The sequence below is a fragment of the Paenibacillus sp. J22P51 genome, assembly GCF_059692215.1.
Genome location: NZ_JCAUAZ010000014.1, coordinates 1 through 115,343, shown reverse-complemented (window position 1 = coordinate 115,343; position 115,343 = coordinate 1). Strand labels below are relative to the sequence as shown.

The 115,343-nt window shown below is 48.0% G+C and carries 103 protein-coding genes, 1 rRNA gene, 1 other RNA gene and 2 riboswitches (1 of these 107 running past the window's edge); of the genes, 72 read left to right on the top strand and 33 right to left on the bottom strand.

Annotated elements, in window-relative coordinates:
• A protein-coding gene (locus tag AC58QC_RS24255) for a YcdB/YcdC domain-containing protein (protein ID WP_497417613.1) crosses the window boundary here: on the top strand, positions 1-522 show its 3' portion. 1,845 nt of this gene lie to the left of the window's left edge; 522 of the gene's 2,367 nt are visible here — the last part of the coding sequence; its start codon lies off the left edge, out of view; it ends in the stop codon at positions 520-522.
• A gap of 75 nt (positions 523-597) precedes the next feature.
• Here AC58QC_RS24255 and AC58QC_RS24250 read toward each other — a convergent pair whose 3' ends face one another.
• Positions 598-1,209 (bottom strand): TetR/AcrR family transcriptional regulator, encoded by a 612-nt coding sequence (locus AC58QC_RS24250; RefSeq protein ID WP_497417612.1) that lies wholly within the window; start codon positions 1,207-1,209, stop codon positions 598-600.
• A gap of 207 nt (positions 1,210-1,416) precedes the next feature.
• On the opposite strand from AC58QC_RS24250, the gene AC58QC_RS24245 reads away from it, so the two are divergent.
• The 6 genes from AC58QC_RS24245 to AC58QC_RS24220 all read left to right on the top strand — a co-directional run bounded on the left by AC58QC_RS24245 (position 1,417) and on the right by AC58QC_RS24220 (position 9,541).
• Complete coding sequence (locus tag AC58QC_RS24245) at positions 1,417-2,919, top strand: MDR family MFS transporter (RefSeq protein ID WP_497417611.1); 1,503 nt, start codon at positions 1,417-1,419, stop codon at positions 2,917-2,919.
• Positions 2,920-3,203: 284 nt separating this feature from the next.
• The gene (gene ilvA / locus AC58QC_RS24240; protein ID WP_497417610.1) at positions 3,204-4,460 is read left to right on the top strand and encodes a threonine ammonia-lyase IlvA; all 1,257 of its coding nucleotides are present in this window, start codon (positions 3,204-3,206) and stop codon (positions 4,458-4,460) included.
• A 300-nt stretch (positions 4,461-4,760) separates the two neighbouring features.
• Positions 4,761-5,810 (top strand): BMP family lipoprotein, encoded by a 1,050-nt coding sequence (locus AC58QC_RS24235; protein ID WP_497417609.1) that lies wholly within the window; start codon positions 4,761-4,763, stop codon positions 5,808-5,810.
• Positions 5,811-5,942: 132 nt separating this feature from the next.
• Positions 5,943-7,484 (top strand): ABC transporter ATP-binding protein, encoded by a 1,542-nt coding sequence (locus AC58QC_RS24230; RefSeq protein WP_497417608.1) that lies wholly within the window; start codon positions 5,943-5,945, stop codon positions 7,482-7,484.
• Positions 7,477-8,556 (top strand): ABC transporter permease, encoded by a 1,080-nt coding sequence (locus AC58QC_RS24225; protein ID WP_497417607.1) that lies wholly within the window; start codon positions 7,477-7,479, stop codon positions 8,554-8,556. The genes AC58QC_RS24230 and AC58QC_RS24225 overlap by 8 nt, the downstream gene beginning before the upstream one ends.
• A 1-nt stretch (position 8,557) precedes the next feature.
• The gene (locus AC58QC_RS24220) at positions 8,558-9,541 is read left to right on the top strand and encodes an ABC transporter permease (RefSeq protein WP_497417606.1); all 984 of its coding nucleotides are present in this window, start codon (positions 8,558-8,560) and stop codon (positions 9,539-9,541) included.
• 117 nt (positions 9,542-9,658) lie between these two features.
• On the opposite strand, the gene AC58QC_RS24215 is transcribed toward AC58QC_RS24220, so the two are convergent.
• Positions 9,659-10,516, bottom strand: coding sequence for an AraC family transcriptional regulator (locus tag AC58QC_RS24215; protein ID WP_497417605.1), 858 nt, complete (start codon positions 10,514-10,516; stop codon positions 9,659-9,661).
• 218 nt (positions 10,517-10,734) lie between these two features.
• On the opposite strand from AC58QC_RS24215, the gene AC58QC_RS24210 reads away from it, so the two are divergent.
• The 3 genes from AC58QC_RS24210 to AC58QC_RS24200 all read left to right on the top strand — a co-directional run bounded on the left by AC58QC_RS24210 (position 10,735) and on the right by AC58QC_RS24200 (position 14,752).
• Positions 10,735-11,916, top strand: a complete 1,182-nt coding sequence (locus AC58QC_RS24210) for a galactokinase (RefSeq protein ID WP_497417604.1) — start codon at positions 10,735-10,737, stop codon at positions 11,914-11,916.
• A complete protein-coding gene (gene galE, locus AC58QC_RS24205; protein WP_497417603.1) occupies positions 11,917-12,915 on the top strand; it encodes a UDP-glucose 4-epimerase GalE in 999 nt (332 codons plus the stop codon).
• Between the two features lie 256 nt (positions 12,916-13,171).
• Positions 13,172-14,752 carry a UDP-glucose--hexose-1-phosphate uridylyltransferase gene (locus tag AC58QC_RS24200; protein WP_497417602.1) on the top strand — a complete coding sequence of 527 codons (1,581 nt, stop codon included), beginning with the start codon at positions 13,172-13,174 and terminating at the stop codon, positions 14,750-14,752.
• An 86-nt stretch (positions 14,753-14,838) separates the two neighbouring features.
• Here the strand turns inward: AC58QC_RS24200 and AC58QC_RS24195 are convergent, their stop codons facing one another.
• On the bottom strand, positions 14,839-16,428 hold the full coding sequence (locus AC58QC_RS24195; protein ID WP_497417601.1) for a histidine kinase N-terminal 7TM domain-containing diguanylate cyclase: 1,590 nt from the start codon (positions 16,426-16,428) through the stop codon (positions 14,839-14,841).
• Positions 16,429-16,588: 160 nt separating this feature from the next.
• Between AC58QC_RS24195 and AC58QC_RS24190 the strand changes: the two genes are divergently transcribed.
• From AC58QC_RS24190 to AC58QC_RS24175, 4 genes are read left to right on the top strand one after another with little or no spacing between them, the layout of a single operon-like run.
• A complete protein-coding gene (locus AC58QC_RS24190) occupies positions 16,589-17,578 on the top strand; it encodes an acrylyl-CoA reductase family protein (protein WP_497417600.1) in 990 nt (329 codons plus the stop codon).
• A 57-nt stretch (positions 17,579-17,635) separates the two neighbouring features.
• Positions 17,636-18,493 (top strand): carbon-nitrogen hydrolase family protein, encoded by an 858-nt coding sequence (locus AC58QC_RS24185; RefSeq protein WP_497417599.1) that lies wholly within the window; start codon positions 17,636-17,638, stop codon positions 18,491-18,493.
• A 4-nt stretch (positions 18,494-18,497) separates the two neighbouring features.
• Positions 18,498-19,166, top strand: a complete 669-nt coding sequence (locus AC58QC_RS24180; RefSeq protein WP_497417598.1) for a GNAT family N-acetyltransferase — start codon at positions 18,498-18,500, stop codon at positions 19,164-19,166.
• A 21-nt stretch (positions 19,167-19,187) separates the two neighbouring features.
• Positions 19,188-19,859: a GNAT family N-acetyltransferase gene (locus AC58QC_RS24175; protein ID WP_497417597.1), complete on the top strand. Its 672-nt coding sequence runs from the start codon at positions 19,188-19,190 to the stop codon at positions 19,857-19,859.
• A gap of 61 nt (positions 19,860-19,920) precedes the next feature.
• Here AC58QC_RS24175 and AC58QC_RS24170 read toward each other — a convergent pair whose 3' ends face one another.
• Positions 19,921-20,370, bottom strand: coding sequence for an SRPBCC domain-containing protein (locus AC58QC_RS24170; RefSeq protein ID WP_497417596.1), 450 nt, complete (start codon positions 20,368-20,370; stop codon positions 19,921-19,923).
• Positions 20,371-20,463: 93 nt separating this feature from the next.
• Between AC58QC_RS24170 and AC58QC_RS24165 the strand changes: the two genes are divergently transcribed.
• The 8 genes from AC58QC_RS24165 (at position 20,464) to AC58QC_RS24130 (ending at position 33,070) form a co-directional block, all read left to right on the top strand.
• Positions 20,464-20,781, top strand: coding sequence for a DUF6597 domain-containing transcriptional factor (locus AC58QC_RS24165; protein ID WP_497417595.1), 318 nt, complete (start codon positions 20,464-20,466; stop codon positions 20,779-20,781).
• Positions 20,771-21,298: a helix-turn-helix domain-containing protein gene (locus AC58QC_RS24160; RefSeq protein WP_497417594.1), complete on the top strand. Its 528-nt coding sequence runs from the start codon at positions 20,771-20,773 to the stop codon at positions 21,296-21,298. Before AC58QC_RS24165 ends, AC58QC_RS24160 begins: the two co-directional genes overlap by 11 nt.
• Positions 21,299-21,648: 350 nt before the next feature.
• On the top strand, positions 21,649-22,503 hold the full coding sequence (locus AC58QC_RS24155) for an ABC transporter permease (protein ID WP_497417654.1): 855 nt from the start codon (positions 21,649-21,651) through the stop codon (positions 22,501-22,503).
• A gap of 13 nt (positions 22,504-22,516) precedes the next feature.
• Positions 22,517-23,386 carry a carbohydrate ABC transporter permease gene (locus AC58QC_RS24150; protein ID WP_497417593.1) on the top strand — a complete coding sequence of 290 codons (870 nt, stop codon included), beginning with the start codon at positions 22,517-22,519 and terminating at the stop codon, positions 23,384-23,386.
• 39 nt (positions 23,387-23,425) lie between these two features.
• Complete coding sequence (locus tag AC58QC_RS24145) at positions 23,426-25,024, top strand: extracellular solute-binding protein (protein ID WP_497417592.1); 1,599 nt, start codon at positions 23,426-23,428, stop codon at positions 25,022-25,024.
• A gap of 56 nt (positions 25,025-25,080) precedes the next feature.
• Complete coding sequence (locus tag AC58QC_RS24140; RefSeq protein WP_497417591.1) at positions 25,081-27,561, top strand: glycoside hydrolase family 38 N-terminal domain-containing protein; 2,481 nt, start codon at positions 25,081-25,083, stop codon at positions 27,559-27,561.
• 12 nt (positions 27,562-27,573) lie between these two features.
• The gene (locus tag AC58QC_RS24135) at positions 27,574-28,809 is read left to right on the top strand and encodes a DegT/DnrJ/EryC1/StrS family aminotransferase (protein ID WP_497417590.1); all 1,236 of its coding nucleotides are present in this window, start codon (positions 27,574-27,576) and stop codon (positions 28,807-28,809) included.
• Positions 28,810-30,457: 1,648 nt separating this feature from the next.
• Positions 30,458-33,070, top strand: coding sequence for a hypothetical protein (locus AC58QC_RS24130; RefSeq protein ID WP_497417589.1), 2,613 nt, complete (start codon positions 30,458-30,460; stop codon positions 33,068-33,070).
• A gap of 61 nt (positions 33,071-33,131) precedes the next feature.
• On the opposite strand, the gene AC58QC_RS24125 is transcribed toward AC58QC_RS24130, so the two are convergent.
• Together AC58QC_RS24125 and AC58QC_RS24120 are read right to left on the bottom strand one after the other, a co-directional pair.
• Positions 33,132-34,178 (bottom strand): response regulator transcription factor, encoded by a 1,047-nt coding sequence (locus AC58QC_RS24125; protein WP_497417588.1) that lies wholly within the window; start codon positions 34,176-34,178, stop codon positions 33,132-33,134.
• Positions 34,156-35,964 (bottom strand): sensor histidine kinase, encoded by a 1,809-nt coding sequence (locus AC58QC_RS24120; RefSeq protein WP_497417587.1) that lies wholly within the window; start codon positions 35,962-35,964, stop codon positions 34,156-34,158. Before AC58QC_RS24120 ends, AC58QC_RS24125 begins: the two co-directional genes overlap by 23 nt.
• 113 nt (positions 35,965-36,077) lie before the next feature.
• On the opposite strand from AC58QC_RS24120, the gene AC58QC_RS24115 reads away from it, so the two are divergent.
• The gene (locus AC58QC_RS24115; protein WP_497417586.1) at positions 36,078-37,088 is read left to right on the top strand and encodes a Gfo/Idh/MocA family protein; all 1,011 of its coding nucleotides are present in this window, start codon (positions 36,078-36,080) and stop codon (positions 37,086-37,088) included.
• Between the two features lie 36 nt (positions 37,089-37,124).
• Entirely contained in the window at positions 37,125-38,255 is a 1,131-nt protein-coding gene (locus AC58QC_RS24110; RefSeq protein ID WP_497417585.1) for a trans-sulfuration enzyme family protein, read from the top strand.
• Positions 38,256-38,429: 174 nt separating this feature from the next.
• Here AC58QC_RS24110 and AC58QC_RS24105 read toward each other — a convergent pair whose 3' ends face one another.
• The 4 genes from AC58QC_RS24105 to sigY all read right to left on the bottom strand — a co-directional run bounded on the left by AC58QC_RS24105 (position 38,430) and on the right by sigY (position 39,882).
• Positions 38,430-38,630, bottom strand: a complete 201-nt coding sequence (locus AC58QC_RS24105; RefSeq protein ID WP_497417584.1) for a hypothetical protein — start codon at positions 38,628-38,630, stop codon at positions 38,430-38,432.
• 117 nt (positions 38,631-38,747) lie between these two features.
• On the bottom strand, positions 38,748-38,960 hold the full coding sequence (locus AC58QC_RS24100; protein WP_497417583.1) for a sigmaY antisigma factor component: 213 nt from the start codon (positions 38,958-38,960) through the stop codon (positions 38,748-38,750).
• Positions 38,947-39,357 carry a YxlC family protein gene (locus AC58QC_RS24095; RefSeq protein ID WP_497417582.1) on the bottom strand — a complete coding sequence of 137 codons (411 nt, stop codon included), beginning with the start codon at positions 39,355-39,357 and terminating at the stop codon, positions 38,947-38,949. The genes AC58QC_RS24100 and AC58QC_RS24095 overlap by 14 nt, the downstream gene beginning before the upstream one ends.
• The gene (gene sigY, locus AC58QC_RS24090; RefSeq protein ID WP_497417581.1) at positions 39,358-39,882 is read right to left on the bottom strand and encodes an RNA polymerase sigma factor SigY; all 525 of its coding nucleotides are present in this window, start codon (positions 39,880-39,882) and stop codon (positions 39,358-39,360) included.
• A 178-nt stretch (positions 39,883-40,060) separates the two neighbouring features.
• Here sigY and AC58QC_RS24085 point away from each other — a divergent pair, with 178 nt between their 5' ends.
• The gene (locus AC58QC_RS24085; protein WP_497417580.1) at positions 40,061-40,942 is read left to right on the top strand and encodes a GNAT family N-acetyltransferase; all 882 of its coding nucleotides are present in this window, start codon (positions 40,061-40,063) and stop codon (positions 40,940-40,942) included.
• A 318-nt stretch (positions 40,943-41,260) separates the two neighbouring features.
• On the opposite strand, the gene pyrH is transcribed toward AC58QC_RS24085, so the two are convergent.
• From pyrH to AC58QC_RS24070, 3 genes are all read right to left on the bottom strand, one after another.
• On the bottom strand, positions 41,261-42,001 hold the full coding sequence (gene pyrH / locus AC58QC_RS24080; protein WP_497417579.1) for a UMP kinase: 741 nt from the start codon (positions 41,999-42,001) through the stop codon (positions 41,261-41,263).
• Between the two features lie 162 nt (positions 42,002-42,163).
• Entirely contained in the window at positions 42,164-43,522 is a 1,359-nt protein-coding gene (locus tag AC58QC_RS24075) for an MFS transporter (RefSeq protein ID WP_497417653.1), read from the bottom strand.
• 119 nt (positions 43,523-43,641) lie between these two features.
• Entirely contained in the window at positions 43,642-46,524 is a 2,883-nt protein-coding gene (locus tag AC58QC_RS24070) for an ATP-binding protein (RefSeq protein ID WP_497417578.1), read from the bottom strand.
• Between the two features lie 211 nt (positions 46,525-46,735).
• Between AC58QC_RS24070 and AC58QC_RS24065 the strand changes: the two genes are divergently transcribed.
• A complete protein-coding gene (locus AC58QC_RS24065; RefSeq protein WP_497417577.1) occupies positions 46,736-47,917 on the top strand; it encodes an EAL domain-containing protein in 1,182 nt (393 codons plus the stop codon).
• 273 nt (positions 47,918-48,190) lie between these two features.
• Here AC58QC_RS24065 and AC58QC_RS24060 read toward each other — a convergent pair whose 3' ends face one another.
• A complete protein-coding gene (locus tag AC58QC_RS24060; protein WP_497417576.1) occupies positions 48,191-51,067 on the bottom strand; it encodes a DEAD/DEAH box helicase in 2,877 nt (958 codons plus the stop codon).
• Positions 51,055-52,653 (bottom strand): SWIM zinc finger family protein, encoded by a 1,599-nt coding sequence (locus tag AC58QC_RS24055; RefSeq protein ID WP_497417575.1) that lies wholly within the window; start codon positions 52,651-52,653, stop codon positions 51,055-51,057. The genes AC58QC_RS24060 and AC58QC_RS24055 overlap by 13 nt, the downstream gene beginning before the upstream one ends.
• 193 nt (positions 52,654-52,846) lie before the next feature.
• Between AC58QC_RS24055 and AC58QC_RS24050 the strand changes: the two genes are divergently transcribed.
• Genes AC58QC_RS24050 through AC58QC_RS24040 form a run of 3 tightly spaced genes read left to right on the top strand, consistent with a single transcriptional unit; the run spans position 52,847 to position 55,313 of the window.
• Positions 52,847-53,140, top strand: coding sequence for a hypothetical protein (locus AC58QC_RS24050; protein ID WP_497246133.1), 294 nt, complete (start codon positions 52,847-52,849; stop codon positions 53,138-53,140).
• Positions 53,141-53,179: 39 nt separating this feature from the next.
• Entirely contained in the window at positions 53,180-54,991 is a 1,812-nt protein-coding gene (gene recQ, locus AC58QC_RS24045; protein ID WP_497417574.1) for a DNA helicase RecQ, read from the top strand.
• Positions 54,992-55,007: 16 nt separating this feature from the next.
• Complete coding sequence (locus tag AC58QC_RS24040; protein WP_497417573.1) at positions 55,008-55,313, top strand: 4a-hydroxytetrahydrobiopterin dehydratase; 306 nt, start codon at positions 55,008-55,010, stop codon at positions 55,311-55,313.
• On the opposite strand, the gene AC58QC_RS24035 is transcribed toward AC58QC_RS24040, so the two are convergent.
• A complete protein-coding gene (locus AC58QC_RS24035; RefSeq protein WP_497417572.1) occupies positions 55,302-55,889 on the bottom strand; it encodes a GNAT family N-acetyltransferase in 588 nt (195 codons plus the stop codon). The two genes, AC58QC_RS24040 and AC58QC_RS24035, sit on opposite strands and share 12 nt — an antisense overlap.
• A gap of 343 nt (positions 55,890-56,232) precedes the next feature.
• On the opposite strand from AC58QC_RS24035, the gene AC58QC_RS24030 reads away from it, so the two are divergent.
• The 7 genes from AC58QC_RS24030 (at position 56,233) to AC58QC_RS24000 (ending at position 62,168) form a co-directional block, all read left to right on the top strand.
• Complete coding sequence (locus AC58QC_RS24030) at positions 56,233-56,706, top strand: GNAT family N-acetyltransferase (protein ID WP_497417571.1); 474 nt, start codon at positions 56,233-56,235, stop codon at positions 56,704-56,706.
• Positions 56,707-56,734: 28 nt separating this feature from the next.
• Positions 56,735-57,571, top strand: coding sequence for a sulfurtransferase (locus AC58QC_RS24025; RefSeq protein ID WP_497417570.1), 837 nt, complete (start codon positions 56,735-56,737; stop codon positions 57,569-57,571).
• 129 nt (positions 57,572-57,700) lie between these two features.
• Positions 57,701-58,573, top strand: coding sequence for a LysR family transcriptional regulator (locus AC58QC_RS24020; protein WP_497417569.1), 873 nt, complete (start codon positions 57,701-57,703; stop codon positions 58,571-58,573).
• A 108-nt stretch (positions 58,574-58,681) separates the two neighbouring features.
• Positions 58,682-59,119: a rhodanese-like domain-containing protein gene (locus tag AC58QC_RS24015; RefSeq protein WP_497417568.1), complete on the top strand. Its 438-nt coding sequence runs from the start codon at positions 58,682-58,684 to the stop codon at positions 59,117-59,119.
• Positions 59,120-59,278: 159 nt separating this feature from the next.
• A complete protein-coding gene (locus tag AC58QC_RS24010) occupies positions 59,279-60,565 on the top strand; it encodes an MFS transporter (RefSeq protein ID WP_497417567.1) in 1,287 nt (428 codons plus the stop codon).
• Between the two features lie 32 nt (positions 60,566-60,597).
• Positions 60,598-61,818 (top strand): MFS transporter, encoded by a 1,221-nt coding sequence (locus tag AC58QC_RS24005; RefSeq protein WP_497417566.1) that lies wholly within the window; start codon positions 60,598-60,600, stop codon positions 61,816-61,818.
• Positions 61,819-61,937: 119 nt separating this feature from the next.
• The gene (locus AC58QC_RS24000; protein ID WP_497417565.1) at positions 61,938-62,168 is read left to right on the top strand and encodes a helix-turn-helix domain-containing protein; all 231 of its coding nucleotides are present in this window, start codon (positions 61,938-61,940) and stop codon (positions 62,166-62,168) included.
• A gap of 41 nt (positions 62,169-62,209) precedes the next feature.
• On the opposite strand, the gene AC58QC_RS23995 is transcribed toward AC58QC_RS24000, so the two are convergent.
• Together AC58QC_RS23995 and AC58QC_RS23990 are read right to left on the bottom strand one after the other, a co-directional pair.
• Complete coding sequence (locus tag AC58QC_RS23995) at positions 62,210-63,742, bottom strand: MSCRAMM family protein (protein ID WP_497417564.1); 1,533 nt, start codon at positions 63,740-63,742, stop codon at positions 62,210-62,212.
• Positions 63,743-63,945: 203 nt separating this feature from the next.
• Positions 63,946-66,138, bottom strand: a complete 2,193-nt coding sequence (locus tag AC58QC_RS23990) for a YhgE/Pip family protein (RefSeq protein ID WP_497417563.1) — start codon at positions 66,136-66,138, stop codon at positions 63,946-63,948.
• A 198-nt stretch (positions 66,139-66,336) separates the two neighbouring features.
• Here AC58QC_RS23990 and AC58QC_RS23985 point away from each other — a divergent pair, with 198 nt between their 5' ends.
• A complete protein-coding gene (locus tag AC58QC_RS23985) occupies positions 66,337-67,227 on the top strand; it encodes a LysR family transcriptional regulator (protein ID WP_497417562.1) in 891 nt (296 codons plus the stop codon).
• On the opposite strand, the gene AC58QC_RS23980 is transcribed toward AC58QC_RS23985, so the two are convergent.
• Genes AC58QC_RS23980 through AC58QC_RS23970 form a run of 3 tightly spaced genes read right to left on the bottom strand, consistent with a single transcriptional unit; the run spans position 67,187 to position 68,902 of the window.
• Positions 67,187-68,200 carry an NAD(P)-dependent alcohol dehydrogenase gene (locus AC58QC_RS23980; RefSeq protein WP_497417561.1) on the bottom strand — a complete coding sequence of 338 codons (1,014 nt, stop codon included), beginning with the start codon at positions 68,198-68,200 and terminating at the stop codon, positions 67,187-67,189. The genes AC58QC_RS23985 and AC58QC_RS23980 overlap by 41 nt on opposite strands.
• A gap of 32 nt (positions 68,201-68,232) precedes the next feature.
• The gene (locus tag AC58QC_RS23975; RefSeq protein ID WP_497417560.1) at positions 68,233-68,454 is read right to left on the bottom strand and encodes a helix-turn-helix transcriptional regulator; all 222 of its coding nucleotides are present in this window, start codon (positions 68,452-68,454) and stop codon (positions 68,233-68,235) included.
• A 1-nt stretch (position 68,455) separates the two neighbouring features.
• On the bottom strand, positions 68,456-68,902 hold the full coding sequence (locus AC58QC_RS23970) for a hypothetical protein (RefSeq protein WP_497417559.1): 447 nt from the start codon (positions 68,900-68,902) through the stop codon (positions 68,456-68,458).
• Between the two features lie 171 nt (positions 68,903-69,073).
• Here AC58QC_RS23970 and AC58QC_RS23965 point away from each other — a divergent pair, with 171 nt between their 5' ends.
• Positions 69,074-70,645, top strand: a complete 1,572-nt coding sequence (locus AC58QC_RS23965; protein ID WP_497417558.1) for an ABC-F family ATP-binding cassette domain-containing protein — start codon at positions 69,074-69,076, stop codon at positions 70,643-70,645.
• A 141-nt stretch (positions 70,646-70,786) separates the two neighbouring features.
• Positions 70,787-71,191: a VOC family protein gene (locus tag AC58QC_RS23960; protein WP_497417557.1), complete on the top strand. Its 405-nt coding sequence runs from the start codon at positions 70,787-70,789 to the stop codon at positions 71,189-71,191.
• Positions 71,192-71,259: 68 nt separating this feature from the next.
• On the opposite strand, the gene AC58QC_RS23955 is transcribed toward AC58QC_RS23960, so the two are convergent.
• The 4 genes from AC58QC_RS23955 to AC58QC_RS23940 form a co-directional block, all read right to left on the bottom strand.
• Positions 71,260-71,916, bottom strand: a complete 657-nt coding sequence (locus tag AC58QC_RS23955; RefSeq protein ID WP_497417556.1) for a DUF2306 domain-containing protein — start codon at positions 71,914-71,916, stop codon at positions 71,260-71,262.
• A gap of 129 nt (positions 71,917-72,045) precedes the next feature.
• Complete coding sequence (locus tag AC58QC_RS23950; RefSeq protein ID WP_497417555.1) at positions 72,046-72,804, bottom strand: exodeoxyribonuclease III; 759 nt, start codon at positions 72,802-72,804, stop codon at positions 72,046-72,048.
• Between the two features lie 243 nt (positions 72,805-73,047).
• Positions 73,048-73,209, bottom strand: coding sequence for a hypothetical protein (locus tag AC58QC_RS23945; protein WP_497417554.1), 162 nt, complete (start codon positions 73,207-73,209; stop codon positions 73,048-73,050).
• A gap of 288 nt (positions 73,210-73,497) precedes the next feature.
• Complete coding sequence (locus tag AC58QC_RS23940) at positions 73,498-74,160, bottom strand: putative endonuclease domain-containing protein (protein WP_497417553.1); 663 nt, start codon at positions 74,158-74,160, stop codon at positions 73,498-73,500.
• Between the two features lie 230 nt (positions 74,161-74,390).
• Between AC58QC_RS23940 and cysK the strand changes: the two genes are divergently transcribed.
• The 6 genes from cysK to AC58QC_RS23910 all read left to right on the top strand — a co-directional run bounded on the left by cysK (position 74,391) and on the right by AC58QC_RS23910 (position 79,333).
• Complete coding sequence (cysK, locus tag AC58QC_RS23935; RefSeq protein ID WP_497417552.1) at positions 74,391-75,329, top strand: cysteine synthase A; 939 nt, start codon at positions 74,391-74,393, stop codon at positions 75,327-75,329.
• Between the two features lie 190 nt (positions 75,330-75,519).
• Positions 75,520-76,524 (top strand): helical backbone metal receptor, encoded by a 1,005-nt coding sequence (locus AC58QC_RS23930; protein WP_497417551.1) that lies wholly within the window; start codon positions 75,520-75,522, stop codon positions 76,522-76,524.
• A gap of 18 nt (positions 76,525-76,542) precedes the next feature.
• Positions 76,543-77,544 carry a FecCD family ABC transporter permease gene (locus AC58QC_RS23925; RefSeq protein ID WP_497417550.1) on the top strand — a complete coding sequence of 334 codons (1,002 nt, stop codon included), beginning with the start codon at positions 76,543-76,545 and terminating at the stop codon, positions 77,542-77,544.
• Positions 77,537-78,325, top strand: a complete 789-nt coding sequence (locus tag AC58QC_RS23920) for an ABC transporter ATP-binding protein (RefSeq protein WP_497417549.1) — start codon at positions 77,537-77,539, stop codon at positions 78,323-78,325. The genes AC58QC_RS23925 and AC58QC_RS23920 overlap by 8 nt, the downstream gene beginning before the upstream one ends.
• Entirely contained in the window at positions 78,325-78,834 is a 510-nt protein-coding gene (locus tag AC58QC_RS23915; RefSeq protein ID WP_497417548.1) for a HugZ family pyridoxamine 5'-phosphate oxidase, read from the top strand. Before AC58QC_RS23920 ends, AC58QC_RS23915 begins: the two co-directional genes overlap by 1 nt.
• A 25-nt stretch (positions 78,835-78,859) precedes the next feature.
• Positions 78,860-79,333 (top strand): DinB family protein, encoded by a 474-nt coding sequence (locus AC58QC_RS23910; protein ID WP_497417547.1) that lies wholly within the window; start codon positions 78,860-78,862, stop codon positions 79,331-79,333.
• 53 nt (positions 79,334-79,386) lie between these two features.
• Here AC58QC_RS23910 and AC58QC_RS23905 read toward each other — a convergent pair whose 3' ends face one another.
• Positions 79,387-80,169 carry a lipase family protein gene (locus AC58QC_RS23905; RefSeq protein ID WP_497417546.1) on the bottom strand — a complete coding sequence of 261 codons (783 nt, stop codon included), beginning with the start codon at positions 80,167-80,169 and terminating at the stop codon, positions 79,387-79,389.
• 176 nt (positions 80,170-80,345) lie between these two features.
• Here AC58QC_RS23905 and AC58QC_RS23900 point away from each other — a divergent pair, with 176 nt between their 5' ends.
• The 5 genes from AC58QC_RS23900 (at position 80,346) to AC58QC_RS23880 (ending at position 86,207) form a co-directional block, all read left to right on the top strand.
• Positions 80,346-82,061, top strand: coding sequence for an ABC transporter ATP-binding protein (locus tag AC58QC_RS23900; protein WP_497417545.1), 1,716 nt, complete (start codon positions 80,346-80,348; stop codon positions 82,059-82,061).
• A gap of 156 nt (positions 82,062-82,217) precedes the next feature.
• On the top strand, positions 82,218-83,294 hold the full coding sequence (locus tag AC58QC_RS23895) for an ABC transporter permease subunit (protein ID WP_497417544.1): 1,077 nt from the start codon (positions 82,218-82,220) through the stop codon (positions 83,292-83,294).
• The gene (locus tag AC58QC_RS23890; protein ID WP_497417543.1) at positions 83,291-84,247 is read left to right on the top strand and encodes an ABC transporter permease subunit; all 957 of its coding nucleotides are present in this window, start codon (positions 83,291-83,293) and stop codon (positions 84,245-84,247) included. Before AC58QC_RS23895 ends, AC58QC_RS23890 begins: the two co-directional genes overlap by 4 nt.
• Before the next feature lie 577 nt (positions 84,248-84,824).
• Positions 84,825-85,718 carry a methyltransferase domain-containing protein gene (locus AC58QC_RS23885; protein ID WP_497417542.1) on the top strand — a complete coding sequence of 298 codons (894 nt, stop codon included), beginning with the start codon at positions 84,825-84,827 and terminating at the stop codon, positions 85,716-85,718.
• Positions 85,719-85,757: 39 nt separating this feature from the next.
• Positions 85,758-86,207 carry a YdeI/OmpD-associated family protein gene (locus AC58QC_RS23880; protein ID WP_497417541.1) on the top strand — a complete coding sequence of 150 codons (450 nt, stop codon included), beginning with the start codon at positions 85,758-85,760 and terminating at the stop codon, positions 86,205-86,207.
• A 13-nt stretch (positions 86,208-86,220) separates the two neighbouring features.
• Here AC58QC_RS23880 and AC58QC_RS23875 read toward each other — a convergent pair whose 3' ends face one another.
• The 5 genes from AC58QC_RS23875 to AC58QC_RS23855 form a co-directional block, all read right to left on the bottom strand.
• Positions 86,221-86,541, bottom strand: a complete 321-nt coding sequence (locus tag AC58QC_RS23875; protein ID WP_497417540.1) for a DMT family transporter — start codon at positions 86,539-86,541, stop codon at positions 86,221-86,223.
• An 85-nt stretch (positions 86,542-86,626) separates the two neighbouring features.
• A riboswitch (guanidine-I (ykkC/yxkD leader) is annotated at positions 86,627-86,729 on the bottom strand.
• Between the two features lie 64 nt (positions 86,730-86,793).
• Positions 86,794-87,405, bottom strand: a complete 612-nt coding sequence (locus tag AC58QC_RS23870) for an MSMEG_1061 family FMN-dependent PPOX-type flavoprotein (RefSeq protein WP_497417539.1) — start codon at positions 87,403-87,405, stop codon at positions 86,794-86,796.
• Positions 87,406-87,565: 160 nt separating this feature from the next.
• Positions 87,566-88,036: a C40 family peptidase gene (locus tag AC58QC_RS23865; protein WP_497417538.1), complete on the bottom strand. Its 471-nt coding sequence runs from the start codon at positions 88,034-88,036 to the stop codon at positions 87,566-87,568.
• A gap of 3 nt (positions 88,037-88,039) precedes the next feature.
• Positions 88,040-88,178, bottom strand: a riboswitch (cyclic di-AMP (ydaO/yuaA leader).
• A 166-nt stretch (positions 88,179-88,344) separates the two neighbouring features.
• The gene (locus AC58QC_RS23860) at positions 88,345-89,163 is read right to left on the bottom strand and encodes a hypothetical protein (RefSeq protein WP_497417537.1); all 819 of its coding nucleotides are present in this window, start codon (positions 89,161-89,163) and stop codon (positions 88,345-88,347) included.
• Between the two features lie 45 nt (positions 89,164-89,208).
• Positions 89,209-91,203: a M1 family metallopeptidase gene (locus AC58QC_RS23855; RefSeq protein WP_497417652.1), complete on the bottom strand. Its 1,995-nt coding sequence runs from the start codon at positions 91,201-91,203 to the stop codon at positions 89,209-89,211.
• A 204-nt stretch (positions 91,204-91,407) separates the two neighbouring features.
• On the opposite strand from AC58QC_RS23855, the gene AC58QC_RS23850 reads away from it, so the two are divergent.
• Entirely contained in the window at positions 91,408-91,899 is a 492-nt protein-coding gene (locus AC58QC_RS23850; RefSeq protein WP_497417536.1) for a YwhD family protein, read from the top strand.
• A 173-nt stretch (positions 91,900-92,072) separates the two neighbouring features.
• Here AC58QC_RS23850 and AC58QC_RS23845 read toward each other — a convergent pair whose 3' ends face one another.
• A complete protein-coding gene (locus AC58QC_RS23845; RefSeq protein ID WP_497417535.1) occupies positions 92,073-94,175 on the bottom strand; it encodes a transglycosylase domain-containing protein in 2,103 nt (700 codons plus the stop codon).
• Between the two features lie 286 nt (positions 94,176-94,461).
• Here AC58QC_RS23845 and speE point away from each other — a divergent pair, with 286 nt between their 5' ends.
• The 4 genes from speE to argS all read left to right on the top strand — a co-directional run bounded on the left by speE (position 94,462) and on the right by argS (position 98,500).
• Positions 94,462-95,289, top strand: coding sequence for a polyamine aminopropyltransferase (speE, locus tag AC58QC_RS23840; RefSeq protein ID WP_497417534.1), 828 nt, complete (start codon positions 94,462-94,464; stop codon positions 95,287-95,289).
• A 411-nt stretch (positions 95,290-95,700) separates the two neighbouring features.
• Positions 95,701-96,204 carry a DinB family protein gene (locus AC58QC_RS23835; RefSeq protein WP_497417533.1) on the top strand — a complete coding sequence of 168 codons (504 nt, stop codon included), beginning with the start codon at positions 95,701-95,703 and terminating at the stop codon, positions 96,202-96,204.
• Positions 96,205-96,409: 205 nt separating this feature from the next.
• Positions 96,410-96,820, top strand: coding sequence for a YwiB family protein (locus AC58QC_RS23830; protein WP_436239119.1), 411 nt, complete (start codon positions 96,410-96,412; stop codon positions 96,818-96,820).
• Positions 96,821-96,826: 6 nt separating this feature from the next.
• Positions 96,827-98,500, top strand: coding sequence for an arginine--tRNA ligase (gene argS / locus AC58QC_RS23825; protein WP_497417532.1), 1,674 nt, complete (start codon positions 96,827-96,829; stop codon positions 98,498-98,500).
• Positions 98,501-98,589: 89 nt separating this feature from the next.
• Here argS and AC58QC_RS23820 read toward each other — a convergent pair whose 3' ends face one another.
• Positions 98,590-99,756, bottom strand: a complete 1,167-nt coding sequence (locus AC58QC_RS23820; RefSeq protein WP_497417531.1) for a S8 family peptidase — start codon at positions 99,754-99,756, stop codon at positions 98,590-98,592.
• A gap of 487 nt (positions 99,757-100,243) precedes the next feature.
• Between AC58QC_RS23820 and rpoE the strand changes: the two genes are divergently transcribed.
• From rpoE to AC58QC_RS23735, 17 genes are all read left to right on the top strand, one after another.
• Positions 100,244-100,825 (top strand): DNA-directed RNA polymerase subunit delta, encoded by a 582-nt coding sequence (gene rpoE, locus AC58QC_RS23815; protein WP_497417530.1) that lies wholly within the window; start codon positions 100,244-100,246, stop codon positions 100,823-100,825.
• A gap of 417 nt (positions 100,826-101,242) precedes the next feature.
• Positions 101,243-102,844, top strand: a complete 1,602-nt coding sequence (gene pyrG / locus AC58QC_RS23810) for a CTP synthase (RefSeq protein ID WP_497417529.1) — start codon at positions 101,243-101,245, stop codon at positions 102,842-102,844.
• 160 nt (positions 102,845-103,004) lie between these two features.
• Positions 103,005-103,397, top strand: a complete 393-nt coding sequence (locus tag AC58QC_RS23805) for a response regulator (RefSeq protein WP_497417528.1) — start codon at positions 103,005-103,007, stop codon at positions 103,395-103,397.
• 131 nt (positions 103,398-103,528) lie between these two features.
• Positions 103,529-104,383: a class II fructose-1,6-bisphosphate aldolase gene (fba, locus tag AC58QC_RS23800; protein WP_497268175.1), complete on the top strand. Its 855-nt coding sequence runs from the start codon at positions 103,529-103,531 to the stop codon at positions 104,381-104,383.
• A gap of 321 nt (positions 104,384-104,704) precedes the next feature.
• A complete protein-coding gene (gene murA / locus AC58QC_RS23795) occupies positions 104,705-105,964 on the top strand; it encodes a UDP-N-acetylglucosamine 1-carboxyvinyltransferase (RefSeq protein ID WP_497417651.1) in 1,260 nt (419 codons plus the stop codon).
• Between the two features lie 62 nt (positions 105,965-106,026).
• On the top strand, positions 106,027-107,325 hold the full coding sequence (gene rho / locus AC58QC_RS23790) for a transcription termination factor Rho (RefSeq protein WP_497417527.1): 1,299 nt from the start codon (positions 106,027-106,029) through the stop codon (positions 107,323-107,325).
• 44 nt (positions 107,326-107,369) lie between these two features.
• Entirely contained in the window at positions 107,370-108,644 is a 1,275-nt protein-coding gene (locus AC58QC_RS23785; RefSeq protein ID WP_497417526.1) for a radical SAM family protein, read from the top strand.
• Between the two features lie 129 nt (positions 108,645-108,773).
• A complete protein-coding gene (gene rpmE, locus AC58QC_RS23780; protein WP_056621960.1) occupies positions 108,774-108,971 on the top strand; it encodes a 50S ribosomal protein L31 in 198 nt (65 codons plus the stop codon).
• A gap of 91 nt (positions 108,972-109,062) precedes the next feature.
• Complete coding sequence (locus AC58QC_RS23775; RefSeq protein WP_497417525.1) at positions 109,063-109,473, top strand: hypothetical protein; 411 nt, start codon at positions 109,063-109,065, stop codon at positions 109,471-109,473.
• 83 nt (positions 109,474-109,556) lie between these two features.
• Positions 109,557-109,820, top strand: an RNA gene (ffs, locus tag AC58QC_RS23770) — signal recognition particle sRNA large type.
• Between the two features lie 174 nt (positions 109,821-109,994).
• Positions 109,995-111,431, top strand: coding sequence for an ATP-binding protein (locus AC58QC_RS23765; RefSeq protein WP_497417524.1), 1,437 nt, complete (start codon positions 109,995-109,997; stop codon positions 111,429-111,431).
• Positions 111,432-111,509: 78 nt separating this feature from the next.
• Positions 111,510-113,255 carry a DNA polymerase III subunit gamma/tau gene (gene dnaX, locus AC58QC_RS23760; protein ID WP_497417523.1) on the top strand — a complete coding sequence of 582 codons (1,746 nt, stop codon included), beginning with the start codon at positions 111,510-111,512 and terminating at the stop codon, positions 113,253-113,255.
• 20 nt (positions 113,256-113,275) lie between these two features.
• Complete coding sequence (locus AC58QC_RS23755) at positions 113,276-113,587, top strand: YbaB/EbfC family nucleoid-associated protein (protein WP_310501899.1); 312 nt, start codon at positions 113,276-113,278, stop codon at positions 113,585-113,587.
• Between the two features lie 44 nt (positions 113,588-113,631).
• Positions 113,632-114,228, top strand: a complete 597-nt coding sequence (recR, locus tag AC58QC_RS23750) for a recombination mediator RecR (RefSeq protein WP_497410821.1) — start codon at positions 113,632-113,634, stop codon at positions 114,226-114,228.
• A 134-nt stretch (positions 114,229-114,362) separates the two neighbouring features.
• Positions 114,363-114,647, top strand: a complete 285-nt coding sequence (locus tag AC58QC_RS23745) for a DUF2508 family protein (RefSeq protein WP_497417522.1) — start codon at positions 114,363-114,365, stop codon at positions 114,645-114,647.
• Between the two features lie 3 nt (positions 114,648-114,650).
• Entirely contained in the window at positions 114,651-114,920 is a 270-nt protein-coding gene (locus AC58QC_RS23740; RefSeq protein ID WP_497417521.1) for a pro-sigmaK processing inhibitor BofA family protein, read from the top strand.
• Positions 114,921-115,234: 314 nt separating this feature from the next.
• Positions 115,235-115,343 (top strand): 16S ribosomal RNA (locus AC58QC_RS23735); the annotation flags it as partial.

Below are 115,343 nucleotides of genomic sequence, written 5' to 3'. Positions count from 1 at the left end.
CTTGATTATCAAGCCTTGGACGTGAAGGACGGTAAAGTGAATCCCGATCAAACGATTAAGCGCGGTGAGTTGGTCAAAATGCTTGTCATCGCCATGAATGGCGGCAACGGCGGCATCTATTACGGAGCTGACCGGGCGGCTTCCTTCGCCGATGTGGGCAATGGTTCCAAATATTTTGCCTATGTTGAAAATGCGGTTGATCGCGGGCTGCTTGATGTAGGGAAAGAGTTCAATCCGGAAGCTACGATGGATCGTGAAGCGATGGCGCAATTGATCGTGAAAGCGCTGGGTTACCACAGTCTAACGAAATTTGACGGCGTGTTTAACAGTCAATTCGCAGATGCTGCTAAGCTGGCGCACGTGGGTGATGCGGCTATTGTCGTAGGTCTGAATATTATGACACTCAGCGATGGCTACTTTGCGCCACAGGAAGAAGTGACGAAAGCGCAGGCAGCGAGTGCGTTCTACCGCTTCTTGCAGACGAGATCCGAATTACAAGAGAAGCCGCGGTATTACTATTAATCTATCGTGAGTCGACATCAGTGAAAACGACAAAAGACCTCTCAATTCAACTTTGAGAGGTCTTTGTTCAGTCGCTTAGGTTTTTTTGAAAAGTAAGCAGCACAACTGACGATAATGCGCCTTCATATGCTCTTTCGTGTAGGCTTTTTCGTTTTTAATATGAAAATAGCCGATGGGTGAGAGCGAGCAAATGATCGTATGGGCTGCAAAATCTGGCTCGGGAAGCTGCTCTTGTGCGGGTCCAATGGATTCGCGAATAAGCTCCGACAATTTATCGCGGATGAAATGGTATACAGGGGATAGGAAGAAGTTGCCGCGGCCATCCTCGCAGTTCAAATCAATCTTGGTTGACATTGCAACGATTAGCTCAGCTTTTTCTTCAATCTCATCGATCCATAGGTCCAAAATACCCGTTAGTCGATCAACGGGAGCAGCTTGATGATGCTTCTCAAGATATAACATGATCTCATTGATGAATTGCCTCCCATAATGCTGAAGAACATCGAAGCAAAGATCTCCTTTATGCGCATATCTGCGATAGAGGGTTGCTTGTCCAATGCCCGCTGTTTTGGCAATTTGATGCATGCTGACCGATTGAACGCCATAATCATGAAAGAGTTGTTTGGCGGTTTGAAGTATTAATTGGCGATTTTCCATGGCGTCCTTGCGTTCATGACGAATGGACATCTGTAACCACCTCATTAGATGTTAATTTATTGTGTTCGTATTGACAAAGAAACAAAATTTCTGTTAGCATCATGAATGTAAACGGACATCTGTCCGTTTACAACAGAGGTTATTGATGTTCGTATAGGTCTGCCACTATTGTACAGGGTATACTATATACGGTCAACGATAGACAAGAGAGAGTAATTAATCGGATGGAGGGATTACATGTCTTCACAAGCAACATCGAAAGAAACAGAAGCACCGTTTTCAATGCGCAGCATATTGGGGCCGCTGGTAGCGATTGTAATTGGTATTTTCATGGTTATTTTGGACGGAACAGCAGTAAACGTTGCTCTTCCTAAGCTGCAAGAAGAATTCAAATTGTTGAACTTATCACTTGTTCAATGGACGGTTATTGGCTACGCATTGGCACAAGCCGCGGTTATTCCGTTGGCAGGCTGGTTATCGGATCGATTCGGTGCCAAGAAAATTTTCTTAATTTCCGTAGGTCTCTTCACAATTGGCTCCGGTCTTTGTGCATTAGCGAACTCGGTTGAAATGTTAATTGCTTACCGCGTTATTCAAGGTTTAGGCGGCGGTGTCGTTGTGCCGATTGCCATGGCCTTCATTTATCGTTTATCTCCACCAGGCAAAGTTGGAGCAGTCATGGGTATGATGGGGATTCCAATCTTACTAGGTCCAGCTCTTGGTCCAGTTGTTGCTGGTTGGTTAGTTGAGTATCACAGCTGGCAGTGGATCTTCCTTATTAATCTGCCTATCGGTGTGATTGGTATTATCTTAGGTATTCGTACATTGCCAAATATGCAGCGTCAGAGCGTTGCTTCCCTAGATTTGCTGGGTATGCTGTTAGGGCCTCTAGCTTTCGCGGCACTTGTTTACGGTGTTTCCAACGGTGGTATTGATCCAATAACAGGGAAATCCACATGGACAGATGCAGATACGCTGATCGGTTCAGGAGTCGGTGTAGTAGCACTTATTCTATTTATTATTGTTGAATTGAGACAGAAGAATCCGCTCTTGGAGCTTCGCGTATTCCGTTCAGGAAACTTCACCAAAGGGATTATCGTACAATGGATTTCGCAGATTGCCATGTTCGGTACGATGTTCCTTGTACCATTATTCTTACAACAAGCACATGGATACAGCCCATTTAAAACGGGGTTGATCATGCTTCCGCAAGCTTTGGCTTCCGGTTTGTTCATGCCAATCGGCGGTAAGCTGTCCGACCGTTTCGGTGCTCGTCCGCTCGTTATTGCGGGTATGGTTCTAACAACGATTTCGGCATTATTGCTTTCCAATATTTCTGGTGACTCCGGTGTAGGGACGGTTATGCTGCCGCTTACGCTTCTGGGAGCGGGTATGGGACTATTCATGATGCCGCTGAATAATCATTTGATTCAATCAGCACCTCAGAACTTGGTTGGTCGTGTAACGTCATTGACGAACGCGGCGCAGCAAGTCATGATGTCTTTCGCGATCGCGATCTTGATGACAATTTTCAGCACGAAATTTAAGGACTTGATGGTGGAGTCAGGTGCACAAAAGCCAGATGTAGGCTTATATGCTTCCGCATTCGGGCATACGTTCCTTATTCTACTTGGTATTGCTATTGTTGGCGGTTTGCTTGGTTTGATGCTGCAGAAGCCTAAGAAAGTGGAAGGCCAGTCCGAGAATGGCGCTGAAATTCCGATGATGGTTGGTCATTAATACGTAAGCTCTACATGTATGTGCATAGGAGCCGCACCTCAAGGTTAATTGACTTGGAGGGGCGGCTTCTATTTATGAAAAGACCCATATGAGCGCCATACTTACAGACATATGCGTGAGGACGGTTCGGACCACAGTTACGCTGTAGTGATGAAATTCAGTGCATTTATCCTTACAGCGTAAGGGATTACTGCTTACGATATTTGCGTACAGAACGCATCACATATGTTACAATACATGTTAAAACTTAATGGAAGCTTTAAAAAAGAAAGGGTGTTGGGAAGATGGTTGTAACTGGTAAAGTGGGTTTGGAAGATATTATTAGAGCCAATCATGTGCTCAGCAGGGTGATTGAACCGTCGCCGTTGCAACGCAATGAGCTGCTCTCCAGCCAGTATGAATGTAACGTTTATCTCAAACGTGAAGATATGCAAATCGTACGGTCGTTCAAAATTCGCGGAGCTTACAATGTGATCCAGAGCTTAACGGAAGAGGAACGCGCAGCGGGTGTTGTTTGTGCAAGTGCCGGTAACCATGCGCAAGGCGTAGCCTATTCCTGTAAACAGCTGGGGATTGAGGGCAAAATCTTCATGCCGACAACGACACCTCGTCAGAAGATTTCGCAAGTGAAGCTGTTCGGAGGCTCTTACGTGGAAGTCATCCTCGTGGGCGATTCCTTCGATGATTCTTCGACCCAAGCCAAGGCATATTGCCTAAAGGAGAAAAAGGTGTTTATCCACCCGTTTGATGATGTGCGCACGATTGCTGGGCAAGGGACGGTCGGGCTGGAGATCATGAATCAGATGCCGGAAACGCCGGATTTCATCTTTGCAACAATTGGCGGAGGTGGACTAGCCGCAGGTGTGGCTACGTATGTGCAAAGTGTTTCCCCTCGTACGCGCATTATTGGCGCGGAGCCGGAGGGTGCGGCTAGCATGACGGAAGCACTGAAGCAGGGAAGTGTTGTTAAGCTGCCGTCGATTGAGAAATTTGTGGATGGTGCAGCCGTAGCGCAGGTAGGCGAGATGACGTTTGATATTTGCAAAGAAAGGCTGGAGGATATCGTCATTATTCCTTCAGGCAAAGAGTGTACAACCATTCTTGAGCTATATAATAGTAATGCGATTGTTATTGAGCCTGCTGGGGCCCTTCCGGTGGCTGCACTGGATGCTTATCGGGAACAAATTCGCGGGAAGAACGTCGTATGTATCATCAGTGGCGGGAATAATGATATCGATCGGATGCAGCAGATCAAAGAGAGATCCCTTGTATATGAAGGGCTGAAGCATTACTTCATCTTGAATTTCCCGCAACGTGCAGGGGCCCTTCGTGAATTTCTGGAGGAAGTACTAGGACCTTCGGACGACATCACGCGTTTTGAGTATACGAAGAAGAATAATCGTGATGATGCGCCAGCTTTGGTGGGGATTGAGCTTAAGAATAAAGATGATTACGATGGGCTCATCGAGCGCCTTTCTCGCAAGGATTATGGCTATATCGAGATCAATAAAGATCCGAAGTTATTTAACCTTCTAATCTAAGGTTTTGTGACGCGACAAGTGTCATAAAATTAACATAGAGCAATCTAGATTTTATTAACCACTGGTTGTATAATTAACAATTGGGGCTTAGAACCTATATTGTCGGCGTAAACAAAAAGGACATGTTAACTTGTGTGACATGACGAATTGCGTGAATCGTTGAGAGATTCGCTTTTCTGTTAGGAATCAAAATGATACACTTAATTTGAAGTCGACTTACATAATTTAACTGGATTTGGTCAACCTACAGTGTGGGCTTCATGGTTTCAATTAAATGATGATACGATGGGGGTAAAATCGATGAAGAAGATTTTTTCAACAGTTCTTATGACTGTAACAGTTTCTGCATTAGTGATTTCCGGTTGTGCCAAAAAAGAAGAGACAGGTTCATCCGCATCACCAGCAGCAAGTGCAGTAGCTAGCGACAACACAGGTAAAGACTTCAAAATCGGCATGGTTACAGATATCGGTGGCGTAAACGACAAGTCCTTTAACCAAAGTGCTTGGGAAGGCTTGACGCAACTGAAAAAACAAACAAGCGCTAACGTGAAAAACCTTGAAAGTAAAAGTGATGCAGACTACACGCCTAACTTGAATCAATTCGTTAAAGATGGCTACAACCTGACTTGGGGTATTGGCTTCTTGATGGGTGACGCGGTTAAAACGGTAGCAACTCAAAACCCGAAAGCGAAACTTGCGATCATCGATAACGTTGTAGAAGCTCCGAACGTAGAATCTGTTACTTTCTCCGAGCAAGAAGGTTCTTACCTTGTTGGTGTGGTTGCAGGTCTTACAACAAAAACGAACAAAATCGGTTTCGTTGGCGGTATCGATATTCCAGTTATCAAACGTTTTGAAGCTGGCTTCGTAGCTGGTGTGAAAGCAGTAAAACCAGATGCTAAAGTTCAAATCAACTACACTGGTGCTTTCGACAAGCCTGATCTTGGTAAAGCAGCAGCAGCAACCATCTACAACGATGGCGCTGATATCATTTTCCACGCAGCTGGATCCACTGGTAACGGTGTATTCAACGAAGCGAAAGATCGCGCGAAAAACGGTAAAAAAGTATGGGTTATCGGTGTAGATAAAGATCAATCCCTTGAGTTCGGTGATGAAGTAACACTTACGTCAATGTTGAAGCGTGTTGACTCCGCTGTACTTCGTGTGTCCAAAGATGTGGTTGCAGGCAAATTCCAAGGTGGTAAAGTCGTTACTTTGGGTCTGAAAGACGATGGCGTAGGCCTTCCTGAAACATCCAAGAAAAACGTTTCGGCTGACATCTTGAAAAAAGTTGACGAGTACAAAGCCAAAATTATTAGCGGCGAAATCAAAGTTCCTGAAAAACCATAAGCGTCGAACCGACGTTATTGGTGAGAACGATAGGTTTGCTTCTGTACAAACAAGGCTAGTTATATTAACTAGCCTTGTTCTTTAGTTTTAATGGGAAACAAATAATAAAAAATTGATCCTTAGGGTGATCTGATGAGTGAAGCTGTCCCAGTTGTTGAACTTCGCAACATTACAAAACGATTTCCAGGCATTGTTGCTAATGATGCCATTAGCCTGAAGCTGAAAAAAGGCGAAATTCATGCCTTACTTGGCGAGAATGGTGCAGGTAAATCAACACTGATGAACATTGTGTTCGGTTTATATCAGCCGGATGAAGGCAGTATTTATGTCCAAGGTAACGAGGTTTTTATCGACAGTCCGAATCGGGCGATTGAGCTCGGCATCGGGATGGTGCATCAACATTTTAAATTGGTACAACCATTTACAGTGACGGAAAACATCATTTTGGGTATGGAACCCAAACGTGGAATGAACGTTGACATTCGAACAGCACAAGATAAAGTGCGCAAGCTATCCGAGCAATATGGTTTACGTGTGGATCCCAAAGCCAAAATAGAAGATATTTCGGTCGGTATGCAGCAGCGTGTCGAAATATTGAAAACGCTGTATCGCGGCGCCGATATTCTAATTTTTGATGAGCCTACAGCTGTACTAACGCCGCAAGAGATTAGTGAATTGATGGTCATTATGCGTAACCTTGTGAAAGAGGGCAAGTCCATTATTCTCATTACACATAAGTTGAAAGAAATTATGGAGATCGCCGATACGGTGACGATTATTCGTCGCGGTAAAGTGATTGATTCCTTGGCATGCGTCGAAGCGAATCCGCAAATTCTGGCCGAGAAAATGGTCGGACGTGACGTCTCATTTAAAGTGAGCAAGGAAGCTGTGAAACTTGGAGAGCCTGTTCTCCAGGTGCAAGATTTGATGGTGCGTAATCAACAAGGTTTGGCTTCGCTCAAAGGGCTTAATTTTGAAGTGAAAGCTGGCGAAATTCTTGGTATCGCGGGTGTAGATGGCAACGGTCAAAGTGAATTGATCGAAGCATTGACGGGCTTGCGTACCGTGGATGGCGGTAAAGTGCTGCTTATGGGCCGTGAGATTACTAACCTGACGCCGAGAGAAATTTCGGAAGCCGGCTTGTCGCATATCCCTGAGGATCGTCATAAACATGGGCTTGTGCTCGATTTTACAATGAGTGAAAACATGGTACTGGAAACGTATTTCCACCCAGCCTATAACAAAGGCGGCTTCCTTAACTATGATGCCATCGATAAGCATGCGGAGGCGTTGATTAAGCAGTTCGATGTGCGAACACCGAGTATTTACAACAAGGCTCGTTCCTTGTCAGGCGGTAATCAGCAAAAGGCGATTATTGCGAGGGAGATACATAAGAATCCAAATCTGTTGATCGCGGCACAGCCGACGCGTGGTCTGGATGTAGGTGCGATCGAATTCGTTCATCGCATGCTGATTGAGCAGCGGAACAAAGGAAAAGCTGTGTTGTTGATTTCTTTTGAGCTGGATGAAATTATGAATGTTTCGGATCGTATTGCTGTTATTTACGAAGGAGAGATCGTGGGCGAAGTGATGCCTCAGGATACGAACGATCAGGAGATCGGTCTGCTGATGGCAGGCAGTAAGCGCACCGAGAAAGGAGCCCGACATGAATAAAGTTGTTCGCATATTCACAAGTGAATCAGCGATAAATCCCCTTGTGGCGATTGTGTTGGGGCTGCTATTCGGAGCGCTTGTCATGCTGGCTGGCGGGTACAATCCGATTGCTGCTTATGGTTCATTATTCTCGCGTATTTTGGGCAGTCCGTATGATATCGGTGAGTCGATTCGGGCGATTACGCCGCTCATTTTAACTGGTTTATCCGTCGCATTTGCTTTCCGTACGGGATTATTCAATATCGGTGCAGAAGGTCAGTTCGTGATGGGAATGACGGGTGCTACCTTTATTGGTGTCAAAATCCATGGTCTACCGTGGATCATTCATGCTCCACTTGCGGTTATCGTCGGCGCTTTAGTTGGCGGACTTTGGGGCGCTATTGCTGGCTATTTGAAGGCGAAGCGCGGCGTTAATGAAGTTATTACGACGATCATGTTGAACTGGATTTCGTTGTTCCTGTCCAATTATATCGTGAACACGTTCCTGCTTGAGCCTAAGCAGCAGCGCTCTTATATGATTCAAGACTCGGCATCGCTGAGTATCGGATGGCTGTCAGAAGCGACGAATCACGCTCGGCTCCACTGGGGAGTCTTGGTTGCGATTCTAGCGGCAGTGGTATTCTACTTGATTCTTTGGAAAACGAAGCAAGGCTACGAGCTGCGTGCTGTAGGGCATAATATCGATGCCGCCAAGTATGCAGGCATGAACGTGAATAAAAACATCATCAAGGCGATGTTTATTTCTGGGGTTTTCGCAGGACTTGCCGGTGTGTTCGAGGTTCTCGGCGTATTCCACTATCAGGTCGTTGCTGCAGGCACGCCGGGGTATGGGTTCGATGGTATCGCGGTATCCTTGCTCGGAGCGAACAATCCGGTAGGGGTCGTGCTGGGCGCAGTCCTTTTCGGTGGATTATCTTATGGCTCTGCGGGGATGAGCTTTGGTGCGGATGTACCACCAGAAATTATCCGTATTGTCATCGGATCGGTGATTTTCTTCGTTGCTACCCAAGGAATTGTCAAATGGGTGCTGATCCCGTTCTACGGCAAACGCAAGAAAGAGAGGGCTTCGTAATATGGACCTGCTCAGTATGCTTAATGCGTTCTTCACAAAATTCAGTGAACTTATTAATACAACGCTGGTGTATTCCACAGCGCTTATTTTCGGGGCTTTGGGTGGTATTTACTCAGAGCGCTCCGGGATTGTAAATATCGGGATCGAAGGTTTGATGGTTTCCGGTGCTTTCGCTGCGGCGGTCGGCACTTACTATGCGGAAGAAGCAAATATGGGTATCTGGTCTCCGTGGCTTGGACTCCTATGCGCTCTGTTATTCGCCCTGATCTTCGCTTTGATTCATGCGGTTGCAACGATTTCGTTCAAAGCGAATCAAGTGATCAGCGGCGTGGTCATCAACTTCTTGGCAGCAGGTGTAACATTGTACTTGGTGAAAGTATTGTTCAACGGCGCAGGTCAAACCGAGACGTTGAACGATGTATTCTCCAAATGGGAAATACCGCTGCTTTCCAAAATTCCGTATATTGGCTATGCGCTTTTCACTGCGTATCCAACGACGTATATCGCGTTAATCTTGGTCTTCGTGACTTGGTACGTGCTGTTCAAAACACCTTTCGGTCTGCGTCTGCGTGCGGTTGGTGAACATCCGAGTGCCGCTGATACGGTCGGGATTAAAGTGAAACGTATCCGTTATTTGGCTGTTTTGATTAGCGGTTTGTTCGGCGGTCTCGGCGGGGCGACAATTACGTTGACGACAACAAGTGCGTTCTCGCATAACACGATCTCCGGTCAAGGCTTTATTGCGATGGCTGCGATGATTTTCGGCAAATGGCATCCATTTGGCGCGCTGGGCGCCGCGGTGTTCTTCGGAATGGCGCAAGCGCTCAACAACTTCATGCGGTTGTTCGACTTCTCGAAGAACATCCCGCAGGAATTCCTCTACATGCTGCCGTACGTACTGACAATCCTCGTATTGGCAGGGGCTGTAGGCCGTGCGAAAGCACCATCTGCATTAGGTGAGCCGTACGATCCGGGTAAGAGATAGTGTAAGTTAAACATGCATTAGCTAAGGGGCGATCCCGTGGTAATGCATGTTTTTTTTATATCGAGTGATGTCGAAATTGAAGGATGTTTGTTAATCCGCCGCCATATCCGCCTCAAATCAAAGTGACTTGATTTGATTCCTATACTCGCTCGGAGAGACGCCATACCAGCGCCTGAACTGCTTGGAGAAGTACAGGGGATCATAGAAGCCGACGGAAGCCGCGATCTGCTCGATGGTGAGCTCCAGTCGTTCCCGCAGCAGCAAGCGTGCTTTATCCACACGCAGCTTGAGCAAGAACGTAACCGGCGTCACCTTGGTGTGCCGCTTGAACATGCGCGACAGATAAGCGCGATTATAACCCAAGCTCTCAGCCATCATTTCAATGGTGATGGGCTCCGCATATTGCGTGGACAAGTAATGGATAGCCTGCTGCACGATGCGATCGCTTTCGGCGTCTGTGACCATTCCTGTTACCACAGGGGCAGACAGGGCTTCGCAGTACTCGCCGAGTAATAAGCTGAGGTATCCGGTGGCTTTCAGCTGCGCGTTTGATTTCTTGGATTTGAGCGCTTGTTGGATCTGACGAAATAGCACAGGTATATGCCGATTGCGCGTGATATGGATGACGGGGTTGGCGGGCGTGAGGCCCGCCTCACCAACGAGCTTTGCTGCCTGTGCGCCAGTAAAGGCGATCCAACAATAATGCCACGGATCCGTCTCATCGGAAACGTAGCTAATGAGCTGCTCAGGTTCTATGACGAAGCTGTCGCCAACGCGAATCGCATACTCTTCTCCATGTGAGGAGAATACACCGCGACCCGAGATGACATAATGGATTAAGTAGTAATCATAGACTTTCGGACCTAGTCGATGCTCAGGCTTGGTCTGGCTTTCCCCTGCAAATAATACCGTGAAATCGCTCTCCCCAGCAGGAAGGGGATTCGATACGACGTAATAACTCTCTGGTTTATTCATGACGTTGCTTCATCTCCGTTCGAAGACCATTCGTTCCTTCCACTGTATCATAAATCTCACATAAAACGGAATTTGTAAATCACATTTTTCCATGTGAAAATTACATGCCTCCATAGCCAATCTATGGCGCATCTCTTATACTTAAGCTATAAACTTACACAAACTTAATTTCATCGAAACAAGATCACATACCAAAACCACTAAAGGCGGTGCCACACATGGCAGATTTGCAAGCTCTTAAAGACACGTTTATTGAAATTTACGGAGAAACGGCAGCGAAGATTTCAGCGTTTCACGCTCCTGGTCGGGTGAATTTGATCGGGGAGCACACGGATTACAACGGCGGTTATGTATTCCCGGCAGCTTTGACGTTCGGAACGACCTTGATCATTCGTCCAAGACAAGATCGTGTGATTGGCTTTGCATCCACCAATTTGGCACTGCGCAAACAAATTTCCATAGACGACTTGTCCTACCAAGAAGAGGACGATTGGATCAATTATCCGAAAGGGATCTTCGTTCATTTGGCCAAAGAAGGTTTCCCAGTTACGCAAGGATATGATCTATTGTTCCACGGCGAAATCCCGAACGGCGCAGGTCTTTCCTCCTCAGCCTCCATCGAGGTTGTTACAGCGTTTAGCTTGCTGACTCTGGAGAAATATCCAATCGATACAGTCAAAATCGCGCTTCTCGCTCAGAAAACAGAGAACCAATTCGTCGGCGTCAATTGCGGCATCATGGACCAATTCGCTGTAGCGAATGGCAAGAAAGACAACGCGATCCTGTTGATGTGCGATACCCTAGAGTATCGTCATGTTCCTTTTCAAAGCGGCAGCTATAAGCTCGTCATCGGTAACACGAATAAACGCAGAGGTCTCGTCGACTCCGCTTACAATGAGAGAAGAAGTCAATGCGAGCAGGCGGTTACCTACTTGCAAAAGCAATTCCCAGACATCACGCTGCTTGGTCAATTGAACCTTGCGCAGTTTAACGAATATAAACACCTGATCCCAGACGAAACAGTTCGTCGCAGAGCGGAGCATGTTGTGGAAGAGATTGATCGCGTTTTGAAATCCATCGAAGTATTGGAAGCAAATGATCTGGAGTCCTTCGGTAAGCTGATGATCGGATCCCACGATTCCCTGCGTGACCTATATGAAGTAACTGGTTTGGAGCTCGATACAATGGTTGCAGCAGCGTTGAAGGTGCCAGGTGTGCTTGGGGCGCGGATGACAGGTGCAGGCTTCGGTGGTTGTACGGTTTCCTTGGTGCATGAAGACAGCGTTCAAACGTTTATTGATCAAGTGGGCACGGAATACACGGGAATTACAGGGCTTACACCAAGCTTCTATGTGTGTGATATTGGCAACGGTGTAGAGCAACTTGAGGAGGCGTTGTAAATGGCAATTCTAGTCACAGGTGGAGCGGGATATATCGGGTCGCATGCGGTAGCAGAGCTGCTGGCCAAGGGCGAGGAAGTCGTGATCGTCGATAATCTGCAACAAGGTCATAAGGACGCGGTACTTGGCGGTAAACTATACGTTGGCGATCTGCGCGACGGGGATTTCATGGATACGGTTTTTGCTGAAAATAACATCGATGCCATTATTCATTTTGCTGCGAATTCACTCGTTGGTGAGAGCATGACCAATCCGGCGAAATACTACCATAATAACGTGTACGGAACCCTTTGTTTACTTGAAAAAATGACACAGTACGGCGTGAAGCGCATTGTATTTTCTTCTACCGCTGCTACGTATGGGGAGCCTGAGAACATCCCGATCCTTGAAAGCGATCGTACCTTGCCTACGAATACGTACGGCGAGACGAAGCTGGCGATGGAGAAAATGATGAAATGGTTCGATACCGCTCATGGTATCAAATATGTATCGCTGCGCTACTTTAATGCAGCTGGCGCGCATGCTGGCGGCCAAATCGGGGAAGACCACAGCCCGGAGACGCATCTGATTCCGATTATTTTGCAGGTAGCGCTGGGTCAAAGAGCGCACATCTCGATTTTCGGCGAGGATTATGCGACAGAAGACGGCACTTGCGTACGTGACTATATCCACGTTAGCGATCTAGCGAGCGCACACGTGCTTGCGGTAGAGAAGCTGCGCGGCGGTGCGGACAGCAATATTTATAACCTTGGCAATGGAACAGGCTTCTCCGTGAAGCAAGTGATCGATATCGCGCGTAAAGTAACTGGCCATGCGATCCCTGCGGTTGTTGAGCCTCGTAGAGCGGGAGACCCGGCAACGCTGATTGCCTCCTCGGAGCGCGCTAGAGCGGAGCTTGGTTGGAAGCCAGCATTGGATTCTTTGGAAGCGATCATTGAGAGCGCTTGGAATTGGCATCAGAAGCACCCGAAGGGGTACGCAGCGGAAGTGAAGGTTTAACGATGGCGATAGGTAAGCAGGGGCCAAACCCTTAATCCTGCAAAAGTGCAGTTTTTTTCAGAGATTGACTTGTCTCAGAAGGAATTGCTGCAAAAGTGCATGCTTTTGGTGAGAAATGACGCGATTCCCGTGGATGGGGCACAAATTGATGTATTTTCGCAGTTATTCCTTCTAAACGTGGCAAGCAGCAAGCAAAAAGGTGCACATTTGCAGGCTTTTGGTGGAGGCTCTCTCACAAGAAAGAAAGGGGAGTGGCATGATGGAACACACACGACTAACGCCGCAATCTGCAGCGTTAACCATAGAAAGACTTCTACAATTCGCCACCCAGAATGGGTTGATCGAACAGCTGGACGTCTATACCTCGCGCAATGCTTTGCTGGATTTGTTCGGACTGGCAGAGCCTTTCCAAGGGCAAGTGCCTGCGGAGAAGTTGAGCAGTCCGGTTGGCTTGCTGGAAGAGCTGCTGGATGCAGCTTGGGAAGCAGGCTTACTGGAAGAGAATACGACGACATACCGCGATTTGCTGGACGCACGCATTATGGGGCATCTCATGCCCCGCCCTTCCGAGGTGGTGCGTCAATTCTGGATGTTGGCCAAGACGAAGAATGTTGAAGCGGCAACGGAGTACTTTTATAAACAATCCATCGACTCGAATTACATTCGCATGGATCGAATTGCAAAGAACGCCTACTGGCTAGCTGAAACGGCCTACGGGGATTTGGAAATTACGATCAATCTCTCCAAGCCGGAGAAGGATCCGAAGGAAATTGCGCTGCTCAAAACGCTGCCACAAAGCAGCTATCCTCTATGTCTACTTTGTGTAGACAATCTGGGTTATGCAGGCCGTGTGAATCACCCGGCTAGACAGAATCTGCGCGTAATCCCGCTCGAGTTGGATAGTGAGAAGTGGTACTTGCAGTATTCCCCTTACGTGTATTACAACGAGCACAGCATCATCTTCCATGAGAAGCATATTCCGATGAAAACAACGGCGAATACGTTCTACCGCTTGCTGGACTTCATCGAACAGTTCCCGCACTATTTCATCGGTTCAAATGCGGACCTGCCGATCGTCGGGGGCTCCATCCTGAATCACGATCATTTCCAAGGGGGACGTCACAAGTTCCCGATGGAAAAAGCGCCAAGTGAGAAAGCATTCTCACATGCCGATTTTGCAGGTGTGAAGGCCGCTATTGTCAAGTGGCCGATGTCGGTGCTGCGCCTGAGCGGGCACAACAAGCAGCAGCTGTACAAGCTGGCGAGCAAGCTGCTCGAGGACTGGCGCGCTTACAGTGATGCGGAAGCGGAGGTCCTCGCGTTCAGCGAGAAGGACGGACAGCGGATCCCGCATAACACGATCACGCCGATCGCCCGCAACAATGCACGGGGCGAGTATGAACTTGACCTGGTGCTGCGCAACAACCGCACCAGCGCTGAGCATCCGGATGGGATCTTCCATCCGCATCAGCACTTACACCATATCAAGAAGGAGAACATCGGCTTGATTGAGGTTATGGGGCTCGCGGTGCTGCCGGGCCGCCTGCAAGAGGAGCTGGCGGACATCGCCAGGCTGCTGACCGGCGAAGCCGAGCTCGGCCGCGAGGTGCGCGACGAGGGGAATCCGCTGTATAAGCATGCGGATTGGATCGCGGCGCTGCTCGCGAAGCATGGCGCGGCGCTGACGGCCGACGCGGCGAATGCGGTGCTGCAGACCGAGGTCGGCAGCAAGTTCATGGACGTCCTGCTGGACGCGGGCGTCTTCAAGCGTGACGAAGCCGGGCAAGCGGCGTTCGGACGGTTTTTGGCTGCGGTGGGCTTCGCGCAGCAGGTGTAGTGCTAATCCCTGGTCGGTGGACCAGGGATTTTTTTGTGCGCGTGCGTAGTGGCGCGCGCGGGGCTGGGGATGTTCTCAGTTCATGTTCATCTCGAGGTTCTGATCGATGCTTCAACATGCGAATCAAATATACGAACCTGATTTCGGCCTGCTCGTTTGGCCCGATACAAGGCCATGTCCGCATGCTTCAGCAGCATTTCCAAGGTATCTCCACGATGGCTTGCCTGAGCTAATCCGAAGCTCGCTGTCACGGCAATCGAGCCATTGCTCCCGCTAAGCGGCTCATCTTCAAGCTGAGCGCGAATCCGTTCCGCTACTAGGGCGGCGTGGTCTAGCGGGCAGTAAGGCAAGGCGATGACAAACTCCTCACCACCATAGCGAGCTATAAGCACGCCAGGCACTTCAGTTTCAACTCGCTTAGCAATCGCAACCACATGCTGAATCGCTAGATCGCCGACATCATGGCCATAGGTATCATTGATGTGCTTGAAATGGTCTATATCGAAAAGCAGGATACTAATAGGATCCTTGCTATCCTGAGCTTCTTCCATTACAACCTTACTCCGACGGATAAACTCTGTGCGATTCAATAGCTTCGTCAAACCATCATAGTAGGCTAGCTGCTTTAATTGATCTTGGAGCAGCTTTTGCTCTGTGACGTCGATCAGCATCAGCAGACTTCCAATCGGCTCTCCACTGCGACCCCGTACAACGGAGGAACGGATTTGATAAGAGAACTCCTTGCCATCTGCGGTGCGCCAAACAAATTCTTCTTGTGCACCATCTTGTGATCGCGCCACTGGAAATGCTGTACCCGACAACCGAATCCACGCGTCATCGAGTGTTAATCCGAGCATGTCCGTCGTTAAGCCCGGAAACATTTTGCTGATCGCACCATTGAAGTCAACAAGCCGATCTGCGAAATCCAGCACAACAGCGCCTTCACGCATACTTTCAAAAATACGATCCTTCGCAATCGGAATAACCGTCAGCATTCTTGTGGACACAATCGCCCAGATGTACATGGCAGAAGTTATACAAAGAATCATCGGAACAGGATCAATGCCATACGGTGTTAAGCCCATCAAATAAAGGAATGCACCCGTCATCGGCATGAACTGCCCCATAATTAAGGTCATCAGCTGCAAACGGTAGGCTTTCTTAGTTTGATGCCATCTGCGCAAGAGTAGCACGACCGCCGCAAGCATACATCCGAAAGTATATGCCCCGTGAACGATATAATATTGTCCGATGACAATATCGGTTGTGGGGAAAGGTGCATTTTCGCGAAAATACATATCTTTATAAAATAAATGATGATAATCATTAGTTACCAACATGACGAATGTTACGGCTGGAATAAGGAAGAGCGCCCCTATCCTTCTACGAGTCAGCTTCAAACCAACATACTGCATGACAATGAGTAAGCCAATGGCAGGCGCAGCTCCGATGCCAATATACTCGAAGATCGTCCAAATCTTCACCTCGACTAATGTATCGCTGGCCATTTCAAAAGCGTGAGCAAAAATATAAATAGCTTGTGCAGCCGTATAGATGACGAAAGTATAGGCATCGGGTATTTCTTTGCGCTTGATAAAGGCATACATGCACAGAAAGGTTGTAAAAACACCCGAGGTTGCGATGATTGAAATGAACATGGTTAGTGTAGGATGCATGAGTCGCACTCCATCGTTTGTAGGATTATTGGATAAATTGTCGATTTAATGGTATCACATCCTCGTGTGCTGTCATAGGGTTGTAATGGCAACAAGTTACAAAATTTAGTAAACTAAAAGAACCAAGTGAAGTGATGTTTGGCTGGTAGGGGGCGTGAATATGGATAGCTTTAGCGCATTAGTTGTGGAGCGAATACAGGATCAGTTTTCTAGCAAAATAAAAGAACTGCGCATCGAGGATTTACCCGCAGGGGAAGTGACGATCCGCGTCGCCTACTCCGGCATTAATTATAAAGACGCGATGGCCTGCAGCCCAGCGGGGCGGGTGATCCGCCAGTACCCAATGGTACCTGGCATTGATTTGGCGGGTACGGTCGTAGCCTCGTCAGATCCCCGCTATCGCGAGGGCGATGAGGTGCTCGTGACCAGCTACGAGCTGGGCACAGGGCATTTCGGCGGGTTCAGCGCGTATGCGCGTGTCCCCGCCGACTGGGTCGTGCCACTCCCGCAGGGACTGACGCATCGCGAAGCGATGATCCTCGGCACGGCGGGCTTTACAGCGGCCCTATCCATTCACCGAATGGAGCAGAATGGGCTGCGCAAGGAGCAGGGACCCGTGCTCGTGCGCGGGGCAACGGGTGGTGTAGGCAGCAACAGCGTCTCGATGCTCGCTGCCCTCGGCTATGAAGTAGAAGCGAGCACAGGGAAGTCCGCTGATCACGCCTATTTGCTTGAGCTTGGTGCGACGCGTGTGCTTTCACGGGAGGAGCTTTCGCCTTCCGAAAGCAAGCCGATCAGCAAGGAGTATTGGGCAGGTGCGGTTGATCCTGTCGGAGGATCGTCGCTTGCGTACGTGCTCAGCCGGATGAAATACGGCGCCTCCGTGGCGCTGAGTGGATTGACGGGCGGCGTGGATTTTGCGGCGACGGTGTATCCTTTTATCCTGCGAGGTGTGAATGTGCTAGGGATTGATTCCGTCTATTGTACAGCATCGGTGCGCGAAATGCTCTGGGAGCGAATCGCGAAGGAATGGGGGCCTCGGCAACTGGAGCAGACGGTGTATAAAGAAGTTAGCTTAGACGGCGTTGCTGAGGCTGCGCAACTGGTGTTGGAAGGCAAGGTAAGAGGCAGGGTGCTGGTTCGGCTGTAAGGGTTGGTCTAGTGAAAGCATTCATCTTATCATTTCTGAAGTGAGGAGAGTTGCACAGTGAAAATGCGAGTATCAGCTGTTCAGTATCATTTACATACAATTAGTGGCTTCGAAGAGTTCGCCGCACAGGTGGAGCATTATGTGAAGGTAGCGCAGGAGTTTGAGGCGGATTTCGTGCTGTTTCCGGAGCTGTTCACCACACAGTTGATGTCGATAGGCGATGAGAAGGGCAAAGCGTTGCCGATTGAGGCACTGCCTTCTTTTACAGAGGCCTATCGCGATTTATTTCAGGGACTTGCTCAGCAAACGGGCATGCATTTGATTGGCGGCACGCACATTACGGCAGAGGGGGACAGGCTGTACAATACGGCGTTTTTGTTCTATCCCGATGGACGCATTGGCGAGCAGAAAAAGCTGCATATTACCCCAACCGAGGTGAAGGAATGGGGGATGGGAGCAGGGGATTCGCTGCAGGTTTTTGATACGGATAAAGGCAGAATTGCCATTCTGGTTTGCTATGATGTAGAATTCCCAGAAATCGTGCGGATGGCTAGAGCGCGTGGCGCCGATGTGTTGTTCGCTCCGTCCTGTACGGATGACCGGCATGGCTTCCATCGTGTTCGTTACACCTGTCACGCTCGGACAATTGAGAATCAGATATACGTAGTGACAACGGGGACTGTCGGCGCTCTGCCAACGGTTGATTTCATGAGGGCGAATTTCGGACAAGCCGCTGTCATTACGCCGAATGATGTGCCCTTCCCGCCAAAAGGGATCCTAGTCGAAGGTGAGATTAACGGCGATATGGTCGTGACGGCGGACCTTGATCTCTCGCTGTTAACACTTGTTCGGGAAAAAGGCTCCGTCACCACCTGGCGCGACCGCCGAACCGATTTGTATACGGATTGGTCTTGAGAGCATGCGTAAACAACTTTATGTGTTTGATGGTGATACACCTGTGGAGGCGGTCATTCGCACGTATGGTGTGGCAGATTTCGATGCGTTGATTCGTGTTCAGCAGCTGAGCTTTCCGCCGCCATTCCCGTCTGAGCTCTGGTGGACGAAGGAGCAGCTCATGGAGCATGTCACCCGTTTTCCGGAGGGCGCGCTGTGTGTGGAGGTAGCGGGTCAGGTCGTGGGTTCAATTACGGGACTTCGGGTGAAAAGTGAGCGGATGGCTGGGGATGTCGATCATAGCTGGTCGGCGATGACGGATGACGGGTTTATCCGAACGCATCGTCCAGATGGCGATACGCTCTACATTGTGGATATTTGCATCATGCCAGCTTACCGCAAGTTTGGTCTCGGTAAGTGGCTCATGCAGTCCATGTACGAGGTAGTGGTGCATTTGGGGCTGGCTCGTTTGCTCGGAGGCGGGCGGATGCCTGGCTATCATAAGGTGGTCGAGAAGATGAGTGCCGATGATTATGCGGCAGCTGTCATGGCGGGGACGATGAAGGACCCGGTGATTACCTTTTTGCTGCGATGCGGCCGGACGCCAGTAGGCGTGGTTGCAAATTATTTGGAAGATGAGGAATCGCTGAATCATGCGTTGTTGATGGAGTGGCGGAACCCTTTTACATATTAAAAATAGGAGTGAGTTGACCTGATGGAATTCATACGCATTTCGAATATTGAGGACCCGTTGTTTCGATCGATGCACGATCTGATGAAAGAGGTATTTCCGCCGGAGGAAGTGCTCGAATACTCTTTGTGGAGGGAGCCTCTTGAAGATCCAGGGATTCGCGTGTTTGTGGCCGTTCATGAAGGCAAGGTAGTCGGCACAACGGAGTATCGCTATTACGAGGAAGACCAAGTGGCAATGACGGATTTCACGATTATTGGTCAGGCAGGTCTTGGGATTGGGCGGTTTCTTGCGAGAAAACGGTGGCAGGATCTGGAGCGATTGGCAGCCGAGTCAGGTAAGCCGATGAAAGGGATGTTCGCTGAAATTTACGATCCATATCGGATCGAGGGGCATGCTTTTGGTGGCGTAAAGCCGATGGACCCTTACGTGCGGCGTGAGGTGTTATCGCATCTGGGCTATAAGCGGATTGATTTTAAGTATGTGCACCCATCATGGGAAAACAACGGGGAGGCTGTCGAGGAGCTGGATCTTTGCTTCCTACCGACGGATGAAGATGCGACAGAGATCAGTGCTGCGTTGGTAGCGAAGTTCTTGCGACGGTATTATGCGGTGCTCGCGAATAAACCGCATGCTTGGGAATCGATGGTTGCCGGTTTGGAAGGTAAAGAGACGTTGGCTTTATTACCATTGTAATGTAAATAGGAGTCCTTGATGGACTCCTGCTTTTTCTACATTTTTAAGCTGCGCCAAAAGTCTACCAACCGAAATCTAGCGTTTTACCTGTCTCCGCTAACGTCTTGATATTGCTCAGAATCATCCACCAGCTAGCCTTTGTCGACTCAAAGCTCGGGTGGTCTGGTGTCCATTGATCATTCACGAGCGTTAATTTCGTACAGTTGCCTACGGTTTCTAGGGTGATTGTCATACGCGATTCGAACTCAGCATGGTTCTCCCGATAGGAAGGCCCCGCATGCTCTGTACAGCTCAATAATTTCTCTGGCTCATATGCCAAAATTTTGCCATACACATGAACCGTTTCATCGCCATCTTGACCTGGGCCTATATAGGAATAGTCAGAGCCAATTTCAAAGGTAGAATGCAGTACGCTACCAAACAAAATTTGCCGAGTTCCCTCTGGTGTGATGAGAATATCCCAAACCTGCTTCGTGCTTGCACCAATATAAAATTCATACTTCAGCTCCATAACCGCTCGCACTCCTTCGCTTTTGTGATCCTACCTATCATATTACATCTATTATTCCCATGTATTGTAAAAACGCGACAAGGAGTGTTCGATATGCCAACGAATGCGAATCCAAATTCAAATACGAATCCCCCCATGCCTAGCCTGGGTATCATAAATTTCCAGCAAGGGGGGCACAAGTTTCAGCTTTGTCGCTATGCTCCGGCGGAGGATGTGGCCTTTTTCGTTCGTCATTACTGGGTCGTCAGATGGGACTTGGCTGGGAAAGAACCCTACACACAGCATGTTATTCCTAATCCCTGCGTGAATCTCGTTGTAGAGCCTGGAAAATCGGCGATTTACGGTCCTGGCAAAGAGAAGTATGGACATCACCTAGAAGGGCAGGGGGGGGGTGTTCGGCGTGAAATTTAAGCCAGGTGGCTTTTACCCTTTTGTCCAAGAAAACGTGTCTAGCATGTTGAACAATCCGCTGAGCATTGGGGATGTTTTCGACACCGAACCGCGTTCCTTGGAAGCGCAAGTGTTTCGTCAACAGGATGATATGAGTAATGTAGGCTTGGTCGAAAACATGATCCGGTCGAAGCTGCCTGTCCAGGATGAACAGGTGACTTTGGTTAATCGAATCGTGGATTTTGTGTATGGTCAGCCGGATATTACCAAGGTCGACGCGATATGTGAGCATTTTCAAATGAACATCCGCACCCTACAGCGTCTCTTCGATCAGTATGTCGGTGTCAGCCCGAAATGGGTGATCAAAATCGCCCGCATCCAAAGCGCAGCGGAGACCACCGATGGCAATGATACGCACAATTGGGCCAAGCTGTCGATGGACCTCGGCTATCACGATCAGTCGCATTTCATTAAGGATTTCAAGTCCATACTCGGCCAGACGCCAGAAGAGTATGCTTTGGGGAAACGGGGAACGTAACATTAGCCTCCTGATTGTATACGAATAACGATCCAATACGCAGCGTCCAAACGTGGCGATCGATAGGCAAAAGAGGGGGCTAAGTGGCCGCTTCTTTTTGTTTTGGAGTTTGCGAAGACGATGAGAGAGAGTGGATGCGCTTTCATGTTGGTTAAAAATTGACAACACAAGTCAAAAAATAACATGTCTTTCTGATCTTCAAACTTTTATAGTGGAAACAGAGATTAAGCAGTGAAAGGGGATAAATGAAAGTGGCTATCAATGGACCTATGCAACAGGCAACTCTATCTGACTTGAAAGCGATACCAAAAAAGAAAAGTTATATGCTAAAACATTGGCAGATCTATTCGATGATTTTGCCTGGCGTATTGTTTTTTATCATATTCAAGTACATTCCTCTTAGCGGCAGTATTATCGCATTTCAAGATTATGATGTGTTTAAGGGGGTAACGGGAAGTAAGTTCGTCGGCTTAAAGCACTTTGACAACCTGTTCACCTATCCGGAGTTTTACAAGATACTTAAAAACACACTCCTGATCAGTATGTATAAGCTCATCTTCTCTTTTCCGGCACCGCTCTTATTAGCGTTATTGCTGAATGAAGTTCGGAAAGTTGTATTTAAACGGACGATACAGACGCTATTGTACTTGCCGCATTTTTTCTCTTGGGTTGTCGTAGGCGGTATGGTCATAAATTTTCTTTCGCTGACAGGGGTTGTTAACGATACTTTAGCTTCCTTTGGCTTTGAACGCACCATTTTCGTACAGGAGCCGGAATACTTCCGAACCATTATCGTTTCCTCCGGAATATGGAAAGAAGTTGGCTGGGGGACAATCATTTACTTAGCAGCGCTAAGCGGAATCAATCCTGAAATGTACGAATCAGCGGAGGTAGACGGGGCAGGGAAATTACGTCAAGTGTTCAGTATTACGATTCCAAGTCTCCTTCCTACCATCATGATTTTGCTGCTATTGCAGATAGGTCATATTCTGGACCTTGGCTTCGAACAAATGTATATGTTTCTTAACCCGCTTGTTCGTGAAGTTGGGGAAATATTTGATACTTACATCTACAGAGTCGGCTTATTAGGGGCGCAGTATAGCTATACGACAGCCATTGGATTGTTTAAATCAGTTGTTGGCTTCATTCTCATCGTCGGAGCGAATTACGTTAGCAAAAAAACGACAGGCAGCTCGATCTACTAGAAAGGAGCACATCATGGTTCGAAAATCGCCCGCTTACCAGACGTTTACTGTTTTCAACTATACGTTTCTTGTCCTGGTATCTATCGCTATGCTCATACCGTTTCTGCATATTATGGCCGGATCGTTCAGCAGCGCTGGTGCTATCATTCAAGGACGAGTCACGATCTTTCCAGCGGATTTCACATTCCTGAATTATAAAGTTGTTCTGAATGACTCGCGGATTTGGAGATCTTTCGGTGTTACCGTGTTTATTACGGTGGCAGGCACACTGCTCAATCTTATTTTTACCAGCCTTATGGCTTATGGCTTATCCAAGCAAGATTTGAAAGGGAGACAATTCATCATTTTACTAGTGCTGTTTACGATGATTTTCCAGGCACCCTTAATTCCATCGTATTTGCTTGTCAAATCACTTGGCCTGCTAAATACACTGTGGTCTTTGATGATACCCGATCTCATCAGTGCGTTTAACTTGATCATCATGATCTCCTTCTTTCGCAACATTCCTGATGGATTAACGGATGCAGCCAAAATCGACGGGTGCAACGAATATCGGACATTGTGGAGCATCGTTCTCCCTCTTTCCCTGCCTTCCTTAAGCACAATTGGGTTATTTTACGCAGTTGGACACTGGAATGGTTACTTTAATGCGATCCTATTTATTAGGAATCCTAATTTGTATCCGTTGCAATTGAAGCTTCGAAAGCTGATCGTCGAAAGTGACGTGGAAAGCATGCTGCAGAGCGCGGCGGTGACCATTCAGTCGGTAGAAGGTATTAAGATGGCTTCCATTATGGTAGCCACCATCCCCATCCTGATTATATATCCAATGATTCAAAAGCATTTTGTTAAAGGCTCAATGCTTGGTTCGGTCAAAGGATAATAATAAAACAACATGGTCTTAAAAAAAGGAGAGGTTAATTTGGAAAAGAGAAAAGTGTTGCCAGTAGCACTTTGTATGGCATTAGCTTCAAGTAGTTTGGTTGGCTGTACCTCCAAAGATGAGACGAAATCAGGACAAGCTGCATCGACAACATCGACTTCAACGACATCTGCCGCCCCTGCCGCTCCTGCGAAGTTCAAAGTGGGGCTAACGACTGGCGGTTCCAAGTATGTTGAAGGATCGGCGGATATCAATAACGACAAGTATGTAAAAAAATTAGAAGAATTATCTAAGACTGATCTGACAATGCAATTGATTCCTCATGAGAACTATGACCAAAGCATGACGTTGCTATTTGCTTCCGGCGAACTGCCTGATTTGCTGCAGACCAAAGGAATTAACCGTCCGGAAGTAGCGCCTGCGATTGATTCTGGCGTGTTGCTTCCGCTTAATGATTTGATCGATAAGTATGGACCGAATTTGAAAAAGAAAGTGCCGAAGGCATCCTGGGATTCCGCTCGCGTGAGCAAAGACGGGAAAATTTATGGTATCCCGCAAGAAAACCCGATTACGAACGGTACGGTAACTTATATCCGTAAAGACTGGTTGGACAAATTGGGTCTTCAAGTGCCGAAAACTGTGGATGAATACATCGACGTAATGAAAGCATTCCGCGATAAGGACCCGAATGGCAATGGGAAGCAAGATGAAATTCCAATGTCAGGACGCGCGAAATTAGCTTTCGCCTATCAGTTTTTCACTGCATATGACGTGCAACCGCAAACTTGGAAGTTTGAGAACGATCAATTAGTTCCGAATTTTATTCGCCCTGGCATGGTTGATGCTCTGAAAGTGTACCAAAAGTTATATCAAGAGAAGCTGCTAGATAACGAAGTGTTTACACTTCAAGGCAAAGATTGGGATGCCAAGATTAAAGGTGCAGGTACTGTAGGTATTTGGTCTACATCCGCGGTAACGCCGGGTGCTGTTGAAACGGCTATTAAAGCGAATGTACCGACAGCGGCCGTTGAAATCATTCCTTCTCCGGTCGGATCTAGCGGCAAGCCAGGCGGAATATACCCTTTAGGCTCCACGGTATCTGATTTCGTATGGACAATCCCGAAAAGTGCTAAAAACCCTGAAGCCATCATTAAATTCCTAGATTGGTTCTACTCCGACGATAAAGCCAAAGATACGTTCTTCATGTATGGGATTGAAGGTGACACGTACAAGGTAGAAAACGGTGCGGTCAAGTACAACTACCCGACAACCAACGAGCAGATCCTGGCAGAGAATACGTTCCAAGAATGGGTACACTTCACTGGCGGCAAGCCGCATCTTACAGAGGATGGCTTCATTAAGAACAAGCCAGGCGGAGAAAAAACAGTAAAATCGTTGCAGGTGGCAAATAAAGAGGGCTTCCAAGATGATGCGCTAGAAATCCCTGCCATGCCTACCTTGAAAACACGTCCAGAGTTGAACTATGACGGATTGTGGCTGGAATTCGCTGCAAAAGTCATTACTGGGAAAGAATCGGTGGATAAATTCAACGATTTCGTCGCTAGCTGGAAGAAACAAGGCGGAGATCAATTGATCAAAGAAGCAACGGAATGGTACAAAGCCAAAAATAAAAAATAATAAACATGAACCCTCGCTGTCCCAGTGGGGGTTTTCTAAAAAACAAGGAGATTACCATGAGAAAACTTCACTTACTGTGTAACGCTCATTTAGACCCTGCTTGGCTATGGGAGATTGAAGAAGGAGCGGGAGAAGCGCTGTCCACCTTCCGAATCGCGGCCGATTTCTGCGAAGAATATGGCGGATTCATTTTTAACCATAACGAAGTCATTCTTTATAAATGGATTGAAGAATACGATCCGGCGCTTTTTAAGCGCATTCAGAAACTGGTGTCCGAGGGCAAGTGGCACATCATGGGTGGCTGGTATCTGCAGCCGGATTGCAATATGCCAAGCGGAGAATCGTTCGTTAGGCAGATGCTGCTAGGGCGCGTGTACTTCAAAGAGAAGTTCGGCAAAGTGCCGACGACGGCTATTAATTTCGATCCGTTCGGTCATACGCGCGGACTCGTGCAAATTATGAGCAAGGCAGGCTTTGATGCTTATATCGTTTGCCGGCCTGATCAGAACGACTGTTCTCTACCAGGGGAAGAATTCCGTTGGATTGGGCATGACGGTTCCGAAGTTACGGTTCACCGCGCTTATAAAGCTTATCTATCAGGGCGTGGCAAGGCGCATGTGAAGGTTGAAGGCTGGATGCAGGATCATCCAGACAAGTCGGAAGGACTTGTATTGTGGGGAATAGGGAACCACGGGGGCGGACCTTCCCGGATTGATTTGAACAATCTGAAGGAGCTAAAGGAGAGGACAGAAGCGTTCGATGTGATCCACTCCACGCCAGAAGATTATTTTGCAGAGCTAAAAGCGAGCGGGAAAGAGCTGCCGACGTACGAGAAAGATTTGAATCCTTGGGCGGTTGGGTGCTATACGTCCCAAATTATGATTAAGCAAAAACATCGCAAGCTTGAAAATGAGCTGTTTTTTGTTGAAAAAATGATGTCCTCTTACGCACTTCAGGGGTATGGCCCTTATCCGCAAAAGGACATTCATGAAGCTACCGTTGACTTAATGATTGCAGAATTTCATGATATATTGCCGGGTACTTCAGTTCAACCCGTGGAAGAAGCGGCTATTCGCTTAATGGATCACGGTTTGGAAATTTTGTCTCGATTGAAAGCTCGCGCTTTCTTTGCCTTGACGGGCGGTCAACAGAAAGCCGCAGAAGGCGAGGTTCCGATTTTTGTTTATAATCCCCACCCCTATAAGGTGAAAGGCATTTTTGAATGTGAATTTCAGTTGCCGTCTGCGTCGAAAGGACAATTCGCAGTTCCGGTAGTGCATATACAAGGACAAAGAATCCCGAGTCAGGTTGAAAAGGAAATTAGCAGTCTTTACGTTGATTGGCGGAAACGTGCCGTATTTTATGCAGAGCTCGAGCCTGGTCAGATGAATCGGTTTGACTGTACAGTCGAATTTCTGCCGGAGAAACCCAAGCCGACACTTCAAGCGGTGAATGGGTTGATTGTCTTTAAAACGGATAATCTTGAGATTGTTATCAACTGCGAAACTGGCTTTGTGGATACATTCAAAGCGGATGGCGTCTCCATCGTACAATCGAATGCGTTCAAGCCAGTTGTGGTGAAGGATTATGACGATTCATGGGGCAGTCAAACACAAAGCTTCCCGGATGTCATCGGAGAATTCAAGCTCATGTCTCAAGCGAAAGGCTCCCGCTATTCAGGCATTCCGGGCAAGCCGATTGCTTCGGTCCGCGTGATTGAAGACGGCGAAGTACGAAGTGTGATTGAAGCGGTGTTTGCTTACAAAGACTCCTTCATCTGCCAACGTTACTATTTGCCTAAGCGGGGTACGGAAGTGAAGGTTGATCTTACAGTTCATTGGAACGAGAAGGCAAAAATGCTCAAGCTATCTGTGCCGACAACGTTCAAGCAGCCGCAATATTACGGCCAAGTGGCTTACGGTGTAGACGAGCTGCCCGCTAACGGCAGGGAAGCAGTCGCTCAAAAATGGGTCGCTGCGGTTGATGGGGCTACGGGTGCATCTCTGTCCGTCGTGAATGACGGAACGTATGGATCCAGTATCCACGATGGCGAACTGCGGCTGACGCTGCTTCGTTCGCCGGGCTATTCGGCGCTTCCGGGAGGCAAAATGCCCTATACATTACCGAAGGACCGCTTTTCGCCTCGAATCGATCAAGGGGAGCGCCGTTTCACGTTTTGGTTTAATGCAGGGACGTGGGAAGAACGTCTGCCTAAACTAGATCGAGAAGCGCTAGCACTTAATGAGAAGCCTTATGCGTTAACCTATTTCCCATCAGGAGAAGGCAAGGCGCCTGCTCCATTAATCAGCTTAAGTGATCCATCGATACAGATGACGGCTTTTAAGAAAGCAGAAATTACTAACGATTACATTGTACGCTTGTATGAGCCATCTGGAGAAGAACGGTTGACGAACGTTTCGATCGCTGCTCTCGGCATAAATCAAGAGATACGCTTGGGTCGATTTGAGATTAAAACATTGCGATTGAATGTGACGGATCGAACGCTGATCGATGAGAACTTAATGGAAGAGGAATAGGAGTGAGAAGCGATGGATAAATTGACGGTTGCCGAATTAGCAGTAAACGGCGGGACGCCTGTTCGTACAGATCCATTCCCTGTTTGGCCGATCTATGGCCAAGAAGAAGAGAAGCTGTTGCTAGAGGTGCTGCATTCGCAGAAGTGGGGGGGAACGGGGAAATCCAACGTTCCAGGTCTAGAACCGAAGCTGCCTGAACTCGAAAGGCAGTTCGCCGACATGCATGGCGCGAAGCATGCCATTACGGTGGTGAACGGAACGATCGGGATTACCATTGCGCTGCAGGCAGCAGGTGTGCAGCCGGGCGATGAAGTCATTCTGCCGGCATACACGTTCATTGCCACGGCGTCATCGGCGCTTATCTTCGGAGCGATTCCCGTCATTGTGGACGTAGAACCGGACACGCTGCTGATTGATCCTGATAAAGTCGAAGCGGCGATCACACCGAAGACAAAGGCGATCGTCGCTGTGCACTTAGCAGGAGCTTCGGCGGACATGACTCGATTGAAGGATATTGCGAGCCGTCATGGGTTGCGTCTGATCGAGGACTCCGCGCAAGGGGTCGGAGCTGAGTGGGACGGTAGACGTGTAGGTGCTCTAGGAGACTTGGGCACGTTTAGCTTCCAGTCGGGGAAGAACGTGACGGCGGGTGAAGGCGGCATTATCTTGACCAATGACGACGAGCTCGCTGCCAAAGCATGGTCGCTTGTGAATGTAGGCCGTATTAAGCAAGGCGGTTGGTATCAGCACGAGGCGGTCGGCTGGAACTTGCGTATGACCGAATTCCAGGCAGCTGTATTACTTGGGCAATTGAGCCGTTTCGAAGCGCAGTTTGCCCTGCGGGAACGCAATGCAAAGCTGCTGAATGAGCTGCTGGCTCCGATCGAGGGTATTCTTACGGTTAAACGCGATCCGCGCATTAACCGTCACGCCCAGCATTTGCACTTACTGTTCTTGAAACCCGAGCTCGCGAGTCGCATTGATAAGAATGAAATGATTCGTCGATTGAATGGAGAAGGGATTCCCATGCATGCGGGATACGTTTCCTTAAACAGGAACAAAGCAATCCTTGAAGAGATTGCCAAATGGACAGGAGAATCCGAGCATCGACAATATGCTTGTCCAGTTAGCGAACGAGCTTGCAACAAAGAAGCGATGTGGCTGCATCAGAATGTATTGTTGGCGGATGAGAAGGCGATGTACGACATTGCGACGGCAGTAAATAAAGTGTTGAGATCGTTTGACTAACGTACGGGCTTGCAAGTGAGCTTGCGAATGGGGGAACTGCTGCGATGAAAATGGCACGAATTGGTATTTTACTGGATCAGGCTGCTGCTGAAAAACGGTGGCGATATAACATAAACGTATTTAATCGTTATCTGGGGGAAATCTTGACGCATCGCGGAATTCCGTTTCATTGGATTCACTCGGTCAAGAGCATAACAGATCATTATCCATGTGATGTCATTCTGGTTGCAGCCGTAGATGAAACTGCAGAGCATGCAGCGCTGCTTTGGCGCTATATGGAGAGGGGCGGTACCGTCGTTTCCTTTGCGGGTACGAACGATCTTGCGAAGAAATTAGGGTATCACAAAGGTATGGGTACAGGTGCAGGGTACGCTCACCTCCCGCATAGCGACAGACCGCTTCGTTTTCTGGATGCGGTGCCGTGGGTCGCAACGAATAACGCGATGGAGGAGCCAACAAACGTCCAGAACATCGGAGCCATCTGCAAAGGCTCGCCAAGCGGCGATGGTTATGGACCTGTCCTACAGCAATTCAGCATTGGACAAGGAAGCTTGGAGCGTTATTCCGTAGATGTCGTGAATACTATTGTCCAGCTTCAGCAAGGAAGCAAGCCGGTTATCGAGGATGGGCCGCCATCTGCGGATGGAACTGCCCTGGTGAATGACGGTGTGCTGAAGGCAGATGACGTGATCGAGCTTGATTACGACCACGACCGGGTCGCAACGGAAACGGGAATCCCGTTGTTTCATCACCCTTATGCCGACATGTGGCGTGATGAATTGGTCGGGCATTTGCTTCGACGCACAGCAGAAAAAGGCTTGGCGCTGCCGTTTCTCGGCTATTGGCCGGAAGGTACGGAGCAGGTAGCTCACATTTCGCATGATAGCGACTATAACTTTGACGAGCATGCCATAGCTACGCTAGACATCCTAAAGGAAACCGGCGTCCGCTCTACTTGGTGTATGTTGGAGCCGGGCTATAGTAAAGGCTTATACAAGCAGATCGAAGCAGATGGGCATGAGCTGGCGCTGCACTACAACGCTGTAGATGTAGACAACGGCTATTGGAGCGAAGAAGAATTCCGCCGGCAATTCGCATGGTTCCAAGAAGCAACGGGCATGAAGCAAGTGCCAACGAATAAGAACCATCTTACCCGCATAGAAGGTTGGGGAGAGCTGTTCCAATGGTGCGAAAGCTGCGGCATTGAATCGGACCAAAGCCGTGGCGGCAGCAAGAAGGGCAACCTTGGGTTCACGTTTGGAACGTGTCAGCCGTTCTTTCCGATTGCGCTTTCTGACGAGAAAAATCGGGTATACAACGTGATGGAAGTCGGGTTTCTAACGCCGGATTTGGAATTGAAAAAGTGGGGTGACCGCAGTATCGTCATTCCGATTCTGGAACAAGTGGCCAAGGTGCAAGGTGTTGCGCATTTCTTGTTCCATCAATTTCACATCTACCACCAAGAAGTGGTGCGGGATGCGTTCCGTTATGTTGTAGACGAAGCACGCAAGCGCGGGTTTGTCTTCTGGACAAATGAAGAAATCAACCGCTGGGTGCGAGCGCGTCGCAAGGTCACCATTTCCGGATTGACGGTAGACGGTTATCCGATTACGGATAACGTGCCGGTCGAAGGTGGCCGTGTTGTTGCTTGGGTGCCAGTGATGAATGGAAGCGCCAACGGATCGAGCAGCTCGGACAACTTGGATATCTCAAGCGACGAGATCAGGGAGCTTTACGGCGTAGCGTGCAAGAAAGTCATTTTAACGGCTCAGGAAGTGATAAACGCATGATTACCTACACACCATCAACAGAAATATGGCGCATTGCTCCTATCCGTTGGGATTTAGCTCAAGAAAATGACATGTCGCGCCGCATCTATTCCATTTTGTTGAAATGGCTGCCTTTTGCTAACGAGCATTTTCAGGACTGGGATGTACGTCCGAACAGCGGTCATTTCTTCGGAGGAACCTTCTGGTACCAATCCGATTCAGCCCAGAACTCGCTCGTTTACGCGGTGCTTTCCAAGCTAGGCGAATATGACGAGCAGGCAACGGGAATCTCCCGAAATCTCTTGAAAGAACGTGCCATCAAGGCAATTCGCTATATTGGATTTACGCATGATACCGGTCCAGAGGATTGTGTCCGAGTAGAAGGCGTGCTGCCTTACACGAGCGGGAAAAAGTGGGGAGGTCAAGGCGATAGCTTCTTCATGGCTAGCCAAAACGGCCGCTCCATCGCTTTCTTTGCCTACGCTGCTTGGATGCTATGGGATGACTTGGACATAGAGACGAAGCGGCTCGTGCAAAATGTTATTTCCAGCTATGCCGATCAATGGTCAGTCGACGAACCTCGTAATGGCGTATATTATGATACGCAATGCGAGGAAAACGGATGGACAGCGGCAGGGATCGGAGCGGCGGTTGCACTGTTTCCTGATCATCCGCATCACGCACAGTGGAAGCACGGATTCCGCCTGTGGGCGGTAAACTCCGTCACCACCTACAAGGACAGGCTCGCTGACCCGTCTGGCTTAATTGATAATCCTGTTGGAAATCTGGTGCGAACGGTGACGTTCCATCCTGACATGACAGCGGAAAACCATGCTTTCGTTCATCCAAGCTATTTGTGCGCAGGGACCAATCTACGCGGAATCTTTGCTTTAATGTCACTGACCGCGGGTCAAGAAATTCTCCGTGAGGCTGTACACAACAACGAGAAGCTGTATGAGCGCACGATTAAAATTTGGGCGCAGTTTGATGGCTTGGCCGTTCCCGTACAAGGTCAGGACTGGTGGTATAATCGGCAGCATGAGCGCCAGCTGACCCATACGATCTTGAATGTCATTCATGGCAATCGGGATGCAGCTAATCTGGTAAGAGGTTCACTTGATTCCATTGAACGCATTCAAGCCAGCAATTCACGAGGTTGCTTGCTGGAAGAGCGCGGGGAAGAATGTATCATTAATAAAGCACATGCACAGTTTGCCAGAGACTTGGAGCACGGCTCAGCGGTCGATCTGCTTTGTTCGTACTTAATATACCTCTTTGGAGGTCCTGGTGCAGAGCCAAGCGATACAGAGGAAATGACGAACCGTTTGTTAGGAGTATACACGTACCCTTATGGCAACTCGATCGTACACCGTCGCAAGGATTCCTTCGCGAGCTTTACATGGCGTAACAATGTTATGGCGCTAACCTTGCCTTCCAAAGGCTTATGGCAGGTAACCCCGCTTTATGCGAGCTATACCGGTACGGTAGAGTTTGCTGAAAAGAAGGGGATTAAAGGCCTGAGCAACGAGTCGATCATCCGTGATGTGGAGCGGGAAAGTATTCTGCCGTACCATGATGGCTTCGCAGCAACAGTGACGATTGCCAGAGGAGCCCGCGAGCTGCTTCAGCATGTGGCATTTCTGTCACTGCCCAACGGCAGTACCGTGTACATCGAGCGTTTCGAAGCGATGAAGAATGTGACCATTCAGCATGCGCAGACGGGCATCATTGGCATCCGCAATGAGAATTATGCAGCTATGCCAGAGCTGGCCCCCGGCACGCGCACTTTATATTATCCGGGCGGTGCCGACAAGTTTCGTGGCTACTATGGGCAGGAGCCCAATCAGGTTGAAACGTATGGAAGTGCTGCCTACGTGAATGTAGATGATTATATCGGGTATGTTATCATCGGCGGGCAGGGCATCAAATATATTAACAAGCATGAATATTTGAAGTGGAAGGGCGTAGAAGATATACTCGTCCTCAATGATATCGGTTCCATGCAGCTAACGGAAGGGCAGACAAGGGAACCATTCATTGTGGTCTCGATTCCTAACCAAACAGCAGCGCAGACAGAAGTAGCAAGCAGTCAAACGGTTCAGCTAGAAACGAATGACGAAACGATCGTTGTGGAGACTGAGGACTGTATCGTTGCTGCCAACTTCCGTACAGATGCGGTGCGTACGATTGCACAAAAATGCATCGTTGCAGGCATGGTGCTGAATATCTATGAAGGCAGGCAAACCCTGAGAGGGGAAGCGTATCTCTGGCATGGCTATGTACCCTCCTTTTCTTCCCTTTATCGCAAAGCGGTTGGTCAGCTATCCGTTGGTTTGGCTGCGAAATTGTTGCTTGACGTGACTGTCGCTGATGGCAACATGATCTTGTTGAACGAAAGTGAGCATGTGGTCTCCTGCACAATCACCTTAGGAAATGGCAAGAGCTTAGATATAAAAGTTGCCGCAGGCGGATGCCATACGCTTGAGGTTTAATTGTACAAAAACAACCGAGCACAGAAGATCCAAGAGTGGATCTTTTGTGCTCGGTTCGTTGCTATTGGATGCCCAGTCTCTTTCGGTATTCGGTGGGGGTAAGTCCACAATTCTTTTTGAACACTTTAGCAAAATGGGGATAGTCCGCATAACCGATGGCATGTGGGATGTTGATCGTCTTGCATGCTGGATCACCTAACATGTTCTTAGCCATATCAATTCGCAGCTGGGTCAGATAATGGATGAAGGAGACTCCGATCTCCTCCTTAAAGGAACGACTGAAGTAAGCGGGAGACATCTGAATATATTCCGCGACCTCCTGCATGGAAAAGGCCTCCGACGTATAATTGTGTTTGATGTAGTCCACCGCGCGTTGGATGCCTTGATGACTGCCCCAATTACGGGACTGGCGAATTTGCTGAATGGCCGACGCCAGGAGGGAGCATGTATGGTTGAACAGCTCTTCCGTTTTGACTGGAATGGGGTCATCCGCACCGTCATTGAACATCCGAATCCCTTTTTCGCTCAATCTTGCGTCGATATGGCAAAGCAGTTCGAAATAGGCAGTTCGTATCTGCGAGTCTTCCGTTGCTTCCAGCTCAAGAGTTGTTTGGAATTTCTTAAGATCGTTTATTATGGCATCATCATTCAGAATCCAGACGTTCTCGTTCATAGATTCAGCATGCTCTTTGATTAAAAGAATCCAGCGACCACGGTCGGATAAAGATAATTTTTCTTGCTCTAAGCTATTGAAAATACGATCCAGTGTTTCTTGAAGAACGGCTGGTCGGATTGGCTTCAGTAAATATTCGGAGACCCCGTATCGAATGGCTTGTTGGGCAAAGGAGAAATCATCATAACCAGAGAGGATGATTACCTTCGGCTTTTGGTTCCGCTTATGCAGCTCCTGCAGTAGCTCGAGACCGTCCATAATTGGCATACGAATATCAGTCAAAATCAGATCAGGAGCGTGCTGTTCGATGAGCTTGAGCGCCTCTTGGCCGTCTTCCGCTTCTGCAACGACCTGGAAGCGCCCTGTAGCATTAATTAGCTTGCTCAGCATTTTTTTGACCATCGGCTCGTCGTCAATCGTGATGACTTGATACATGTTGTGATCCCTCCTTATAAGGCAGTCTAACTTGAATGACAGTGCCTGTCGTATCTGATTTCTCTATATAAAGCCCGTAGGGCTCATTATAAGTCAATCGAATGCGGTGATGGACATTCAGCAATCCGATGTGATGAAAGGAAAGCTCTGTCTCGTCGCCTGCGAGGGAACCTTCGAAAATTTTGTTATATGTCTCGTATAGCTTCGAATCCATGCCTTGACCATGGTCGGTAATCCGCAGCAGACAGTAATTCTCCAACTGCTCGGAAGAAACGCTGATAGAGGTCGGGCGAAGTTTCTGGCGTTCATACCCATGGACAATCGAGTTCTCAATCAAGGGCTGAATGATTAAGCGTACAGCTTGTACGTTTGATGCCGTTCGTGCTTCGATCCCGCATTCGAATGTTAAGTAGGGATATCGTTCGTTTTGGATGTTCAAATACGTATTGACGTGATCCAATTCCTCTTTGAGACTGACGATTTGCTGGGAGCTGCCTACGCTATACCGGAACAAATCTGCGAGAGAGGTTGCCATGTTGCTAATAGGCAGAACGCCTTCCACGACGGCGTAGGAGTTGATGGCTTCGAGCGTGTTATAGAGAAAATGCGGGTTGATTTGCGATTGCATCGCCTGCATCATGGCTTCTCGCTGTTTAAGCTGCAGATCTTTCTCTTTGAGCTTAGAGGAATGCACGACTTCGATCAGTCTGCGTATTTCCCTGACCATCTTGTTGAAGCTGCGGTATAGGCTTCCAATTTCATCCTCTCGGTGTTCGGGTGCTTGGATAGCCAAATTCCCGTGCTCCGCATTTTTCATTAACCGCTGGAGAACAGAGAGGGATCGGGTTAGGTTAAAGGAAAACCCTGCTAACGCGGCCATTACGAACAAGATAACGAAAAAGGCAATCCACAGCGTGATATTTCGAAGTTCGATCAGGTTGCTGATCAGCTCCCGCAGCGGGACTTCAGATACCATTGTCCAGTTCGTATAAGGAGAGCGATGGAAAATGACCAATGTTTTCCCAACATCGGTATTTTTCAAGAAATAGCCTTCCTGACTCCCGCGGAATTGCTCCATCAGCTTGGAATCCACAGGCTTGCCTTGATAGCTGAGGTCCGGATGATACAGAATTTGAGCATTGTTGTCTGCAATCCAAATATAGCCGGTTTGTCCAAGTTGAACCTTTGCCAGAATGTTCATAATCTGGTTCATGTTTAGATCCATCACCAACATACCAAGCGACTTGTAATTGGCAGCATCGCGAAACGTGCGGACAACGGTCAGCACAGGCGAGTTATCCGGATTGCGGATGCCGACAATTCGGAAGGAGGTTGCATCCTCGTATTGACGGAATAACTTCATATAGTCGTCCTTGGGGGAAACGCCACCGTAACTGACAATGCCATTCTCCGTTGCGATGGAGAAACCTTTCAGGTCCGGGCGGCCGAACATGAAATTCGGCAGTACTTGTTTTTCGATATCACGGGTGATGATAAACCGATCATATTGCTCATTCGCTGGCAGCTGCATGAATTTCAGGATGAGCGGATGCGTGATAACGGGAAATGTGATCCGTTCCAAGTCGATGAAATAATTGTCCAATTGATTATTGATTTGCGTAATAAGCTGCCGGCTGGAATTGACGGCGTTCATTTCGATTTTCTCCGTTGTTTTTTCATACCAGATCACGCCGAGAGAGAAAAAAGGAAGGCACAGAAACAAAAGAATCAATACATTCAGTTTGGTGCGAATAGATAATGCTCGCGCCTTCTGCAGGAACTTCATAGCGGATTACTCCGTTCGTCTGGGTTGGTTGAGTTATTTTCTTCATTATATCAGATTGGATACTAAAATGGCGGGAGGTTAGAATCCTAACGCGTGTGCGAGGAGAGATGTGGATGAAACAGGAACCATTTTGCATATTAGGCTGTCAGCATATGCATATCGCCCAATTTATTCAGGAAATGTACGATTTGGGGCACCCTTGTGCAGGTATTTACGATGGAGAAGATGCCGAGATGGCAAGCAAGCTGGCTGATCGGTATGGTATCACGCTATTCGACGATCCAGAGAAGCTGCTTAGCGTGAGTGGCTCCATAGTAGGCAGCGCTGCTGTCAACCAAGATAAAATCGAAATCATTGAGCTCTGCGAAAGACATGACCGGCATGTGATGGTGGATAAGCCGGCGGTCGTTAACTCAGCTGGGCTCAATCGGCTTGACGAAGTCATCCGCCGGGGACGCATACAAGTCGGTATGATGCTGACGGAGCGATTTCGTCCGGAACTGTTTGCGCTTAGAGAGACTATTCGGCAAGGAGAACTAGGCAAGATCATCCACATACAGATGCGCAAGCCGCATAGATTGCGCGCTTCGGGCAGGCCAGCTTGGTTTTTTGACAAAGCTCGCAACGGAGGACCGATTATTGATCTTCTCATCCATGATTTTGACTTGCTTCGATGGTTGACAGGAGAAGAGGTAACTTCGGTTCATGGCTGGAAAAGCAAACGCATACTGCCGGAATATCCGACATTTTTGGACGCTGCATCCCTGCAAGTGCTTCTCGGCGGCGGAGTTACCGCGCAGCTATATACGGATTGGCACACGCCTGAAGCTAGCTGGACCTGGGGAGACGGGCGCATCTATGTGACCGGTACGAAAGGCTGCGTGGAGCTGCGTCTGGAGGGAGACCCGATTGTGGGCAAGGGGCCATTATTTATCCAGGTGACGAACGATATGCCAGCAAGGACAATAGAGCCGGACACAGTTCCATTATCGCTAAGTGAAGACTTCCTAAATCGCATTGAAGGACGGCCAGCTATTTTGACAGCTAACGATGTCCTGCAAGCATGTAAAGCTGCCGTGGAAGCAGACGAAGCAGCTGCCATTATGCAATGGATGGAAAGGTAGTTAAGACAATTTATACATCAGGGAGATGAAAAGACGATGACGAAAGAAGATATGTTAATGCATCTGGGAGATGATTATGATCGGTATTTGGGTGCGATTGTACCTCCGATTTTTCAAAATTCTCTTTTCACTAGAAAACAGAAAGATCACGGTTACGTGTACACCCGAATAGGGAATCCAACCACCGAGGTAGTAGAGAGAAAAATAGCCGCCCTAGAAGAAGGAGAGGCCGCTAGATGTTTCTCCTCCGGTATGGGAGCGATTTCGGCGTCGATTATGAGATATGTTTCTGCAGGGGCTCATGTGATTTGCATACGGAGCGCATACGGGCCGACACGGGAGTTTCTGAGCTCTTATTTGGCGAAGTTCGGGGTGGAGACGACGTTCGTGACAGGAGATCGATTAGACGAGTTCGAGCAAGCCATTCGACCGAATACCAAGTTGATCTATTTGGAAAGTCCTTCTTCCCATTTGTTCGTACTTCAGGACTTGGAGGCAATTGCTCAATTGGCTAAGGCGAATGGCATCGGAACCATTATTGACAGTACATGGGCGACCCCGTTATTTTGCAACCCGCTGCGCTTCGGTATCGATATGGTCGTTCATTCGGCATCAAAATATTTGGGCGGTCACAGCGACATTATTGGAGGTGTTGCGATCGGACGAGGAGATGATATGGAGAAAATCACGCATGAGGAACGGGCGTTGTTCGGTTCCTGTATGGATCCGCATCAGTCGTGGCTTCTACTGAGGGGAATGCGCACCCTGCCTGTCCGTATGAGGCAGCATCAAGAAAGTGCCATGAAAATTGCGACTTTTCTTGAAAGTCATCCGAAAGTGGAACGTGTGTATTATCCTGGTCTTAAAAGTCATCCGCAGTATGAGCTTGGGAGAAAGCTGTTTACCGGATACACGGGATTAATAAGCTTCCTTCCGCGCGCTAATGAGCAAGCCATTCGGGAGATGATCCCGAAGCTCCATTACTTCGAGTTCGGACCTAGCTGGGGCGGATTTGAAAGTCTAATTATTGATCCAGGCGTAGGAATCAGTGAGGAAGCCTCTCAAACGACCGGTATTCCGCGTGGATTGCTCAGAATCTCAGTAGGGCTGGAGTCGGTAGATTCTCTGATAAATGATTTAGATCAAGCCTTGAATAGTCTTTCATGAAGAAGGATATGCATTTCAAACAAAATGATTTAGAACAAGGATAAAGTGATTGACGTACTACCTAATTTTTCATACTTTATGTTTAAAAAGAATATTTTGATGCTGAACAAATCAAGCTGCATCCTCATTGTCGGATACAGCTTCTGTTCTTAAACTTGACCCCGATATTACTCCCTACATGGTTTGTTGCTTCGCTTTGAGTTGATTTCTCCGTAGAAGCGGGTTTAACAGCACAACTCCTGCAATCAACAAACCGCCACTCACCATATCCTTCAAGTAACCTGATACAGCCATCCCCACTAACATCATCCCCATGAAAATCGGTGTAATCGCACCACCAACTCGCCCCATGAACGGCCCCTTCGTGTTACGCATAATGCCCACACGACAGAAGGAAGTCAATATGATTTTGATTATTTCCAGTACTTGTATCCGCATGGGCATGAAAAAAACGGCTGCCATGGAGGCAACCGTTTCAAGTAAGAACAGATATCATTTCCGGTGAATCTTTCGAACCGCAAAAAGATAAACAATGGTTGGAACCGGGGCTTGAATAATGCCCCAAATGCCCCAAAACCAAGGGTGACGGGCACCCCGCTTGCGGGAGTCCATGTACAGCCATGTGCTTTGTATGAGCATAATTAATGCAAGACCTATCCATGCCCAGAGAGGTAGTTGGTCGAATTTGGATTCAGTTGTTGTCATGAGAAGCCACCTGCTTTCTAAGAAATAGCCAAGCTAACGGAATCAGTATCGCCGCAGCTTGGATGGAGAGAAAGGTAACAGGTTGAGCTGTTACCGTCAGATAAAACACATAAAACAATAGCATCGCGCTGATCCACAGGGTTGCCAAGTCGCGCAGCAGCTTGGTGCGTCGTTTGCTTTGCGTCGCCGCTATATGCTGATCAAACCAAGCTGCACTCGGGGCTGGCACGTGGATGACAGCCTCGAGATGGTCCAACCCCTCGCGCAGTTGGCGAGCAGTCACTTCATCGGTTTGCTCATCACTTTGCCTTTCGCGACCGTCAGCTGTGCTCCGTCGCTCGCTCTCTTCTCGCTGCTCACCCGTAGCCCTCCGCCGCTTTTGAGAATCTTCATCCATCTACTTCAGCTCCTTTCGTAGTTGTTTCAGTGCGTTGTGCACGCGTGATTTCACGGTTCCCTCCGCAAGAGAGAGCATGCCGCCAATTTCTTCGTACGTGTATCCGTAGTAATGCTTGAGAATAAGCGGAATGCGACTCTCTCTCGGTATTTCCGCCAAGGCGTCCAATACCTCTGGCCAAGCAACATCGGTGTGATGTGCAGTCTGCCATTGCAGTTGGCGTAAGGCTTGCTGCTGCTCTTTCTCCTGCCACTTGCGCTCCGAGCGGCGCCTTCTTCCTTGATCGATCATCAAACGAGTGGCGATGGTGATCAACCAGGACGAGAACTTCGAAGTCTCGTTGTAGAGCTTTATTTTTTCGATACAACGTGCCATTGTTTCTTGCGTGAGATCCTCAGCCAGGGAGGGGTTCAGCGTAATTTTGACCAAATATTTATACACAAAAGCATAATGCTGCTGCAGAAGCTGTGACAGAGCCGCGGTGTCGCCTAGCATGGCCCGACGAATAAATTCGTTCTCTTCCAAGTGATTGAACATCCTCTCTGTCTGATTTCATGGATAGTACGAACAGCTCATGCAAATCGTTCACAGCCTGCACGAAAAAATGTGTAGAATGATTTATTAGCTTACCACCTGGGCGCCCAGACATGTATAATGACAGCAGGTAGTCCATATGAATGAGAAGATTAATGGAGGACAACATATGAAACAAGGGATATATGCAAGAGCGGGCCTTTCTCCGCAAGAGCTGGAGGAAGTTCGGGCGCTGTGGAAGATATGCAACGAGCATGAAGGCATCGAGATTAAACTGAATTGGGGCACCTTGACTAGCCGTCCAGCCCTTGTGACGAATGATTTTGTGTATTACGAAAATGACCGGATTATCGGCTTTCTTGCGATCTATAGCTTCCTTTCCACTGAGGTAGAAATCAGCGGCATGGTGCATCCGGAGGCGCGGCGCCGAGGGATTTTCAATCAGCTCGTTCAAACGGCAATCGAAACGTGCAGGAACAGAAAGGTTCCTAAGCTTATTTTCATCAATGAGCGTGGCTCGGAGAGCGGTAAAGCTTTTCTGACGAAGCTAGGGGCGAATTATTCTTTTTCAGAGTATGTGATGGAGTTAAAAGAACAAGTAATCCCACATGCTTCCACGCAGACACAATTAGGTATTCGCTTAGCGGACAGTTCCGATACGGAGCTCCTCGTTAAGTTGAATATGTCAGGCTTCGACATGACGGAAGAAGATACGCGCGAGTATGTCAATCAGACGATCAGTGGGGATAAGGAAAGGACGTGGATTGCGGAGCTAGGTGAAAACAAAGAACCGATAGGAAAACTTGGTGCGATGGTTGAGCCAGGAGTTAGCGGTTTTATTTATGGCTTTTGCGTGATGCCAGACTTTAGGGGCAAGGGCTATGGTCGCCAGATTTTAAGTCAAACGATTACTGCACTCAAAGTAAAGGAGCAAGCTGAGCATATCAAGCTGGAAGTATCGGTGGAGAATGAGAAGGCGCTCGGCCTCTATGAATCCTGTGGGTTTGCGACGAGAAACGCTAATGACTATTACGTGCTCCTCCTCGGCTAAAATAAAAAGGATAGATCAGCAGGTCGCTCTGCTATCTATCCTTTTTCGTTATATCAGTAGGAGAAACGGAACGAGAATCCGTTATTTATGGGAAATTAACTTATTTGAACAAGATGCGGAACGAGGTTCCTCTATTTCGTCGAAAACAGGTGCGATTACGCAATAATGGATAAATTAGCGTACTGACGTTCCGTTACGGCTGAACATCAGTCATTTTTGGGAAAATAGCGGAACGACGTTCCGCAACGAAAGCAACGCGCTTCACTAACCCAGTTCAGTTTACTAATCACCAGTTTTTGGTGGAGGAAGATATTACGGTTAATGATAAATAAGTTCCGATGCTGCACTAATAATCGTGCCCGTATTCAGCCCCGCGCAAATGTCCTTCATCGAGCCAGGCTTATCGAAATTGAACACATGAATCGGCACATGGTAGTCACGCGCTAGAATAAAGGCGGATTGATCCATCACCTTCAAATTATGCTGAATCACATCGTTATAGTGGAGCGATTTGTACTGGAGCGCTTCTTGATGATGCTTCGGATCTTTATCGAAGACGCCGTCCACGCCTTGCTTGGCGACTAGAATTGCATCGCAATTCACTTCAATGGCGCGTTGCACGGATGGATAATCCGTCGTAACGAAAGGCTGTCCATTCCCGCCAGCGAAAATGACGATGTACCCTTTTTCCAGGTGATGAATGGCTCGTAAACGAATGAAAGGCTCCGCCACTGAAGCGATCGGAATCGCTGTCATAACGCGCACCTCGGCTTCCGTCTTCGCTTTCAACACACCGCGCAGCATCAAGCTGTTGATGACCGTCGCGAGCGTGCCGATATTATCAGCCTCGGCTTTCTCGATGCCCCAGCTTTCGCCCATATTGCCGCGGAAAATATTGCCACCACCGATCACAAGACACACTTCAACACCTAAATTCACGACGGTCATAATTTCATTAGCAATATGATCCAGTTGTGTAGGGTCGAAACCGAAAGAGCTGTCACCTGCTACAGCCCCGCCACTAAGTTTAATGAGAACTCTTTTGTATCGCAAAGCCATTTCCATATCCCCTCTCTCTGATGAGAACGCCTGAACGATGGACGTGTCTGACAAGGAAGTCGTGTGGCAAACATCGGATGCTTGCAAAAAAACACTAAAGCCTTGAATGCTCTAGTGTTTTCTGTGTCTGCTTTTCTCTGGTTAGTAGTAATTGTACATGAATTAGGCAGGATTTTGCAATTTCTGCGGAACCCGCATATGGACGACAAGCCCGATGATGACAAGGACCAGCAAGGAGCCCAGTGCGACACGGCTTGCTAAGTTGCCTGACGAGGCTAATGCCCAAGTAATGGAGCCGTACAGCGCAGGTCCGACAATGGAGGACACTTTCCCGGAGAAGGCGAACAGGCCGAAAAACTGGCCACGTTTTTCTTCCGGCGTTAGCTGCACGATCAGTGTGCGGGAGGTCACCCACATAGCACCCATAGAGACACCATATAAACTGCCTGCTACCCAGAAGATGCTCTGGCTCGTCGCTAGGGCAGCAAGGGAGATAGCCACAATCAGTATGATGGCGACAACGGTTACTGCTCTCTTAGGGCCGATGCTGCGCGTGACATAACCGAAGATGAAGGAGCCGATAATGCTAGACACCGTGGATACAAGATAGAGGAGAATGAACTGCCCCGTCGAGAAGCCCATGACCGTATTCGCATAAATAGCCATAACGGCAATCGCTGTGGCAATGGCATCGTTAAAGAAGAAGTAGGCGATCATAAATGTAAAGGCTGCGTGATATTTCCGAGCTTCCTTGAACGTCGTCCAAATCTCGCGATAGCCGCTAAGTAAAGATTTGTTGCTAGCCACAGGCTTCTGACGTTTTTCTTTGTACAAGAACATAATCGGCAGTGAGAAAATGAGGAACATGACCGCACTCGGGATGAATGTACTCTCGAAGTGATTATTACTAACGAACAGGAAGGCGATAAGGCCGACGAGCGTGCCTACATAACCTACCGCTACACCAAACCCAGAAATCAGGGGAATCTCGCGTTCATTGCCTAGATCCGAAATCATGGAGTCATAGAAAACTAAGCTGGAGTTATAGAAAAATTTAGCGATCATGAAGAAAAGAATGACGCCGAGAATTGAGGTATTGAGCCCTAACCACTCTTGATCCGTTTCCCACAGGGCTGAGAAACCCATGAGTAGTGTTGCGATGATCGCGATAAGTGTGAAGGGGACGAGATAGGCTTTCTTTTTGCCTGTGCGATCAATCCAGACGCCGAATAAGGGAGATAAGAGCACCAAGAAGAAACTGGACAGCGCATTGGAGTAGGTGATGAAGGTACTCGCAATCTGGTTGAGTTCCTCGCTCTTGCCTAACGTTTCTTTCAAGTAAAACGGGTAGAAAACAGTGACGATATTGGAAGAAAAGATGGTATTTGCAAAATCGTACATCGCCCATGCAAAAATCGGCAGGGAGAAAAATAACGCCCAAACACTTCGGCCACGCACTGGATTGGAAGCGGATTCAAGCTTTGCCATAAGGGGCACACCCTTTCTCTTCATTACCTCTATTTCTCTAATATATTGGCGACTCTGTAGAGAAATCCCTCTATCTTCACAAGAATAATAAAATCTCTCCCACCTAAGAAAGGAAGGAGAGATCAGTGAACGAACAGCAGGCAGTTGGAACCTTAGCTTTCTGATTGGGGCTTCATAAGATCGACCTCAATCATATCCTGCGTTTCTTGCATTTTCAGTACATTAATCCCGTTGCGTTGTAAAGTGGTGGAGAGTGTCTCTTTGTTCTGGGCAGGAAAAACATAAGCTAAGCTGCTTTTATTATCGAGCAAGCGTTTCGCCACCTGCACGAGTCGTTCCATGGTGAACGGCTTTTTCAGATATTTCTCAATCTCTTTCTCATGATAATCATGAGGCGGATCGAGTGCTGTTGAAACAATGACCGGCGTTTGCGCGTGCACGGGGTGCTTGTACAAGTCTGCGATGAAATCCCAGCCTGTTTTCTCGCCTTCGAGATGAATATCCACGATGAACAGAATCGGACCTTCACCCTCACAGCGCTTCAGCGCGATCATGCCTTCTTCAGCCGAACGCAGCTGGATGGATGGCAGACTCAGCTTGTGCAAAGCGACTTGAATTAATTTGGCCAGATTATCATCGTCTTCGAAAATAACGATTTTCCCGTCTAATCCGGAAATCTCATATTGATCGAGTTCAATTCGGAACGTGGTGCCATGTCCCATTTCAGACGTGTAGGAGATATGCCCGTCATGTCCCTCTACGATTTCCTTCACAATGGCTAGTCCGAGGCCTGTACCACCTATTTGACGGCGGTCTGAGTTGTCGACACGGAAAAATTTCGAGAACATATGCTCATTCGCATCCTGAGGAATGCCTAATCCATAATCTTGAATGGCAATTGTAACTATACCTTCGTGAGCCGATATGTGAATGTCGATATGATCAGCTGATGGCGAGTATTTAATGGCATTGCTGATGAGGTTGTCAAATACTTGGCGAATACGATCGACATCTGCCCGTACCCAAAGCTCTGGCTCTTGTTGATGCAGGATAATCTGATGAAGCTGCTTATCCTCCCATTGCTCTGCAATTTCAGTGACAATAGACTGCAAATTAATCGGTGAGAAGTTGTACGATTGACGACCGGACTCCATCCGCTGCAGATCCAAGAAGTCATTGATTAAATTCGAGAGGCGCTGGGCCTCGTTATAAATGGTTTCCATGTAGCGTTTCTGCTTCTCTTGCGGAAGATCACGATGCAGTAAAATTTCGATAAAGCCAAGCACACTGGCCAGCGGAGTCCGCAGCTCATGTGAAACAATGGAGATGAATTCATTTTTCATTTCATCAACGCGTTCTTCTTCCGTACGGTCACGGAAAACGAATAGGTACCCTTGCTGCTCGGTGCCTTCACTAACGACCGTTGCGTAAAGCTCGGCATGCTGGAGCTGCTCATCACGCTGGAAGCTAAATCGCTGCGTTAAATGTGACAGCGAGCGGTCAATCAAGGCTTCGATGGAAGCGGCCACCCCATGAAAGCTAGGTAAGTTGGCTCCGATGTCATAGCTGCAGGTAACTAGGTTTTGGCCGATACGTTCATTAAGCCCGAAATACTGACTCATACGATGATTGGAAAAGAGAATCGTTCCCTGAGAATCACACATCATCATGCCCTCGTGGGCGGATTCCAAAATATTTTGAATGAGATCATGTTGACCTTCTAAAAGTTGTTTCTCTGCAGTGAGTTGATCGTTCAGCTCCGCTAGGCTCTCGGCTTGCTGCAGCTTCTCATCATTCACAACCTGCGCATAGAACGCTAGCCCGAATTGACGTACCAATCCTTTGGTCAGACGCTGATTATCGTCTTGATAGAGCGAGCTTTGGTAGGTTGTTAGTAAGAGAAAACCAATGACATCTTGCTTGTCATTCGTTAGAGGAACGTAATGATCGACCGCTCGCGTCATGCCATTATGGACACCTTGCTCATTACCTGTCACATCTCTCGTATGAGTGATCGAAATGCCTTCCTCGAATACACGTCTGGCTGGGCCGAAGAGTTCGCTGCGAGAAGCTTGAATATGACCCTTGGGATACCCGATGGAATGAATAACATCATACGTCACCGATTCCTGGTCATGACGTTCTAAGACGACTAACGCGGCATCCTGAGCAAGTGAGTTGAGTAGAGCAGGCAGTGTGTGTTTTAAAAAATCCGTTAACTTCACATAGCCGGTGAGCTTTTCCTGGTAGGAGGAGATGAGTTCTAAATCCCGTTCGCGTTCCGACAACTTGGCCAGGGTGATTTGCTGTTCCTCTTGCTGGGCAATAATTTCCTCATTCTGAGATTCCAGACTCTCCGCCATGTAGCGGTATGTTTCCTCACTCTTGCGAAGCTCTTTCTCCGCTTGGAGGGATCGCAAGGAAATAATAATGGACAGGGCCCCTGCAAGAAGTGCGATCAGGCTGCCGATCCTCGTGATCATGCGAGCGGTTGAGGCTGCTTTATGTGAAGAGGAATAAGCTTGTGATGTAATCTGTTCGATATTATTTTCGATACTCGTATGAACGACCCGATAACGATCCATTAACGTTTTGCCGCCGTTGACGCGGGCTCTTGCTTCTTCAATCTTGCCAGCTCGAAATAATTCCAAGGTGGTATCATAGTACTTTTGCAAATTCGTAATGGCAGGTACCGCTTGCGTATCAATAATGATTTGTAGCGTTGGATATTTTTTGTCATACGTGGACAGCGTGTTTAAATCCATGGCGACCTGATCTCTACCCAAGGTATAGGGTTCAAGGTGTTGCTCAGATCCAGCAAGTTCGTAGCCTCGGAGACCTGTTTCCTGATTAATTAAGTTGGTCAATAAGCTATTGGCTGTCGTTAAAATGGGGATAGCCTCGTTCACGATCGCGTTGCTTTGATTCTCCATATTCCGAGAAGCCAAATTGTTGGATACATTGACGATGATTAATAAAACGACAATTAAAATGACGTATAGCAGAGAGATTCGTGATCTCGTGAATGTTTTCATCCCAATCGGTCACCTTACTTCTAATAGAATAAAAGATCTCATAGAATTTCGACAAACCTCAACAAATTCCTCTACAAGTCTATAATGTTATGTTTTCTTACACAAAAGATTGCGGAAAGTAGTATTGTCGTTTAAAATATGAGTCAATGACCCGTGTGATGTTAAGTCATGTAACATGAATGATTCCCTAAGAAGGAGGCGCACTGTGCAGGTGAAAAACATCAAGATTCCGCCGCGTCACGAAGTACGTCCCTATTTTCAACCGATTATCTCTTTGCAGAGTCAACGAATAATGGGCTATGAAACACTGGGGCGACGGACTCGCGAAAGCGGCGTGGAGAGCTTAGGCCCCTTTTTCAAGGATCCCGACATTTCCGAGGATACGCATCTTCTAATTGATAGGCACTTAAGAGAGCAGGCCATAGAACGAATAGCCGCCGCATCCGACGAGAGCGAGCTGTTTATTAACTTAAAGCCTTCTTGGATATATAGAACCTACAAGCGAACGGGTGTCTTGCCAACCATTGAGCTATTGAAAAAATATCAGATTACCCCCTCACGGATTGTCATTGAAATCACGGAAGAGGAGTTTACCGGCCAGCTCCAGGAGCTGACTTGGATTGTTGAACTGTACCGTGAATTTGGATGTACCATAGCCATTGACGATGTGGGGAGTGGCTTTAGTAATTTTGATCGAATTGCCAGCCTGCGGCCGAAGATCTTGAAGATAGACCTGAATATTTTGAAAAAGAGCATTGTCCACGATGGCTATAAGGCTGTCATGCAATCCTTCTCCATTGTGTCAGCTCAGATTGGAGCCTCCTTGCTCGTTGAAGGCGTCGAAACGAAGCAGGAGCTGCGCAGCGCTTTGCAGGTGGGAGCGAGATATGTGCAAGGCTTTTTATTTTCAAAAGCTGAACCCGAGCTGCATCGACCAGATGCGTACAAAGCTATGCTGGAAGCAGAAATAAAGTCGTTCGGTCAGGACGAGTTCCAAAGATATCATCGCCTGCTGAGTGTACATCAGAAGCTGGATATGCTGATCAACGACGCTGTTCACATCTCGAATGCCGAGGATGCTGATGCTGTTATCGAACAAATTATTGGCAACGTTACAGACAATTGTATTCGTATGTACATCTGCCAGGGGGATGGCTATCAGACCTCATCCAACTACTCCCGTACAGAGGAAGGATGGAGCAAGGATGAGAGATATCGGCAAGCGAACTGGACATGGCGGCCCTATTTCATCTCCAACATCCTGATGATGAACCTGCAAAAGCAGGGCATCCTCTCCCAAGCCTATACCGACTTGGATACCTCGCGTCAGATTCAAACTTACTCGTCTGCGATTGGCGAGGGATATTATTTGTTTTTGGATTTGGTGATATGAGGGAGTATGAACACATGATCGAGAGTGAAAAAATACTTAGCACGACTCGCTAGGAGCAACTAGATGGATGAGAGCAAAAATAGCTGGAGTTTACACAGTTAACTCGTTGGTCTGGCATGTTGGTGTTAGAGAAATAACCAGATAAATAGCCAGATAAATAGATAAAATCGGATATGCATGGAGCACAAAAGAGGTTACCCCAGGTGAAGCTTGGGATAACCTCTTTTGTGTTTACCAAAGTGAAGCCATAACCACACCTGCTCAAGTGCGCTTTTAAGCCTCCACCCACTCGCGGCGGAGCGAGAACAGATCGCGCAGCTCGTCAGTCGACAGCTCCGTGATCCAGTTCTCGCCGGAGCCGACGATCTGCTGGCTGAGGCCGAGCTTGCGCTCGATCATCTCGTCGATGCGCTCCTCCAGCGTGCCGAGCGTCACGAACTTGTGCACCTGCACGTGACGCGTCTGGCCGATCCGGAAGGCGCGGTCCGTCGCCTGATTCTCGACGGCGGGATTCCACCAGCGATCGTAGTGGAACACATGATTCGCCGCCGTCAGGTTTAGCCCGATGCCGCCGGCCTTCAGCGAAAGAATGAACACATTTCGCTTCTCGTCTTCCGGCCGGTCATCAGTGTCTTGAAAGTGCGCGATCATCTCATCGCGCCCATTCTTGGATGTTCCGCCGTGCAGGAACAGCACTTTTTCGCCGAGCTCCTGTTGAAGCACATGCTGCAGCAGGTTGCCGGTCTCGACAAATTGCGTGAAAATCAAGCATTTGTCGCCCTCTTGGCGCAGCTCCTGCACCATCTCGAGCAAGCGCTCCAGCTTGTTCGAGCGTCCGCTCCAGGGTGCGCCCAGCCCTTCTTTGAGCAGCAAAGCAGGGTGGTTACACACCTGCTTGAGCTTCGTTAACGCGGCGAGGATGAGCCCGCGCCGCTCCATGGCCGAAAGCTTATCCAGTCGATCGAACATATCCTGGATGTAGTTCTCGTACAACGAGCCTTGCTCTGCTGTGAGCGAGATGAACGTTTTGGACTCGTTCTTCTCTGGCAGATCCAGCTGAATAGCAGGATCCTTCTTCTCACGCCGCAGCAAGAACGGTCGGATCAGCTTCTGCACCTTGCCGATCGTCGCCTCATCGCGTGTCTTCTCAATAGCATTCACATAGCGATGCGTGAACTCGCGCACGGTGCCGAGGTAGCCGGGATTCGCAAAGTCGAAAATAGACCACAATTCCGTAAGCCGATTTTCAATCGGCGTACCCGTCAATGCAATGCGATGAAACCCATTCAAACGGCGAATCGCGGTGGCTTGTTTTGTATAAGCATTCTTGATATTTTGAGCTTCGTCCAAACAGATCGAATTCCAAGCAATAGCACCCAGCTCACTCTCATCTAGATGGGAAAGCGTGTAAGATGTCAAAACAAGATCATACTTGCCGATAATTTTCTCCCCAAAGGCAGTGCCTTTTAACCGCTGCGGTCCATAGTGAAGATGAACGCGTAAGGAAGGTGCAAATCGTTTCAGCTCCATCTGCCAGTTGCCCAACACGGAGGTCGGACAAACGAGCAAGGACGGTGTATCTGGCTGTTCATTCTCCTTAACCGTGAGCAAGTACGTGATCCATTGGATCGTCTTCCCGAGACCCATATCATCGGCTAAGCAGCCGCCAAGGCCAAAACGGCGCAGGAACAGCAGCCACGAGATGCCGTCCACTTGATAGTGGCGCAGCGAACCATGAAAGCTAGCCGGCGGCTCAATCGTCGGGATCGCCGAGGTTTGCGTCAGCTGGTCGATCATGTGGCGCAGCTGCTCGTTCAGCTCAACCTCCATGTCGAGGTAGCGCATGGCATCCGGATCATCCTCGGCAGGCAGCAATCCGCCCGCGTCACCGGCAAAATGCAGCTCTAACACATCGCGGAAGGACAGCCCCTGCTTCTTGTGCACCTGTTTCATAATCTGCTCGACCTGTGCCATGAATTTCGGGTCGAGTTGAATCCAGTTGCCGCGAATCTGGATCAGCTTGCGCTTCTCCTCGAGCAGTTGACGGAATTCCTCTTCCGTCAACTCCAAGTCCCCAACAGCCAGCTTCCAGTCGAACTGCATCAGCTGGGTCAGCCCGAACATTGCCTCCCGTCCAGAACCGACGGAAGACTTGATCTTTGCGCGCAGCTTCGGCCGCATCTTGCGGATGCGGTCCCACCACGCTGGCAGGAACACGCTCGTTCCTGCCTCAACCAACCGCACGCTTCCCTCTGCGAGGAAGCGCCAAGCCTCCTCCTCCGTCAACGTCTGACGGAGGACGCCCTCGCCCGCATCCAGCCACGGCAGGATGCGCACCCACTTCGCCGCGTCACGCTCGACGCGGGCGATCTCGGGCAGCCACGCCTCTGGCAGTGGCTGTTCACCTGCGACCGGCTCGCCGACGGTCGTCACGGTGCGCAGCACCTCCGGCGCCAGCCGGTCCTGCAGCAGCACGCGCAGCTGCCAGCCTGCGCCGTGCGCGAGGTCTGGCTCGACGAGCTGCAGGCACGTCCGCATCGGCGTCCGGTCTTGACGCCAACCGATACTGACGAGCCAGTCTTCCTCGTCCAGCCAGACCTCGCCGGTGACATCACCGCGGCGCATTAATGGATACGCGGCTTCCAGCTTGCGTAAATTGTCCTTCATGATCCCGTCGGCATCGACCCACTCCGGAATCAGCGCATGAATCCAGCGTGAAACCGCTGGTGTCTCTAAAAGCTGCAGCTCTTCGGGCAGCTGCAGCTTCCATCCGATTTCGCCGGACTTCCATTTCTCATAGTCCGGCATGAAGCGGCCTGTCGCGAGCGACTCGCGTACAGCAGGAGCTAGACGCATCAAATCGGCACAGGAAGCGTGCCAATTGAGCCTTAAGTGCTGAACCGGCAGCGGTTCGCTGAAATAGTCGAGCGCTTCAAGCGGCTGCAGCTCGATCCCTTCCCGATTTTGCCATTCACTTGGTTCCATGAAGGTGCCGAAGAAGGAGGCGCGATGCCAGGCGAATAGCATATGTTTTAAATCAAGAGCATCCCAAATACCGCCGTTTTCACGGGAACCCCATAGAAATAATGACCCGTTAGGTAAGGAACTAACGTGAACGGTCAGCGCGCTGGTTTCGATCATCGAATCCATTTTCCTTTCTTGAGCTCTTCTTGGAAAGCACGCAAACGCGAGAACTTATCCGCTAAGCGGTAAATATAGTGCTCCCAGCGGTCATCCTGGCCGATGTGTTTATAAATGCTATGCAGCTTCTTAAGGAGGCGGACTGCCGTCTTGTAAGAAGCCCTATTTTTCTCCAGAACAGCCCGTTCGGCTGCTTGGTGATAAAGTGGAAGGAGCAGTGCGGAGTCATGCTCTTCGATCGCTTTGAGCTCCATACCATACAGATTTAAGGGTGAAATTCGATTCGCAAGCTGTAAATCCACCCACTGACGGTAACGCTTCGTTTGCAGCAAATACGCTGTGTAATAGTAGTAGGAACGAGGCAATAGGGATTCCATTACCTGTACCCACTCACTGTCATTCGCGAGATGCTTCGTCGTATCCAGCCAATACTGGCAGAAAGTACGGAAATCATCATGATTCGCATTCGCAATCGACGGGAACAGCCAACGCAGCCAGACCAGCATGTGGTCCCACTGATTATCGTTCTTCCATGTATTTAAATAGAGGAAGAAGTCCTTCGCATGCGGATGAGCCAGCTGCCCTAGCCGTTCGAAGGCTTGCTCGGTATGCCCCTGCATAATATCAAAATGCGCCCTAGCCGCAAGCAACGTATCCTTCTTCTTTGGAAGCAGCTCCTTCTTGGCCAAAAGGCCGTCGAGGCGCGTTACTTCCTCTTTCTGTGCGCTAGGCTGATCAGTCAGCTTCCACCAGATGAAACGGTACACGAACAGCCAATCCACGGGACTGTCCTTGCCTTGCAAGGCGGATTCTCCGACCATTTTCATCGTCGATAGCCAGACTTTCGGTTCCGCGAGGAAAGATCGATTCACATCGATCCTTTCGACGAATTCGACAAGCTTATCTTCACAGTTCTTGGCGGCGATTTTGCACCCATTTTCGTGATAGTAGGACAAATAGGAGCTTTTCGTTTCTTGATAAAATTGTTCGATCTTCCGCATCATGAACAACACGATATGGAACATATAGAGTTCACGCGTTGTATCGCGCCAACTAGCCGCATATGGGGGAAGTGATTCCAAGGCAGACTCATAGAAGGTTTCTATGGAATGCTGGTGAGAAATGGAGAAGCCGTGAAATTTCCCTTCAAAAAAACGATGCCAATCGCTAGGCATACTCTCTTCCAAAGGCACATTCGCCTGTGCGGCTGCTTTGCGTTCTTGCATAACAGAAGCTGCAGCACCGCGAGCTGGTTTCTTCCGTGTAAGGATTTGTTGTTTTAACTGCTGCAGGACAAGCTCAGGTCGACCATAAGTAGCGTACAAGCTGAAAAACGTTGCACCAATATGCTGACAGAAGCCCTCAAAGGAGCAAGTGCAGGTACTCGCAGCGAAATTTTCTAAATGAACCTCTGCTGTGTAGATCTGTTTGCCTGCGACAGTGGCCAGGACACTAAGCCCTTTGAGATCAACCTCGGTCACTCGGCCTTTATGATAATACTCCCAGCCTTTCTCCAGACGGGTGGCGTCGAAGTGAAGCGGGATTTGCTTGATGAGGTAGTTCATTCGATTTTTGGGAATTTGAAGTTTCAACATGTGATCGTTCCTACCCTCCGAGCGGCGCATTCCTTCTTCCATAGTAACAGATTTTTTCCGAAATTGCCCATTTCCACAGTTTATGCCAAAGGTGATATTTTTAATCCGTGCCGAAAGGGGTTAACCCTGCATTCTCACCTAGAATATGATAAAGTGAAGCTAGAGAAATGCTTCTTGAAGGGAGACTGCGCGAGTGGGTATTAAATTTGGTCGTGAATATAAGGACATTGTTACTGATTTTGTACGTGGGATCGAAATGGTGAATGGATTTTATGAGCTGCTGGAGATGAATGCAGAAGACTGGCAGGAGCTGGATGAGAGTGAACAAGAAGAATGCCTGCGTACGCTGGCTGATGATATATTTTACGGACTAGGCAGTTCACCGGTGATGCAGGTTGGAGCAGGCTCGGTTAGACATGATGCAGGCAACCACGTGCTCAAGGTTCATGATGGCGAAAAATTGGTTTCGGTCATCTATCTGGTCTAAAACAGGAAGAACTGCGATATAGAAAGGTGTAAAGAAGCTATGTTGGATGGAGCAAGAAAGGTTCTACAACAGGTTTATGGGTATCCCGAGTTTCGAGAGGGTCAGAAAAATATTATTACGAACCTTCTCGAGGGTAAGGATACCTTAGGCATTATGCCAACGGGCGGCGGGAAATCGATCTGTTACCAGGTGCCGGCACTGCTGATGGAGGGTGTGACATTAGTCATTTCCCCGCTCATTTCCTTGATGAAGGATCAGGTAGATGCGCTTGGTGCGCTCGGTGTTGCTGCCACGTTCATAAATAGTACGTTGGAAGCTAGAGAAGTGGAACAGCGCATGCAGGGAGCTATGCAGGGAAAATATAAGCTGCTCTACATTGCACCGGAGCGTCTGGAATCGGAGCGGTTTCGCGCACGGATGGCGGCGTTGAATCTACCCCTTGTTGCGATTGATGAGGCACACTGTGTCTCGCAGTGGGGGCATGATTTCCGACCGAGCTACGTCTCGATTGCGCCGTTTATTCGTCAGCTGCCGAATCGGCCGATTGTAGCTGCGTTCACGGCAACAGCTACAGCTGAGGTCACAGCGGACATCGCCAGATTACTGGAGCTGGATACCGCAGGGATTTTCATCAACGGCTTCTCACGTGATAATTTGGAGCTAACCATTCTTCGCGGAGAGAAAAAGCGGGATTACATACAGAACTATGTGAAGGAACATACGCATCAGCCCGGCATTATTTACGCTGCGACGCGTAAGGATGTTGAGGATTTGTACGAGACGTTGCGTAAAAAAGGCTTCGCCGCAGGCAAGTATCATGCCGGAATGTCAGATGATGAGCGCTCCTATATGCAGGAGGCGTTTCTCTACGATGATATTCGCGTGATGATCGCGACGAACGCTTTCGGGATGGGCATCGATAAGTCCAACGTTCGGTACGTGATTCACTACAATATGCCAAAAAATATGGAAGCTTATTATCAGGAAGCCGGCCGTGCGGGGCGTGATGGTGAGCCAAGCGAGTGTATTCTGCTGTTCAGTGCGCAGGATATTATGACGCAGAAATTCCTGATTGAGCAGAACCAGCTCTCGCCGGAGCGCAAAGCGAACGAGTACAAAAAGCTGCAAACCATGATCGACTACTGTTATTCGCCGCGCTGTTTGCGGAATGCCATTTTACATTATTTTGATGAGCAAAATATTAAGGATACCTGCGGGAACTGCAGCTCCTGTAAGGACGATCGGGACACTGTCGACATTACCGTCGAGGCGCAAAAGATTTTCTCCTGCATCCGCCGTATGAACGAGCGCTTCGGGATTTCCATGGTCGCTTCGGTGCTCAAGGGCTCCAAGGCGAAGAAGATTATGGACTATCGGTTCGATCGTCTTCCGACGCACGGCATTATGAGCAATCTGCCCGAGAAAGAAATAGCAGAGTTGATTAATGTCCTGATTTCTGAAGGCTTCTTGCAGCTGTCCGAGGGGCAATATCCCGTTGTTCGGTTGATGCAGCCTGCTGCCGAAGTGCTTCAGGGTAAGTTGCCCGTTAACCAAAAGGTGCGCAAACAGCCCGTTCGCGCTGTCGCCGCGATGGACAATACCTTATTCGAGCAGCTGCGACTGCTGCGTCGTGAAATGGCTGCGCGCGAGAAGGTGCCGCCGTATATTATTTTCGCCGACAGTACGCTGCGTGAGATGAGTGAGAGCTGTCCGACTACGGAAGCCGCGATGCTGCGCATCAAAGGGGTCGGTGAGGTGAAATACCGCAACTACGGGAAACCCTTCCTGGAGTTGCTTCGCACGTATGCGGGAGAGAGCGATATGGGCGCAGTAGCGTATGATTTCGAGTGAGGGAGCGGAGGCGTTGATGAGGGTGAGGCTAGAAAAAGCTGAGGTTGCTGTGCGGCTTGCCGAGCTGGGGACGTGGAGCTTAGAGGCAGAAGAGAGTAAGTGGATGGTACGCAAGTACCGATTTACAACTTTCATGCAGGGAATTACCTTCGTGGGTGAAGTCGCCCGACTATCGGAAGCAGTGAACCATCATCCCATGATTGCCATCGATTATAAAATGGTGACGCTGCGCCTGACCTCGTGGAGTGCTGGCGGTTTGACCGAACTCGATTTCTCGACCGCTGCGAAGTTTGATCAGGCGTATACGGAGCTAACGCGCTAAGATGATGGTCGGACCCGTGTAGACCATGCAGTGGAAGTCTGCGGGACCGGTCGGTGTCCATTTCTCGTAGGTATCTGTGATAGTAAAAGCGGCACGTTGGTAAGCGCGAATCGCTCGCTCGTTCCAGATGAGCACTTCGAGATCGATTTCTTGTTCGGGAGCGCGTTGCTGTGCTTCAGCTACGAGCAGTTGAACAAATCGCGTGCCGAGTCCACTGCCGTTGTCATTTGTACCCTTGTTGTTGCGTCCGCTCTCGCCTCGACCTTCGCTGCTGCTACCCCCGCCTCTACCGCAAAGATTCGGTCGAAGCCCAAGTCCTAGTCGGGTAACACCCACAATGGGAAAGAACTGCACGAACCCGTGTAATGTCCCTGATTCATCGACAACACCGCGATACTGATCTTCTCGTATTTGCGGATCAGCGAATTCGGATTGGTTCTGAAGCATGGTGGCCCAAGGGGACCAATTGTAGATATCGTAAGGAGCGGGATAGATCCACGTGCAGAGTTCCTGACAAGCCGTTTCGGTTAGTGGAACCACACGCCATGGTAAAGTTAAGGTAATAGGTTGAGGCATATTTTGGGCAACCTTTCTATAGGCAGTATTTGGCCATTGTTCTATTTTAAAATAACAATCCCCCTAATTCCACCCGATGTTTGAAAGATACGGAACGAGAGGACGCTATTTGGATGGAAATACGCAATTCGGAGAAGTTACGGAACTACGTTCCTCTATTTCTCTTAAAAAACGCGTAATTTCTCGGAAATGGCAAAATAGCGGAACGACGTTCCGTAACTTTTGATCCAGAGTGGATTCTCAGGAAATAACGGAATGACGTTCCGCAACTTTAGAAATATATGGCAATCTGCGATTGATCGAACGATATTTCAAATAAATTAGAATAAGGAGGGCACCCGTGATGACACAAGTGACCATTCGTGAAGCCGTCATGTCCGATATCCCCCAGCTCAAAACCTTAATGCTCGCTTATATTGTGGATTTCTATCAATACCGACAACCCGAAGATGAGAAGCTGAACGCCTTAATTCATGACCTGCTCGAACAGAAAGTGGGTATTCAATTTGTGGCAGAGACGGAGGAGGGGGCACTGGTTGGCTTTGCAACGTTATATTTCACCTTCAGCACGCTGCGTGCCTCCAAGATTGCGGTCATGAACGATTTATACGTTGTGGAAGCAGAGCGTGGGCAGGGAGCGGCAGCGAAGCTCTTCGCTGCTTGCAAAGGGTACTCAGCAAGACACGGATATGCAAATTTAACCTGGACAACGGCTCCAGATAACTTACGCGCGCAAGCATTTTACGATAAAATGGGTGGAGATCGAAGTAATTGGCAATCGTACTCCGTTAATCCCACAAGTGGGATGGGAGATTAACTGTAGGTAGGGGAAGGTGGCAGGAACCGTGGGAAATATCGTAAGTCAGAGTTGGCTGCTGGGACAGCTGGGGGATGCGAATATCGTCATCGCTGATTGTAGGTTTGCGCTTGGCAAGCCTGAATCAGGCCGTGAACAGTATGAGCAGGATCATATTGAAGGAGCGGTGTATGTCGACTTGGAGAAGGACTTATCCGGTGCCTTGATGGCGCACGGCGGGCGACATCCGCTACCGGATCTCGGAGCGTTCTCGATCCTTGTCGGGAGCCTCGGCATCGACGGTACGAAGACCGTCGTTGCTTACGACGATCAAGGCGGAGCCATGGCATCGCGCCTGTGGTGGATGCTGAAATTCCTTGGCCACTCCGAGGTATACGTATTGGATCAAGGGTACACGACTTGGAAATCTGCAGGGTACCCGGTTTCGACTGAAGTGCTGGCGGTATTGCCGCGCACCTTCTCACCGAAGGTACATAGGTCCATGCTGGCTAGCATGGATGAAGTGAAGGACAAGCTCGGTCGCCCAGGCACCGTGCTCGTGGATTCGCGCGAGGAGCGCCGCTACCTCGGCTTGGAAGAGCCGATCGATGCGGTGGCTGGCCACATCCCGGGAGCGCGCAGCTTTTTCTGGAAAGGCGTTCTCGGCGAGAACGGCGCTTGGTTGTCAGCTGCGGAGCAGGAGCAGCACTTTGCCGCACTGCGTGACGCTGATGAAATCATCGTCTATTGCGGCTCGGGCGTCACAGCTTGCCCGAACGTGCTGGGCCTCAGCGAAGCGGGCTTCGATAACGTGAAGCTCTACAGCGGAAGCTGGAGCGACTGGATTTCGTGGGCAGATAACCCGATTGCGACGGGTGAAGAGTAAGAACTGAAGTATTAACAGCAGTAGGCCGGAGTCTCTCATCTGAGGGGCACTGGCCTTCTGTTGAGTTAGTTGGTATTGTCTCAGTAATCATTTGAAGGCAGTGAGTATGAAAGAAGGGAGTTGAGCCCTGTGGAAATGACGTATTTGAGAACATTTCGTGAAGTGGCGAAATGGGGAAGCTACACACGAGCCGCGGAAACGCTGGGATACGCGCAGTCAAGCATAACGGCACAGATCCAGAAGCTGGAGGAATCTTACGGCGTTGTCCTCTTAGAACGTTTCGGAAGAAATATGAAATTGACGATGGCTGGCGAAGCGCTTCTGCAATACGCTAACGATATTTACAGGCTGCATGAAGAGTCCAAAGAAGTCGTATCCAAGCAATCCAAGGGTACGATCACGATAGGAACGATCGAGACGTTGGCGGCCTTCTTTCTCCCCCCGCATCTTCAGGCTTATCGTCGCAATTACCCGGACGTCAACATTGTTATTCAACCTGGGAACGAGCCCTTCATTATCGAATCGGTTAAAGAAGGTGTTCTGGACTTCGGGATTATTCTGGACCCTCCATTTACGGATCCAGAGCTGGACAGCAGCATTCTGCGGGAAGAACCATTAGTCATCATTGCATGCCCCGAACATAAATTAGCTGGACAAAGCGAAGTCCATGTGGAAGATCTGGAGAACGAATCCTTGATCATGACCGAGGACGGTTGTACATACCGAGCGATGCTGCTTAAGGTGTTGAAAGGAAATCAAGTAAGCTACAATCTATCTTACGAATTCGGCAATCTAGAAGCGATCAAGCAGTGCGTAACCTACGGTCTTGGTATTGCTTTGTTGCCCCGAATTGCCGTCACCGAGGAAATACGCAAAGGCCAGATCGTCGCGATACCTTTCGTTCATCCGGATTGTAAGTTCTATACGCAATTGATCATCGCTAAGAAAAAGTGGAGGTCGAAAGCATTTCTTGGTTTCATAGAGCTGATCGGGAGGCACTAATTATCGAAATGATTGAAGTTAAGTATCAATAACTATCGATAACTCCAATGTAGGGTGCTGTGTTACATTAATATCAAGAAATCGACAAACCCACTGGAGGTAACCCAAATGACCATTCAAGCACGCAAATCACTCGTTCTCGAGACACCTGCTGCATCACCGGAGCATATTCACCAGCATTATATGAATAAGCTTTCTGTGGAAACGGACGTCGCAGATGTACGATATGACATGCAACATGGTTTAAATGATTTCCTGCTTATCGATGTTCGCAGCGCAAAAGCCTATGGAGAATGTCATGTTCCGGGCGCGATTAATCTCCCTTCCAACCAAATCAGCGAAGAAACGACTGCCTCATTTTCGAAAGAGCAAACGATCGTCGTCTATTGCTGGGGGCCTGCTTGCAATGGCGGCACCAAAGGAGCAGCTCGTCTCTCGGGTCTCGGATTCAAGGTGAAAGAGATGCTAGGAGGGATTGAGTACTGGAGGAAGGAAGGGAATGAGGTAGAAGGAACGCTTGGACAATCTGCCCCCTTAATCGGATAGGAAAATGAAGATTTGCACATGAAGGGCTTTGACAGTTTTGCCGGGAGGCAGACGATCAAAGCCCTCTTTGGTTGTTAAAGAAAATGAAATAGCCAATCGCCATGGACACAGGTATGATGTTGGAAAGAGGGAATTCGTAAACGGAGGGGGAGGGTATGGATGACTGAAGGCAGCGAATTGATGAGAGAATACATTCATTCTTCGGAAAGGCAGCAGCAGCTTTACCGTAAAACCTTAATAATTGTGATCATTGCTCAACTATTCGGCGGAGCAGGGCTTGCGGCAGGTGTGACAGTCGGTGCGTTACTTGCTCAAGATATGCTCGGGTCGGATAGCTTAGCTGGGGTTCCTGCGGCGTTATTGACACTGGGTGCTGCCTCATCTGCGATGCTTGTCGGACGGTTGTCACAACGTTTTGGTCGCCGGGTAGGCTTAACCACAGGCTTTCTTGCTGGTGGAATCGGGGCGATCGGAGTTGTATTTGCAGCTATCGCGGATAACCTTCCGCTGTTATTCGTATCGATGCTGGTATACGGCGCGGGCACATCGACGAATCTCCAAGCACGGTATGCGGGAACTGACTTAGCTCAACCTAAGCAACGGGCAAGAGCCATCAGCTTGGCCATGGTATTCACGACGTTTGGTGCAGTCGCAGGGCCAAACTTGGTGGGGGTTATGGGGAGATTCGCAACATCTCTCGGTGTTCCTGCATTAGCGGGTCCGTTTATGCTCGCAGCTGCTGCTTTTATTATGGCGGGCCTGGTGTTGTGGGTAATGCTCCGTCCAGATCCGTATATCGTCGCTAAAGCCATTGCCGAAGCACAAGAAGCGAATTCGTCAAAAGGAATGGGTTCTGCGAATACTAGGGCACCAGCAGGGCGGAACCGAGGAATCATCATCGGGACGACTGTGATGGTTTTGACTCAGATCGTGATGGTCGCGATCATGACGATGACACCAATCCATATGAAACATCATGGACATGGGTTGAGTGCGGTCGGTATGGTGATCGGCATTCATGTTGCAGCAATGTTCCTGCCTTCCTTGGTAACCGGAATACTCGTGGACAAGATCGGGCGTACATTCATGTCCTGCGCATCGGGAGCTACTCTGCTGTTGGCGGGAATGCTTGCCGCGTGGGCACCTGCCGATTCGATGGTTTGGCTCATCGCCGCTCTGGCGTTGCTCGGACTAGGCTGGAATTTCGGTTTGATCAGCGGTACTGCACAGATCATCGATGCGACATCTCCGGCCACGCGTGCCAAGACACAAGGAACCGTAGATGTCTTGGTCTCGTTGGCGGGAGCATCAGGTGGAGCAATGTCGGGCATGGTCGTCGCCCATTCTAGCTATGCCTTCCTCTCATTAGCGGGAGGATTTCTAGCGCTGCTGCTGATCCCTGTAATAATCTGGTCGGGTAGAAGGGACCGCCCAAACGTTATGTAATCTTACTACTCTATGATAAGGGCGTGAGCCAATTGCGTTTTACATCGAAGGATTCTGTGCTGAGTCATCCATCGTTCAACAATTTCTGGATTTCTCGCATGTTTTCCTCTACTTCTTTCCAAATGCTTTCTGTTGCAATCGGATGGCAAATGTACGACTTGACCCATGATGCGTTCAGCCTCGGCTTCGTGGGCCTTGCTCAGTTTGTGCCGATGGTGCTGCTTACTTTCGTTGTTGGGCAGGTTGCAGACCGATTCGATCGTCGGAAGATTGTCTTCATCTGTCAGATCATCGAAGCTTTGATTGCTGCCTTGCTGCTGTTGGGCAACCTTCATAACTGGTTGGGCCGTGAAGAAATTCTGGTGGCGGCTGCCATCCTCGGCGCTTGTCGTGCCTTTGAGGGGCCTTCATCCTCTGCGTTACTCCCACAATTGGTACCGAAAGCCATCATGCAACAGGCGATCGCCTGGAGCACATCCGTCGGACAGACGTCTCAAATTTTGGGTCCATCATTGGGTGGATTATTGTTCTCCATAGGACCTGCTTTCGTATACAGCACAGCTGCAATTGCCCTGCTCGGCGCTGGTATCCTTACGTTCCTGATTCAAATGGCGCCTATCGAACGAAAGTTCGAGCCTATCACAATACGTTCTGTCTTCATGGGGTTGACTTTTATTTATCGAAAACCGATTATTCTGGGAACGATCTCACTGGATCTCTTTGCTGTTCTATTAGGTGGAGCGACAGCGTTATTGCCGATCTTTGCGCAGGACATTTTGCATACGGGACCAGTGGGACTTGGACTTTTGCGAACCTCACCAGCGATAGGTGCCTTGTTGATGTCGATCGTGCTGGCCTATTTTCCGCTTAAAAAATCAGTCGGACCTAAGTTGTTCGGGGCTCTCGCTGTCTTTGGACTCGCAACGATGCTTTTCGCTATTTCGACGAACCTGTTCGTATCGTTATTCGCTTTATTCCTCGTGGGCGCTTCGGACGTGGTTAGTGTCGTAATTAGGTCTTCCCTCGTACAGCTGCAAACGCCGGATGAGATGCGAGGCAGAGTCAACGCTGTGAATTCTCTTTTCATTGGGACATCGAATCAGCTTGGCGAGTTCGAATCGGGCATTGTGGCAGGGTTCATAGGAGCTGCTCCGGCCGCATTCGTTGGGGGAATAGGGACGCTCGCTGTTGCGGGCTTATGGATGTATCTGTTTCCATCGCTCCGGCGGCTGCGGTCATTGTCAGGAAGTTAACAAAACCACCCTGAGCTTGTGCACTTCATGCAGGCTTGGGGTGGTTTTTTCTGCGAATAAAAGCCGTAATCCTTGGTTAGGCTGTGGGTAACATAGTTTGGGGAAAGGGGGAGAATCGATTGAAATTTGAGCTAGGGCGCTGTTTATTGCAAGAACGAATGGTGGAACACGGAATCACTATGCCAGAACTAAGCCGTGCGTTACATTATAAGCCAGAGCGAATCGTAGATTATATGCAAAATAAGAGAATCATGCCCCTGAAAGTAGCCATTTCGATTGCGGATACGATCGGTTGCCAAGTAAACGACTTATATGAATTGATAGGGGAAGAAAAAGCCCACTCTCAATAAAGAGGAGAGTGGGCTTTTCTGATTTTAAGTCAAAGAGAAGGTTATAGTACAATCTGTGATCTGAGATGAATTGACCCGCTTGTGTAGGTTTCGTTATTGTAAGTGATATTTTCGGCCACATAAAATGTTGAAACATTTGGATTAGCAAGTGCATTTACTAATCCGGTAGCGTTGTTTACAAACGCAGTAAGGTTACTTGTACCATCCGTGATAAAGTAATTCATTTGAGGTACTATTCTAATAAATCCTGTATAATTTCCTAGACCGTTTACCTTAACTATTCCTACAAAGCTGAGAAGTGCTGTTCGAAGTTTCGTGTCGTCACTTCCAACATCGCAATAGATATCTAAATAGTTCCAACCGACATGTGGAAAAGGATCGAATGAAATTGAAAAATAAGGAGCAGATAGCTTGGTGTTGGAAGCATACATACCATCGAGCCTTATATCTCGGTTGAAAGCGAACGGTTCAGTTAGAGCTATATCATTGAGTAGTAAAATATAAGGAACGTTAGTATCAGCGTATGCCGCTAATAGCTGCTCTTTACTACTTACAGCTACACCTGTTTGTAGGTTAAGATTCTTATAATTTTGCCCCATATTAACAATAAATGGCGGCATCGGATACAAAATATATCCTGCTTTTTCAATCGTAAGCGTATAACTTGCATTTGCAGGGATATCTGTAAAGGTAAAGGCACCGTCAGCATCCGATGTGACTTTTTGTACATAACTACCTTCATTTGCTAGCAGAGTGACACGCACATTAGATAACACGTTTGCACCGATCTCCCTAACAACACCTGTTAATGTTCCCGTCAATTGAGGAATAGTTTCCTTCTCAAGATGAATGGTCGGTAGCGATGTGCTGCCTGTCGTTACGCTAAAGGGCTGAGAAACCTTTACATATGTATCCTTCGTTATGGTTAAGCATTGATCGCCAGTTGGCACTTGGCTTAAGTTGAAATATCCGGTAGCATCTGTCAATACAGTCATAGGAGGGGTTTGACCATCGACAGTAACAAGTGCCGACTCCAATGCCTGCTGGTCAGGGCCATACACATAGCCAGAAACGGAACCGTAGGTAGGAGTTTTCCTCAAAATCAAATTACTCAAATAACGAGTGTCCCCACTCCCTATATTAAAAACCTCTGAAGCAGCCGGGACGTAGTCATCCTTCGTGACTTGAACCGTCGTCTGATAGGTAGAAGGGACATCTATGAATTCAAAATGACCGGAATCATCGGTATGCGTCACTAAAGTAGTGCCAGCAAGTGTAACCTCAGCGCCAATAACCGCTGCCCCTGTCTCATCAATGACAATGCCTGTAACTGTTCCTTGGATAGCCCTCTGATTATAGGGCTGGATTTGGCTTAAAAGATTTTGAATATCGGCTTTAACGAAGGTGTTACTGCCAGTAATAACGCTAGCTCCCTGGCTGTTGTGGATAGCTTGCACCACATCCTGAATATCAATCCCTACCTCACCTTGATCGAGTGAATAGCTGGCAAATACCGATGTCGGCAGAATTGTAAACAGTAAACAAATACTTATAATAACCTTTAACTTTCGCATATAAATATCTCTCCTACTTAAGACTATTCCAATAGTTCATTAGATACATGAATCGTACCATATGTCGGGTGTTTTTTGTTGATTTTTGGCGATTTTTGTTAAAACGTTATTGAAGAACTGCTCCTCAGCAGCGTATTAGCATCTGTAATAACAAAAAGGGCTAGGAATCACCCCTATGGGGACTCCTAGCCCTTCGTATTTACTCACACCGTAACAGGCATTAGCTGCTCATCGTCGTTGCTTTCCTTCTTTTTACGAGAGAGAAAGTAAACACTTGTTAGGATCAAGGAGGCCACCAGATAGATACTTAAGTAGCCCACTTGATGCCACATTTCAGTGTACTGACCACTGGAAATGACATACCTGAATCCTTGAATCGCATAGGTCATAGGCAGCCAAGGATGAATGGCTTGTGCCCAGTTCGGCAGCAGCTCAAGCGGATAAGTCCCAGCGCTTGAAGCTAGCTGGAGAATCATCAGCAGCAGAACTACGAATCGACCCGGCTGATCCAGCCATGTGACCAGCATTTGAATGATCAGCATGAAGGTCAAGCCGACGACGAAGGTAAAGACATAAAACAAGGGAATGCTCTGTACCTTCAAGTCTAAGACATAAGTGAGGACGGTCGTCGCAATCAAAGCTTGGAAAGTACTCATCAGACTAAAGGTTAACAGCTTGCTAACCAGTAATCGGAGCCCGTATGCACCTGGCGTGGATGTGCTTCTGGCTGCGTAGATGGTTGTGAACACTAAGGAGCCTGCAAATAACGCCATGGAAATGAAGTAAGGGGCAATGCCATTCGCGTAGATCGCAACCTTCCGGTTGTCATTTGCTGTGATTTTCACGGGTTCTGCCAGCATCTTAATCGTTTTGTCATCGGCTTTGACAGCTGCGGTCTGCTTGGCAGCATCATTCAATTTCGCAGCTAGTTCACTGCTGCCATCCACTAATTTCGGTGCACCTGCATCCAGCTCAGTCGCACCCTCATTAAGCTGCGCGGCGCCACTGGCCACTTTATGGATGCCCGTACTCATTTGCGTCATACCGCCAGCAAGCTCTCCGGCACCGGTGCTGACTTGCGCGGCGCCGTTTTGCAGCTTGGTGCCGCCAGCAGTTAGCTGCGGCAAGTTCGAATTGAATGTGTGCAAGCCATCAGCTAGCTGCTGTTGCCCTGTTTGTAGTTGAGTGGCTCCAGCAACTAATTGTTTTTGTCCGTCACGGAGTTTCTCAGCTCCAGTTACTAGCTTATCAGTGCCAGTAGCTACGGCCTGACCACCCGTGAGAAGCTTCTTCTCGGCGTCATGCAGCTTTTTGTTTCCTTCAGCGACCTCTTTACTGGCTGCAAGGAGTTTGGTAACTGTAGCATTCGAAGCTAGATCGGGATGCGCCGCGACGAATGCCTCAAGACCTGAGGCAAGCTGAGCGGAGCCGTCCTCCAATTTATCACTAGCGCTTACGGCCGATGTAAGACCTTCTACTAATTGCGTGCTTCCTGCGGAAGCGGAGGTAAGGCCCGAGACCAATTGATCCGCTCCCGTTTGGGAGGCTTGCAACCCCGAAACTAAGGAAGAGGTGCCTGCTAAGGTTTTCTGAGCACCTTGTTCCAACTGTGCGCCTGCATCTTGCAATTGGTTCACTCCGCTCGATAGCGCAGCTGCACCCTTGCTGACCTCCAAAGCGCCTGAGCTGAGCCCCGCAGCTCCTTTTTGCAGCAAACCAGCATTGTCGTCCAATTGCTTGGTTCCATCCGCAAGGATGACCAAATTGGTTTTTACTTGATGAATCCCATCACTTAAGGATTTTGCACCAGCGCCCAGATCGGAGGCACCTTTTCCAGCTTCGCTGAGCCCGTTCGAAATGGTTTCAAATTCGGACAGAATGCTTGTAGAGTAGGCCTCTGTCAGTGTTTTGGAAAGTTTATTTTTCAATTCCTTCGTTGCACTTTCCCCAATTTGACCGGCAACAAAGTTGTAATAACTGTTGGATTCGAAAATAATTTCTGCCTGCTTCGGATTGGCATTCGTAATCGAGGCTGCGTCTGCTGAAAATGAAGCGGGCACCGTAATGGTGGCATAATAATGGTTATTTCTCATGCCTTGTGCCGCGTCCTCAGCACTCATAAATCCCCAGGAAAAGTTTTCATTTTTGCGTAACTCATCCATGAATTCATTACCTATGTTTCGTGATTCGCCTTCAAAATCAGCGCCTTGATCGAGATTGACGACAGCAATCGGCAGCTTCTCCAGTTGACCGTAGGGATCCCAAGTTCCTTTTATTAAAAATCCGCTATATAGAATAGGGACTAAAGCAACAGCGATGAATGTGATGATCATCATGGGGTTCTTGATAAAGCGGCGAAATTCACCTGCAAATACCTGTAAAATATTTTTTTTCAATTGCGATGCTCCTTTACATATGACAATCGTCGTTAATGATGTTCCCTTTTTCCTAGTAATTATTCGAAAGATGTCGTTTTCCACCTATGAGGGATTCGGCAAGGTTAATGACTGTTACTGTATAATACCATCGACAAATGATAAAATATATTTAAGTTTAATTTACTAATATAAACAAAAAGTTAAGGATGAGTGACATTGAATATTATACAACTCCAGTATTTCATTGACTCCGCTGAGTCTGGTTCGTTTACTGAAACGGCCAAAAAGCACGGTATTACCGTTCCTGCCGTCAGTCAATCCATCAGTCAGCTAGAGAATGAATTAGAAGCTACGCTTTTTACCCGTTCCAAAAGAGGCATTGCTCTTACACAGGATGGGTTTAAAGCTATGAAATATGCACGTACCATCCTAACCAACGTCCGTAATATGCGAAACGAGCTCGCAAAGTCCAATTCAATCAATACAGGGAATATCGTAATCGCTACGATTCCTGGTATGGTTTCATTGGTTACGAACTCAACAATTACTTTTATGGGGATCTATCCTCATATTAATGTTCAACTTCTGGAGGGCGATAATACAGCGGTGATGAATCAGGTTATGAAAGGGGAAGCGGATATGGGGTTCGTCTCCCTGTCTCGCGAGAGTCAGGATGAATCGTTCACGTGGGAGCCAGTGATTAGAGGGGAAGCTGTCATTGTGGTGAATAAGCAATCCCCTTTGCGATTTCTAACTGCCATAACGGGCTCAGAATTACATAATGAAGTATTCGTTATTTATAAAGATACTTATATTGAGAAGATTGCGGCGGAGTTGATTTCAGGAGATACTGGCAACCGAATTGCATTAACGACGAATAACACTCAAGCCATCATGCAAATGGTTAGCCGCGGCAATGCCATTACCATCGCAACGGATTACATCGTGACTACCATGCCGGAGAAATTCAAGAGGGAGGTCGTCACGATACCGATTGGCAAATATAAAAAATACCCGAACTATCTGTGGCGAATCACGAAGAAGGATGTTGAGGTGTCCGCGATCATTAAGGAGTATACGCAGCATTTGTTTGCGAATTTGGAGTGAGGGGATGATTCCCAAACGTAATAACCACATTTCCCTTCTTACGCCCTGTATCCACATACCCATGAGCCTCGGCCATCTGCTCTAGCGGATAGCGTCTATCAATCACGGCTTTTATTTTTCCCGTATCAAAAAGCTCTGCAAGAAAAACCAGATTTTCTTTCTTCTGTTGTAAGCCCGAAGCTGTGAACTTGGCTTTTTTGCTGCCTATTTTGGATGTCCAGAGCATCTGAAGCATGATGCCAAGTGATGGAACCGTGGAGAGATAGACCCCGCTTGAGGATAGCGCGCCTCTACAATGTGAGAATGAACGCTTGCCTATCGCATCGAAAATAATGTCATAAGTCTGACCGCTTTTGGTGAAATCCTCTTGTGTATAGTCAATGACTTGGTCAGCACCCAAAGATTTCACTAATGCAATATTAGTGGAACTGCATACCCCCGTCACTTCCGCGCCGAAGTACTTGGCCAGCTGTACCGCATAGGCACCTACGGAGCCGGAAGCACCGTTGATCAATACCTTTTGCCCCCGTTGAAGTTGTGCCGTATCTCGAAGGAAGGTCAGCGCGGTTAATCCGCCGTCACAGAGGCCAGCAGCCGCTTCAAAGCTCGCATTGGCTGGAAGGATAGCCAGTGTGCCAGTTTCGGGCAGACAGGTGTACTCAGCATAGGCACCGAATTTTGTCGGACTAATACCGGAAACGCGGTCGCCAACCCGGAAGGACGTCACGCTTTTACCCACCGCGTCAATTTCTCCAGCCAACTCCACGCCTAGAATCGTATGTTTCGGTCTGCCCAGACCATACATGAATCGGATGATAAAAGGGTCGGCTTTACGGAACGCGCAATCCGATGGCGTAACAATGGCTGCATGCAGTTTAATCCGTACTTCATTGTCCTTAGGTGTCGGCATTGCTACCTCTTTGAGCTGAAGAACCTCGGGTGTTCCGTACTTCGTACATACAATTGCTCTCATTCGAACCCCTCCTGGATGGGAATTGATCTTTCTTAGACCTGTTCCTCTTCGATAAAAAACACATCTTCCAACGGTAATTTGAAAACACGAGCAATGCGAAAAGCCAATTCCAAAGAAGGGGAGTATTTGCCCTGTTCAAGAGCGACGATGGTTTGTCTTGTTACCCCAACTTTATCTGCCAACTGCTGTTGGGTCATTTCATCTTGATTAAAACGTAATTTCCGTATGTGATTGCTAATAAGACTTTTGCCCATCTTAAACTCCTTTCCGATAATGGTAGAGCGATGTGAACACACCGGCCATTTCTGACAAGAACCCTGAGAAGATCAGAATGATGAACATCGTGGTTGGCGCCATATTCATCACCAGCGATCCCATGGCTAGAAGAAAGCCTAGCGTAAAGACATAGTGAGAATTTCTTGTGGCTTTTAGATCAATTAATTTGTCGAGTTCATCTGAGAAGGAAGGTTCCACTTCTTTGGTCGTTATGCGAAAGATGATATTGAAGATAATAGCAATGATGATTTTGGCTACAATGGATACCGGAATAAGGATTAAGATAGCTGCCGCCCAAAAGCGGAGAGTTTCCGTCGTATCCATACTCGTATCCTGAACCTTTTGAAAGACATACCAACAATAGAAACCAAAAATCAGCAAAGTACTTATGAATGAGACGATATGCTTTTTCTCTTGATAGGACATTCTTTCATGCCTCCTGTATGATCATTTTTACCCCATGTAAAATATTATATACACAATGTAACTTATACTATACATGAAGTCAACTGTACAATACACCATTTTATATAAAAATGTCGTGAACCCAAACATGATATAATCAGCCTAGAATGATGCAGGTAAAAGGGGATAGCCATGAGTGTAATTCGTTTGGAGAACGTCACGAAGAAATATGAAGACGCGATGATTTTTCGCGATATTTATTTTAAGGTAAGTCAAGGTGAACGAATTGGCCTGATTGGACGGAATGGTGCCGGGAAATCGACGGTTTTTAAGCTGATCATGGGTAAGGAAGAGCCGACGTCAGGCAAAGTGGATATCGATCCGCAGGTTAAAATAGGGTACTTCTCGCAATTTTCAGAAATGACCGGAAACTTGTCCGTTCAGCAAGAGTTGGAAATGTGTTTCGAGCAAGTTGCGCTGATTGAACGCGAGCTGCAGGAAGTTGGAGAGAAGCTCGGCTTCGTAACAGATGATGGGGAAATGGATAAGCTGTTGACCAGGCAGGCTGAGCTGTTTGAGCAAATGGAGCATTTGGACGGGTGGAATGTATCCGTTGAGATTAATACGGTGCTTACGAAGCTAGGCTTCAATGAACGGTCGCGGCATCAACCTATTGATGAATTGTCCGGCGGTTGGAGAAACCGTGCTGCACTGGCCAAAATGCTCATAGAGCTGCCTGATGTTGTCCTGCTGGACGAGCCGACGAATTATTTAGATATCGAAGGAATCGCTTGGTTGGAGCAGTGGCTCTATCGATTCAAAGGCGCGATGATTCTAATATCACATGACCGAGAATTCATCGACAAAGTGGTCACGCAGGTGATCGAGATCGAGAACTATCGTTTTCAGGAATATGAAGGGAATTACACCGACTACATCCGCAAAAAGAAGATGCGCAAAAAGGAACTCGACCGCCAATTTGAGTGGGAGGAAGAGCTGCTCCTCATGGAGGCGGAGGCCATCGATAGCCGCGCCAGCAAGAAGTCGTCCAAGGATCGACTCTCGCGTCAACTAGCGGATAACAAAAAACGGATTGAGCCTCACCCTGTCAATGTGCTGATCACGGATATTTACGAGAGACTGCGGTTCCCGGACAAGCTGTGCGAAGTGAAGCGTATCGGGCAGACTTACGAGGAGCGGACCATTTTCCAAGACGTTAGCTTCGATATTCAAAAGGAAGACCGCTTAGTCATCGTTGGCCCTAATGGAAGCGGGAAATCCACGCTCATCAAGGTGCTTACAGGTCAGGAGAAGCCGGAGTCCGGCGAGGTGATCTGGGAGAAAGGCGTCAGCTACGCGTACTTCAACCGTATGTGGGAGGAGTTGAATCCGAAGGATACCGTTAGCCACGCAGTGAATACATATGGATTGGGCCTGGATGCGCCGCGGAAAAAGGTGAACAAATTCCTCGCCATGCTGCAATTCTCGGAGATGGATCTGAGCAAGTTCATTGGCAACCTCTCTGGCGGTCAAAAAGCGCGGGTCGCGCTAGCCAAATGTTTGCTCTCTGGTGCGGCGGTCATCATCTTGGATGAGCCGACGAATCATTTGGATCTCATGAGTATTCAAGTCATGGAGCAGGCATTGATTCATTTCCCTGGCGCTGTGATTACGGTCAGCCATGATCGGTTTTTCATCGATAAAATTGGCACGAAAATGCTGACGTTCGACCCAGTAACGGGGGTAAGTGAGCAGAATTTATAAATTGGCTGGAGGGATCGTCACCAGGCTCGCCATGGGAAGTCGCCGAGCTTGTGCCAGGAGCGACCTTAAATGAGAACGTTTGATCCCATCTATTCTGTGTGGTATTATTTAACAATAAATGAACAAAGGTGGGATCGCAAGATGAGAATCCAATTAGAAGGCATCACGATGTTATCGAATGATGTGGCAAGGCTAGCTCGTTTTTATCGTGATGTGCTTGGCTTTCGAATCGTGGTGGAAGAAGCGGCGTATGTCGAATTTGAAAATAGCGGCGTCCGTCTTTCGATTTGCTCGACTCCCCTTATGGCTGATAATACGAATGATCATCCTTCGTTTCTGGAAACACGCAAAGGGCAGGCTTTTGAGTTCAATTTTCAATGTGACTCACCGGAAGAAGTGAGCGCGCTTTATCAGGAATACGTCTCCAAAGGGGCTGCGGCGATTATGGAGCCAAAAGCAAAGTCTTGGGGACACGTAACTGCCTTCTTTGCTGATCCAGATGGGAATATACATTCACTTTTCGCGATCGATCCAAAATCACCTTAGTATACAAGAGGAGAAAGAGGTAATAACCCCTTTCCAAATCGAAGGGGGTTAATGGCAAGTAGGCTAACTTAAGCATTCAAAGGGTTTGAAATTCTGCGAATCCCACTGCGAATGATCATCTCCGCGATGAGTAAATTCGGCAGCCAGCAGAGCCAAGCAATGACACCGAACGTATCATTTGTATCCGTAAGCCCCCAAAACACACCCGCTAAAGGCGTCATGACGCGCAAGGAGATTGCCGCACAGGTTAGTGCGTAATTTCTTAGCATCCATTGACCGTGCGCGAGCGGATTGCGATCGCTGATCATACTTTTTAAGCTGAGGTAAAGCGTGTACAACCACATGAGTGATAGTGTCCCGAAACCAATCTGTGCACTTAAGCCGCCACTTGCAAAGAATGCTAGGTATAGCCCTGTCACACCTGCAGCCGTAATCATTGCCGCGTACACATAACCAATTGCACGGTGAATGTTCGGGGTGCGAAGGCGAATCCCCTTGATAAATTGCAACCAACCGATTCCCAACGCAACTCCAGCAGAAACCGCATGGGTCCACAGCACGGGATACCACAGATCAGGCATGCTGCCCTTATCGGTTACAAACCCTAGATCCCTTATGCCGTCTGGATTCCCATAGAAGAATAAGGCATAAGCCGCGATCCCAACGGCCAGAAAAGCCAAAATGCCAAATACCCAACTCCGTCTTCTTCTTCGGTTTCTTTTCACTTTGCATCCCTCACAGCTCATCGAATTCTATATGATTCGATCTTACCACTTAGGTAGTTATTTCCAGAAGCGACCGTGGTCGTAGCAGGCGCTCCTCCTTAAGTCGGGGATTGGGCTCAGCCATGCTCTCTAGGCTAAATCCAGCTCCAAAACCACCGGACAATGATCACTCCCCAGGATATCGCAAGCAATCGATGCCTCGGTAATCTTAGGAGCTAGTCGCTCTGACGCGAGGAAGTAGTCAATCCGCCAGCCCACATTCCGAGCGCGAACGCCTGGCATATTGGACCACCACGAATACATATCCGTTCGCTCTGGATACAGGTGTCGGAACGTATCGATAAAGCCTGCTGCCAGCAAATCGGTCATTTTGCCACGCTCTTCGAGGGTGAAGCCGGAGTTGTTGTGGTTGCCTTTGGCATTTTTCAAGTCGATCTCGTTATGGGCGACATTCAAATCACCGCAAACCAAGACAGGCTTCAGCGTATCTAATCCGACTAAATAGTCGCGAAAGCGATCCTCCCACTCTAACCGATAGGGCAGTCTGGATAAATCACGCTTCGCATTTGGTGTATATACCGTTACGAGATAGAAATTCTCGAATTCCAAGGTCAGGATGCGGCCCTCAGGCTCGGAGTCTTCCTCCATACCGTAACGGACAGAAAGTGGCTCCACTTTCGAGAAAACGGCCGTGCCGGAATACCCTTTTTTCTCCGCATAGTTCCAATATTGCTGATATCCCTCGCCGAGGTCGAGGTCGATTTGACCCTCCTGCAGCTTCGTTTCCTGCAAGCAAAACAAATCAGCATCCACCTCTTTGAAATAATCCGTAAACCCTTTATTCACGCAGGCTCTCAAGCCATTCACATTCCAAGATACCAGTTTCATCAGTGTTTCTCCTTGCTTTTAGCTTATGATTTTTATGAACTAAAAATCAGTGTACCATATGTTCGTCCTATAGATCTTCTTCTTTTGATGAATCCGACTAGGGCTCGCTATTACTTCCCCAAAACACCACCACACCAATCCACACCACCACTCCCCCTCACACGCCAATCCAGCACACCAACCCACACCACCACTCCTCCCCTCACGCCAATCCAGCACACCAATCCACACCACCACTCCCCCTCACACGCCAATCCAGCACACCAATCCACACCACCACTCCCCCTCACACGCCAATCCAGCACACCAATCCACACCATCACTCCCCCTCACACGCCAATCCAGCACACCAATCAATCCACACCACCACTCCCCCTCACGCCAATCCAGCACACCAACCCACACCACCACTCCTCCCCTCACGCCAATCCGTTCACTGGATAAATCCAGTAGATTTCCGTGTTCGATGGCTGAAAATCGACTTTAATTGGACAAATCCATTCAATTTTTCAAAATAGGCCGAAAACAGCTCGTTTTTGGAGGTATCTACTGGATAAATCCAATCAAACAACAATTCCCGCCATCAATTATGGAATTTAACTGTATTAATCCAATGGGGCCGGGTCTAGTCAGGGAAGTGGGCTAGGCTGAGCTAGGACGGCCCGGGAAATGGGGGTGGGCTCTCGGTCTACCTCACAAATGATCCAACGAAACATTCTTGAGCTCGTAATAACGAACATCCGCCCCTCGAACAACCGGAGTCAAATAGCCCTTGTCTACCATTGACTGAAGCCTCTTCCGCGCAGTCCGGAAATCGACATCGAACTGGTCGATGACATCTTTTGGCCTCACTCGACTGCCCAACTGCCATGCCAATCTGAGCACTTCTTTCTCCAATAGCACAGTGAAGCTCGTCGCTTCTTGGCGAATCATACGTGGGCCGATTACCATATGCAGCAGCATCCGACAAACATCAGGGCGATGCTGAATATCATCGAAGGAGAAATGAATCATTTTCCAACCCATGCCGGTTAAAAATGTTTCGCGATTCAGCGCATAGCTAAACTTCTCACGATCCATGTCCTTCACATGACTTTGATAACCATCACATTCAATCCCGAAACGACCAAAAGGAGTCAAATAAGCAAAATCAATAAACTGCGATTTGCGATTCCAATCGTAAATTTCATACTCGGGATGCAAGTGGTCAAAATGCTGAAACAATGGATACCAGACATTTTGAAGAAATAGCTTTTCCGCATGGTTATGTCCCCGCAGGAGACGCCCCTTTCTTTCACCTTTGCGAAGTGCTGTATGCTTCTCCATATAAGCTTCATGTGCGAGTTCGAAATCCAAAAGATCCAACCTCCCTCTCCAACTAAAATGAAAAAACGCCCTCTCGCCAAATTGGCAAAAGGACGTTCCTCGTCTCTGAGCATAGTATAACAAATCGCCCAATATAAGAAAATACCATACTCTTTCATCAGGATTATTGATTTAATTTCCCTCGAAACAGGTGCTATACTTTATTTATCCAACTAAACGTATAGGATTAATTCCATGCCCGTGAAAGCGAGGGTTCCCCCATGCCTAAAATATATAATAATTTAACAGAGCTCATCGGCAATACACCGCTGCTTGAGCTCTGGAATTTCAATAAACGGCAAGAGCTTGAAGCGCGAATCGTCGCGAAGCTGGAGTATTTCAACCCAGCAGGCAGCGTGAAGGATCGCATTGGCTATGCCATGCTGAAGGATGCCAAGCGCAGAGGGAAGATTAATCAAGATACCGTCATCATAGAGCCGACGAGTGGGAATACAGGCATTGGTCTTGCCTTTGCGGCTGCTGCGTTGGGTTATCGGTTAATCATCATTCTACCGGATTCCTTTAGTGAGGAGCGCCGCAAAATTGTAAGGGCGCTTGGCGCAGAGCTTGTACTTACGCCAGCTGCCGAAGGCATGCAAGGTGCGATTCGCAAAGCTAAAGTGTTAGCTGCTGAGCTGCCTAACTCGTATATCCCGCAGCAGTTCAGCAATCCAGCGAACCCCGAGATCCATCGCACAACAACAGCAGAAGAAATTTGGCGAGATACGGGCGGGAAGGTTGATATTTTCGTGGCTGGCGTAGGTTCAGGGGGCACCATTACTGGTGTAGGAGAGATCTTGAAGCAGCGACATTCCGATGTTCAAATTGTTGCCGTAGAACCTGCCGGTTCTCCCGTATTGTCAGGTGGTACACGTGGTGTACACCAGATTCAAGGGATCGGCGCTGGTTTTGTGCCAGATAATTTCAACCGGGCTGTTGTGGATGAAATCCTCGCCGTTAGCAATGAAGAGGCGATGGAGACGGCACGCCAATTGGCCAAAAGCGAAGGGCTTCTCGTCGGCATTTCATCTGGCGCTGCTGCTTTTGCAGCAGTCCAATTGGCGAAACGGCCTGAGAATAAAGGGAAGACGATCGTCGTCATCCTGCCGGATACCGGTGAGCGATATTTGTCATCGGCGCTTTATGCAGAGCTCGAATAGGAATGCTAACGAAACCAAATAGACCGTGAAGGGTAGCGAAGTCGCACCTTTCACGGTTTTTTTCATGCCGAAATTTAACGAAATTCGCCACGCAAAATTACGACATAAAAATTCTTATTGAAAACAATTATCATTATCACTATACTAATAATGAAAATCATTATCAATTACATAGGAGGATTCAATAATCATGAAACAGGCATCCGTAAAAATAGGTATGGCCGTACTTTTACTCTCGTTGACAGTCGCATGCGGCCAAGGGACCACAACCAAACCAGCTGCAACACCAGCAGCAAGTGCTCCAGCGAAGGCAGCTGCAACACCTGCCGTAACGCCGGCTCCAACTGCGGTACCAAAGGTTGCAATTGATGAAGCCAAAGCGACGGAGCTTCTCGCGCAGTTCAAAACGCCAAACCCTGCTAAAGTTATTACCGTCTCCGTGGGTATCTCTGAAATTCTCAATGAGCTTGGCGTCATGCCAGTTGGCGTACCAACTACGACAAGCAAGATGCCGGCAGCGTATGCGAATGTGACGAAAATCGGTAGTTCACATGCACCTGATTTGGAGCAAATTGCTAAGCTAACGCCTGATGTGATTGTTTCACCAGCGTCGATTAAAGATAGTTTGGAGAAGAAGTTCCAACCTGCGAAGCTGCCATCTGCTTACATTCCAGTGGATTCCTTAGAAGAGCTGAAGCTTTCTACAGTTGTATTGGGTAGATTATTCAAGCAAGAAGCGAAAGCAACCGCACTTCTTGAGAAAACAACAACGGAAGAAACAGCAGCGCGTGAGCTAGGCAAAGGTAAAGCAGCACCGAAGGTACTTATCCTCTTCGGATCTGCTGAATCCTTGATGTTCATGAACGAGAACACGTTCACAGGCAGCTTGGTGAAACAACTAGGAGCTTCAAACGTGGTCTCCGACGTTCTTAAGCTGAAAGAAGCGTATGTGCCGTTGAATATGGAAAGTATCGTTGCTGCCAATCCAGATGTCATTTTGCTAGTAGCACATGGTGATCCTGCGGCTGTATCGAAGAAATTAGAAGAGGATTTGAAAAAGAACGGCTCTTGGGAGAAATTGAACGCGTTCAAGAACGGCAAATTTAAACCACTGGATTACAATCTTTTCGGTATCGCATCTATCGTTAATGCACCTGCAGCTTTCAAAGATTTAGCGCAAGTTTTGTATAAATAAACACGGGGGAATGCATTCGTGGTCGAGAAGCAGAAAAGAAAAGTCACGTATATTGGGATTGCATGTGTTCTGCTTCTCGTAGGCACATTGCTATCCATCGGCCTAGGCAGTGTCCGTATTTCACCAATGGATACCCTTCTTACTGTATTTGGTCATGGCAGTGGTTCTAATCAAACAATTCTGTGGGATATTCGTATCCCCAGAGTTGTTCTAGCCTTAGTGATCGGGGCTAACCTAGCGGCCTCCGGTGCCTTACTCCAGGCGGTTCTGCTCAATCCGCTTGCAGATCCTGGATTAACTGGCGTTTCGAGTGGTGCAGCCGTGGCTGTATTGCTCATTTTGCTGGCTTTTCCCACCTATTTCTCGTTAGTACCCTTAGCTGCCATAATTGGAGGCTCCTTAGCGGCCATCATGGTCTATGTATGGGCGTGGAGCAAAAGAAGTGGCTTTGCACCAATCAGGGTCATTCTATCCGGCGTTGCCGTTAATGCCGTCTTCGGCGGTGTCATCGGGCTGCTCTCTATTTTATATAGCGACAAGCTTCCGACGGCACTTCAATGGCTGAATGGCAGCTTATCCGGTAAAGGAATGGCTGGCGTAACGACGATTTTGCCTTATTCTATCGTTGGTTGGATAGCGGCACTTCTGTGCATTCGCCAAGCGAATATCTTGCGTTTAGGCGAACAGGCGGCGCATAACCTCGGCCAGAACCTGACACGCATCCGTTTCACACTTTCTTTCATCGCTGTTTATCTAGCTGCAATATCAGTATCCACGGTTGGGCTTGTCGGGTTCGTAGGACTCGTCGTCCCGCATATCGCACGCATGCTGATCGGTTCCGATTATCGCGGTATGCTTCCACTGAGTGTTGTACTCGGAGCGCTCGTACTGTTGATTGCAGATACGCTCGGACGCACCGTATTTGCTCCTTTAGAAATACCCTCTGGTATTGTGATGGCGATGATTGGTGGTCCTTATTTCCTGTATCTGATGCGAAAGGGGGAAGCAGCCCGTGCTTGATGTACAGTCCTTAACGATTCGATATGGAGAGAAAATGATTGTGGATGACTTCTCGCTGGATGTCAAGGAAGGGGAAGTCGTATCGATAATCGGACCCAACGGTTCCGGGAAGTCGACCATTCTCAAAGGCGTTTCTAGGCTCATACCCTGTGAAAGCGGTCGCGTCTGCATTGCGCAGCAAGAGCTGCAATCACTTAGTACGAAGCAAGTATCACGGATCATGTGCATGCTATGTCAATCCAACACAAGTCCTGCGGACATGACCATAGAGGAGCTTGTTGGCTATGGACGGATGCCGCATAAGAAGTGGTTTGAACGCTTTAATGGGGAAGATTACGACATCATTAACTGGGCACTCGAGCAAACGGGAATGCTTACTTACAAGGATCGCCTTGTAAACTCCTTATCCGGTGGCGAAGCACAGCGAGCTTGGATCGCCATGGCGTTGGCACAGCGTCCCAAAGTATTACTGCTCGATGAGCCAACGACGTATCTGGACATCGCTCATCAACTAGATGTGTTGGAGCTAGTCCGTAAGTTAAATCGTGAGCTTAACCTTACCGTGGTCATGGTTCTGCATGATTTGAATCATGCTAGCGCGTATAGCGACAACATTTGTGTGCTGAAAAATGGACAACGTTTTCAATACGGCAAACCGCAAGATGTGCTAACGAGCGATCTGCTCCGACATGTCTACGAGGTGGAAACCGACATTCAATATGGCGCGCATGGTGCGGGTCCCCGCATACATATTCTAAAGAAAAGCAGGGGTGTGTCCTAATGAAACAATTGGATCTAGAAATCAGCAAGCTGCAGTATTTGAAATTCTCCGAAGGCTTAAAAACGTTAATGCTAAGCACGGTAGATGATAAAGGTAAACCATTCACATCCTATGCGCCATTTGTAAAGAAGGATGGTAAGCTTTACATCTTCATTAGTCGAATCGCACACCATTACCGTTATATGGAGAAAAACCCTTCGGTTGATGTAATGTTAATAGAAGATGAAGCTTCCACAGAGAACCTGTTTGCAAGACAACGTGCACGTTTCGTATGTACAGCCGCTAATATTGGAAATGAAGATAAAGAAGATATTTTCGAGCTGTTCGGTGAGCGTTTTGGTAAGCAAATGATTAATGTTTTGAAAACGCTTGACTTCTCTTTGTTCGAGCTTTCGACGACGGAAGGCCGCTATGTAGCTGGCTTCGGTCAAGCATTCGATATCGATTTGGCAGCAACGAAGTTTGAACACGTAGCCAGAGACGGTCACCAACCAGCGAAATCATCCTAATACGAGCCCGAAGGAGTGCTTATTCATGAGTTTTGAAACGGTATTACCGATATGGAACGCGATTCAAGGTCGTTTTCATAAAACAGTTCAAAAGCTCCCAGAAGCTGATCTGACCCTCGAATTGGGTTCAGCTTCGATCGGTTACATGCTTCGTCATAATGCTGAGGTTGAATATATGTTTGCGAATTGGTTTTTCGGCGTGAAAATTCCAGAAGGCATTAAACTTTATACAGCAGGCGGTCCTAACGGCCCGAAGGTAAAACCTTCATTTACGAACCTGCAGGAATTAGTCGATGATCTGACAGCTTCGAACAACTATCTGATTGAAGCGATGCGCGCCCTGCCTGAAGAGGCATGGACCGTATCTGTAGAATCGCCGATGGGACCATCAACACCACTAGAAGCAGTGGGAAGATTGATGTATCACACAGGCATTCATTCAGGGCAAATTTCGTTGATTCAAAAGCATTTCGCTGTTCAAGAGAATACGGCGCACTAAGAAGCTGCTATAACCGCAAAAAAGAGACTATGGGGCCATCTCCATAGTCTCTTTCAGTTCGGGCAGAAGCCGGGCGTTTTGGCACAGATGAGCTTGGCGTATTTCGGATCCAGCTTCGCGAGCTCATTGAAATAACCACTAACCGCATGGTTACCAGCAAACGAGCCGGTTGGAAAGTCGAGCTCAACACCCTTTTTTACATGAATATAGTGATAGAGATCACCAGTGAGCGGAGAGGTATAAACGAGCGGTGGAAGCTTAGGGACCATATCATTGCGATTGTAGATGCGGTAGTGGGGGCCCGTTTTACGGTTATATTGATTGGCGAAGGTCGTATTCCCCACGCGAGGTGAACCGTAGGTATAGACAGCGGGATCTTTGAATTTAGTGTTCGTTGCCAGATCAGAGGCGCATAATGTCGCGAGTGCACCACCCAAGCTATGCCCCGTGAGGTAGAGCTGCTTGTGAGCAGATAACTTGTTCATGGCAGTGATAATTTGCTTACGCGCAGACTGATAGATATCTAGAAACCCTTGGTGCGCAAGGCCGCCTTGCTTGGCATAAGGGAATTCGGTTTGTCTAGCAATGGCGTCGGAGATCCAATCTGAGGTAGTGGAAGTCCCTCGAAATACAATGACAATCTGATTGTCAGATTCCGCAATAAATCCGAATGGTTCCCGCCCGCTTAGCACGGATATTGCCGTGAAGGGAGTAACAATTCGATAAGTAGCAGGCAAAATAATGCCTTCCGTCCCCTGTTCCAGTTGCGTATAGCTTTGGCCGCACATCGCAGCGAGGCGAATGGCAGTTCGCGTATCCATAGAGTTGCTGAACATGATTCCATGCCTCCACAGCCAGGATATGATATACCTATTTATATGAAAATATTGGATACATGTCCTCCGGCAGCTGCCTATTTGTGTGGGATTTCAGGTATAATAGGCAAATGTTGCAACCATTACATGCGCGAAGCAATGTTGGTTGTCAATTATGCGAAAGGTGGAATAGACACATGTTGAGAAGGTTTTTTTCGTACTATCGGCCCTATAAGCAGTTATTTATATTGGATTTTACTTGTGCGGTGGTGGCTGGATTGCTGGAGCTAGGGTTCCCGCTGGCCGTCAATCAGGTTATCGATAAATTGCTTCCTGCAGGGAATTGGGCTTGGATTATATGGGCGTGCGTAGGATTGTTGGGCGTCTATGCGCTGAATACACTGCTGAACTTTGTTGTGACGTATTGGGGACATATGCTGGGGATTAACATTGAAACAGATATGCGGAAGAAAATGTTCAACCATCTGCAGAAGCTGAGCTTTCGATTCTATGACAATAACAAAACGGGGCAGTTGATGTCGCGCATGGCGAATGATTTACTTGAAATCGGCGAGGTTGCGCATCATGGTCCAGAGGATCTGTTTATTGCTGTGATGACGCTCATTGGCGCACTTTTACTTATGCTGCAAATTAATGTGAAGCTTGCGTTGCTAACGTTCGTCATTGTGCCGTTCCTGTTATGGATTGCGGTGTATTTTAATCAGAAAATGACGAAGACGTTCCGTCGCATGATGGGCGATCTAGCCGATATTAACGCGCGAGTCGAAGATAACATCGGCGGTATTCGTGTGGTACAAGCGTTCGCGAACGAATCTCATGAGAAGAAATTGTTCGAGGTGAACAATGGCCGATTTCGATTGACGAAGCTTGCGTCCTACAAAATCATGGCGTGGAACATCTCTCTAAGCTACATTTTGATGCGTTCCGTTACGGTATTCGTTCTTATCTGCGGCACGTGGTTTGTGATTGATAAGCAAATTTCCTATGGCGAGTTCATTGCTTTTGTACTATTAACGAATGTATTCTTAGGTCCGATTCAGAAAATCAATAACGTCATTGAAAGCTATCCGAAGGGGATTGCTGGCTTCAAACGCTATGTAGAGGTCATCGACACGGAGCCGGAGGTTGCCAATCACCCGAATGCGATCAAGGTAGACCACCTGGATGGCCAAATCAAATTCAACGGCGTGTCCTTCGGTTATGGGGACGAAGCCCGTGTTTTGAATAATATCAACCTATCGATTAAGGCTGGTGAAACGGTCGCTTTCGTCGGTCCTTCAGGCGCAGGCAAAACGACCATCTGCTCCCTGCTGCCTCGATTCTACGATGTGAGCGAAGGCAGCATCGCCATTGACGGCCTCGATATCCGCAATATCGAGCTGGAATCGCTGCGCCGCCAAATCGGCATCGTGCAGCAGGATGTCTTCCTGTTCTCCGGCACGATGCGGGAGAACATTGCGTACGGCAAGCTAGGCGCGACGGATGAGGAGATCTGGGACGCTGCGCGGCGCGCGCAGCTGCAGGGGTATATCCAGTCCCAACCGAAGGGACTGGATACAGTGATCGGAGAGCGCGGCGTCAAGCTCTCCGGCGGGCAGAAGCAGCGCCTCGCGATCGCGCGCATGTTCTTGAAGAATCCGCCGATTCTCATCCTGGATGAGGCGACATCGGCGCTGGATACCGAGACCGAAGCTGCGATCCAGATGTCCTTGGCGGAGCTGTCGAAGGGCCGCACGACACTCGTCATTGCACATCGACTCGCGACGATCAAGAACGCGGACCGTATCGTCGTTGTGACGGAAGAAGGAATCACCGAGCAAGGCGCGCACGAGGAACTCATCGCAGTCGGTGGTGTGTACAGCCGCTTGCATCAAGCGCAGTTTAGCTCTTAAGGTTATGGATGCTTTCACCTCCCGGTTTTTGATCAGGGAGGTGGAGGCTTTTTCTTTTTCAACAGAATAGACTAGTCCCGCCAAAACCTTCATGTTAAACTTAGCCAATACGAAATCTATTTTACCCAAGGTAAATAATGAATGAGGTGGCACGGATTGAAGTCAATAGGACGTTGGCTATTGCTGGGAGCGATCACGCTGATCGGTATTTTCTTATTAAGTAATATTAGGCAGATGTTCCTGTCCGTCCAGCCCGATCAGATCAAAGTGACAGTCAATGCCAGCATTAGCATTCAGAAGCTAAGTGAGATGCTGCCTGGCAGTAAGATTTTGAATGAGAAAAGCGGTCTGCTAGAGGTCCCCTACGGCAAGTTCTGGGAATACCAAGGCACAGCTATGACGATTAAAGGTGTGCTGAGATCATCGGTTGTTCCGCTAGATAAGCCTATCATTTCGTGGCGTTATTATGGCTACACCGTCAAAGACCAGCTGAAAGGCTTCTTACATGGCGATTTTGGCAAATACCGAGATCCCTATACACGTAAAGAAGTTGCGATGACGCAAGCGATTCCTAAAATGCTGTTAAAAACCTGCACCTACTTCATACCTGGCTTACTGCTTGCGATCTTACTCAGTATGCTATTTGCGTTATGGGCTTCGATAGCGAGGCGAATTGGTGCCATTCTGGATGGCATTCATGCATTGCTTGTCGGTTTGCCGGACTTTTTCTTGATTGTGCTTATTCAATTGGGTGCGATTTATGCCACTAGACTTCTGGGGCACTATGTACTGCTAGTCGTTCAAGTTGGTGACAGAACGCCATTCCTCATTCCCTTCCTTACCATTGCGTTGATCCCGTCGGTGACGATATATGGGACACTTCGTGTCGCCATTGCACGTGAGCTGGGGCAGGATTACGTTGTAACCGCACTGGCCAAAGGATTGACGCGACGCGAGGTGCTCTTTTCGCATGTGCTCCGGAATGTGATGGAGGATGTGTTGGCTATTTTGCCTCGAGCTACGACATTAGCCTTAGCCAGCATGGCGGTCGCGGAGGCCATTTGCGGCATAGGGGGCTTGGGAGGCTTCATCATTTTGCCAATCTATCAGGGGATTACTTCCATGTCTGCGATCTGTGTGGTGCTTGGTTTGGTTGCCATGGCCTTTCATATCCTGTATGCGCTGCTGCGGAAGCGGTTTGTGGTACGTGCAGAGGAGGTGGCTAGACCGTGAGGAAACGTTCTTCTACCGCTTTTTATGTATCCATAGCTATCCTGGCACTCTTCTTGATTGTGATGGTGTTCGGGTCCTGGTTGAAGCCGCATGGCATTACGCCAGAGGACAAAATCAACATGATCCAATACCAAGAGGACGGTAAAACAAGATACGCAATCCCGCCTTATGCACCGAATAGCACTTTCCTGCTGGGAACGGATCATCGGGGCTTCGATATGCTCAGCTTATTATTAAATGGGTTAAAATACACGCTTGGCACAGCACTTGCGCTGACCCTGCTCCGTTTTGCCGTGGCATTGCCTTGGGGATTGTGGAGCGGGATGACGGGCCGAGGCCGAGGCCTTCTCCGATCCTTACAGTGGGCGGTTGCGGCGGTGCCAGCATTTATTTTCCTTTATCCGCCGCTAGCGGGGATGTATTACGGGCTAAGGCTCGATCTCGGTGCCAAAGCGGACCCGCACAACAAATTGTTGTTCAGTATCACCTTCATCATCTTAATTACCGTGATTGGATTGTTCCCGTTAGCACATCAGGTTTCAGATCGGACACGCTATTATAGTGGCAAAATGTTTATCGAAGCGTCCCGCCTCATGGGCGGTTCGTTCTGGCACCGAACACTCCGGCATATTTTCCCCTCGATGAGAAATGAAATGATGTTCATTTTCTTAAGCGAGTTCATGCAGGTGCTTTTCCTGCTCGGGCAGCTTGCCGTATTCAATATCGTGCTCGGTGGTACGGAAACAATCGGCGACGAGGAAGCCGGTTTCCAAATCACCATCAGCACCTCCGGTGAATGGCTGTCACTGATCGCCTACGGCGCACGCTATATTCGTCTGCACCCGTGGATTATTCTCAGCGCGGGAACAAGCTTTGCTGCGTTGTTCCTCTCACTGCAATTTTTCTTGAATCAGCTCAAACGTCGCTATGGCGAGGAACGGCAGCTGATGTAATAGGGTCGAGCGTCCATCCGAAGGGTGGGGCTCGGCTTTTTTGTTGAGGTGGGTGGCTGGCTGGCGCTGCGCCATAGTTAGTTGTAACGGCTGAAGGGGTTAGACACCTTCTTCACTGAGTAATCTCCAACCCAATCCCAACTCCACCCCCACCCCCACCCCCACCCCCACCCCCACCCCCTCCCCATTGGATTTATCCAGTGTAATTTTAATTTAGGGAGATGAAATGGCTGTTTAATTGGATTTATACAGTAGACACCACCGAAATCGAGCTATTTGGGGCTCAATTCAAATATTTGAGTGGATTTCTCCAATCAAAGCTGATTTTTGGAGGTCGAATACGGGATTCTACTGTATTTATCCAGTGTAGAGCGCGGTGGAGGCGACTTGCGAGAAAGGTGGTTAGTAGATTACGCATAATAATACGCCGGTTGACTGCTGATGCTGTTTAGGTAGATTGGTGTTTGAATGGGGGACGGGGTTAGGCGCGCACACCTGCAACCATTTTATATAACATAATAATTGTTAACATGGTACATATTATATGTTAAAATATCAAAAAAGGAGGCACCTAAACATGGAAGACAAACAAGACAAAACGAAGAGACTCTCGGTTTATTTGCCTGAGAAAGTGAAATCGGATCTAGAACGGATGGCAGAAGACACGGGCTTGTCGATGACACAGCTGATCGTCATGGCGACACAGGGACTGCTAGCGAATTACGCTGCGCAAGGCGGAGCGATTTTTGCGGATTTGCTGTCGGCGAGACACCGAATCCTTCACGAAGTGAAGGAGAAGCAGGCGCATTTGGACCAGGAAAAGCTGAGCATGCAAGCCTACTACGGTGCACGAGCAGAGGAGTATGAACGGATTTATCACCGCGAGGATGCGGAGTTTAGGCAAGAACTGGCCTTTCTGTCCGATATTATTAAGAAGCAGGTGGAGGGGCGCCGAGTGCTGGAGATCGCCTGCGGCACTGGCTATTGGACACAAATTGCTGCTGAAACAGCGACGCAGCTTGTAGGGATAGACATACGACCAGAGGTACTGCGCATTGCAGAGTCGAAGCCATGGCCGAAGGGGAATGCTGCCTTTAGAGAAGGCGATGCGTATGAGCTCTCCGAGATACAAGGGGAGTTTGATTACGGGCTGGCGAATTTCTGGTTCTCGCATATTCCACGCAATCGGATCGACAGCTTTTTACAAGGCTTCCACGAACGGTTGGGCAGCGGTGCGCAGGTTTTTATCGCGGATAACGTGTATGTACCTGGAAGAGGCGGCGAGCTAATCACCCATGCGGATAGTGAAGACACCTACAAAAGACGCGAGCTAGCCGACGGCTCCAAGCATGAAATTCTCAAGAACTATTTTACCTATGAAGAGCTGAATGAGATCTTTCGGCCGCTATCGCAACATTTGCGGATATTCGTGGGGGGCAGCTTCTGGTACGTGAGCTATACAATCAAATAATCCATACCAACCTTCACCCTTCCGTAGGAGGCATTTACCATGAGTGTAACGTTCCATACGACCATTATGAAAGCCCACAATAAGAATGCTACCGGGATCTCCATCCCCGAAGAGGTTATGACCACGTTAGCAGGAGGAAAAAAGCCAAGCGTTTCCGTCACCCTTAACGGTTACACGTATCGGACAACAATCGCTGTGATGGGAGGGGAATATCTGATCCCGCTTAGCGAAGCCCATAGACAAGCCTCCGGCTTGAAGGCCGATGACCCTGTTGAGGTCACATTGGCGCTGGATCTTGCACCTCGGACGATGGAGGTCCCAGCCGATCTTCAATCCGCTTTGTCCGAAGTAGAAGGTGCAGCCCAGCGATTTGAAGCACTCGCTTTCTCCAAGCGCAAAGAATTCGTCCGACAGGTCGAGGACGCGAAAACACAAGAGACGCGCCTCCGCCGGATTGCCAATGTTGTCACGCGGATGAGTGGGGTCTAATAGTCGACACGCTCTAGTGCCCGGATGTGAATTTCAGTCCAAGCACACCGACCAAAATCAAGACCATAAACAGGATACGCAGTAAGCTGATCGGCTCGTTGAGGAAAAGTGTGCCAATGATAATCGCACCGACGGCGCCGATTCCTGTCCAAGCGGCATAAGCCGTTCCGATGGGCAAGGTTTTCGTGGCCGAGGCTAAGAAATAAAAGCTAACGATCATCCCGAGAATTGTGATAACAGTGGGAACGAGCCGTGTAAATCCGTTGGAAAATTTCAGCGAGATGGCCCATGCCACCTCAAACACACCTGCAATGACTAAATATAACCATGCCATAATGAACACTCCTTCATGTAGGTATTATGTCGCCAGTCCCATAAAAAAACAAAGAAAAGCCCGGGAATATCGCACTGCTGCGATAGACTCCCGGGCTTTTCTCCCTCCGTGACCACAGCGTATCCGCTGTGTGTTTTCCCTTGGACCAGCCGGTGTTTGCGCACCGCGGAACCCTAGAAAACGACATGCCGTTATTATAGGCTGGCTAACATATTATGTCAAGTTACACATTTTGTATAATTGCTCTTTACCTTACTCCTCCAAAGCAATCCCGTTCAACGCGACATGCGCACGGAACATATCCATTCCGTCCGGCTGTTCCTGCTCGGATACCCACGTAGCTTGATCCCAAATCTTCGACAGCTTGAGCGCGCGGCTGCAATGCACGAAGCATTCTTGTACTTCGACGCCGACAGCGGCGATCGGTGACTTCCCGTTCAGCTGCATAGTCGACAGCAGTTCCTCGTCCTTCGTCAGCCAAGCGCGACCATTGACGCGGAGTACCATCTCAACACCTGGAATGATGAACAGGAGGCCGACTTCCGGGTTGGTTAGCAGATTTTGCATCGAGTCTAGTCGGCGATTGCCAAGTCTTTCTGGGAAGATAAAGCGGCGTTCATCCAAAACCCGTACGAATCCTGCAGCATCCCCGCGGGGGGACACATCGCTCGAGCCATTCGCATTCGACGTAGAGAAGAAGAATAAAGGCGATTTTGCGATGAATGCACGTGCGTGCTCGTCGATTTGATTGATAACCTTATGTTGAACCGCAGGATGCGGCTCCCCAATATCTGCTCTAATCTCGTCGATGGATCGTATAATACCGGGAAATGGGGGTGTTGTATTATTTTGTGTGGTGTCCATACCAGCCAATCCTTCCTCAAAGCCCAGGGCTATTACTAATCTTTGTGTACTCAACTTGTTTACTTTCTAGTATACGCCGATACACCCGTTCAAATGAATGAAGCCCTGCAAGCCGCTCTTACGAGCTAAGCTTGCAGGGCTTCAATCTGTGCCGAGAACATTACTTGGATTCAGCAGTTAGTTGATTGTAGATATCATCCCACAGAACTCGTCTGGCGGATACATATCGCTTCGCATAATAGGATTCGCTCAACTTATTCTTAACAACACCTTGATTCGTAGCGGAGTGAACGAATTCACCGTCTCCGAGGTACATCCCTACATGAGAGATACCGCTGCCATCCGTGTTGAAAAATACAAGATCGCCCTTACGAAGATCCTTTTTGTCAACCCAGTAGCCTTCGCCGTTTTGTGATTTGGAGCTGTGTGGAATATCGATGCCGAACTCGCCGAACAAGTAGGACGTGAAACCAGAGCAATCGAATCCTTTGGTTGTCGTTCCTGCCCATCTGTAAGGAGTTCCTACAAGCTCGTCTACCGCTTTATCCATATCGGATGCTGCGAAAACGCTTCCTACACTAACACTCAAAAACAAAACAAGACTAAATACAAGACCAACAACTTTCTTCAACTGCTTGTCTCCTTCCGGTGCCTACGAGGTTAGCTGGAGGGTTCGGTTGAAGGTTCCCTATGATCCCTGTCTTGCAAGATCAATTCACCCGGAGTGGTTCCCCCGTTTCCCCATAAACTGAGGAATTCGGCATGAAATATTTGGTTTTTGATGCTAGTCCTTTTTATTCGTCATAAAAAATGAAATTCCTCTTTTATGTTTGAAAAATAGGCTGAAAATAAGTGAAATAGTTCGGAAAAAAGACAAAAAAAAGCCCCTTTCTCAATGAGAAGGGGAGAATGTTTGCCTATTCGCTGTTTTGCTGGATATTAATTGGATATTTTGGCAGAAAGAAGCTGATATTGGGAGGAAATACCCCAGATTTGGATGAAAATGTGGAAGAGGGGGTACAGCTGGTAAATGATTAGCGCTGCTAGACCTGCCCACAGGTAGGTGGCGGTGACCGTGACCCCTGCCAATAGTCCTGAAAAGAGTAAAAGGGTAATGGCAAGTCCGACAATCGGCAGCGAATGTCGAAAGAAAGAGATGACAGTCGATGTGATACCTAACTTGGCTGCGATCGCGAATTGGACATACATAAACAGAAGCTGAAGGAGAAATCCGTAGACCAGTAAGCTGAGAATCCAGGGCAGAAGCTTGAGAACAACCTGCTCGTAGGAAGTGCTATGCCCTAGAATATAAGTGGCTTTGGGGAATATCCAGATGAGTGGAAGCAGGGTAAGTGCGATCCGGATAAGATACACAAGCAGGAAAGGGAGCAAGAGCTGCTTCATCCCGCGAAAGAAACGGTAACCAGCATTCTGGTGAACGTGTGTTAGTGAATAGAAAACACCACCATTTAAGAGGGGGGTTAGCAGCATGCGGGCACACAAGAGAGCAGCGAACCACCATAGATAAGAATAACTAAGATCTGTTTTGAGTAACTGAAACTGGCCTTCAGCTAGAAAGATCTGCAATGCCTGTTTGGGCTGCTCAGCGCCAGGGAAACGATGCATGAGGGGGATGAGTATTCCCTGCACAAGCTTATACAGGAGAATACCCCAACCCATTTGATATAGGAATAAAATAATGGTGGCAAAAGGCTGCGCCATAGCTGCCCTGAAGCCGGATTTGATATAGGTGGCCAACGAGGGTCCCTCCTCAGAGTTTGTCATAAGAAGTAAGCCAAGTCCTTACCAGGCTACTGAGCCGAATATGGCTTGCAGGAGTTGAATAATGCCGAGATTCCACCGAATTTGCCACTTAGTATTTAAATGTGTTTGATAGAAGTTGTTGATGTGCTTATTTTCGAGTATGAGCGTGTACTTAGGATCGATTCGCACCCAGTCTACAGGGGATGTATGCGTTAATTTGAATTCGATGCTGCCTTCCTTGCCATCCCATGTTTTATCAAGCGTTGTGCCATCTGCAAAATGGAACAGAATCGGCACCTCCGGCGAGTTGCCGCCATGCTTAACAATGCGAACCGTGCTTTCGTAAGTCTCGGATCCCTTACTGCCCTGAGGCCGAACGTTGACACTCGCGACGGAATAATCCATCATCATCTCGCCGTACACATACTGATTGAAGAAATCATCCCATTTCGTTTTGCTGACATCCTCCACAACCTGTTGGAAATCCTTCGTCGAGGGATGCTTGAATTGCCATCTTTGGAAATAGGTTTTCATAATTTTATCCATGACTTTGGTGCCGACCTGCTGCTCAATCGCTTTCAGTACGAGCTTGCCGCGTGTGTACACATTTTCCGCATATTGATCATGGCCTGTGTAGGCCCATGCGTCCTTCTGCAGCCCATTTGGTGAGGTGACGTAGCTGGATTCGACAGGCAAATTAGGCGCATCGCCATATTCAGCTTCCATGACTTTATCTTCTGCATAAGAGGTGAAGCCTTCATCGAGCCAAGCTTCCTCAAATTCATTGCTGGCGACAAGCCCGTAGAAGAATTGGTGACCGATCTCATGGACGACGACACGTTCCAGTTCTAAGTCTGGATCTTTGTCGTTGGCGCCCCAAGCGGTGACCAAGGTCGGATATTCCATGCCGCCGGCGCCATTCCCGCCAGGTGGTGGTACAACGATGGAAAGCGTTGAGTACGGATACGTTCCGTACCACTGGCTATAGCGCGATAGCGCTTTTTTGGCAGCATACATGTAACGATCCTTTAAATCTTGATGATTGGGATCGAGATAAAGCTTGATTTTGACCCCAGGAACTTGTGGGGCGGAGAAGGGCTCTTCCACATAGACGAAATGAGGAGACGCCGACCAAGCGAAATCATGGACATCTTCGGCATAGAATTGGTACGTCTTCATACCATTGTCCGTCACAGCAGGCTTTACAGGAAAGCCAGTGGCCGCCACAATGTAATTTGCGGGTACCTGAATTTTCACATCATACATGCCGAAATCGGCATAGAACTCGGAATTGCCATGGTACTGATGAAGATCCCAGCCAGGCTCCGTACGTCCTCTTGTGCCCTTGCGTTCGTAAGCAGCTACCTTCGGAAACCATTGCCCTGCCATAACGAAATCATCCACATACCCCATTCGGGCAAAGGCTGCAGGCAGATTAACAAGGAACTCCGTTGTGATGGTTACTTGTTCTCCTGATCCTACAGGTTTAGGCAAAGGGATTTTGAGCAGCGTATGGTCGTCCTTATTGCCGTCATCCGGCTGCACGAACGTCATCCGCTTGGTGAGATCATCGCCAGTATCTGATTTCACTGATAACAGCTCCATGCTTCCGCCGCTTTCGGCCTTCGCTTCATCCTCCCGCAGCTTTCCGCCGGATTCGCGCATAAACGTCGTTTTCTTTGAAGCAAAAGCATTCGGATAGAGATGCAGATAAATTTCTTGTACAGGAACAGATCCTGGATTTTCCCACGTGAGCGTTTGTTGCCCTTGGAGCTGCTGCGTTTCTGGTGTGTAGGCAACGTTCATGTGATATTCGGCAATCCGATAACTAAGTGGTGTTGAGGTTTCTACTGGTTTGCCATTATCTGCAGGCTGCATGTCCGGTGTCTTAACATTAGGTACCTCTTTAGAGACGACAGGAACAGTCCCTCTTGGTGTGGAGGGGAGCAAGGTGTTCGTTAGTAACACTGCGCCGGCAGCAAGGAGCATGACAGCAAACCACTGTACCTTGCGGCTATTGAATAGAGCATTCATATCCATGAGATTCACCCCGCCTAAACAAGCATCTACAGCATGTATATGTAGACAACCTAGGGAATATTTCTGCGAGGTGAAAGAAATGTGAGAAATGAGAGAAATAGGCATGGAAGAGCCATCGCCCCTTGTTCTAGCGGGTGACTTTCGCTACAATGAAAGCAAGTCGTCATTTTAACTTTATGTAGAGTGGAAGGTGCCATAATGGAAGCGGATAAGAAGAAGCTGGCCTTAAATATAGTAAGTTCGAAAGTGAATCACAAAGGCTTTGGTGCAGGAGCAATTGATCTCAGTAATGTCTCGGGTATCATTATTGACGGGGATGAAGCGTACCTAGATGAAGGAACGCTTCACGCCAAGAGTAAGATCGAGAAAGGGATCAAATTCTCCACGAACAAAGAGGATGTCCCGAATGGCCGTAAAGCGTGGATTGTGTGGGTAGCCGTTGATCGAACTGAAGAGGGTGCCTACTATGCGGGGATGTCAGCTTGCGAAATGTTAATCGATACCGAAGCGCGCCGCGGATGGAAGATTCTTGCGGAGCACGTGAACAAAATGGACGGTGCGATGAAGCGTAAATTTATCCTAGAGGGGTTATCTGACAGTGAGCGAGCAGCCCTGCGCAACCAATTGATTGCGCACAACGAAGACTGGTGGAATCGCTCCGAACAAAGCCTCAAGGACGCACTCTCCTAAGGTTTCTATACCGGATATGGAGAATATGAACATTATGTGTCATCCATTGTTACGTAATGTCGAAGCGGGTATACTAGACCCTAGTGTATGTTACCTCATATACTAGGACAGCAAAAAGGCAGGACTAAGACGCGCTTAGTACTGCCTTTTTGTGTTGTCTTCTAACTGATAAATTAATCATTCCACCAACGTTTAAGGTCATTCCACCAAGAGCCGTTATCTCCTTTGGAACCGGCTTTTTGACCGCCCGCCGCACCTGGATTAGCAGGCTTACCTGTACAATACGTGGTAGGTTCCGTGCCAGCGAGGAAGGCCTCCATCTTGGCGTTCGGGCAGTCCTCGTTGGACAATTTGCCGCTCGCAGGATCAATATAAACGGTCGATACACCCTCAGGGATCGGGAACAGCTTCGGCGGAATTGCATCCAAGGTCTGTTCCGTGAAATCCGCGAAGATCGGGGAGGCTAGATGAGATTCCACCGTTGTGATATTACGGCTCTTGTCATAGCCAACCCAGACAGCAGTGGAAAGCTCCGGTGTGAAGCCGACGAGCCAAGCGTCTGTATCGGTTGTACCGGTTTTGCCGGCAATCGGCCGTTTTATGGTGCTAGCGACACGGTTGCCTGTGCCACCCTCCTCGAATACGCTCTCCATTAGATTCGTCATCACATACGCAACTGCAGGTGGAATCACTTGCTGCTCCACTGGTTTCGCTTCATATAAGACTCTGCCATTCGCATCTTCAATTCGCAAAATGGCAGTAGGTTCTCGATGTATGCCTTGATCCGCAATGGAGGCAAAGGCCGAAGCCATCTCCAGTGGACTCACGGGGAAGGAACCTAGCGCTAGAGACGGGAGCGGCTTCATCGGTGAAGCGACCCCCAGCTTACGCGCGAAGTCGATGACCTTCTGAGGACCCACTTCGAGAATCGTGTGCACCGCATAAATATTATCCGACTTCGAAATCGCCTGACGCATATCAATATTCCCATTTGTATACTGGTCATTGAAATTCCGCGGCGTATATTGCTGCCGTCCATCATCATAAGTAAACACAGTCGGCTCACTTTTGACCATGCTGACAGGGGTGAAGCCATTCATCAAGGCAACCATATAGACGAATGGTTTAAAGGAAGAACCTGGCTGTCGCGTATTTGAGAGAGCGCGATTGAACTGATTTTCCGTATAGTCGCGACCGCCGACCATGGCTTTGATCTCGCCCGTCCGCGGGTCGACCGCGACCAGCGCGGCTTGCAGCTCGGGCTTGCCTTCGAGCTGCTTCGTGATGACATTCTCAGCAATTTGCTGAGAATTCTTATCCAGCGTTGTATAGATGCGAATGCCGCCCTCATCGAATTGTTCTTCGGAAATGCCGAGCGTTTCCGTCGCTAGATTACGTACATAATCCCGGAAATAAGGAGCTGCTGAGGGCTTCTTTTTCTGTAACGGCTGAATCGTCAGCTTCTCCCTGCCTGCGGCATCGGCGGCGCTTTGAGTAATGAAACCACTGTTCACCATTGTCTGGAGGACGATTTTTTGCCGATCCATCGCATTTTGCAGATCATAATAGGGGGAATAGTAACGCGGTCCTTTCGGAACCCCAGCGATCATGGCGCTTTCCGCTAAAGTTAGCTCACTGGCATGCTTGCCGAAAAACAGCTCAGATGCGGTCTCAATCCCATAGGTGGAGTGCCCATAATAAATTTGATTCAAATAATCAGCCAGAATATCGTCTTTGCTGAGCTGCATTTCCATTTGCACGGCATACACCGTTTCTTTGAATTTACGCGTCCACGTACGATCATGAGTTAAGTATAAATTCCGAGCTAATTGCTGAGTAATCGTGCCGGCTCCTTGTACCTTTGCCATCGCTTGGACATTCACAATGGCCGCGCGTGCTACAGCTTTGACATCAACGCCGAAATGCTCGTAGAAATGCTGGTCCTCCACAGCAAGTGTTGCATGTATTAAGTAGGGTGAAATTTCGTTTAATGGAACGACCTGTCGATTCTGACCCGAATAGAAGGTGTCAATCACCTCGCCATGTACATCGTACATTTGGGAAGTTTGCATCGTTTTGGTAACCGGAAGCGTTTGGGAACGCAAATATACTAGAAAGGCGGCTGCTCCAATGAGCAACAACAGGCTGAGCGTGAAAAAGAAAGAAAACGTCTTCTTGATCCGCCGCATCCAACGCATAGAAGCAGGGATCTCATCTTTCCGTCTAGATGATTGTGATTCGGATGTTTGTTGCCGGGGCTTCTCGTTCTCAGACATACTTCCCATGCCTCCCTTCTCTATGCCCGAAGGCGCTACTATCCAGTATGGAAAAGCATGGCAGTCCGTATTCAACGAATTGTAAATATTTTTTGTTAGATGGTGAGAAAAGCTTAGGAAAATATTGCATTTTGGGGGCAATGAACTATAATACAATTTGTGCGTGTGAGAGGGCTGGGAAATAAAGCTCGAACTCGTATGACTTTTCCAACTGGTGGAACACTGTTAGAGATAACGAATGTCAGGAATTATTCATCCAAATAGAGAAGCGAAAGAAGGGTTACACATGGAATTATGGTACACAGAGAAACAAACGGATAGCTTCGGAATCACAGCGAAAGTAACAGAAACATATGTGAGAGAGCAAACGGATTTCCAAGATCTATCCATGATCGAAACCGAAGAGTGGGGCACGATGCTAACACTGGACGGAATGGTTATGACAACCGTGAAAGACGAGTTCGTCTATCATGAGATGGTTGCTCACCCTGCGCTTGTAACTCACCCGAACCCAGAGTTCGTACTTGTAGTTGGCGGCGGAGATGGCGGCGTTATTCGTGAAATTATGAAGCACCCGAAAGTGAAGAAGGCTGTTCTTGTTGATATCGATGGCAAAGTCATCGAGTACTCCAAGAAGTACCTGCCAACCATTGCTGGTGAGCTGGACAACCCGCGTGTAGAAGTTATCGTTAACGATGGCTACATGCACATTCACGATCACAAAAATACATACGATGTCATCATGGTTGATTCCACTGAGCCTGTAGGACCAGCTGTTGAGCTGTTCTCCAAAGGCTTCTACCAAGGTATCTTCGATGCATTGAAAGAAGACGGGATCTTCGTTGCCCAAACCGATAACCCATGGTTCAAAGCTGATTTGATCCAAACGGTTAATCGTGATGTGAAAGAAATTTTCCCAATCGTTCGTGTGTACAGTGCCAACATTCCGACTTACCCAAGCGGTCTGTGGACTTTCACAATGGGCAGCAAAAAGCATGACCCACTGCAAGTGGAAGAATCGGCAATCCCTGAATTCCCGACGAAATACTACACACCTCGCTTGCACAAAGCAGCGTTCGTGCTGCCTAGGTTTGTAGAAGATTTGATTAAATAAGCTGCTATAAGCAGCTTTCCATGAGTTATCGCTGGAGATACGGAACGAGGTTCCGTTATGCAGCCGAAAACTGCCATATTTCAATAGTTACGGAACGTAGTTCCTCTATTTCTCCGATTTCAGGCCAAAGACGGCGGATTTCGAACGAATAAGGGAATGACGTTCCGTAACTTTGTCTTAACCGACATATCTGACTAAATAAGGGATCGTCGTTCCGTTAAGATGATGCAGCTGCTCCAGGGTTGCTTATCTGTGGATCGTCGATCCTTTCACATTTTGAGAAAATAGCTATCAAACACTGCCATACAGCTGTCAGCAGCACCTAGCTATACTGTAAACATAAGGACAGGACATGAATCGCACCAAGCAAGCGAACCTGTACCATGTACCATCCACTAGGAGGCTATTAATATGTTTACTACCATTGAAAGTTTAGTCAAAGAATTTCAAGCAGAAGCGCAAACAACACAAAAGCTGTTGGATACATTAACCGATGAGTCGCTTAATCAAACACAAGCCGAAGGCTACCGTCCGCTTGGTTATATTGCTTGGCATCTCGTTCACGCAGAACGCGGCATGCTGTACGGCACGGGTTTGAAATTCGAATCGCCGCCAGCTGCAAGTGAGCCGCCTGCGCAGGCAGCTGTCATTGCAGAAGCGTATCGGACAACAACGCAGAACATTATAAACGCGATCAGCACGCAACTTACAGATGAGAAACTGCAAGATGTTGTTATGATGTTTGGAATGCCGTGGACGATCAGCACAACACTATATAGTTTCTTGAAACATGAAATTCATCATCGCGGTCAGTTGACGATTCTGATGCGTCAGGCTGGCCTGCCTGTAATCGGTGCCTATGGACCAGCCAAAGAGCAATGGGCAGCCATAGGGATGCCTGTCCCAGCGTTATAAGAATTAACTCAGGAGCCTTCAAGTCCGTTTTCTAACGGATAAGGAGGCTTTTTTGCTTCTAATTTGAGGCAGTGGAGCATAAATCCAACGGCGGCCTTGCAGGGATACATTGAATTTACGAATCCTTTCATATAAACTATTAGCTAATATGCCTACACTTGGCATAAGGTGCCATGTGTGCAGAAGAAGAGGGGAATCTCGAATCATGACGGATAAGCAGCGGGTGCGGATTCGAATCGAAAGTCGAAGCGGGAGCGAGACCACGGTGCAGAAGGCGCGCGGAGATCTCTACCGCAAAGGCGATCATACCTATATCCGCTATGAAGAAGAGCCGAATGAGCTAGGACGGACTGTGACGATCATTAAGTTGGAAGACAATCAGATCCGTATTATACGCCAAGGGGATGTACAAGCGGAGCAAACCTTCGTCCCTGGGGAGAAGCGGACTGGCTTTTATCACACACCACAGCTTCGGATGGAACTGGAAATTGAGACACACAAGCTGACCTCGGAGGCCATCCATGGGATCGGAATTACGAGGTGGAGCTATGATCTATATGCATCAGGCACGCATGCGGGAGCCTATCGAATCAAGTTGTTAATTCAGGAGGAGTAAGACGAGATGGATGTTCTTAATGAAGTGAAAGCGAAAGTGAAACAAGCGATCAAAGAAGCTGTGATCACAGCAGGTATCGTGGAAGAGGCGCAGCTGCCAGAAATTATTCTGGAAGTGCCGAAAGAGAAGACACACGGTGATTTTGCGACGAATGTAGCGATGCAGCTGACGCGTATTGCGAAGGTGAATCCTAGACAGATCGCAGAGCAAATCATTGCGAATCTGAACAAAGACGCAGCTAATATTTCGGAAGCGGAAATTGCGGGGCCAGGCTTTATCAATTTTAAAATGGACAATGTATACCTCTACCCGGTAATTGCCAATGTAGCTAAGATCGGTGACCGATATGGGGAATCGAACGTAGGGCAAGGTCTTAAAGTGCAAGTGGAGTTCGTTAGCGCGAATCCAACGGGTTCCCTGCATTTGGGTCATGCGCGTGGAGCGGCAGTCGGCGATGTTCTTTGTAACGTTCTGGATCTTGCGGGATACGACGTTTCGCGTGAGTACTACATCAATGATGCTGGCAATCAAGTTGTCAACTTGGCCAAATCCATCGAGGCACGTTATCTGCAAGCGCTTGGTCAAGAAGCGGAAATGCCCGAAGACGGCTACTTCGGCGAAGATATTAAAGGCTTTGCAACAGATCTGGCAGCTGCAGAAGGCGATCGTCTACTTAGCTTGCCGGATGAGGAGCGTCGTGCTTATTTCCGTACCTACGGACTTGAGAAAGAGCTCGACAAAATCAAACGCGATTTGGGCCGCTTTGGGGTTCATTTCGACAATTGGTTCTCCGAGACGTCGATATATGAAGATAACTTAATCCCGCCTGTGCTTCAAGAGCTTCGGGACAATGGACATATCTATGAAGAAGAGGGCGCAACGTGGTTGAATACCACACCGCTTGGGGATGACAAGAATCGTGTTTTGATCAAAAATGACGGTTCCTTTACCTACCTCACACCGGATATCGCCTACCACCGCAACAAATTTGGGCGCGGCTATGACCGCTTAATTAATATTTGGGGCGCTGATCACCATGGCTACATCCCGCGGATGAAAGCCGCCATGACGGCCCTTGGCTTCGAAGCAGACCGACTCGTCGTACTGATCGCCCAAATGGTGAGCTTATTCCAAAATGGCGAAAAGGTGAAAATGTCCAAGCGTACCGGCAAAGCCGTTACGATGGAGGACTTGATGGACGAAGTCGGCGTAGATCCGATTCGTTATTTCTTCGCCATGCGGAGTATGGACTCGCATTTGGATTTCGATATGGACTTGGCGGTTTCCCAGTCCAATGAGAACCCTGTGTTCTATGTGCAGTATGCCCATGCACGGATTTGCAGCATCTTCCGCCAAGCGGAAGAGCAGAACATTGCGGTACTGCCGCTGGAGCAGGTTGACCTGTCCCAGCTTACTTCGGAAGCTGAGTTCGACTTGCTGCGCAAGATCGGCGAGCTTCCGGAAGAGATCGCCATTGCGGCTGAGCAGTACGCGCCGCACCGCTTGATCCGCTATGTGTACGAACTGGCAAGCCAGTTCCATAGCTACTATAGAGGCCACTACGTCATCACAGATGACGCAGCCTTAACCCAAGCACGCCTCGCCTTGCTCGGCGCGCTTCGCACGACCCTAGCCAACACGCTCCGCGTTGTTGGCGTATCCGCCCCTGAGCGGATGTAACACCCGCTCAGCACGAATAAGCTCCCCTTGACACAGTGGTCAGGGGGAGCTTATTCGCTTTTCAGGCGCAGAGTGCCACCCTGCGCCTTTCACTCCTGCCCCGCGGCGCGGATCGCTCGCTGGGCATTCAATTGCCCTGGCTGCCAGCGGGCGTTCGCGCGCTTGTTCAGTGGAAACGAGCAGCGGCGCAGCGCGCTCTTAATTTGCTGCGGCGACATGGGGCGCAGCGAAAGCATTAAAGCGATAACACCGCTTACATGCGCTGTTGCCATCGAAGTGCCGCTGAGCTCATTATATTTACCGCCTATCCAAGCGGAATATACACGCTCGCCAGGGGCATAGATGTCGATTTGTGTCCCGCGATTGCTGAAGGGAGCAATCTTGCCCATCCGTGTTGTCGCTCCTACGGAGACCACTTGGGAAAACCGAGCGGGGTAATCAATTGTTTTCTTTCTGCCATCATTACCAGAAGAGGCTACGATAATCTTCCCTCTGTAATAGGCGTTAAGAACCGCTTGCTCCAGTGTCGGATTGTACGTCTTCATGCCGAAGCTCATATTAATAATATCGAGGTCGTTTTGGACGCACCAATCGATACCAGCAATAATATCGGATACATAGGCACTTCCATTTTGGTCAAAAGCTTTAACAGGATGAATGATCGCCCGGGGCGCTACTCCAACAATGCCGGAATTACGTCCTGTCGCCGCGATCGTACCCGCGATATGCGTTCCATGTCCGTTATCGTCATGGGGCATTAATCTGCGATTTAATAAGTTGATGCCTTGCGAAATCGAGTTCCGCAAATCAGGATGTTTGAAATCGATGCCGGTATCAATGACTCCAATGTGAATGTTTTGCCCGACGGATTTGCTCCAGATTTCAGGAGCGCCGATTTGATCAACCCCCCAAGGAATGGTGCGCGTGCGTGAACTGGATAAAATGCTAGCACGTTTCGGCACGGTTTTTCTGCCTTTAACTTTATTTAACATTAATTTCGTATCCGCTTCGATACGTGTCGTGCTGGAAAAGCTTCGAAGTTTGGTATCTGGACTCAGCGTGCAGGAGAAGGCGTGAATAATGTCTAACGGCAGAACCATGGAAAGGTTGGGGAGATCAGACGTCATTCGAAGGAGCTCTGATTTGCAGGCAAAGTAGTCCGTCTTTGAGGCGAAATGGATGAGATGCTTTCTAGCTGTTTGTTTAGCAAGACCTAGATCTTCATGAAGCAGATGAAGAAAGGTGGCTGTATCCATCGTGCCATCCCCCCGTTACAACATATACTCATATCTCCCCTATCCTATGTACATGTCATCTCACTTGACCGTGTCATCGCCTTTATAGAAATAAATGGGTGCAAAGCCGTGTCAGATGCGTAGGTTCGACATAGGATACATAGAGAGGCGCGGGCAGGAGTGTCTCTTTCTCAGGTAGCGGAAACGTCATCTGTTCATCAGTGGCGGTTCCTTTGGGTACAGTCGCAGGCGAAGGGGGACCTTCGCTTGTATTCCGTTTCATGGGGTGTTTTTAGATGCTAGGCAGCCATGTATTTCAAAATATAGATTTTATATGTTTCACAATAATTCGGCTATATTTCATGATAAACGCACTCGACCTAAGAGGTCGGTGTAGACGTTTATTGTGGGGTAGTTGCAATTTTAGAAAAAATAGGTTTTACTTAATGAAGATATTGGTTATGGTAGATAACGTAGTCAAGAAAAGATCGAAAAGGATGTGCCTTAGATGAGCAGCGAATACACACTCAAAATCACCACAGAGCAAGCACGCGAAATGCCCATGGTGGATTTGGCGTTCGAATTGCTGAAGTCGGCGAATACGCCGTTTTACTATCGTGAACTTATGGCTGAAATTGCTAAAATAAAAGGGCTTTCTGAAGATAATGTCATGCAAGTGATTGCCCAGCTATATACGGAGATCAACATCGATGGACGTTTTGCTTGTGTAGGTACGAACCTATGGGGCTTGAAGCGTTGGTATCCAGTTGAGAAGTCCGATGATGCGGTTGGGAATGCGAAGCGTCCTAGAATCATCAACGACGAAGATGATGATCTGGATGAAGACGTCTACGCGGAAGAAGAAGATACATACGCAGAAGAAGACGAGTATGATGCATTTGGTACCGAAACCGAAGAGGAAGAAGAAGCGGAAGAGGATACTGAATTCTTCGAAGACGAAGAAATCGAAGAAGATCTCGGCGAAGCGGGTATCGAAGAGAGCGATGATACTGAGGACGACGAAGATGATTTGGAATCCGATGAGGATGACGAAGATGAAGATTTGGAAGAGGACGAAGACGACAAATAACTTGTCTTGACAGTCACTACGCGTTCAGAGTAAACTATTGCATGGGCTTTAAAAGAATCTTAACAATTCGCGCATGCGTTCAAAAAGTGCCCCGTCACTACGGGTGTCACTTTTTTTGTTTTTTTGCGCTTTTTTTTTGTAATTTGTTCATGAAAACACTTATTTAGCAGAAGCTAATGCTATCACACCTTTGTTCTGGCGACACCCAAGAGCTTACGCATACGAAGCCAGTTTTCTAGCGAAAACGTTTAGCTTATGCTTATGAAGTCAGTTTGATATGAAAGCCAAGCACAAGCTTTTCAAGCACCTTTTCACAATCATTTCAGTTCAAGCTTACGAAGTCAGTTTTCTGGCATAAACTCGAAGACCATGCTTACGAAGCCAGTTTTATACTAAAACTTTTAGGAGGCGTACATAGTGACAAAATACATTTTCGTTACGGGAGGCGTAGTTTCATCCCTTGGCAAAGGAATTACCGCAGCTTCCTTGGGAAGACTGCTTAAGAACAGAGGTTTGAAAGTTACGATCCAGAAGTTCGATCCTTATATTAACGTGGACCCAGGAACCATGAGTCCTTACCAGCATGGCGAAGTTTTCGTAACTGACGATGGTGCAGAAACGGATTTGGATTTAGGTCATTATGAGCGTTTTATCGACATTAATTTGTCCAAAAGCTCGAACGTGACATCAGGTAAAGTGTACTCCTCTGTAATAACCAAAGAGCGTCGCGGGGAGTATTTGGGTGGGACCGTTCAAGTTATCCCTCACATTACCAATGAAATTAAAGAGCGTGTGATTCGCGCAGGCCGTGAAGCTGGGTCCGATGTAGTTATCACCGAAATCGGTGGTACTGTAGGGGATATCGAGAGCTTGCCGTTCCTTGAAGCGATTCGTCAAATGAAAAATGATATCGGCCGCGAGAACGTCATGTACGTTCACGTTACGCTGATTCCTTATATCAAAGCAGCTGGAGAAGTCAAAACAAAACCAACCCAACATAGCGTTAAAGAACTACGCGGTCTAGGTATTCAACCGCACGTGATCGTTTGTCGTACAGAGCATTCATTGACAGAAGATATGAAGCGTAAGCTAGCTTTGTTCTGTGATATCGATCCAGCCGCAGTTATTGAATGTAAAGATGCAGAAACCTTGTATGAAGTACCAATGATGCTTCGCGAGCAAGGTTTGGATGACTATGTTGTGAATCACTTGAAGTTGAACACGAATCAACCGGATATGACGGAATGGGAGAGCCTTGTTCGCAAGGTCAAATCCTTAACGAAGAAGACTGAGATCGCTATCGTAGGGAAGTACGTCGCTCTTCATGATGCGTACCTGAGTATCGTTGAAGCCCTTGGACATGCGGGTATCGATAATGATTCCGAGATTGATATTCGTTGGGTCAATGCAGAAGATATTTACGACCACAACGTGCATTCACTTCTCTCTGGCGTTCAAGGGATTCTTGTACCAGGCGGATTTGGTGATCGCGGGATCGAAGGGAAAGTCGCGGCAATTCGCTATGCACGTGAGAAAGAGATTCCTTTCTTCGGTATTTGCTTGGGGATGCAGGTTGCTGTTATCGAATACGCACGTTCTGTTTGCGGTTTGGATGGCGCGAATAGCTCCGAGATCAATCCAACAACGGCGTACCCAGTTATCGATCTATTGCCAGAGCAAAAGGATATCGAAAATCTAGGCGGTACGATGCGTTTAGGTCTATACCCTTGCAAGCTGACTCCGGGTTCACTAGCTGCGACTACGTATAATGATGAGCTTGTTTACGAGAGACATCGTCACCGGTATGAATTTAATAATGAATACCGTGAGTTGATTGAATCCGCAGGCTTGCGTATTTCAGGTACATCACCGGATGGTCGTCTGGTTGAGATGGTAGAGCTTCCAGGTCACCCTTGGTTCTTGGCTGTACAATTCCACCCGGAATTTACATCCCGTCCGAACCGTCCTCAGCCGCTTTTCCGTGAATTCGTGAAAGCTGCACAATTGATTTCTCGTTAAAAATCACGTTGCGAATCAGGGAGATGTCTCCTGATAATCAACTTTTATGTAAAACTTTTCAAAAAGCCGCTCTCCTCAGAAGGAAAACGAAAATGAATAGCGAATACCTTGACTTATAGGATTGGAACTTGTTATTCGTTTTCGGGAGGGGACTTGGCAGATGAAGAAAAAAGTGTTGGTAGTGGATGATCAAAATGGAATTCGTGTGCTCCTCATGGAAGTGTTCAGTAACGAAGGGTACGACACCTATCAAGCCTCCAATGGCAAGTTGGCCTTGGATATCGTAAGAAATGTTTCACCTGACCTCATACTACTAGACATGAAAATACCCGGTATGGACGGACTTGATATTTTGAAACATGTCAAAGAAATTGATGTATCTATCAAAGTGATTATGATGACGGCATATGGTGAGCTGGATATGATCAAAGAAGCGACGGATTTAGGTGCAATTATGCATTTTACGAAGCCATTTGATATTGATGAGCTGCGACTGGCTGTTAATATGCAATTGAATAATGAAACGAGCAGTGGTTTCGCCGTAGGATCCTAGTCATAGGGTCTTTTTTTGTTGTGGAATAGTAAGGCTTGGTTATCATTTGAAAAGTTATGTGCTATAATAACTCAGGTATGACAGAGAGCGGTATGCGCATCTAATAAAGAGGTTCTAGGAGGAAGAGAAACATGGCATTGGTTTCAATGAATGAATTTTTACCTAAGGCAAAAGCGAACAAGTTCGCGGTAGGACAATTTAATATGAACAATCTTGAGTTCGCTCAAGCGATTGTTGAAGCTGCAATCGAACTGAAATCCCCGTTCATTTATGGTGTTAGCGAAGGCGCACTGAAATATATGGGTATCGAGTTTACAGTAGCTATTGCTGAAGCAGCAGCTAAGAAATCCGGTCTTCCGATCGCTTTGCACTTGGACCACGGTAGTTCGTTTGAAGTAGCAATGAAATGTATCCGTGCAGGATTCAGCTCCGTTATGTTCGATGGTTCCCACTATTCTTTCGAAGAGAACATTCGTTTAACGAAAGAAGTTGTTAAAGCTGCTCGTGCAATGGGCGTATCCGTTGAGGGTGAGCTTGGAACAATTGGTGGCGTTGAGGATGACATTTCCGTTGATGAAGAGCACGCTAACCTTGCAAAACCAGAAGAAGCGATCCGTTTCTATGAAGAAACAGGCGTGGATTGTTTGGCAATCGCAGTAGGTACTGCACACGGTATGTACGCAGGCGAGCCGAACATTCACTTTGATATTATTGAAGCAGTTTCCAAAGCAATCCCAGTTCCAGTTGTATTGCACGGTGGATCTGGCGTTCCAGACGAAATGATCCGTAGATCAATTGCAGCAGGCGTTGGCAAAATCAACGTGAATACAGAGAATCAAGTGGCATGCACAGAGAGCATCCGCGCAGCTCTGAACAAAGATGCTAAAATTTATGATCCTCGTAAATATCTCACCCCAGCTCGTAACGCTATGATCGAAGTAGTAAAATCCAAAATTCAATTGTTCGGAAGCAGCAACCAAGCTTAATTCCAAATTGTATAGACAGGATAGGAAATGCAGTAATACACGGATGGATGGTCGACAAATGTTGCCATCAGTCTGTGTCATTACAGGCGTTTCCTTCTTCTGTTTGTTGATAACATAGCAGGAAATGTCATCCTTTTGCTTCGCATCAAGTTTGACAAACGCGTTCATCCCTAAGGGAAGACGAAGTCGTTTGTTTTACCTCACGCTTATTTATTTATTTCCTTTTTGTGGTTGTGGATTTTCGTCGCATGGTTGTGGAATTTAGTAGAATTTGTTGATTAACGTTTGTGAGAAGGCACCTGGTTTAGGGGGAGAAGTATGTTGGAGAAATTAATGGTGGTCGGTGGACGTCCGCTACGGGGAACAGTTCAAATCAGTGGAGCAAAGAATAGTGCGATTGCACTTATTCCTGCCGCAGTACTTGCAGAAACACCAGTAACGTTGGATAACCTTCCGCATCTAAGTGATGTGGCTATATATACAGAAATTTTGACTGATCTAGGCGCAACTATCGATTGGAATGAAGATCGCATGACGATCGACCCAAGTCAAATGAAGTCTCTTGCGATGCCAAATGGCAAAGTGAAGAAGCTGCGGGCATCGTATTATTTAATGGGCGCTCTTTTGGGCAGATTTGGAGAGGCGACAATTGGACTTCCAGGCGGGTGTAATTTTGAACCGCGTCCGATTGACTTGCATATTAAAGGTTTTGAAGCTTTGGGTGCCGTGGTCAGCAATGAGAACGGAGCGCTTCATATTCGTGCGAAGGAACTGCGCGGGGCTAAGATTTATTTGGACATGGCAAGTGTTGGCGCAACCATCAATATCATGTTGGCCGCTTCACGAGCTAAGGGATTAACAACAATTGAAAATGCGGCGAAAGAGCCTGAAATTATAGATGTGGCAACACTTTTGAATTCGATGGGTGCGAAAATTAAGGGAGCTGGTACGGATACGATTCGTATTGAAGGGGTTTCTGAACTCCATGGCTGCCGTCATTCCATTATCCCCGATCGTATTCAAGCAGGAACGTATATGATTGCTGCAGCAGCGACGCGCGGCGATGTTACGGTAGACAATGTGATTCCTAAGCATTTGGAGGCACTTACGGCGAAGCTTCAAGAGATGGGTGTACATGTCTACGAAATGGACGAATCCATTCGCATCGTAGGCCAGCCTATCTACGAAAGCGTAGATGTGAAAGCATTAATTTACCCTGGGTTTGCAACGGATTTACAGTCTCCAATGTCCAGCCTGCTTTGCCAAGCAAAGGGTGTTAGTGTATTAACAGATCATGTTTATAGCAATCGATTTAAGCATATTCCTGAGCTTGTACGCATGGGTGCTAAGATAAGAGTTGAAGGACGTTCGGCCATCATTGAAGGCTCGCAACTGAGCTCGGCCAAAGTAAGAGCAACAGATTTGCGCGCGGGAGCGGCTTTGGTTATCGCAGGTCTAAGTGTAATGACTGGCGGAGTTACCGAAGTGTCTGGTGTGGAGTTCATTGATCGCGGTTATGAGAATTTAGTATTCAATCTATCTTCCCTAGGTGCAGAAGTTTGGCGTGAGAACGAGGAATAAAGTACCAAACAACAGGCAATGCTAGAATCCAATTGAAAATTTAATAGTTTGGTGGTTGAAACATGAGCATGCAGCTTGCTGAGCTTGAAGTACTCAAGCTTACTGAATTATATAAACTAGCTAAGAAACATCAGATCCCATATTACGGTACGCTGAAGAAAAGAGAACTCATTTTTGCCATTTTACGTGCACAAGCAGCAGAGAGTGGATTCCTGTTCATGCAAGGTGTCCTGGAAATATTGCAAGAGGGATTCGGATTCTTACGTCCGATCAACTACTTGCCAAGTTCAGAGGATATCTATATTTCAGCCTCTCAAATTCGCAAGTTTGATTTACGTTCAGGGGATATCGTCTCTGGTAAGTGTCGTCCTCCCAAAGAGAATGAGCGCTATTATGGGCTTCTCCAGGTAGAAGCCGTGAATGGCGAGAAGCCTGAAACAGCTTCGGAACGCTTACATTTCCCAGCGCTGACGCCTCTCTATCCTGATACACGCATTACGTTGGAGACAGAGCCTACCAAGATTTCAATGCGGATTATGGACTTGCTTGCTCCTGTCGGCTTGGGTCAGCGCGGACTTGTTGTAGCGCCGCCTAAAGCGGGTAAAACGTTATTGCTCAAAGAAATCGCGAACAGTATTTCTACGAATTATCCCGAGATTGAGCTATTCGTTCTGCTGATTGACGAGCGTCCGGAGGAAGTTACCGATATGCAGCGCTCTGTCAAAGGCGAAGTCGTCGCTTCAACCTTCGATGAGCTTCCGGAGAATCACATTAAAGTTGCTGAACTTGTTCTAGAACGTGCTATGCGTCTAGTTGAACATAAAAAAGATGTCGTTATCCTGCTTGATAGTATTACACGCTTAGCAAGAGCGTATAACCTCGTAGTTCCGCCTTCAGGCCGGACGTTGTCCGGTGGTGTTGACCCCGCGGCATTCCATCGTCCTAAGCGTTTTTTCGGAGCTGCTCGTAACATTGAAGAAGGCGGCAGCTTAACCATTCTTGCCACAGCACTCGTTGAAACAGGTTCGCGTATGGATGACGTCATTTATGAAGAATTTAAAGGTACAGGGAATTTGGAGCTTCATCTCGATCGTAAAATGGCCGAACGCCGTATCTTCCCTGCTATCGACATTCGTCGTTCTGGGACTCGCCGCGAGGAAGCGTTGCTCAGCAAAGATGAGCTAGAGAAAGTATGGGCACTTCGCAAGGGCATGAATGATTCACATGAGTATACCGAAGCCTTTATTAAAAAGCTTGCGGATACGAAGACGAATCAAGAGTTTTTGGACTCGCTGGCATCCCCAGGGGCGGCAGCGTCCTCAGGAGCGAGCAAGGGGAAAGTCAAAAACTCAGCATCGTAAGTTTACAGATAACGAGCGATCGTTATACAAAGAGGAGTACCGTTATGAACTTGGTTTATTCAGATTCACAAGGAAATGTATTTGATCATCCTGATTATTTGGCTCTCGGTCGAAATGCAGAAATGATCACTGAAATATTAGATGAAGAACTGATCCCTCTTCCCGAGGGGTCAACACTCGTGAGTCTGCCCTTCACTCGTCCGGTCGGCATTGATGCTGCAACGGGTGACATGAAGCTGGTGGAAGGGGATTATCACGCCGTTGGAGCCTTGCTTCCGCAGGGCTTCACAAGACTTCTTCTCCCGGGTTATGTGAAATCGGATAAAACGAAGGCACTGCCTTTGTTCGGTTACACGGCTGTGGTGTGGAAAGAGGACGGCTTTTACGTGGCTGCGCGGTTGACTGATAATCCGTACTTCTGGAACCCGGTTCACTGTGACCCTGATGAGCTCGAGGTAGAAGTCAAACGGCTAGTCGCCAAGTACCCGGAGAATCGCTTATATGCGCATTTATCGAACTGTGCGCTTGGTTACGAATGCTTAACGGCTTCGAATACGTTCTTGCAGCGCTGGGAAGGGGCTGTCCCTGTCTCGTACTCCTGCAACGCAGGATGCTTCGGGTGCATCTCAGAGCAGCCGGATGAGAGCGGCTTTGTCGCTCCCCAAACGCGCATGAATTTCAAACCGAAAGTCGAAGAGATTACAGAGATCATGTTAGAGCATCTGCGGACGCCGGAGAGCATCATCTCCTTCGGCCAAGGTTGCGAAGGGGAACCGAGCACGCAGGCTGTCATCATTATTGATGCCATCAAGCGGGTACGTGAGCAAACGAAAATGGGCTACATCAATATCAACACGAATGCGGGCCTTACGGATCATATTCGCGGTATTGTTGACGCTGGTCTTGATTTGATGCGCGTAAGTACGATCAGCGCTTTGGATGATCACTACAACGCCTACTACAAGCCAAGAGCCTATACGCTCAAGAATGTAGAAAAATCACTCCGATATGCAACCGATAAAGGTGTCATTACATCGATTAACTACCTCGTATTCCCAGGTGTAACCGATCGGGAAGAGGAAATTGAAGCGATGATTGAATTTGTACGCAGAACGGGATTGAAATTGATTCAATTGCGCAACCTGAATATTGATCCCGAGAGTTACTTAGGCATTATTCCTAAGGCTCAGGGAGAGCTGCTAGGAATGAAGCAAATGATCGAGATTTTTGAGCAGGAATTGCCGGATGTTGTTCTAGGTTCTTACTCCCACACACCTAAATTCTATACGAGTGATCGTACGCTTACGACTGTGCTTTAAGCTAATTAGGTGGAAGTATTACCCCAATGATTTCTCATTGCATCCAGACTTGCGAGTATGCTACAATGCAGTAGTACGTCCATTAACTCTGTTTCAGCAAATGATTCAGGGCGGAAAGAGGTGAACCAAATGAAAGCAGGAATTCATCCTACTTATCATGCAACCACAGTGACTTGCGCTTGTGGTAACGTGTTCGAAACGGGTTCAATCAAGCCAAATCTTCGTGTTGAGATTTGCTCCAATTGCCATCCTTTCTACACAGGTAAACAAAAGTTTATCGATGTAGGCGGCCGTGTCGACAAGTTCAAAAAGAAATACGGAATCTAATTGGTATCATTTGCTTGATTGCCAATCAGCATAAGACAACCTCCCTTGGTCATCCTAAGTTTAGGCTTAGAGTCCAATGGGAGGTGTTTTTATGTTCAAGGGTCTAGTTAAGCTAACAGGAGCGGCTTTCCTTATAGCGAGTTTAGTAGGCTGTGGCATGTGGACGGGGAACAACAAGAAAACGGATGACAACTCTACGTATAAAGTTCAGAATTATAAGCAAGACGGCATGTTGGGTATCACGAGTGTGAACCCGAATAATCCGTTGAACCCTACGTATCATCATTATGAGGATGATGCGAATCTCATGAAGGCAGTGCTTGCTCAGCTGCCAGGCATTGAGAAGACCAATATTGCGATCAACGGGCCTTCAGCCAACGTGCGCATCCGACCGAATGCTTCGTTGACGACAGCCCAGATCGAGGAGCTGCGTTCGCAAGCGCAAATGGCTTTGGAAACGAACATGCCACGGTATAAGATACAGGTAAGAATGGTGCATTAATCAGAGAGACTTTAGCTAACGCTAAAGAGGTAGTTTTTCCCCTCAGGTTGCTATTTGGCAGTGAATCAGCTATACTATTTTTACTGTGCTAGACGGGGAGGTAGCGGTGCCCTGTAACTCGCAATCCGCTGTAGCGAGGTTGAATTCCTGTTAGCGGTACTGTGATGTGAGGTCTGGCTCTTACACGTGGTGTTGAGAGTTGGGTCCTTCGCAATGGATGCTCATGAACCCGGTCAGGTCTGGAAGGAAGCAGCCGTAAGTGAGATGTTCCATGTGCCGAGGGGCTGCCTGATTTGAGCCAACGATAAGAGTTCGCTTGTATCACTTTATCAATAACAGGTGCACGGTGTAATCATACCGTATATGTAAGAACACATAACCGAAACGCCAGCAAGTAGGGCGTTTTTTCTTTTACATTCAGCAGGAAAAATATGACTTTAAAGAGAATCTTTATATCATACATACAAGCACTGATGCCGCTCAAAGATCGTTCGATAAGAGAAAGTGAAGGAGCTGTTGACATGCCCATTCATTCGCCTCAGATGTACTCGGTATCGATAGACGAACTACGGAAGTTATTCAATCATAGTTTACAAATAGGTATGCTGATGGTTGATGAGGATGAGAAGCTTCTTCTTGCCACGGATCAGCTCTTAAAAGTTTCAGGCTATTCAGCGGATGAAATTACAGGCGTTGCGTTCTCTCATTTTTTTAAAGTGAGGGCTTCTTTGCGTGAGTTGTATGAATTTCATTTTAAGAATGAGATGGATGTAGGCGAGTGGCCTCATGGATTTTTGCTGGGCAAAAACGGGGGAATGATTTACTTCCAATTCTCGGTGCTCAAGCTTAATCACGCGAATTCATCAATATATCTATTATCTTTGAAAAATAAAGAAGAAGGCAAAACGTTAAACTTGCTGCAACGGTTTTCGGATGCCTTTTTGAAAGATATCAATTTAGGTGTGCTATTAATTAATATGGATTATCGACTTGCCGACATCAGTGATCGGGCCTGTCAAATGCTAGCGATGGAGAAAGAACATATCCTCAATAAGTCGTTGGATGAGATTTTTGCCACGGTTCCTAGCCAGCATCAGCTCGTGCAGCGAACGATTTTGCATGGTGCGATTGTCCGCAATCATGCCGTTTCCTGGACAAATAATCAAGAACGGTTTGATTTGCTTCTCGATTCTAATGTTTTGAAGGATAGTCAAGGGACTATCGTGGGAGCTTACGTCATTTTCAAAGATGTTACCAATATGCGCTCACTGGAACAAATGGTTCAGAGAAGTGATCGGCTTGCCATGATTGGACAGATTGCCGCAGGTACAGCGCATGAAATCCGAAATCCCTTAACATCAATCAAAGGTTTCTTACAGATGCTCCGACGCACATTCGGTGACCGTGGGATGGATAAGGAACAAAACTTTACCGATGTGATGCTGGGAGAGATTGATCGGATTAATGCTTTGGTGAATGAGTTTCTAATGCTGAGTAAGCCGAAGCATGTGTCCTATGATCGTGTTCATGTTACGGAAGTCATGCATGGCATAGTGCCGGTCATTCATAATGAGGCTATCCTATATAACGTTCAGCTCCACTACGAGGCTTCTTCTCATCTCCCTGAAGTGATTGCGGATAATGAGCTCTTGAAGCAAGTGTTCTTGAATGTATGCAAAAATGGGATCGAAGCCATGCCCGAAGGTGGGGTATTAACGATATCGGAGCGTGTCGATACGAATGAGCGAAATGTGTGTGTGGATATTCATGACACTGGTTCAGGGATTCCACTGTTCGTCATTGATAAAATTTTCGATCCCTTCTTTACGACGAAGGATACGGGGACTGGACTCGGGCTCTCCGTCTGCCAACGTATCATTCATGATATGGGCGGGACGATTCGTGTAGCCTCCAAAGGCTTTGGGACGACATTCACCATAACGATTCCCTATACGTGATCCTCTATTTCATCCCTCGAAGCGTTATAGTATAATAGATACAGTCAATCCACGCAGGGATTATTGGAGAGGAACACTATGGCACACATTGCTTTGTATCGTACGTGGAGGTCGCAGACGTTTCGTGATGTTGTCGGACAGAGGCATATCACACAAACACTGCAGAACTCTTTGCGTGAAAATCGCCTAACCCATGCTTATTTGTTTAACGGACCCCGTGGAACGGGTAAAACAAGTACAGCCAAAATATTAGCCAAAGCCATCAACTGCTTAAACGGACCCTCTGAGGAGCCGTGCAATCAATGCTCTGCCTGTGAGCGTATCACAGAAGGCGCTGTAATGGACGTAGTAGAGATCGATGCGGCTTCCAATCGCGGTGTGGAAGAAATTCGTGATATCCGAGATAAAGTGAAATACGCACCGACCGAAGTCAGGCAGAAAGTGTACATTATCGATGAAGTGCATATGCTGACGACAGAAGCGTTCAATGCTTTACTGAAGACATTGGAAGAGCCGCCGGCGCACGTGATGTTTATTTTGGCGACAACGGAGCCTCATAAGATTCCCGCAACGATTATTTCTCGCTGTCAACGCTTCGACTTCCGTCGCGTATCCATGGAGGATGAGGTGGGGCGTCTACAGTATGTTTGTGATCAAGAGCGAATTTCGATTGATAAAGAAGCTCTTCACTATATAGCAAGATTATCCGATGGTGGGATGCGGGATGCGTTAAGTCTGCTGGATCAGGCTGCATCTTTTGCTACGGGAGAAATTCAGCTTGCCGATATTTTGTCGATCACAGGCGGTATAGCTTCGGACCAATTTAAGAGACTGGTCACGTATATCAAGGAACAGAATCTAGGGGCAGCTCTAGAGTTAATTGATACCTTCATGCAAGAGGGGAAGAGCGCAGACAAGTGTATTGAGAATTTAATTCACTATTTCCGCGATTTGCTGATGGTGCGAATGGTACCGAATTCACCTGTGATCTCCGAACGCGTATTTGATATGGCAGAGCTTAAAGAAATTGCGAGTCACTTCACGCCAAGTGAAATGATGAGTATGATTGAAACGCTGAACCATTATCAGAGTGAGATGAAATACTCGGTACAGCCGCAAACTTTACTTGAAATTTCTATTATGAAAATAAGTGGTGGCCATCGAGGGACAGAAGGCAGCTCGGTTGTTCGTTCCTTGGAGCAAAGCGGCGGGCGCCCTCCGCAAGGGGATCTTATCGCTCAGTTGAGCCAAAGAATGAAACAACTTGAAGATCAGCTAGCACAACTGGTAAAATCGGGAGTGACAGTTGCTTCGGGTGAGAGCTCTAAGCAAGCGCCAGCTGCCAAAGTCGCTGTCGCCTCGGCACCGTCTAAGAAGTCGGGACTTAAGCTGGACCCCTATTTGAAGGCCTCCGAAAGTCCAGAGACGAAGACCGCGCTGATGAAGTGGAGTCAAGTGTTAGGTGATGTCAAAGAGAAGAAGATTACCGTTCACGCTTGGTTCGTTAATGGTGATCTGGTAGCAATGCTAGATGATGTTGTACTCGTAGCATTCAAGAATGATATGCATCGCAATACAACGGAGAAGCCAGAGAATAAAGTCATTATTGAACAAGTGCTTTCTTCTGTGTTTGGAAAACCAATGCGTTTGTTGACCTTAATGCGTAAGGAATGGGATGATGCGAAGAGTGAAGCAACGCACGCCCCGCCTGAAGAGATGGAATTAGTGGCAGAGGATGGTCGCGGAAACGCGGTCAAAGAAGAATGGATATCCGAAGCCATTCAATTGTTTGGTGAAGACTTAGTAACAATTAAAGAAGACTAACGATAAGGGAGCGATCTATTATGAATAACATGAACCAAATGATGAAACAAGTGAAAAAAATGCAAGAGCAAATGATGAAGGCACAAGAAGAACTAGGCACGAAAATGATTGAAGGAACAGCTGGCGGCGGTGTGGTAACGTGTATCATTAACGGACACAAGAAAGTACAAAGCATCACAATCAAACCAGAAGCGGTTGATCCAGAGGATGTTGAAATGCTGCAAGATCTAGTTCTGACTGCTGTTAATGACGCAATGTCCAAAGCAGAAGAAATCGCTAACAAAGATATGGGCAAATTCACAGGCGGTATGAATATCCCTGGATTGTTCTAAGAAGCCAAGAACCAACGATTCTGCACCATGAAGGAGTACTTCCTTTGTATTACCCCGAACCGATAGCGAAGTTAATCGATGCCTTCTCTCGATTGCCGGGAGTAGGTCCCAAGACAGCGGGGCGCTTAGCCTTTCACGTCCTTCGTATGAAAGAAGAAGATGTGATCGATTTTGCCAAGTCGCTTGTTAATGTAAAGCGGAACCTGCACTATTGCTCCGTCTGCTGCAATATTACTGATGTGGATCCTTGTCGGATTTGTCAGGATAAAAGTCGTGATAGTTCCGTCATCTGTGTTGTGCAGGAGCCGAAGGACTTGGTTGCACTAGAGCGAACCAAAGAATTTGAAGGCTATTATCATGTGCTGCATGGTGCAATATCTCCGATGGAGGGAATAGGTCCAGATCAAATTCATATCGCTGAATTGCTCAAGCGTTTGGGTGATGAAACGGTGCAGGAATTAATTCTGGCGACCAATCCCAACATTGAGGGCGAAGCCACAGCGATGTACTTATCTAGACTAATCAAACCCTTTGGGTTGCGGGTTACTCGTATTGCCCATGGCTTGCCGGTAGGCGGCGATTTGGAATATGCGGATGAAGTAACCTTGTCCAAGGCGATGGAAGGTCGCAGGGAATTATAAAAGCATACATGATAGGGAGAGCTGCGAAGCTCTCTTTTTTTTTGCCTAGAAAAATGGCGGTATAAGTTCTGAAAATTCCATAATCCCCATATGTATGAATTAACCCAATTGTGGGAGGAATGGAGGTTTGCCCTATGAAACCGGCTCTATTAGGCATGCGTGGATTTAAGAGTCCGCGAGCGAAGACTGTTCAGGAAGAACTGAAAAGGGACAAGATTATGTTGATTCAAGAAATACGTTCTGCACACCAGACTTGGGTAGCAGCGCAAGCTCACTTTGACTTCGCAGTGGACAAGGATCAGATTGACTATACGATCTACGCAATGGAAGCGGCGGAGAAGAGGTTTGAAATGCTCATCAAACAAGCTAAGAGGCTTGGGATAAGTATGATTGACAGCGATCGTCTAATGGAGGTGTAGAACGTGATTCTTAAATATGCCATTTGGGGGGTGCTGATACTCTCCTCTCTCATGTTGGTGTTGATTGTATTCCGTAGCCGCGGTGGTGGTAGACTAGTAGCGTCTCTAGGTTTAAATGTGGTAGTTGCAGCTTTTCTGTTATACATAATAAATCTACTGAGTGCATATACACATTTAGAATTACCTATTAATACGGCCACCTTAGGAACGGCTACCCTATTAGGGATCCCTGGTGTTATGCTGATGGTTGGAGTGAAATTGGCTTTACTCTGAATGTAAAAATAATACATCTGTAATTAGGTTGACTCTGTTGCGGCATCTGTGTTATCTTATAAAAGTTGCCGCTGAGACATGCGGAAATACAAAAGTAACTTGAGAAAAACAAGTTGCAAAACAAAAGTAACTATGGTATATTGATCTTCCGGCTTTCGAGAGAGAGCGGATAGGACAAGACCAATTGATCTTTGAAAACTGAACAACGAGTGAGTAAGCACGAACGAGAAATCGTTCAAAAAAGAGATTGCAAAATCTCGCTAGCAACGCAAATGAGCAATTAAGCTTTCAAATAGGACGAGCAATCGTCCACTATTATGGAGAGTTTGATCCTGGCTCAGGACGAACGCTGGCGGCGTGCCTAATACATGCAAGTCGAGCGGGTTTACCCTTCGGGGTAAGCTAGCGGCGGACGGGTGAGTA

Bases quoted from the DNA above. Each gene is read 5' to 3' on its own strand.
- AC58QC_RS23745 (WP_497417522.1), top strand. From the start codon at position 114,363: ATGAAACCGGCTCTATTAGGCATGCGTGGATTTAAGAGTCCGCGAGCG.
- speE (WP_497417534.1), top strand. From the start codon at position 94,462: ATGGAATTATGGTACACAGAGAAACAAACGGATAGCTTCGGAATCACA.
- AC58QC_RS23805 (WP_497417528.1), top strand. From the start codon at position 103,005: ATGAAGAAAAAAGTGTTGGTAGTGGATGATCAAAATGGAATTCGTGTG.
- AC58QC_RS24115 (WP_497417586.1), top strand. From the start codon at position 36,078: ATGAAACAGGAACCATTTTGCATATTAGGCTGTCAGCATATGCATATC.
- AC58QC_RS24165 (WP_497417595.1), top strand. From the start codon at position 20,464: ATGCCAACGAATGCGAATCCAAATTCAAATACGAATCCCCCCATGCCT.
- rpoE (WP_497417530.1), top strand. From the start codon at position 100,244: ATGAGCAGCGAATACACACTCAAAATCACCACAGAGCAAGCACGCGAA.
- AC58QC_RS24085 (WP_497417580.1), top strand. From the start codon at position 40,061: ATGAAACAAGGGATATATGCAAGAGCGGGCCTTTCTCCGCAAGAGCTG.
- AC58QC_RS24135 (WP_497417590.1), top strand. From the start codon at position 27,574: ATGGATAAATTGACGGTTGCCGAATTAGCAGTAAACGGCGGGACGCCT.
- AC58QC_RS24100 (WP_497417583.1), bottom strand. From the start codon at position 38,960: ATGACAACAACTGAATCCAAATTCGACCAACTACCTCTCTGGGCATGG.
- AC58QC_RS23980 (WP_497417561.1), bottom strand. From the start codon at position 68,200: ATGAGAGCAATTGTATGTACGAAGTACGGAACACCCGAGGTTCTTCAG.
- AC58QC_RS24030 (WP_497417571.1), top strand. From the start codon at position 56,233: ATGACACAAGTGACCATTCGTGAAGCCGTCATGTCCGATATCCCCCAG.
- galE (WP_497417603.1), top strand. From the start codon at position 11,917: ATGGCAATTCTAGTCACAGGTGGAGCGGGATATATCGGGTCGCATGCG.
- AC58QC_RS23930 (WP_497417551.1), top strand. From the start codon at position 75,520: ATGAAACAGGCATCCGTAAAAATAGGTATGGCCGTACTTTTACTCTCG.
- AC58QC_RS23910 (WP_497417547.1), top strand. From the start codon at position 78,860: ATGAGTTTTGAAACGGTATTACCGATATGGAACGCGATTCAAGGTCGT.
- AC58QC_RS23855 (WP_497417652.1), bottom strand. From the start codon at position 91,203: ATGAATGCTCTATTCAATAGCCGCAAGGTACAGTGGTTTGCTGTCATG.
- AC58QC_RS23970 (WP_497417559.1), bottom strand. From the start codon at position 68,902: ATGTCCTATCAAGAGAAAAAGCATATCGTCTCATTCATAAGTACTTTG.
- ilvA (WP_497417610.1), top strand. From the start codon at position 3,204: ATGGTTGTAACTGGTAAAGTGGGTTTGGAAGATATTATTAGAGCCAAT.
- AC58QC_RS24195 (WP_497417601.1), bottom strand. From the start codon at position 16,428: ATGCATCCTACACTAACCATGTTCATTTCAATCATCGCAACCTCGGGT.
- recQ (WP_497417574.1), top strand. From the start codon at position 53,180: ATGTTGGATGGAGCAAGAAAGGTTCTACAACAGGTTTATGGGTATCCC.
- AC58QC_RS24245 (WP_497417611.1), top strand. From the start codon at position 1,417: ATGTCTTCACAAGCAACATCGAAAGAAACAGAAGCACCGTTTTCAATG.
- AC58QC_RS24170 (WP_497417596.1), bottom strand. From the start codon at position 20,370: ATGGAGCTGAAGTATGAATTTTATATTGGTGCAAGCACGAAGCAGGTT.
- AC58QC_RS24125 (WP_497417588.1), bottom strand. From the start codon at position 34,178: ATGTATCAAGTCATCACGATTGACGACGAGCCGATGGTCAAAAAAATG.
- AC58QC_RS24190 (WP_497417600.1), top strand. From the start codon at position 16,589: ATGGATAGCTTTAGCGCATTAGTTGTGGAGCGAATACAGGATCAGTTT.
- AC58QC_RS24155 (WP_497417654.1), top strand. From the start codon at position 21,649: ATGATTTTGCCTGGCGTATTGTTTTTTATCATATTCAAGTACATTCCT.
- AC58QC_RS24010 (WP_497417567.1), top strand. From the start codon at position 59,279: ATGACTGAAGGCAGCGAATTGATGAGAGAATACATTCATTCTTCGGAA.
- AC58QC_RS23785 (WP_497417526.1), top strand. From the start codon at position 107,370: ATGAACTTGGTTTATTCAGATTCACAAGGAAATGTATTTGATCATCCT.
- AC58QC_RS24200 (WP_497417602.1), top strand. From the start codon at position 13,172: ATGATGGAACACACACGACTAACGCCGCAATCTGCAGCGTTAACCATA.
- AC58QC_RS24040 (WP_497417573.1), top strand. From the start codon at position 55,008: ATGAGGGTGAGGCTAGAAAAAGCTGAGGTTGCTGTGCGGCTTGCCGAG.
- AC58QC_RS24235 (WP_497417609.1), top strand. From the start codon at position 4,761: ATGAAGAAGATTTTTTCAACAGTTCTTATGACTGTAACAGTTTCTGCA.
- AC58QC_RS23915 (WP_497417548.1), top strand. From the start codon at position 78,325: ATGAAACAATTGGATCTAGAAATCAGCAAGCTGCAGTATTTGAAATTC.
- AC58QC_RS23905 (WP_497417546.1), bottom strand. From the start codon at position 80,169: ATGTTCAGCAACTCTATGGATACGCGAACTGCCATTCGCCTCGCTGCG.
- AC58QC_RS23880 (WP_497417541.1), top strand. From the start codon at position 85,758: ATGAGTGTAACGTTCCATACGACCATTATGAAAGCCCACAATAAGAAT.
- AC58QC_RS23950 (WP_497417555.1), bottom strand. From the start codon at position 72,804: ATGAAACTGGTATCTTGGAATGTGAATGGCTTGAGAGCCTGCGTGAAT.
- AC58QC_RS24230 (WP_497417608.1), top strand. From the start codon at position 5,943: ATGAGTGAAGCTGTCCCAGTTGTTGAACTTCGCAACATTACAAAACGA.
- AC58QC_RS23885 (WP_497417542.1), top strand. From the start codon at position 84,825: ATGGAAGACAAACAAGACAAAACGAAGAGACTCTCGGTTTATTTGCCT.
- rpmE (WP_056621960.1), top strand. From the start codon at position 108,774: ATGAAAGCAGGAATTCATCCTACTTATCATGCAACCACAGTGACTTGC.
- AC58QC_RS23835 (WP_497417533.1), top strand. From the start codon at position 95,701: ATGTTTACTACCATTGAAAGTTTAGTCAAAGAATTTCAAGCAGAAGCG.
- AC58QC_RS23875 (WP_497417540.1), bottom strand. From the start codon at position 86,541: ATGGCATGGTTATATTTAGTCATTGCAGGTGTGTTTGAGGTGGCATGG.
- AC58QC_RS24150 (WP_497417593.1), top strand. From the start codon at position 22,517: ATGGTTCGAAAATCGCCCGCTTACCAGACGTTTACTGTTTTCAACTAT.
- dnaX (WP_497417523.1), top strand. From the start codon at position 111,510: ATGGCACACATTGCTTTGTATCGTACGTGGAGGTCGCAGACGTTTCGT.
- AC58QC_RS23960 (WP_497417557.1), top strand. From the start codon at position 70,787: ATGAGAATCCAATTAGAAGGCATCACGATGTTATCGAATGATGTGGCA.
- AC58QC_RS24180 (WP_497417598.1), top strand. From the start codon at position 18,498: ATGCGTAAACAACTTTATGTGTTTGATGGTGATACACCTGTGGAGGCG.
- AC58QC_RS24175 (WP_497417597.1), top strand. From the start codon at position 19,188: ATGGAATTCATACGCATTTCGAATATTGAGGACCCGTTGTTTCGATCG.
- AC58QC_RS24055 (WP_497417575.1), bottom strand. From the start codon at position 52,653: ATGTTGAAACTTCAAATTCCCAAAAATCGAATGAACTACCTCATCAAG.
- AC58QC_RS24220 (WP_497417606.1), top strand. From the start codon at position 8,558: ATGGACCTGCTCAGTATGCTTAATGCGTTCTTCACAAAATTCAGTGAA.
- AC58QC_RS23830 (WP_436239119.1), top strand. From the start codon at position 96,410: ATGACGGATAAGCAGCGGGTGCGGATTCGAATCGAAAGTCGAAGCGGG.
- AC58QC_RS23845 (WP_497417535.1), bottom strand. From the start codon at position 94,175: ATGTCTGAGAACGAGAAGCCCCGGCAACAAACATCCGAATCACAATCA.
- AC58QC_RS24070 (WP_497417578.1), bottom strand. From the start codon at position 46,524: ATGAAAACATTCACGAGATCACGAATCTCTCTGCTATACGTCATTTTA.
- AC58QC_RS24015 (WP_497417568.1), top strand. From the start codon at position 58,682: ATGACCATTCAAGCACGCAAATCACTCGTTCTCGAGACACCTGCTGCA.
- AC58QC_RS23850 (WP_497417536.1), top strand. From the start codon at position 91,408: ATGGAAGCGGATAAGAAGAAGCTGGCCTTAAATATAGTAAGTTCGAAA.
- AC58QC_RS23775 (WP_497417525.1), top strand. From the start codon at position 109,063: ATGTTCAAGGGTCTAGTTAAGCTAACAGGAGCGGCTTTCCTTATAGCG.
- AC58QC_RS24140 (WP_497417591.1), top strand. From the start codon at position 25,081: ATGAGAAAACTTCACTTACTGTGTAACGCTCATTTAGACCCTGCTTGG.
- AC58QC_RS24120 (WP_497417587.1), bottom strand. From the start codon at position 35,964: ATGAAGTTCCTGCAGAAGGCGCGAGCATTATCTATTCGCACCAAACTG.
- AC58QC_RS23765 (WP_497417524.1), top strand. From the start codon at position 109,995: ATGCCCATTCATTCGCCTCAGATGTACTCGGTATCGATAGACGAACTA.
- AC58QC_RS24035 (WP_497417572.1), bottom strand. From the start codon at position 55,889: ATGCCTCAACCTATTACCTTAACTTTACCATGGCGTGTGGTTCCACTA.
- AC58QC_RS24225 (WP_497417607.1), top strand. From the start codon at position 7,477: ATGAATAAAGTTGTTCGCATATTCACAAGTGAATCAGCGATAAATCCC.
- AC58QC_RS23870 (WP_497417539.1), bottom strand. From the start codon at position 87,405: ATGGACACCACACAAAATAATACAACACCCCCATTTCCCGGTATTATA.
- argS (WP_497417532.1), top strand. From the start codon at position 96,827: ATGGATGTTCTTAATGAAGTGAAAGCGAAAGTGAAACAAGCGATCAAA.
- AC58QC_RS24095 (WP_497417582.1), bottom strand. From the start codon at position 39,357: ATGGATGAAGATTCTCAAAAGCGGCGGAGGGCTACGGGTGAGCAGCGA.
- AC58QC_RS24105 (WP_497417584.1), bottom strand. From the start codon at position 38,630: ATGCGTAACACGAAGGGGCCGTTCATGGGGCGAGTTGGTGGTGCGATT.
- AC58QC_RS23820 (WP_497417531.1), bottom strand. From the start codon at position 99,756: ATGGATACAGCCACCTTTCTTCATCTGCTTCATGAAGATCTAGGTCTT.
- fba (WP_497268175.1), top strand. From the start codon at position 103,529: ATGGCATTGGTTTCAATGAATGAATTTTTACCTAAGGCAAAAGCGAAC.
- AC58QC_RS23965 (WP_497417558.1), top strand. From the start codon at position 69,074: ATGAGTGTAATTCGTTTGGAGAACGTCACGAAGAAATATGAAGACGCG.
- AC58QC_RS24060 (WP_497417576.1), bottom strand. From the start codon at position 51,067: ATGGATTCGATGATCGAAACCAGCGCGCTGACCGTTCACGTTAGTTCC.
- cysK (WP_497417552.1), top strand. From the start codon at position 74,391: ATGCCTAAAATATATAATAATTTAACAGAGCTCATCGGCAATACACCG.
- rho (WP_497417527.1), top strand. From the start codon at position 106,027: ATGAGCATGCAGCTTGCTGAGCTTGAAGTACTCAAGCTTACTGAATTA.
- AC58QC_RS24215 (WP_497417605.1), bottom strand. From the start codon at position 10,516: ATGAATAAACCAGAGAGTTATTACGTCGTATCGAATCCCCTTCCTGCT.
- AC58QC_RS24110 (WP_497417585.1), top strand. From the start codon at position 37,125: ATGACGAAAGAAGATATGTTAATGCATCTGGGAGATGATTATGATCGG.
- AC58QC_RS23755 (WP_310501899.1), top strand. From the start codon at position 113,276: ATGAATAACATGAACCAAATGATGAAACAAGTGAAAAAAATGCAAGAG.
- AC58QC_RS23975 (WP_497417560.1), bottom strand. From the start codon at position 68,454: ATGGGCAAAAGTCTTATTAGCAATCACATACGGAAATTACGTTTTAAT.
- pyrH (WP_497417579.1), bottom strand. From the start codon at position 42,001: ATGGCTTTGCGATACAAAAGAGTTCTCATTAAACTTAGTGGCGGGGCT.
- AC58QC_RS24250 (WP_497417612.1), bottom strand. From the start codon at position 1,209: ATGTCCATTCGTCATGAACGCAAGGACGCCATGGAAAATCGCCAATTA.
- AC58QC_RS23900 (WP_497417545.1), top strand. From the start codon at position 80,346: ATGTTGAGAAGGTTTTTTTCGTACTATCGGCCCTATAAGCAGTTATTT.
- AC58QC_RS24210 (WP_497417604.1), top strand. From the start codon at position 10,735: ATGGCAGATTTGCAAGCTCTTAAAGACACGTTTATTGAAATTTACGGA.
- AC58QC_RS23995 (WP_497417564.1), bottom strand. From the start codon at position 63,742: ATGCGAAAGTTAAAGGTTATTATAAGTATTTGTTTACTGTTTACAATT.